This window comes from Mycobacterium sp. IDUB_17, assembly GCF_055419465.1.
Window position 1 is genome coordinate 390318 of sequence record NZ_JBVAXS010000006.1, and the last position, 108259, is coordinate 498576.

Annotated in this window: 101 protein-coding genes, 1 tRNA gene and 1 pseudogene (1 of these 103 running past the window's edge); 55 read left to right on the plus strand and 48 right to left on the minus strand. The window is 66.8% G+C overall.

Annotation, left to right across the window (positions count from 1 at the left end; genetic code table 11):
• A protein-coding gene (locus ACZYZ7_RS25250; protein ID WP_463742083.1) for a glycerol-3-phosphate dehydrogenase/oxidase crosses the window boundary here: on the minus strand, positions 1-1101 show its 5' portion. 447 nt of this gene lie to the left of the window's left edge; 1101 of the gene's 1548 nt are visible here — the first part of the coding sequence; it begins with the start codon at positions 1099-1101; its stop codon lies off the left edge, out of view.
• On the minus strand, positions 1098-1685 hold the full coding sequence (locus ACZYZ7_RS25255; protein ID WP_135455924.1) for a TetR/AcrR family transcriptional regulator: 588 nt from the start codon (positions 1683-1685) through the stop codon (positions 1098-1100). Before ACZYZ7_RS25255 ends, ACZYZ7_RS25250 begins: the two co-directional genes overlap by 4 nt.
• Before the next feature lie 50 nt (positions 1686-1735).
• Here ACZYZ7_RS25255 and ACZYZ7_RS25260 point away from each other — a divergent pair, with 50 nt between their 5' ends.
• Positions 1736-3316 carry an FAD-binding oxidoreductase gene (locus ACZYZ7_RS25260; RefSeq protein ID WP_450070797.1) on the plus strand — a complete coding sequence of 527 codons (1581 nt, stop codon included), beginning with the start codon at positions 1736-1738 and terminating at the stop codon, positions 3314-3316.
• Complete coding sequence (locus ACZYZ7_RS25265) at positions 3313-4212, plus strand: diacylglycerol kinase (protein ID WP_450070717.1); 900 nt, start codon at positions 3313-3315, stop codon at positions 4210-4212. The genes ACZYZ7_RS25260 and ACZYZ7_RS25265 overlap by 4 nt, the downstream gene beginning before the upstream one ends.
• On the opposite strand, the gene ACZYZ7_RS25270 is transcribed toward ACZYZ7_RS25265, so the two are convergent.
• Together ACZYZ7_RS25270 and ACZYZ7_RS25275 are read right to left on the minus strand one after the other, a co-directional pair.
• Positions 4122-5171 (minus strand): alpha/beta hydrolase, encoded by a 1050-nt coding sequence (locus ACZYZ7_RS25270; protein WP_450070718.1) that lies wholly within the window; start codon positions 5169-5171, stop codon positions 4122-4124. The two genes, ACZYZ7_RS25265 and ACZYZ7_RS25270, sit on opposite strands and share 91 nt — an antisense overlap.
• A 15-nt stretch (positions 5172-5186) precedes the next feature.
• The gene (locus tag ACZYZ7_RS25275; RefSeq protein ID WP_450070719.1) at positions 5187-5822 is read right to left on the minus strand and encodes a TetR/AcrR family transcriptional regulator; all 636 of its coding nucleotides are present in this window, start codon (positions 5820-5822) and stop codon (positions 5187-5189) included.
• A gap of 105 nt (positions 5823-5927) precedes the next feature.
• Here ACZYZ7_RS25275 and ACZYZ7_RS25280 point away from each other — a divergent pair, with 105 nt between their 5' ends.
• The 5 genes from ACZYZ7_RS25280 to ACZYZ7_RS25300 all read left to right on the plus strand — a co-directional run bounded on the left by ACZYZ7_RS25280 (position 5928) and on the right by ACZYZ7_RS25300 (position 12106).
• On the plus strand, positions 5928-6812 hold the full coding sequence (locus ACZYZ7_RS25280) for an SDR family oxidoreductase (protein ID WP_450070720.1): 885 nt from the start codon (positions 5928-5930) through the stop codon (positions 6810-6812).
• Positions 6809-7738 (plus strand): patatin-like phospholipase family protein, encoded by a 930-nt coding sequence (locus ACZYZ7_RS25285; RefSeq protein WP_450070721.1) that lies wholly within the window; start codon positions 6809-6811, stop codon positions 7736-7738. The genes ACZYZ7_RS25280 and ACZYZ7_RS25285 overlap by 4 nt, the downstream gene beginning before the upstream one ends.
• Positions 7735-9189: a flavin-containing monooxygenase gene (locus tag ACZYZ7_RS25290; protein WP_450070722.1), complete on the plus strand. Its 1455-nt coding sequence runs from the start codon at positions 7735-7737 to the stop codon at positions 9187-9189. Before ACZYZ7_RS25285 ends, ACZYZ7_RS25290 begins: the two co-directional genes overlap by 4 nt.
• A 125-nt stretch (positions 9190-9314) precedes the next feature.
• Positions 9315-11579 (plus strand): DUF4185 domain-containing protein, encoded by a 2265-nt coding sequence (locus ACZYZ7_RS25295; RefSeq protein ID WP_450070723.1) that lies wholly within the window; start codon positions 9315-9317, stop codon positions 11577-11579.
• 14 nt (positions 11580-11593) lie between these two features.
• Positions 11594-12106, plus strand: a complete 513-nt coding sequence (locus ACZYZ7_RS25300) for a hypothetical protein (protein ID WP_450070724.1) — start codon at positions 11594-11596, stop codon at positions 12104-12106.
• Positions 12107-12112: 6 nt separating this feature from the next.
• Here the strand turns inward: ACZYZ7_RS25300 and ACZYZ7_RS25305 are convergent, their stop codons facing one another.
• From ACZYZ7_RS25305 to ACZYZ7_RS25315, 3 genes are all read right to left on the minus strand, one after another.
• Positions 12113-12625, minus strand: coding sequence for a DUF3145 domain-containing protein (locus ACZYZ7_RS25305; RefSeq protein WP_135455943.1), 513 nt, complete (start codon positions 12623-12625; stop codon positions 12113-12115).
• A 113-nt stretch (positions 12626-12738) separates the two neighbouring features.
• The gene (locus tag ACZYZ7_RS25310; RefSeq protein WP_450070725.1) at positions 12739-13569 is read right to left on the minus strand and encodes a serine hydrolase domain-containing protein; all 831 of its coding nucleotides are present in this window, start codon (positions 13567-13569) and stop codon (positions 12739-12741) included.
• A gap of 44 nt (positions 13570-13613) precedes the next feature.
• Positions 13614-14498: a chemotaxis protein CheY gene (locus ACZYZ7_RS25315; protein WP_450070726.1), complete on the minus strand. Its 885-nt coding sequence runs from the start codon at positions 14496-14498 to the stop codon at positions 13614-13616.
• Between the two features lie 101 nt (positions 14499-14599).
• Between ACZYZ7_RS25315 and ACZYZ7_RS25320 the strand changes: the two genes are divergently transcribed.
• The 4 genes from ACZYZ7_RS25320 (at position 14600) to ACZYZ7_RS25335 (ending at position 19054) form a co-directional block, all read left to right on the plus strand.
• The gene (locus ACZYZ7_RS25320; RefSeq protein WP_463742084.1) at positions 14600-15688 is read left to right on the plus strand and encodes an S-(hydroxymethyl)mycothiol dehydrogenase; all 1089 of its coding nucleotides are present in this window, start codon (positions 14600-14602) and stop codon (positions 15686-15688) included.
• The gene (locus tag ACZYZ7_RS25325; RefSeq protein WP_463742085.1) at positions 15685-16317 is read left to right on the plus strand and encodes an MBL fold metallo-hydrolase; all 633 of its coding nucleotides are present in this window, start codon (positions 15685-15687) and stop codon (positions 16315-16317) included. The genes ACZYZ7_RS25320 and ACZYZ7_RS25325 overlap by 4 nt, the downstream gene beginning before the upstream one ends.
• Before the next feature lie 154 nt (positions 16318-16471).
• A complete protein-coding gene (locus ACZYZ7_RS25330) occupies positions 16472-17614 on the plus strand; it encodes a beta-mannosidase (RefSeq protein WP_463742086.1) in 1143 nt (380 codons plus the stop codon).
• Between the two features lie 66 nt (positions 17615-17680).
• Positions 17681-19054 (plus strand): styrene monooxygenase/indole monooxygenase family protein, encoded by a 1374-nt coding sequence (locus tag ACZYZ7_RS25335; RefSeq protein ID WP_463742087.1) that lies wholly within the window; start codon positions 17681-17683, stop codon positions 19052-19054.
• 31 nt (positions 19055-19085) lie between these two features.
• Here ACZYZ7_RS25335 and ACZYZ7_RS25340 read toward each other — a convergent pair whose 3' ends face one another.
• The 4 genes from ACZYZ7_RS25340 to ACZYZ7_RS25355 are packed head-to-tail and all read right to left on the minus strand — an operon-like array spanning position 19086 to position 22506.
• Positions 19086-19985, minus strand: a complete 900-nt coding sequence (locus tag ACZYZ7_RS25340; RefSeq protein ID WP_463742088.1) for a phosphotriesterase family protein — start codon at positions 19983-19985, stop codon at positions 19086-19088.
• Between the two features lie 11 nt (positions 19986-19996).
• Entirely contained in the window at positions 19997-20761 is a 765-nt protein-coding gene (locus tag ACZYZ7_RS25345) for an amino acid ABC transporter ATP-binding protein (protein ID WP_463742089.1), read from the minus strand.
• Positions 20758-21573 (minus strand): amino acid ABC transporter permease, encoded by an 816-nt coding sequence (locus tag ACZYZ7_RS25350; RefSeq protein WP_135455957.1) that lies wholly within the window; start codon positions 21571-21573, stop codon positions 20758-20760. Before ACZYZ7_RS25350 ends, ACZYZ7_RS25345 begins: the two co-directional genes overlap by 4 nt.
• Positions 21574-21627: 54 nt before the next feature.
• On the minus strand, positions 21628-22506 hold the full coding sequence (locus tag ACZYZ7_RS25355) for an ABC transporter substrate-binding protein (RefSeq protein ID WP_463742090.1): 879 nt from the start codon (positions 22504-22506) through the stop codon (positions 21628-21630).
• A 225-nt stretch (positions 22507-22731) separates the two neighbouring features.
• Between ACZYZ7_RS25355 and ACZYZ7_RS25360 the strand changes: the two genes are divergently transcribed.
• Genes ACZYZ7_RS25360 through ACZYZ7_RS25375 form a run of 4 tightly spaced genes read left to right on the plus strand, consistent with a single transcriptional unit; the run spans position 22732 to position 25608 of the window.
• Positions 22732-23337: a TetR/AcrR family transcriptional regulator gene (locus ACZYZ7_RS25360; protein ID WP_135455961.1), complete on the plus strand. Its 606-nt coding sequence runs from the start codon at positions 22732-22734 to the stop codon at positions 23335-23337.
• Positions 23334-24368: an MDR/zinc-dependent alcohol dehydrogenase-like family protein gene (locus ACZYZ7_RS25365; protein WP_463742091.1), complete on the plus strand. Its 1035-nt coding sequence runs from the start codon at positions 23334-23336 to the stop codon at positions 24366-24368. Before ACZYZ7_RS25360 ends, ACZYZ7_RS25365 begins: the two co-directional genes overlap by 4 nt.
• 29 nt (positions 24369-24397) lie before the next feature.
• Positions 24398-24775 (plus strand): hotdog domain-containing protein, encoded by a 378-nt coding sequence (locus ACZYZ7_RS25370; protein WP_135455963.1) that lies wholly within the window; start codon positions 24398-24400, stop codon positions 24773-24775.
• Entirely contained in the window at positions 24772-25608 is an 837-nt protein-coding gene (locus ACZYZ7_RS25375; protein ID WP_463742092.1) for a beta-keto acid cleavage family enzyme, read from the plus strand. Before ACZYZ7_RS25370 ends, ACZYZ7_RS25375 begins: the two co-directional genes overlap by 4 nt.
• Positions 25609-25626: 18 nt before the next feature.
• On the opposite strand, the gene ACZYZ7_RS25380 is transcribed toward ACZYZ7_RS25375, so the two are convergent.
• Positions 25627-26397, minus strand: coding sequence for an SHOCT domain-containing protein (locus tag ACZYZ7_RS25380; RefSeq protein WP_463742093.1), 771 nt, complete (start codon positions 26395-26397; stop codon positions 25627-25629).
• Positions 26398-26443: 46 nt separating this feature from the next.
• Here ACZYZ7_RS25380 and ACZYZ7_RS25385 point away from each other — a divergent pair, with 46 nt between their 5' ends.
• Together ACZYZ7_RS25385 and ACZYZ7_RS25390 are read left to right on the plus strand one after the other, a co-directional pair.
• On the plus strand, positions 26444-26686 hold the full coding sequence (locus tag ACZYZ7_RS25385) for an LPXTG cell wall anchor domain-containing protein (RefSeq protein WP_135455969.1): 243 nt from the start codon (positions 26444-26446) through the stop codon (positions 26684-26686).
• Between the two features lie 2 nt (positions 26687-26688).
• Entirely contained in the window at positions 26689-27732 is a 1044-nt protein-coding gene (locus tag ACZYZ7_RS25390) for a class I SAM-dependent methyltransferase (protein ID WP_463742094.1), read from the plus strand.
• Between the two features lie 16 nt (positions 27733-27748).
• Here the strand turns inward: ACZYZ7_RS25390 and ACZYZ7_RS25395 are convergent, their stop codons facing one another.
• Positions 27749-29299, minus strand: coding sequence for an acetolactate synthase large subunit (locus tag ACZYZ7_RS25395; RefSeq protein WP_463742095.1), 1551 nt, complete (start codon positions 29297-29299; stop codon positions 27749-27751).
• A gap of 188 nt (positions 29300-29487) precedes the next feature.
• On the opposite strand from ACZYZ7_RS25395, the gene ACZYZ7_RS25400 reads away from it, so the two are divergent.
• From ACZYZ7_RS25400 to ACZYZ7_RS25420, 5 genes are all read left to right on the plus strand, one after another.
• Positions 29488-30318, plus strand: coding sequence for an SDR family NAD(P)-dependent oxidoreductase (locus tag ACZYZ7_RS25400; RefSeq protein WP_463742096.1), 831 nt, complete (start codon positions 29488-29490; stop codon positions 30316-30318).
• Positions 30315-30971 (plus strand): TetR/AcrR family transcriptional regulator, encoded by a 657-nt coding sequence (locus ACZYZ7_RS25405; protein ID WP_463742097.1) that lies wholly within the window; start codon positions 30315-30317, stop codon positions 30969-30971. Before ACZYZ7_RS25400 ends, ACZYZ7_RS25405 begins: the two co-directional genes overlap by 4 nt.
• A 25-nt stretch (positions 30972-30996) precedes the next feature.
• Positions 30997-31371 carry an ArsR/SmtB family transcription factor gene (locus tag ACZYZ7_RS25410; protein WP_135455979.1) on the plus strand — a complete coding sequence of 125 codons (375 nt, stop codon included), beginning with the start codon at positions 30997-30999 and terminating at the stop codon, positions 31369-31371.
• Positions 31368-33326 carry a heavy metal translocating P-type ATPase gene (locus ACZYZ7_RS25415; protein ID WP_463742098.1) on the plus strand — a complete coding sequence of 653 codons (1959 nt, stop codon included), beginning with the start codon at positions 31368-31370 and terminating at the stop codon, positions 33324-33326. The genes ACZYZ7_RS25410 and ACZYZ7_RS25415 overlap by 4 nt, the downstream gene beginning before the upstream one ends.
• 332 nt (positions 33327-33658) lie before the next feature.
• Positions 33659-34216, plus strand: a complete 558-nt coding sequence (locus ACZYZ7_RS25420) for a hypothetical protein (protein WP_463742099.1) — start codon at positions 33659-33661, stop codon at positions 34214-34216.
• A gap of 45 nt (positions 34217-34261) precedes the next feature.
• Here the strand turns inward: ACZYZ7_RS25420 and ACZYZ7_RS25425 are convergent, their stop codons facing one another.
• Both ACZYZ7_RS25425 and ACZYZ7_RS25430 read right to left on the minus strand, forming a co-directional pair.
• Entirely contained in the window at positions 34262-36082 is a 1821-nt protein-coding gene (locus ACZYZ7_RS25425; protein ID WP_463742100.1) for an Hsp70 family protein, read from the minus strand.
• A gap of 63 nt (positions 36083-36145) precedes the next feature.
• On the minus strand, positions 36146-37219 hold the full coding sequence (locus tag ACZYZ7_RS25430) for an NAD(P)H-dependent amine dehydrogenase family protein (RefSeq protein WP_135455988.1): 1074 nt from the start codon (positions 37217-37219) through the stop codon (positions 36146-36148).
• A 141-nt stretch (positions 37220-37360) separates the two neighbouring features.
• Here ACZYZ7_RS25430 and ACZYZ7_RS25435 point away from each other — a divergent pair, with 141 nt between their 5' ends.
• A complete protein-coding gene (locus ACZYZ7_RS25435) occupies positions 37361-38107 on the plus strand; it encodes a 3-oxoacyl-ACP reductase family protein (protein WP_463742101.1) in 747 nt (248 codons plus the stop codon).
• A gap of 3 nt (positions 38108-38110) precedes the next feature.
• On the opposite strand, the gene ACZYZ7_RS25440 is transcribed toward ACZYZ7_RS25435, so the two are convergent.
• Positions 38111-39181, minus strand: a complete 1071-nt coding sequence (locus ACZYZ7_RS25440; RefSeq protein WP_463742102.1) for a DUF4185 domain-containing protein — start codon at positions 39179-39181, stop codon at positions 38111-38113.
• 19 nt (positions 39182-39200) lie between these two features.
• Positions 39201-39740 carry a hypothetical protein gene (locus tag ACZYZ7_RS25445; RefSeq protein ID WP_463742103.1) on the minus strand — a complete coding sequence of 180 codons (540 nt, stop codon included), beginning with the start codon at positions 39738-39740 and terminating at the stop codon, positions 39201-39203.
• A gap of 146 nt (positions 39741-39886) precedes the next feature.
• Here ACZYZ7_RS25445 and ACZYZ7_RS25450 point away from each other — a divergent pair, with 146 nt between their 5' ends.
• Genes ACZYZ7_RS25450 through ACZYZ7_RS25465 form a run of 4 tightly spaced genes read left to right on the plus strand, consistent with a single transcriptional unit; the run spans position 39887 to position 44833 of the window.
• A complete protein-coding gene (locus ACZYZ7_RS25450; protein ID WP_463742144.1) occupies positions 39887-41410 on the plus strand; it encodes an ABC transporter substrate-binding protein in 1524 nt (507 codons plus the stop codon).
• The gene (locus ACZYZ7_RS25455; RefSeq protein ID WP_463742104.1) at positions 41407-42393 is read left to right on the plus strand and encodes an ABC transporter permease; all 987 of its coding nucleotides are present in this window, start codon (positions 41407-41409) and stop codon (positions 42391-42393) included. The genes ACZYZ7_RS25450 and ACZYZ7_RS25455 overlap by 4 nt, the downstream gene beginning before the upstream one ends.
• Entirely contained in the window at positions 42390-43271 is an 882-nt protein-coding gene (locus ACZYZ7_RS25460; protein ID WP_135455996.1) for an ABC transporter permease, read from the plus strand. The genes ACZYZ7_RS25455 and ACZYZ7_RS25460 overlap by 4 nt, the downstream gene beginning before the upstream one ends.
• Positions 43268-44833, plus strand: a complete 1566-nt coding sequence (locus tag ACZYZ7_RS25465) for a dipeptide ABC transporter ATP-binding protein (RefSeq protein WP_463742105.1) — start codon at positions 43268-43270, stop codon at positions 44831-44833. The genes ACZYZ7_RS25460 and ACZYZ7_RS25465 overlap by 4 nt, the downstream gene beginning before the upstream one ends.
• A gap of 15 nt (positions 44834-44848) precedes the next feature.
• Here ACZYZ7_RS25465 and ACZYZ7_RS25470 read toward each other — a convergent pair whose 3' ends face one another.
• Positions 44849-45652: a class I SAM-dependent methyltransferase gene (locus ACZYZ7_RS25470; RefSeq protein ID WP_135456000.1), complete on the minus strand. Its 804-nt coding sequence runs from the start codon at positions 45650-45652 to the stop codon at positions 44849-44851.
• Between the two features lie 90 nt (positions 45653-45742).
• On the opposite strand from ACZYZ7_RS25470, the gene ACZYZ7_RS25475 reads away from it, so the two are divergent.
• The 3 genes from ACZYZ7_RS25475 (at position 45743) to ACZYZ7_RS25485 (ending at position 47182) form a co-directional block, all read left to right on the plus strand.
• The gene (locus ACZYZ7_RS25475) at positions 45743-46483 is read left to right on the plus strand and encodes an SDR family NAD(P)-dependent oxidoreductase (RefSeq protein WP_135456002.1); all 741 of its coding nucleotides are present in this window, start codon (positions 45743-45745) and stop codon (positions 46481-46483) included.
• Positions 46480-46860, plus strand: a complete 381-nt coding sequence (locus ACZYZ7_RS25480; protein WP_463742106.1) for a hypothetical protein — start codon at positions 46480-46482, stop codon at positions 46858-46860. The genes ACZYZ7_RS25475 and ACZYZ7_RS25480 overlap by 4 nt, the downstream gene beginning before the upstream one ends.
• An 82-nt stretch (positions 46861-46942) precedes the next feature.
• Positions 46943-47182, plus strand: a complete 240-nt coding sequence (locus ACZYZ7_RS25485) for a DUF1918 domain-containing protein (RefSeq protein ID WP_135456006.1) — start codon at positions 46943-46945, stop codon at positions 47180-47182.
• On the opposite strand, the gene ACZYZ7_RS25490 is transcribed toward ACZYZ7_RS25485, so the two are convergent.
• Entirely contained in the window at positions 47179-48006 is an 828-nt protein-coding gene (locus ACZYZ7_RS25490; RefSeq protein WP_463742107.1) for a universal stress protein, read from the minus strand. The two genes, ACZYZ7_RS25485 and ACZYZ7_RS25490, sit on opposite strands and share 4 nt — an antisense overlap.
• 208 nt (positions 48007-48214) lie before the next feature.
• Between ACZYZ7_RS25490 and ACZYZ7_RS25495 the strand changes: the two genes are divergently transcribed.
• A complete protein-coding gene (locus ACZYZ7_RS25495) occupies positions 48215-49798 on the plus strand; it encodes an adenylate/guanylate cyclase domain-containing protein (RefSeq protein ID WP_463742108.1) in 1584 nt (527 codons plus the stop codon).
• A 38-nt stretch (positions 49799-49836) separates the two neighbouring features.
• Here ACZYZ7_RS25495 and ACZYZ7_RS25500 read toward each other — a convergent pair whose 3' ends face one another.
• The 11 genes from ACZYZ7_RS25500 to ACZYZ7_RS25550 form a co-directional block, all read right to left on the minus strand.
• The gene (locus ACZYZ7_RS25500; RefSeq protein WP_463742109.1) at positions 49837-51411 is read right to left on the minus strand and encodes a serine/threonine-protein kinase; all 1575 of its coding nucleotides are present in this window, start codon (positions 51409-51411) and stop codon (positions 49837-49839) included.
• Between the two features lie 114 nt (positions 51412-51525).
• Positions 51526-52782 (minus strand): formamidase, encoded by a 1257-nt coding sequence (gene fmdA, locus ACZYZ7_RS25505; protein ID WP_463742110.1) that lies wholly within the window; start codon positions 52780-52782, stop codon positions 51526-51528.
• 19 nt (positions 52783-52801) lie between these two features.
• Positions 52802-53026, minus strand: coding sequence for a zinc ribbon domain-containing protein (locus ACZYZ7_RS25510; protein WP_450070755.1), 225 nt, complete (start codon positions 53024-53026; stop codon positions 52802-52804).
• A 221-nt stretch (positions 53027-53247) separates the two neighbouring features.
• Positions 53248-54429 (minus strand): PucR family transcriptional regulator, encoded by a 1182-nt coding sequence (locus ACZYZ7_RS25515; RefSeq protein ID WP_286175069.1) that lies wholly within the window; start codon positions 54427-54429, stop codon positions 53248-53250.
• A gap of 93 nt (positions 54430-54522) precedes the next feature.
• The gene (locus ACZYZ7_RS25520) at positions 54523-55461 is read right to left on the minus strand and encodes a PDR/VanB family oxidoreductase (RefSeq protein WP_450070756.1); all 939 of its coding nucleotides are present in this window, start codon (positions 55459-55461) and stop codon (positions 54523-54525) included.
• 19 nt (positions 55462-55480) lie between these two features.
• Positions 55481-56539, minus strand: coding sequence for a Rieske 2Fe-2S domain-containing protein (locus ACZYZ7_RS25525; RefSeq protein ID WP_450070757.1), 1059 nt, complete (start codon positions 56537-56539; stop codon positions 55481-55483).
• A 12-nt stretch (positions 56540-56551) separates the two neighbouring features.
• Complete coding sequence (locus ACZYZ7_RS25530) at positions 56552-57439, minus strand: polysaccharide deacetylase family protein (RefSeq protein WP_211154950.1); 888 nt, start codon at positions 57437-57439, stop codon at positions 56552-56554.
• Positions 57436-58410 (minus strand): agmatinase, encoded by a 975-nt coding sequence (gene speB / locus ACZYZ7_RS25535; protein ID WP_463742111.1) that lies wholly within the window; start codon positions 58408-58410, stop codon positions 57436-57438. The genes ACZYZ7_RS25530 and speB (ACZYZ7_RS25535) overlap by 4 nt, the downstream gene beginning before the upstream one ends.
• Before the next feature lie 12 nt (positions 58411-58422).
• Entirely contained in the window at positions 58423-59121 is a 699-nt protein-coding gene (locus tag ACZYZ7_RS25540) for an SDR family NAD(P)-dependent oxidoreductase (RefSeq protein WP_463742112.1), read from the minus strand.
• A gap of 2 nt (positions 59122-59123) precedes the next feature.
• Positions 59124-59825, minus strand: a complete 702-nt coding sequence (locus tag ACZYZ7_RS25545; RefSeq protein WP_135456023.1) for an SDR family NAD(P)-dependent oxidoreductase — start codon at positions 59823-59825, stop codon at positions 59124-59126.
• Positions 59822-61282, minus strand: coding sequence for an APC family permease (locus tag ACZYZ7_RS25550; RefSeq protein WP_135456025.1), 1461 nt, complete (start codon positions 61280-61282; stop codon positions 59822-59824). Before ACZYZ7_RS25550 ends, ACZYZ7_RS25545 begins: the two co-directional genes overlap by 4 nt.
• A 352-nt stretch (positions 61283-61634) precedes the next feature.
• Between ACZYZ7_RS25550 and ACZYZ7_RS25555 the strand changes: the two genes are divergently transcribed.
• Together ACZYZ7_RS25555 and ACZYZ7_RS25560 are read left to right on the plus strand one after the other, a co-directional pair.
• On the plus strand, positions 61635-63569 hold the full coding sequence (locus ACZYZ7_RS25555; RefSeq protein ID WP_463742113.1) for an ABC transporter ATP-binding protein/permease: 1935 nt from the start codon (positions 61635-61637) through the stop codon (positions 63567-63569).
• 139 nt (positions 63570-63708) lie between these two features.
• Positions 63709-66555, plus strand: a complete 2847-nt coding sequence (locus ACZYZ7_RS25560) for an MMPL/RND family transporter (RefSeq protein WP_463742114.1) — start codon at positions 63709-63711, stop codon at positions 66553-66555.
• A gap of 48 nt (positions 66556-66603) precedes the next feature.
• Here ACZYZ7_RS25560 and ACZYZ7_RS25565 read toward each other — a convergent pair whose 3' ends face one another.
• Complete coding sequence (locus ACZYZ7_RS25565) at positions 66604-66849, minus strand: hypothetical protein (protein WP_450070765.1); 246 nt, start codon at positions 66847-66849, stop codon at positions 66604-66606.
• A 204-nt stretch (positions 66850-67053) separates the two neighbouring features.
• On the opposite strand from ACZYZ7_RS25565, the gene ACZYZ7_RS25570 reads away from it, so the two are divergent.
• A complete protein-coding gene (locus ACZYZ7_RS25570; RefSeq protein ID WP_450070799.1) occupies positions 67054-67743 on the plus strand; it encodes an MspA family porin in 690 nt (229 codons plus the stop codon).
• A 30-nt stretch (positions 67744-67773) separates the two neighbouring features.
• Here the strand turns inward: ACZYZ7_RS25570 and ACZYZ7_RS25575 are convergent, their stop codons facing one another.
• Positions 67774-68355 (minus strand): TetR family transcriptional regulator, encoded by a 582-nt coding sequence (locus tag ACZYZ7_RS25575; RefSeq protein ID WP_463742115.1) that lies wholly within the window; start codon positions 68353-68355, stop codon positions 67774-67776.
• Between the two features lie 79 nt (positions 68356-68434).
• On the opposite strand from ACZYZ7_RS25575, the gene ACZYZ7_RS25580 reads away from it, so the two are divergent.
• Together ACZYZ7_RS25580 and ACZYZ7_RS25585 are read left to right on the plus strand one after the other, a co-directional pair.
• Positions 68435-69610 (plus strand): FAD-dependent monooxygenase, encoded by a 1176-nt coding sequence (locus ACZYZ7_RS25580; protein ID WP_463742116.1) that lies wholly within the window; start codon positions 68435-68437, stop codon positions 69608-69610.
• A gap of 190 nt (positions 69611-69800) precedes the next feature.
• Complete coding sequence (locus ACZYZ7_RS25585; RefSeq protein WP_463742117.1) at positions 69801-71258, plus strand: NHL repeat-containing protein; 1458 nt, start codon at positions 69801-69803, stop codon at positions 71256-71258.
• Positions 71259-71319: 61 nt separating this feature from the next.
• Here the strand turns inward: ACZYZ7_RS25585 and ACZYZ7_RS25590 are convergent, their stop codons facing one another.
• The 3 genes from ACZYZ7_RS25590 to phoA all read right to left on the minus strand — a co-directional run bounded on the left by ACZYZ7_RS25590 (position 71320) and on the right by phoA (position 73544).
• The gene (locus tag ACZYZ7_RS25590; RefSeq protein ID WP_167857646.1) at positions 71320-71460 is read right to left on the minus strand and encodes a hypothetical protein; all 141 of its coding nucleotides are present in this window, start codon (positions 71458-71460) and stop codon (positions 71320-71322) included.
• 72 nt (positions 71461-71532) lie between these two features.
• Positions 71533-71874, minus strand: a complete 342-nt coding sequence (locus ACZYZ7_RS25595; RefSeq protein ID WP_135456038.1) for a hypothetical protein — start codon at positions 71872-71874, stop codon at positions 71533-71535.
• Positions 71875-72044: 170 nt separating this feature from the next.
• Entirely contained in the window at positions 72045-73544 is a 1500-nt protein-coding gene (gene phoA / locus ACZYZ7_RS25600; protein ID WP_463742118.1) for an alkaline phosphatase, read from the minus strand.
• 259 nt (positions 73545-73803) lie between these two features.
• On the opposite strand from phoA, the gene ACZYZ7_RS25605 reads away from it, so the two are divergent.
• Complete coding sequence (locus ACZYZ7_RS25605) at positions 73804-74292, plus strand: hypothetical protein (RefSeq protein WP_463742119.1); 489 nt, start codon at positions 73804-73806, stop codon at positions 74290-74292.
• A gap of 174 nt (positions 74293-74466) precedes the next feature.
• Positions 74467-76929 (plus strand): transglycosylase/D,D-transpeptidase PonA2, encoded by a 2463-nt coding sequence (ponA2, locus tag ACZYZ7_RS25610; protein ID WP_463742120.1) that lies wholly within the window; start codon positions 74467-74469, stop codon positions 76927-76929.
• Between the two features lie 15 nt (positions 76930-76944).
• Here the strand turns inward: ponA2 and ACZYZ7_RS25615 are convergent, their stop codons facing one another.
• Entirely contained in the window at positions 76945-77526 is a 582-nt protein-coding gene (locus ACZYZ7_RS25615; RefSeq protein WP_450070772.1) for a nucleoside deaminase, read from the minus strand.
• 152 nt (positions 77527-77678) lie between these two features.
• Here ACZYZ7_RS25615 and ACZYZ7_RS25620 point away from each other — a divergent pair, with 152 nt between their 5' ends.
• Positions 77679-77834 (plus strand): hypothetical protein, encoded by a 156-nt coding sequence (locus ACZYZ7_RS25620; protein ID WP_090431476.1) that lies wholly within the window; start codon positions 77679-77681, stop codon positions 77832-77834.
• Positions 77835-78014: 180 nt separating this feature from the next.
• Here ACZYZ7_RS25620 and ACZYZ7_RS25625 read toward each other — a convergent pair whose 3' ends face one another.
• Positions 78015-78683 carry a hypothetical protein gene (locus ACZYZ7_RS25625; protein WP_450070773.1) on the minus strand — a complete coding sequence of 223 codons (669 nt, stop codon included), beginning with the start codon at positions 78681-78683 and terminating at the stop codon, positions 78015-78017.
• Positions 78684-78724: 41 nt separating this feature from the next.
• On the opposite strand from ACZYZ7_RS25625, the gene ACZYZ7_RS25630 reads away from it, so the two are divergent.
• Positions 78725-79990: an NRAMP family divalent metal transporter gene (locus tag ACZYZ7_RS25630; RefSeq protein ID WP_463742121.1), complete on the plus strand. Its 1266-nt coding sequence runs from the start codon at positions 78725-78727 to the stop codon at positions 79988-79990.
• A gap of 62 nt (positions 79991-80052) precedes the next feature.
• On the opposite strand, the gene ACZYZ7_RS25635 is transcribed toward ACZYZ7_RS25630, so the two are convergent.
• The gene (locus ACZYZ7_RS25635) at positions 80053-80862 is read right to left on the minus strand and encodes a sensor domain-containing protein (RefSeq protein ID WP_463742122.1); all 810 of its coding nucleotides are present in this window, start codon (positions 80860-80862) and stop codon (positions 80053-80055) included.
• A gap of 75 nt (positions 80863-80937) precedes the next feature.
• A tRNA-Ile gene (locus ACZYZ7_RS25640) sits at positions 80938-81011 on the minus strand.
• A 94-nt stretch (positions 81012-81105) separates the two neighbouring features.
• On the opposite strand from ACZYZ7_RS25640, the gene ACZYZ7_RS25645 reads away from it, so the two are divergent.
• From ACZYZ7_RS25645 to ACZYZ7_RS25655, 3 genes are all read left to right on the plus strand, one after another.
• Complete coding sequence (locus ACZYZ7_RS25645; protein WP_167857893.1) at positions 81106-81486, plus strand: phage holin family protein; 381 nt, start codon at positions 81106-81108, stop codon at positions 81484-81486.
• A 17-nt stretch (positions 81487-81503) separates the two neighbouring features.
• Positions 81504-82544, plus strand: a complete 1041-nt coding sequence (locus ACZYZ7_RS25650; RefSeq protein WP_463742123.1) for a threonine aldolase family protein — start codon at positions 81504-81506, stop codon at positions 82542-82544.
• 69 nt (positions 82545-82613) lie between these two features.
• Positions 82614-83813, plus strand: a complete 1200-nt coding sequence (locus tag ACZYZ7_RS25655; RefSeq protein WP_463742124.1) for a serine hydrolase domain-containing protein — start codon at positions 82614-82616, stop codon at positions 83811-83813.
• Between the two features lie 122 nt (positions 83814-83935).
• Here ACZYZ7_RS25655 and ACZYZ7_RS25660 read toward each other — a convergent pair whose 3' ends face one another.
• Together ACZYZ7_RS25660 and ACZYZ7_RS25665 are read right to left on the minus strand one after the other, a co-directional pair.
• Positions 83936-84763 carry a carboxymuconolactone decarboxylase family protein gene (locus tag ACZYZ7_RS25660; protein ID WP_463742145.1) on the minus strand — a complete coding sequence of 276 codons (828 nt, stop codon included), beginning with the start codon at positions 84761-84763 and terminating at the stop codon, positions 83936-83938.
• A gap of 22 nt (positions 84764-84785) precedes the next feature.
• Positions 84786-85691, minus strand: coding sequence for an Lrp/AsnC family transcriptional regulator (locus ACZYZ7_RS25665; RefSeq protein WP_463742125.1), 906 nt, complete (start codon positions 85689-85691; stop codon positions 84786-84788).
• Between the two features lie 272 nt (positions 85692-85963).
• Here ACZYZ7_RS25665 and speB (ACZYZ7_RS25670) point away from each other — a divergent pair, with 272 nt between their 5' ends.
• Genes speB (ACZYZ7_RS25670) through ACZYZ7_RS25680 form a run of 3 tightly spaced genes read left to right on the plus strand, consistent with a single transcriptional unit; the run spans position 85964 to position 90004 of the window.
• Complete coding sequence (speB, locus tag ACZYZ7_RS25670) at positions 85964-86911, plus strand: agmatinase (RefSeq protein ID WP_135456052.1); 948 nt, start codon at positions 85964-85966, stop codon at positions 86909-86911.
• The gene (locus tag ACZYZ7_RS25675; protein ID WP_463742126.1) at positions 86904-88508 is read left to right on the plus strand and encodes a thiamine pyrophosphate-binding protein; all 1605 of its coding nucleotides are present in this window, start codon (positions 86904-86906) and stop codon (positions 88506-88508) included. Before speB (ACZYZ7_RS25670) ends, ACZYZ7_RS25675 begins: the two co-directional genes overlap by 8 nt.
• 14 nt (positions 88509-88522) lie before the next feature.
• Positions 88523-90004, plus strand: coding sequence for a sodium:solute symporter family protein (locus tag ACZYZ7_RS25680; RefSeq protein WP_463742127.1), 1482 nt, complete (start codon positions 88523-88525; stop codon positions 90002-90004).
• Here ACZYZ7_RS25680 and ACZYZ7_RS25685 read toward each other — a convergent pair.
• From ACZYZ7_RS25685 to ACZYZ7_RS25700, 4 genes are read right to left on the minus strand one after another with little or no spacing between them, the layout of a single operon-like run.
• Positions 89961-90656: a YwaF family protein gene (locus ACZYZ7_RS25685; protein WP_463742128.1), complete on the minus strand. Its 696-nt coding sequence runs from the start codon at positions 90654-90656 to the stop codon at positions 89961-89963. The genes ACZYZ7_RS25680 and ACZYZ7_RS25685 overlap by 44 nt on opposite strands.
• A gap of 13 nt (positions 90657-90669) precedes the next feature.
• Positions 90670-92031, minus strand: a complete 1362-nt coding sequence (locus tag ACZYZ7_RS25690) for a metallopeptidase TldD-related protein (protein WP_463742129.1) — start codon at positions 92029-92031, stop codon at positions 90670-90672.
• A complete protein-coding gene (locus ACZYZ7_RS25695; RefSeq protein ID WP_463742130.1) occupies positions 92028-93545 on the minus strand; it encodes a TldD/PmbA family protein in 1518 nt (505 codons plus the stop codon). The genes ACZYZ7_RS25690 and ACZYZ7_RS25695 overlap by 4 nt, the downstream gene beginning before the upstream one ends.
• A 35-nt stretch (positions 93546-93580) precedes the next feature.
• Positions 93581-94135 carry a P-loop NTPase family protein gene (locus ACZYZ7_RS25700; RefSeq protein WP_135456065.1) on the minus strand — a complete coding sequence of 185 codons (555 nt, stop codon included), beginning with the start codon at positions 94133-94135 and terminating at the stop codon, positions 93581-93583.
• A gap of 33 nt (positions 94136-94168) precedes the next feature.
• Between ACZYZ7_RS25700 and ACZYZ7_RS25705 the strand changes: the two genes are divergently transcribed.
• Entirely contained in the window at positions 94169-95836 is a 1668-nt protein-coding gene (locus ACZYZ7_RS25705; RefSeq protein WP_463742131.1) for a sulfatase-like hydrolase/transferase, read from the plus strand.
• 124 nt (positions 95837-95960) lie between these two features.
• Positions 95961-96947, plus strand: coding sequence for an NAD-dependent epimerase/dehydratase family protein (locus tag ACZYZ7_RS25710; RefSeq protein ID WP_135456069.1), 987 nt, complete (start codon positions 95961-95963; stop codon positions 96945-96947).
• A gap of 64 nt (positions 96948-97011) precedes the next feature.
• On the opposite strand, the gene ACZYZ7_RS25715 is transcribed toward ACZYZ7_RS25710, so the two are convergent.
• Positions 97012-97794, minus strand: a complete 783-nt coding sequence (locus tag ACZYZ7_RS25715; protein WP_463742132.1) for a cutinase family protein — start codon at positions 97792-97794, stop codon at positions 97012-97014.
• A gap of 198 nt (positions 97795-97992) precedes the next feature.
• On the opposite strand from ACZYZ7_RS25715, the gene ACZYZ7_RS25720 reads away from it, so the two are divergent.
• From ACZYZ7_RS25720 to ACZYZ7_RS25735, 4 genes are all read left to right on the plus strand, one after another.
• The gene (locus tag ACZYZ7_RS25720) at positions 97993-98865 is read left to right on the plus strand and encodes a carbohydrate ABC transporter permease (protein ID WP_463742133.1); all 873 of its coding nucleotides are present in this window, start codon (positions 97993-97995) and stop codon (positions 98863-98865) included.
• The gene (locus tag ACZYZ7_RS25725) at positions 98852-99664 is read left to right on the plus strand and encodes a carbohydrate ABC transporter permease (RefSeq protein ID WP_450072195.1); all 813 of its coding nucleotides are present in this window, start codon (positions 98852-98854) and stop codon (positions 99662-99664) included. Before ACZYZ7_RS25720 ends, ACZYZ7_RS25725 begins: the two co-directional genes overlap by 14 nt.
• Positions 99665-99740: 76 nt before the next feature.
• Positions 99741-101066, plus strand: a complete 1326-nt coding sequence (locus ACZYZ7_RS25730; RefSeq protein ID WP_450072194.1) for an ABC transporter substrate-binding protein — start codon at positions 99741-99743, stop codon at positions 101064-101066.
• Positions 101067-101818: 752 nt separating this feature from the next.
• On the plus strand, positions 101819-102751 hold the full coding sequence (locus tag ACZYZ7_RS25735) for a DUF4349 domain-containing protein (RefSeq protein WP_463742146.1): 933 nt from the start codon (positions 101819-101821) through the stop codon (positions 102749-102751).
• On the opposite strand, the gene ACZYZ7_RS25740 is transcribed toward ACZYZ7_RS25735, so the two are convergent.
• Positions 102641-103483 carry a CbiQ family ECF transporter T component gene (locus ACZYZ7_RS25740; RefSeq protein ID WP_463742134.1) on the minus strand — a complete coding sequence of 281 codons (843 nt, stop codon included), beginning with the start codon at positions 103481-103483 and terminating at the stop codon, positions 102641-102643. The two genes, ACZYZ7_RS25735 and ACZYZ7_RS25740, sit on opposite strands and share 111 nt — an antisense overlap.
• Positions 103480-105531 (minus strand): ABC transporter ATP-binding protein, encoded by a 2052-nt coding sequence (locus ACZYZ7_RS25745; RefSeq protein WP_463742135.1) that lies wholly within the window; start codon positions 105529-105531, stop codon positions 103480-103482. The genes ACZYZ7_RS25740 and ACZYZ7_RS25745 overlap by 4 nt, the downstream gene beginning before the upstream one ends.
• Positions 105532-105635: 104 nt before the next feature.
• On the opposite strand from ACZYZ7_RS25745, the gene ACZYZ7_RS25750 reads away from it, so the two are divergent.
• From ACZYZ7_RS25750 to ACZYZ7_RS25760, 3 genes and pseudogenes are all read left to right on the plus strand, one after another.
• Entirely contained in the window at positions 105636-106112 is a 477-nt protein-coding gene (locus tag ACZYZ7_RS25750) for a MarR family winged helix-turn-helix transcriptional regulator (RefSeq protein WP_135456106.1), read from the plus strand.
• An 18-nt stretch (positions 106113-106130) separates the two neighbouring features.
• Positions 106131-107343, plus strand: a pseudogene (locus ACZYZ7_RS25755) (MFS transporter).
• Between the two features lie 54 nt (positions 107344-107397).
• Complete coding sequence (locus ACZYZ7_RS25760) at positions 107398-108075, plus strand: YoaK family protein (RefSeq protein ID WP_286175073.1); 678 nt, start codon at positions 107398-107400, stop codon at positions 108073-108075.
• Positions 108076-108259: the final 184 nt, after the last annotated feature.

Genomic DNA, 108259 nt, shown 5'->3' on the forward strand with positions numbered 1-108259 from the left:
CTCAACGACCGCGTGCTCGCGGGATACATCGGCAGTGTTGCCTTCGCCGGTGTCGATCAGCGGCCGCAGACCGGCATAGGCGCCGCGCACGTCCGAGGTGGTCAGGTCGGTGGCCAGCGCCGTGTTGACAGTGTCGAGCAGGAAGGCGATCTCACCCGGAGTCGGTTGGGGTACATCGGGAATCGGCCCCGGAGCGTCCTCGTCGGTCAACCCGAGGTAGACCCGGCCGAGCTGTTCGGGCATCGCGAAGACGAACCGGTTCAGCTCCCCCGGTATCGGAATGGTCAGTGCCGCGGTGGGATTGCCGAACGCCGCGGCGTCGAACACCAGATGCGTGCCGCGGCTGGGACGCAGCTTGATCGCGGGATCGAGATCGCCGGCCCACACCCCGGCCGCGTTGATGACCACCCGGGCGTTCGCGTCGAAGGATTGCCCGGTGAGTTCGTCGGTCAGGCGCACCGAGGTGGCGTCGGCCGCGCTCGCGGAGACACGGGTCAGGATGCGGGCCCCGTGCTGTGCGGCGGTGCGGGCAACGGCGGCGACCAGTCGGGCGTCGTCGATGAGCTGGCCGTCGTACGCCAGGTAGGCCCCGTCGAGGCCCTCGGTGCGCACCGTCGGGGCCAACTCGACCGCACGACGTGCGTCCACCCGACTGGAGCGCGGCAGGATCGACGCACTGGTTCCCGCCAGCCTGCGCAGGCCGTCGCCGGCCACGAATCCGGTGCGCACCAACGCTCGCGACGTGCGCCCCATCGACGGCAGCAGCGGTACCAGCTGCGGCATGGCCTTGACGAGGTGAGGTGCGTTGCGGGTCATCAGGATTCCGCGTTCGATCGCGCTGCGGCGGGCGATCCCGACGTTGCCGGTGGCCAGATAGCGCAGACCGCCGTGCACCAGTTTCGAACTCCACCGGCTGGTGCCGAAGGCGAGATCGTGTTTCTCCACCAGTGCCACCTGCAGGCCACGGGTGACGGCATCCAGCGCGATGCCCACACCGGTGATACCGGCGCCGATGACGATCACATCGATCTGTTCCCCATCGGCCAGGGCGGCCAATTCGGTTGTGCGCCTGGCGCGATTGAGCGCGGTCGGTCCGGTCACGAGGCTAGGTATCCGTTCAATGCGTGGGACAGTTCGGCGGCCAGAGCGTCGGCGTCGAGAATCGGCTCGACCATCTGGGCGGATTGGATCGCGGACTGGGTGATCAGCAGGCACATGGTGGCCAGCTGGCGGGGGTCCCCGGACCGGACGCGGTCGTTCTTCTGACTTACCTCCTGCGCGAGCTTGAGCTCGCCGGCCAGTGCGTCGATCAGGATCTGCTGGCTGGTGCCCAGCCGCTCGGCGATGTAGACCATCGCCACCTCCGGCGCGGAGTGCAGGACCGCCATGATCACCTCGTCGTGGCGCAGCCGTGCGGCCACCGTCACCATGCGGGTCACCAGCGCTGCACGCCCGGGCCCCTGGCTGCCGGTTTCGTCCAGCACACCCACGATCCGCGCCGTGAGCAGCGCGGCCAGGATCGACTGCGTGTCCGGGAATCGGCGGTACACGGTCGGGCGGCTGACCCCGGCCCGCCGGGCGATCTCGGCCAGTGTCACCCGGTCGACACCGAAGGCCAGCACGCAGCTGGCGGCGGCCTCCAAGATCTGGTCGCTCAGCGATCTCTCGTTACTGATTGACATCATATGTAATACTGTAACGCATGACTCAGCCGGCTGAACAGTTTCTGCCTCCGATGAAGTGGAATGCCTGGGGCGACCCGCAGGCAGCCAAGCCACTTTCCGACGGAATCCGGTCCCTGCTCCAGCAGGCCCTGGGCGTCGAGGCCGCACCCGCGGCGGAACCGACACCCGACCAGGTGCAGTTGCGGCCGTCCGCCCTGTCCGACGCCGACCGCGACGCCCTCGCCGCGATCGTCGGTGCACAAAACTGCAGTACCGACACGATGTCGCGACTGCTGCACGCCGGCGGGAAGTCGACGCTGGACCTGTTGCGCCGCAACGATTCCGGAATCCAGGATGCGCCCGACGCGGTCTTGCTCCCGGGCTCGGACGACGAGGTCGCCGCGATCCTGGCCCACTGTGCCGAGCATCGCATCGCCGTCGTCCCGTTCGGCGGCGGAACCAGCGTCGTGGGCGGCCTGGATCCGCTTCGCGGCGATTTCTCCGCGATCGTCACTCTGGACCTGCGCCGGTTCGATGCCCTGCACAGCATCGACCCCGTGACCGGCGAGGCCGAGCTCGGCGCGGGCGTCACCGGACCGCAGGCCGAGGCGTTGCTCGGGGCGCACGGCTTCTCGCTGGGCCACTTTCCGCAGAGCTTCCAGTTCGCCACGATCGGCGGGTTCGCCGCCACCCGGTCCTCCGGGCAGGATTCGGCCGGATACGGCCGCTTCGACGACATGGTGCGCGGCCTGCGCGCCGTCACCCCGGCGGGCACGCTGGACCTCGGTCGCGCTCCGGCCTCGGCCGCCGGACCCGATCTGCGGCAACTGCTCCTGGGCTCGGAAGGCGTGTTCGGCGTCATCACCCGGGTCCGGGTTCGAGTGCATCCGGTACCTGAGACCACGCGCTACGAGGCCTGGTCCTTCCCGGATTTCGCCACCGGAGCCGAGGCACTGCGGGCCGTCACCCAGACCGGCACGGGCCCGACGGTGATCCGGCTGTCCGACGAGGCCGAGACCGGGGTGAACCTGGCCACCACGGAAAGCATTGGCGAGCAGAGCATCACCGGCGGCTGCCTGGCCATCACGCTGTTCGAGGGCACCGCCGCGCACACCGAGAGCCGCCATGAGGAGACCCGCGCCGTCCTGCAGGCCCACGGTGCCACCTCGCTGGGTGACGCCCCGGCCCGGGCGTGGGAGCACGGCCGATTCAACGCGCCGTATCTGCGCGATTCCCTGCTGGCCGCCGGCGCGCTGTGCGAAACGCTGGAAACCGCCACCACGTGGTCCAACCTGACCGCGCTGAAGGCCGCGGTCACCGGGGCGCTGACCACCGCGCTCGCCGAATCCGGCACGCCCGCCCTGGTGATGTGTCACATTTCGCATGGGTACCCCACCGGCGCCTCGTTGTACTTCACGGTCGTCGCCGCCCAGCGCGGCAATCCGATCGAGCAGTGGCAAGCCGCCAAGACCGCGGCCTCCGACGCGATGGTGCAGGGCGGCGGCACCATCACCCACCACCATGCGGTCGGCGCGGATCACCGTCCCTGGATGCGGGACGAGATCGGCGACCTCGGTGTCGAGGTGCTGCGCGCCGTCAAAGCCACGCTGGATCCGGCCGGAATCCTCAACCCGGGCAAGCTGATTCCGTGAATCAGGTCACGGTCCTGACCAATCCCATGTCGGGGCATGGCAACGCGCCGCATGCGGCCGAGCGGGCGGTCGCACATCTCCAGCGGCGCGGTATCGACGTGTGCGCGATCGTCGGAACCGACGCCGCGCACGCCCGCCGTCTGGTCGACGACGCGCTCGACCGCGGCACCGACGCCCTCATCGTGGTCGGCGGCGACGGGGTGATCTCACTGGCCCTGCAGGCGCTGGCCACCGGTGATGTTCCGCTGGGCATCGTCCCCGCCGGGACCGGCAATGACCATGCCCGCGAATACCATTTGCCGACAGGCGATCCCGAGGCCGCCGCCGACATCGTCGCCGACGGCCATACCGAGACCGTCGACCTCGGCCGCATCGAAGACACCTCCGGCGCGGTCAAGTGGTTCGGCACCGTGATGGCCGCCGGGTTCGATTCTCTGGTCAGCGACCGGACCAACCGGATGCGCTGGCCGCACGGCCGCATGCGCTACAACGTCGCGATGCTCGCGGAGATCTCGAAGCTACGGCTGCTGCCGTTCCGGCTGACGTTCGACGATGGCCCGGAGATTCGCACCGACCTCACCCTGGCGGCATTCGGCAACACCCGCAGCTATGGCGGCGGCATGCTGATCTGCCCCGGCGCCGACCATTCGGACGGCCTGCTCGACGTCACGATGATCACGTCGGCATCCCGCACCAGGTTGATCCGCCTGTTCCCCACGGTTTTCAAGGGCACCCATGTCGACCTCGCCGAGGTGACCACCAGGCGCGCCAAGTCGGTCCATGTCGAATGCCCGGGCATCAACGCCTACGCCGATGGAGACTTCGCACTCCCGTTGCCGGTCACGGTGTCCGCGGTGCCGGGTGCGCTACGGCTACTGGTGCCCAAACAGTCCTGAACGAACTCCACGATGCAGTCGCGGGCCTCACGGCTCTCCGGCAGAAACGGAAGAAACGCCGGGAACGCGTGTAACTGACCGGGCCAGACCTTGAGAGTGCACTCCCGGCCGGCATCGGTCAGCACCTCGTGCATGCGTTCGGCATCGCATCGCAGCGCTTCCGATTCCGCCGCGATGATCAGGCTCGGCGGAAAATCGGCGAGTTCCCCGTTGACCGGTGACAAGGCGTGACCGTTCGAACTCTTGGGGCCGACGCATTCGACGATCATCGGCAGGGCAAGCCCGATCCCCATCCGGTCCGCGGCGAAGTTGGGATGGCCCGAGCGGCGTTCACCGTCGAGTTCGAGCAGCGGGCTGACACCGACGACGCCGGCCGGCGCACCGACCCCCTGCGCCTGGGCGGCGAGAACGGTTGCGAATGCCAGGAATCCGCCCGCGGAGTCACCTGCCACCACGGTGTTGGCGGGGTCGGCCCCCTGGTCCAACAGCCAACGGTAGGCGCGCAGGCAGTCTGCGACGGACTCGTCGAGGGTCACCTCGGGGTGCTGTCGGTACTCGACGTGCACCACGGGAAGCTGTGTCCGGCGGGCAAGCGCGACCACGACGTGCGAGTGTGTGTCGAAACCGCCGAGAAAGAACCCCCCGCCGTGCAGGTAGAGGATGGCGCCGTCAGAAAGCGGGCGGTGAGCCGACTCGGCTGTCCGGATGGTCTCGATCGTGACATGACCGAGCGTGATCCGGCTGACCCGCAACCCCCGCCGCGGGCGAAGGCGCTGGAGCCGCGCGAGCGCGTTGATGCGACGACCGATCGTGGCGAGGCGATCCTCGACGGATCGATCTCCTTGGTAGGCAACCGATCTACGTACCTGTGTGAGAAGGGTTCGGCGTGCGATGCCATAACACGCGCGGGATCTGCGACTCGGGCGTCGGGTCGACAGTGCGGTGGCCGGTAATACCATCCAAACTCCTTCGGGTTACTTCGGCGATCCCAGGGCGCCAAGCAGTTTCACCAGGTGGCCGAACGCGTCGGTGAATGGCCGTGCCGGAACCGACGGGTCGATGGCCCGCTGGATGCCGAGGCCGATCCCGGCACTGAGCAGCAGATTGCCGAGATCCTCCAGGCTCGCCGCGACGTCATTGTTCGCCAATTGCGCTTCGCTGAGCCCGAGTTCGGCCGACATCGACTGCAGAACGTCGATCACCATCTGCGCGGCCTCATTGCGCAATGCCGTGATCATCTCGCCCAGCTCGGGGTTGTTCCGCGACAGCACCGCGAATTCGAGTTCGAGCATGGTCCAGCCGACATCGCCCGCGGTCCGCTCCAGCCAGGCGCTCAAAGCGCTCACGCGACTGTCCAGCTCGGCGTCGGACATCGCGAGTTCGGCCATCTCGGCGAACTTCTCACGATGGATCAGCTCGAGAACATCGCGGCACAGGTTGGGCTTGCTGCCGAAGTTGGAGTACACGGCCCCCTTCGAGAAGCCCGCGTCGTCGGCGATGTCTTCGAGGCTGGTGGCGGCATAGCCGTGGGCCAGGAAGCGCTGTTTGGCGGCCTCCAAGAGTTCGGCTCGCGTCTGTTCCTGGCGTTGAGCCCTGGTCAGCCGCGGCATTCGCTGATGATAGATCGAAGCGGACTTTGGGTATTGAATTAACTCAAAGTATTCAGATACCGTGAGTATGCGAACGGTCGTGAGACGACTCAGGGGAGGCATGACGTGCGGTTTTCACAGAAGAAGGCGTCGGTGGACGGGGCGATGGTCATCGTCACCGGCGGGGCGCGGGGCATCGGAGCCAAGACGGCGGAGCTGTTCTCCGCCGGTGGCGCCACCGTATGGATCGGCGATGTCGATGCCGATGTGGCCGCGACGACCGCAGCCGGTATCCCCCGCTGCCGGGCGGCCTACCTCGATGTCACGCAGCGGTCGTCGTGGGATCGATTCGTCTCGGATGCGGTCCGCGAATCAGGCGGCATCGACATCCTGGTCAACAACGCCGGGGTCATGCCGCTCGGCGCGTTCGACGCCGAATCCGAGGCGACCACTGACCTGATCCTCGACGTCAACGTGCGCGGTGTCCTGAACGGCATGCGCGCGGTCGTCCCGTCGATGGTGGCCCGCGGTCACGGTCACGTCGTCAACGTGGCGTCGATGGCGGGCATGATCCCGATCCCGGGCATGGTGACGTACAACGCCAGCAAGTTCGCCGCGCTGGGCGCCTCGCTGGCGGCACGGCGCGAGTACGCCGGCACCGGGGTCTCCGTGTCGGCAGTGCTGCCGTCGGCGGTCCGCACCGAGCTCGCCTCCGGTGTGCAGCTCGGAAACGGCCTTCCCACCGTGGATCCCGACGACGTCGCAGAGGCGATCCTCAAAACCCTGCGCACCCGGGCCGCCCGCACCTCGGTCCCGGGTTGGGTCGCCCCCGGGTGGGCCCTTGTCGACGCCCTGGTGCCGGAGGCGATCCAGCGCGCGGTGCGAAACAGGATCGATGACCGCCGTGCCCTGACCGCCCTTGACGAACAGGGCCGGTCCACGTACCTGCAACGTATCGACCGCCAATCGAAAGCTCATGCCGGGCAGCCCGATTCCGAGGCCACGTCATGACAACGGCACTGGTGATCGGCTGCGGCGGCACGATCGGCGGCGCCTGGATCGTCGCCGCACTGCACGCCCTGGCCGAAGAAACCGGGTGGGATCCGCGCGACGCCGCGGTGCTGCAGGGCACTTCGGCGGGCGCCGAGCTCGTCACGATGCTCGGCGGCGGCGCCAGGGTGAGCGATCTCGTCGCGATGCAGCGCGGCGCCTCAACCGATGAGCGCCTGCGCCGCCACATCGCCGACACCCCGGCCGGCATCCCGCCGATTCCGATCCCCCGGCCGCTCAACCCGAAATTGCTCGGCAGCCAAAGGGGTCTCGCTGCCGCCACCGGCATCGCGCCCGTCGGCCGGGGCAATGCCGGCTGGTTACAGCGTCTCGCCGACGGATTCTCCGTCTCCTCGGGGTGGGTGGCACATCCCGGTGTCCGGATGGTCGCCTTCGACTACCAGCGCGGCGAGCGTGTCGTGTTCGGGGCGCCCGGCGCGCCGGCGGCCACACTAGGCGAAGCACTTCGCGCATCCTGGGCGGTGCCGGGCTGGATGCCACCGGTCACGATCGGCGGCAGGCAATTCGTCGACGGCGGCGCCGCATCGACCGCGTCGGTCGATCTCATCACCTCCGACGATGCCGACACCATCTACGTGATCACCCCCATGACCTCCGAACCAGGCACGCGCGCACCAGGATTCGGCGGAATACTGGAGCACCGGCTGCTGCGCCGGCCGATGTCGATCGGGCTGGACCGCGAGGTGGCAGCAGTGCGGGCGCGCGGCACGCAGGTCGTCGTCATCCGGCCCGACGCTGCCGATCTCGAGGGCCTCGGTTCACACTTCATGCGGCGGGGCCGACGGGAGTCGGCATTCGAGGCATCGATACGCACCGCACCGGCCACGGTCCGGCGTGCGCTCGCAGTCAGTGAGGAGGCCCGATGAGCCGCGGGGTCCGCATCGTCGTCATCGGCGCGGGGATGGCAGGCATCGCCACCGCGTACACGCTCAAACAGGCAGGATTCACGAATTTCACGATCCTGGAGAAGGGTTCGGACGTCGGCGGGGTCTGGCACTGGAACCGCTACCCGGGACTCACCTGCGATGTGCCGTCGCAGATCTACCAGTTCTCGTTCGCGCCCAAACCGGACTGGAGCCACATCTGGGCCAGCGGTGAGGACATCCAGCGCTACCATCGCGACGTCATGGAACGATTCGGACTCGACGCCCATCTGCGGTGCGAGACCGAAGTCACCGAAGCCCGTTACGACAGCACCACCACGTCGTGGACGCTCACAACAGGCGACGGTGACACCCTGACAGCCGATTTCGTCATCTGCGCCACCGGCGTGCTGCATCACCCGTCGATCCCCGAGATCCCGGGCATGGACACTTTCGCAGGACAGATCGTGCACACCGCACGGTGGGATCCGGAGCTGATGACCGACGGCAGGCGCATCGCCGTGATCGGAACGGGATCGACCGGTGTCCAAGTGGTTTCGGCCCTCCAGCCGAAAGCCCGCACTCTGTTGCACTTTGCGAGATCACCGCAGTGGATCCTGTGGGCACCGATGTCGCTGCGGCAGTCATCGATCCTCGCCAAGGTGTTGCGCCGGCGGCCAGGGTGGCATGACTTCCTCTACCGACGACTGCAGTGGGGGTCCGGAATCCTCGCCGACGTCGTCACCACGCCGTCGTGGCGACGCAAGTTGGTGCAGTCCTATGCGCGGTGGAGTCTGGCCGCCCAGGTCCGCGATCGCGCGCTCCGCGCGAAGCTCACGCCGGACTATGAGCCGCTGTGCAAGCGGCAGGTGGTCTCGGGCTCGTACTACCGTGCGATCAAGCGACCCAACGCCACCCTGATCGACGATCCCATCCAGGAGTTCACCGCCACCGGCATCCGCACCGCCGACGGCACGCACCACGATGTGGATGTCGTGGTGCTGGCCACCGGATTTCAGGCGCACAACTACATGCGCCCCATGAACATCGTCGGCCGTGACGGCATCACGCTCGACGATGCCTGGGTCAAAGGTCCACGGGCATACCGCATGACGGCGATCCCCGGCTTTCCGAACCTGTTCACCGTGCTGGGGCCGAACTCGCCGACCGGGTCGATCCCGCTGCAGTACTCGGCCGAGCTCACCGCCGGCTACATCGTGAGCTGGCTCAGGCGGTTTGAAAACGCGGAACTCTCCGAGGTCGAGGTCACCGAGCACGCCACCGGCGAATTCAACGCCGCGGTCGCCGACGGACTCGGCCCGACGGTGTGGAACACCGGGTGCAATTCGTGGTACTTCACCGACGCGGGGACCATCGATCTGTGGCCGTTCGACCGGGCCACCCTCACCCGCATGCTGTCCGAACCGGACCCCGCGCACTACCGGATCAGCTGACGGCAAGCCTTCGCAGTTCAGACCCACTTTTCCACGATTCGGCGTGTTTGCCCGACGCCGTCAGCGGCACGCGGTACGTTTCGTCTGGGCCGGGGTTGTGAGTGAGTGGACTGGTACGGAGCGTCATGGAATCGACCAAATACATCGGCCGCGTCGGCGCACTGGCCGTCGCTCTCGGCATCGGCACGGCATTGACCTCAGGAACCGGAATCGCCTGGGCGGAAGGCGGGTCCGGCGATCCTGGCAAATCCACCGCGGGAAGCTCCGACGGCGCCGCCTCGAGCTCTGGAGAGAAAAAGACTCCGAGCAAACCCTCGAACGTCAAGAAGCCGGCCACCACTCCGTCCGGCACTCTGTCGAAGATCGGCGAGCGGATCCGCAAGGACGTCGAGTCCGGTCTGAATGACGTCGGTGACGCGATCAAGCAGACGCAGAACCGCCTCGACGCCGCGCGCACCCCGCCGCGAACCCGGACGACCAAGGCCCGGAGCAAGATTCAGGGCTCTCTCACCAATGCCCCCGAGGCGGGCAACAAAGCCGACGTCGGCGAGAAGACCGATACCGCCCGCACGGTCCCGGAAGCCGCGACGTCTGCGCCCGATTCGCAGCGCGCGCAACGCCCCAACACCGTGGTGGTGCGCCTCAAGGAGGTGGCAGAAGACGTCCCCCAGCGCGGCCGCGACGTCATCTCGGCATCGCGCACCGAGGTCACGACATTCGACGTCCCGGCCGCGTTGCCGGAGATCTCGATCGTGCCGGCAGCGCCGGTCTCCAATCCCGAGTCCGCCGCGCCCAAGATCGCCGCACCGCCGGTCGTGTCAGCACTACTGAGCGTCGCCGGCCTGACCCCGTTCGGTGCCGGTACCAGCCCGGTGGCACCGGCCCAGTCCCCCGCGCTGTGGGCCATGATGGCTTGGACGCGTAGGGAATTCGAGCGGTCGATCAATCCGATCGCGTCTCGGGTGGTATCGGCCAAGGACGCCGCGTCGGTGGTGGCCGAGGGTGAGATCCAGCCGATGGCGGCCGCCGCCCCCAATACCGCTGTGCAGACCGATAACCTGACGGCCAAGCCGCAGGTTCCGTCCTCCCTGGCGGGCGCCACCACACCGCTCGGGTGGGTGACCGGAGTCGGCGTCACCGACCACTGGTACATCGCCGGCACGGACCTGGGCATCATGTGGAACAGCGGCTACACCGACCCTGTGACCGGAAAACCCGTCATCTATACGTTGTTCGGCGATTCCTACAGCGAGCCGGGCATGGCGGGCGACTGGCGTAACAACGTGCTGTTCCGGACCATCGACACCGATCTGTCCGACGGCCTGCAATTCAACGGTGCGGTGATCAACGCCGGAGCGCAGTATCCCGGCGACCCCAACGGGGTTCACCAGTGGTACGGCACCGGAGTCGCGCCGGCCGGCGCCACCCAGATCATCTACGACCCCGGCCAAGACGGATTGTTCGGCCGGACCTACACGATGATCCCGACCTCGGCGATCGCGATCGAAAACCCCGACGCCGAAGGCGGTTACCGGCAGTACGCGACGGTGATGTCGATCCGGACCTGGGACAACCCGGGCAGCTGGACCACGAACTACTCCGGAATCGCCTACTCCGACGACGGCGGTAAGACCTGGACCGTCGACCCCGCCACCATCCGTTCATCGGGCTGGTTCCGCGCGGGCCCGGCATACGTCCCCGGCGACGAGCACTTCCAGCAGAACGCCCTGGTGATGTCGGACGACCCGACTGACCCCTACGTCTACGTGTACGGGACACCTTCGGGCAGACAGGGTTCGGCGTATGTGGCCCGCGTGGAGAAAGATCAGATCACCAACCTGGATGCCTACGAGTACTGGGCCGGTGAGAATTCCGGTGGCGCGGGGCAATGGGTGACCGGTGATCCGTCGGCCGCAGTTCCGGTGTTCGGCTCCAGCAGCACCGATTTCCTGCCGACGCTGTACCGGGTCGCGGACTTCTTCACGTTCGGGCTCTTCACCAAGATCGCGAACGGCATCTGGGTCGGCGGTCTGCCCACCAACGGCAATGTCAGCGAAATGTCGGTCCAGTACAACGAGTATCTGGGCAAGTACGTCGTGCTCTACACCGATGGCGGCAACAACGTGGTGATGCGGGTGTCGGATTCACCGCAGGGTGAATGGTCGGATACGACGACGCTGGTGAACAACAACCTGACGACCAACACCGGCATGTATGCGCCGATGGTCCATCCGATGTCGGGCACCGACTACTTCAACAAGGTCGACGCCAACGGCAATGTGGTCGAGGACAACTCGCACTACCTGTACTACAACCTGTCCTACTGGGGTGAATACAACGTGCGGTTGATGCAGACCGACCTGGCCACGATGAAGACGGTCTCGGTATAACGATGTGTCGAGCGTTGGCATTGAGTGCGGCGGCCCTCTCGCTGGCTGCCGCACTCACCACGAGCGCCTGCGCGCACGCCGATCCCGAACCGGTACCGCAAGGGCCGCCCGAAACCGCGGCACCGCAGCCTGATGCGTCATGCGCCGAAGGTCTCGCCGGTGCGCTGACCCCCGCCGATCCCGGACAAGTCGGCAACAACCGGCTGCTACTGCAATGCACGGACGGCACCTGGCAGCGGTTCACCAATCCCTATCCGTCGTCGGACCGCTGGCTGACCACCGGGCCCGAGCTGATCCTGCACGGGCAGGGCCGACGGAATCCGGAAGCCTCGGCGGGCACGTGGACGGCGACACCGCAGACAGCCGACGCCCATTGCAGCGCCGAGGTTGTCGACGTCCTGGGCGCCGGCAAGACGTCGGCGCCCGAGGCGTTCAGTGCCGAACCGGGCCGGTCGCTGACCTTTGAGATCAGCGACCACATGTTCACGTCGAAGCTCAGCGGCTACTGCCTCTGGGCCCGTAGCTGACGAGAGCTACCCCACGCCCCTGTTCAGCCAGGTCACCTCGGCGCCGTCACCACCGTTGCGGTACGGCTCGAGGGACTCGTCCCACGCGGTGCCCAGCACGGTGTCGAGTTCGGCTGCCAGCATGTCGGCACCGCCGGCCATCAGGGAGCGCAGCCGCATCTCGCCGACCATCACATCGCCATTGGCACTCATGGCACCGCTCCACAGGCCCAGCTGCGGGGTGTGGCACCAGCGGTGTCCGTCTACTCCGGCACTGGGGTCCTCGGTCACCTCGAAGCGCAGCACCGACCAGGAGCGCAGGGCATTGGCCAACTGCGCCCCGGTGCCGACGGGCCCGACCCAATTGGTCACCGCGCGCAACTGGCCAGGCATGGCCGGTTGCGGTGTCCACTTCAGGTTCGCCCGCGCCGACAGGGTCGACGACAACGCCCACTCAACGTGCGGGCATACCGCCGCGGGTGAGGCATGGACATACACCACGCCTGTCGCCGCGTCGGCGAACTGGTTCGACGCACGCATCTGCTACTCCTTCGGATACGAGGGACGTCTTCCCCAACGGCCTGGTATTCCGATCGAGCATGCAGTTGTGTGTGTCGCGCGTGTCTATTGTGCCTTGTGTGGCCAGTGTTGCGCTAGTCTGTCCCGTTTTCTCTCAGCACTCCATCAGATATCGCGGGCCACAGCGGGTAGGTCCAGTCCCCGAAGTCGCGGTCGGTCAACACCACCAACGCCAGGTCAGCGACCGGATCGACCCACAGAAACGTCCCCGACTGGCCGAAATGACCGAACGTGCGGGGCGAGTTCGCCGACCCCGTCCAATGCGGGGATTTACCGTCCCGGAGCTCGAACCCCATCCCCCAGTCGTTGGGCCGCTGCACACCGAAACCCGGCAACACCCCGTCAAGGCCGGGAAACTGCACTGTCACGGCCTCGTCGTGCAGGTCCTGCGAAACCAACGCCGGCCGCAACAACTCCCGGGCGAACACCGCCAGGTCGGCAACGGTCGACACACCGCCGAACCCGGCCGCCTCCGCCCCGCCCAACAGCACGGACGCGGACATCTCCAGCGGCTGGAACACCGCCTCGGTGAGATAGGCGCCGAACTCAATATCGGCTGCCTCCTCGACGGCGCGGGCCAGCAGTTCGAATCCGTAGTTGGAGTAGATGCGACGCTGGCCCGGCTGCGCGAGCACCTCGGCCGAACGCATGGCCACACCCGATGCGTGGGCCAACAGGTGACGGATCGTCGAACCGGGCGGGCCGGCCGGGGTGTCGAGGTCGACCGCGCCTTCTTCGATCGCGATCTGCGCGGCCCGCGCCACGAGCGGTTTGGTCACCGAGGCCAACGTAAAGGCCTTGGTCGTGTCGCCGCGGCTGGCCAGCACCCCAGATGGGCCGACCACTGCAGCGGCGACCGAGTCGACCGGCCAGGTATCGACAACGGCGAGAACATCGGCATTCATCAGGACCGTCTGTTCTTCGCGCCAGCGCTCATCACCCGGCAAATCTAGCGGGCTCGCCCCACAGTCCGGGAAAGCAATTCCTCGACCATTCCCGCGGCCACCGCATCCACGTCGGCGACCAGGCGGCGCAGCCCGACCACCTGGCGAACGAGATCTCGAGGATCGGTGTCCCTGACCGCGGAGAGCCGGTGTACGTCGCAGACGGCCCGGTACGCCGACTGGGTCGAGTCCGGTTCGGTGGCATCACACCACCGCTGCATGGACTGCGCCCAGGACCTCACCCGGTCGTCCGCGTTCTGCCGGTGCGCCAGGCTCAACGCCCGCCGGTACACATCGGCCGCCCACTCCACCGGCACGGGTTCGTCGAGCACCGGCAGCAGTACCTGGTCGAGAGTTTGGTACCCGGCAGGGTCGCCGGCAGCGACGGCAGCTGTGCCGGCGAGTGCCCGCGCCAGCGCGACCAGGGCGGCATCGTCCAAGTTCTCCGCGATGACGGCCAGTTGTCGTGTCGCAGATCCGAATTGCTCGCGATCTCCGGCGTCGGCCGCCGTCACCGCGAGCAGGTACACCAGGTAGCCGTGCGCGGTGGTCTCGGGGACGCCGTCGAGCAGCACCTGCGCGCGCTGTGCCCAGCTGCGGGCCAGCGCGAGATGACCACGGGCCAGCCAGGCCAATCCGAGTTCGGCAGCCTTCATCGCCGCCTGCACCGGGTCGGTCCGCAGCAGGCGGGTGTGCACCTGTTCGTTGATCCGGACGGATTCGCGACCGTGCCCCTGACGCCAAGCCGCCGACGCATATACGGCAAGATCGTCGGTGTCGAGGGTCTGCACCCCGTCGACGAGGCTGAAGGATTCGTAGCTGGTGCGCCAGTCATTTCGGCGATACGCCGTACGGGCCACCACCAGCAATTGGGTTCGATCGTCGACCACAACTCACCGTAGCTCGGCGAGAGGTGACCAGACCGGGATTCAGCGGCGACGATATCCGACCACTAATTGGACACCTGTCCGGTTTGCATTAAGTTATAGGCATGCCTCAGACAGTGCGTGGTGTGATTTCGCGGAGCAAGAAGCAGCCCGTCGAGTTGGTCGACATTGTCATTCCCGATCCGGGTCCCGGCGAGGTGGTGGTCGACATCATCGCCTGCGGCGTGTGTCATACCGACCTGACCTACCGCGAGGGCGGCATCAACGACGAGTATCCGTTCCTGTTGGGCCATGAGGCCGCCGGCACCGTCGAATCGGTCGGCGAGGGCGTCACCCACGTCGAACCCGGTGACTTCGTGATCCTGAACTGGCGTGCGGTGTGTGGGGAGTGCCGGGCCTGCAAGCGAGGCCGCCCGCAGCTGTGCTTCGACACCCACAACGCGGCACAGAAGATGACGCTGACCGACGGCACCGAGCTGACCCCGGCGCTGGGCATCGGCGCCTTCGCCGACAAGACCCTGGTGCATGAAGGCCAGTGCACCAAGGTCGATTCCGAGGCGGATCCGGCGGTGGCCGGCCTGCTGGGCTGCGGTGTCATGGCCGGCATCGGCGCGGCGATCAACACCGGCACGGTGACCCGCGACGACACCGTCGCGGTGATCGGCTGCGGCGGCGTGGGTGATGCCGCGATCGCCGGTGCCGCCCTGGTCGGGGCCAAGAAGATCATCGCTGTCGACACCGACAACAAGAAGCTGGACTGGGCCCGCGGGTTCGGCGCCACCCACACCATCAACGCCCGCGAACTCGACGCGGTCGAGACCATTCAGGATCTGACCGACGGGTTCGGCGCCGACGTGGTGATCGACGCGGTCGGCCGTCCCGAGACCTGGAAGCAGGCGTTCTACGCCCGCGATCTGGCCGGCACCGTGGTGCTGGTCGGTGTCCCGACCCCGGACATGACACTGGAAATGCCGTTGGTGGACTTCTTTTCCCGCGGCGGCTCATTGAAGTCCTCCTGGTACGGCGACTGCCTGCCCGAGCGTGACTTCCCCACCCTGATCTCGCTGTACCGTCAGGGCCGGCTGCCGCTGGACAAGTTCGTCTCCGAGCGCATCGAGCTGGACGCGATCGAGGACGCGTTCCACAAGATGCACGCCGGTGAGGTCCTGCGCTCGGTGGTCGTCCTGAAATGACCGGGGCATCCAACATCCAGCGGGTCGTCACCAGCGGCACGTTCGAGCTCGACGGTGGCAGCTGGGATGTCGACAACAACATCTGGATCGTCGGCGACGACTCCGATGTCGTCGTCTTCGACGCCGCCCACACCGCGGACCCGATCATCGAGGCCGTCGGCGGACGCAACGTCGTCGCGGTGGTCTGCACCCACGGCCACAACGACCACATCACCGTCGCCCCCGAACTGGGCAAGGCACTCGACGCGCCGGTGCTGCTGCACCCCGCCGACGAGATGCTGTGGCGAGTCGTCCACCCCGACAGTGATTTCCGAACCGTCGAGGACAGTCAGGTATTGCGCGCCGGCGGCATCGAGTTGCACGCTCTACACACCCCCGGGCACTCGCCGGGATCGGTCTGCTGGTCGATCCCGGAACTGAACGCGGTGGTCTCCGGCGACACCCTATTTGCGGGTGGTCCCGGTGCCACCGGACGGTCCTACTCCGACTTCCCGACCATCCTGGAATCGATCTCCAAGCGGCTGGGCCTGCTGCCCGGTGAGACGGTGGTCTACACCGGCCACGGCGACACCACCACCATCGGCGACGAGATCGTGCACTACGACGACTGGGTGGCCCGCGGGCACTGACGACGAGCCGCGAGGAACGAGCGGCGAGAAGGAAGAGCCCCAAACCAACACGGGCACTGACGATGCGCCGCGAGGGACGAGCGGCGAGGAGGAAGTGGCCACGCACGTCCGGCATTAGCGCTTGAGGCCGCAACTGAGTGGCTAACCTGGGTCAATGGTCGACAGGCCATCTCGCACCGTGGTGTTGCTTTTCGTGGCACTACTGGTCGCGACGGCCTGCTCACCGTCGGCGCCCGAGCCGATGCCGCCACTCACCACTGCGGCTACCGCACCCACCGTCGGTCAAGTAGCGATGCCCAGGTTCGGCGTCTCGGGCACTTCGTTGACCTTGGATGGCAATCCGTGGTGGCCGATCGGTATCAACGCCTACCAACTGGCCACCAACTGGTCCGTGAACGCGGGGTGCGGCGCCCAGGTCGATCTCGACTCGTACTTCAGCAGCCTGCCGCCGCACTCGCTGACCCGTTTCAACGCCTACTCCAGTTTCGCGGTGAACAAGTACACCGGGCAGCTCGATTTCACCTCGCTCGATGCGGTGTTCCGGGCCGCCGAACGATATGGGCAGCTACTGATCGCGGTGCTCACCAGTGACGACGGCGGTTGTGAGAACGGCTATTTCAAAGATTACGACTGGTACGCGGGCGGCTGGCGCACCGACATCTCACACGGTTTGCCGATGACGTTCGCCGCGTGGGTGGACACCGCGGTCAAGCGCTGGGGCGGCTCCCCATCACTTGCCGGCTGGACCGCGGTGGGCGAACCCGAGCCGTCCTACTGCCTGGACCACACCTGCCACTGGACCAAGCGCAGTTGTCACGCCACCGTGCCGGAGACACTGCGGGCGTTCCTGGATGTCGCTGGAGCCCGGATCCGCGAATTGGACCCTGGCACCGTCATCTTCAGCGGTCACGCAGGCGGTGGGCAGTGCGGGTCAGCGGGACACGAGTTCGAGATGGTGGCCGCGTCCCCCGGCGTGGATGTGCTCGAGTACCACTTCTACGAGGAGACCGACTATCTGCCCGGAGACGTGTACGACGGCCTACAGCGCCGTGTCGCGCAGACACATGCGGTAGACAAGCCGTTGGTCGTCGCCGAGATCGGCATGGAGGCCGGTTCCTGCGATTCGCTGGATGAGCGGAGGAAATTCCTCGGTGATGCCATCGCCCAGATGCGCACGATGGGCGCCGCGGGCGCGATGTTCTGGGCCTTCGTGCCGGATCCTCGGACCCACGAATGCACCCTCGACATCGGTCCCACCGACCCGTTGTTCTCGATGATCGGGTCTGCGCGACCCTAGGGGCCATTGCGATCACGCTGAGCCAGTTCCTTAACGCGGCACCGTGGTGCGCCCATAGTGGCAGCCATGACGAGTTCGGATGGGCGTACCGCAGCAGTGATCGGCGCCGGGCAGACCGGAGTGACGGCCGCGCTCGGGCTGTTGGACAACGGGTTTGACGTCACCCTCTACAGCGACCGGGACCAGCGCAGTCTGCGCGACGATGTTCCGGCCACCGGCACCGCCCTGATCTTCGGAGAGGCGCAGCGGGCCGAGGAGTCCCTTGGGCTCAGCACCTATCTGGCCAGCTCCCCGACCTCGACCGGACAGAGCGTGCGGGTACTCGACGGCTCCGGTCCGGACCGCGCCGAGGCGATCGCGTTCGACGCCGACTTCGACGGGTTCGTCGGGGTTGCGGTGGACACCCGCCTCAAGGCCGACGACCGGCTGACGTTGTTCCGGCAGCGAGGTGGGCGGTTCGTGGTCGAGGCGGTCGACCCGGCGCGACTGGATGCCATCGCCGCCGGTGCCGATCTGACGCTGGTGGCCACCGGCCGCGGCGGCTTGTCGTCCCTCTTTTCGGTCGACGCCGAGCGCTCCGCCTACGACAGCCCCCAGCGCAGCCTGCTGACCGTGACTCTGACCGGATTACCTTACGGTCCAGACGTTTTCGCCCATCGTGGCGGTGCGGGTGGGCGCCACAACGCCTTCACCGTGGTCACCGATCAGGGCGAATCGTGGCTGGGCGGATATCTGCACAAGGATGCGGGCCCGACGTGGACATTTCTGGGCTGGGCCAGACCGGGCAGCGATTGGGAACGCCGCTTCGCCGGTGCCCACAGCGCGCAGTCCGCACTCGACATCGTGACCACGCTGCACCGCGACTACATCGACTGGGATCTGCCCGAGGTAAGTGCGCTCAGGATTGTCGAGGATGATCCGCACTCGTGGTTGAAAGGCGCTGTCAACCAGGTGGTTCGGTCCGGGGCGGGCCGCACCGCGAGCGGTCATCCGGTCGCCGCCCTGGGCGATACCGCGGTGTCCTTCGACCCGATCGCCGGCCAGGGCGCCCAGGGTGGGCTGGTCCACGCCGCCACCCTGGTCCGCCGGGCCGCCGCACATGAGGGCCGGTTCGACGAGGCCTGGCTGCGCGGCACATTCGAGGAGTTCTATGCCCACCGGGCACGGTCCGCGCAGTTGGTCACCCGGTTGTTCCTGTCCGATCCGGAGCTGGCCGAGTACGGCAACCTGTTCTTCGCGGCGGCACAGGGCAGCCCCCGGTTCGCCTCGAAACTGTTTGGCCTGCTGGATGATCCACGGCCGGTCGAATCACTCACCTCGGTGGCCGCCGCCAAACAGCTGATCAGCGAATTCGCCGGTGAACCCGCCGACGCGCTGTTGGAGCGATTCGTGCCGGCCGGATCCTTCCGGCGGTCCGGCTGGGCAACGCAGGCGGCCTAGCCATCCCGATCCAGGCGGGACATCGTGTCGCTCAGTCGATCCCGGCCAGCGCCCGTTGCGGGTTGGTGGTGAGCATTGCCGTCACCACGGCGTCGCCGACGCCATGGGCCTTCAGCACCCGTGGCACCTGATCCAGCAGATAGGTGAATCCCACGCCACCGTAGGCGTGAAAGTGGCTGAGCCGGAACAGGTCGTGGGACAGCAGCACCCGGCTCCCATGGCCTTCGTCCACCAGCCGCGCTACGAAACCCGCAATCCGCTCGGTGTCGTAGGCGACCGCCGTGGTGAAGCCGTCGAACTCAACCCAGCAGCCGCGCCGTGCCACCTCGAGGTGGAACTCTGGATCGTTGACCGTATCCAGGTGTCCGACGATCACGCGGTCCATCGGCACCTCCCCCTCGGCCAGGATGTCCAGAAGATCGCGACCCACCGGCCAGCGAGCCGCATGCAGCGTCACCGTCAAACCGGTGCGCCGTTGCGCCCACGCCGCGGCCCGCAACGCACGCTCCTCCAATGCCGAGACCCATCGTGCGTCGGCACCCACCTCACCGATGATGCCCGGGCGGACACCGTCCACGCCGTGACCGATCTCGCCGGTCAGGCGCTCGCCGATCTGCGCGACCGTCAGCCGATCCAGATCGGTGCCGGCCAGGTAGGGATCGCGGTAATACCCGCAGCCCATCACGATGTGCACGCCGCTGGCCTCGGATACCTGTCGCAGCAGGTCCGGACGGCGTCCGATGTTGGGGCAGGTCAGCTCGACCACGGTGCCACCGCCGGCCGCCTTGAACCGCGAGAGTTCGGCGACAATGAGGCCGACGTCGTCGATCAGGCCATCAGAACGGTACTCGGCCAACGTGTTACAGAACAGATGTTCGTGCGGGAGAACCACACCGAGTCGGTCGGCCGGAACCGGACCCAGCACAGTCATGACATCGGTCGTCACCGCACCCGGGCCAGGAATTGGCGGGTACGCTCCGACGACGGCCCTGCGAAGAACTCGTCCGGTGGCCCTGATTCCACGATGCGGCCCTGGTCCATCATGATGACCCGGTCAGCCACGTCTCGCGCGAAACCCATTTCATGCGTGGCCATCACCATGGTCATACCCGACGTGGCCAACTTCTTCATGACATCGAGTACGTCGCCGACGGTCTCGGGATCGAGGGCACTGGTCGGCTCGTCGAACAGGATAGCTTTGGGCTTCATGCCGAGCGCCCGGGCAATCGCGATCCGCTGCTGCTGGCCGCCTGAGAGCTGGCGTGGATAGGAATCCGCCTTGTCCGGCAGGCCCACCTGGTCCAGCAGTTCGCGCGCAGTCTTTTCGGCATCGGCTTTGGGCACACCGGCGACATGGACCATGCCCTCGGTGATGTTCTGCAGCGCGGTGCGGTGGCTGAACAGGTTGAAGCGCTGGAACACCATGCCGACCTGGGCACGCTGCCGGGCCAGTTCCACATTGCCCAGCGGATTGGCCTTCTTCCCCACCAACCTGGTGCCAATCCGTACCCCGTCCATGAGCACCTGTCCGCTCTCGGGTTCTTCGAGATGGTTGATACAGCGCAACAGCGTGGTCTTGCCCGATCCGGACGGGCCGATGATGACCACGACCTCACCGCGCTTCACCGAGAGGTCCACATCGTGCAGGATCTGACGGTCGCCGAACCACTTGCTGACTCCGCATACCTCGATGAGGTGATCGCTCATGCGACGCTCCCGGCGGGTTGACGGGCCCACGCGGACCCACGTTTGGACTTCGCTTGCACATTGGGGTGGTTCATCCTGCGCTCGATCTGGCCCTGGATGACGGTCCAGATCGCAGTGAGTGCAAGGTAATAGATGGCAACAGCGCCGAACACCTCGAACGGCTGGAAGGTCTGCCCCTGGATGATGGCGGCGGCCGTGTAGAGCTCGGTCACGCTGATGACCGACAACAGCGACGTGCTCTTGAGCATCAGATTGAACTGATTGCCCAATGGCGGGACAATCGTCCGGGCCGCCTGGGGAAGCACGATGCGCCGCATGGTCTGCCGATGGGTCATCCCGATTGCATGGGCTGCTTCCACCTGTCCCGTCTCCACTGAACTGATCCCGGCCCGGATGATCTCGGCCATGTAGGCACCCTCGTTCAGAGACAGTGCGAAGATGCCGGCCAGAATCCGCCCGAAGATCACGAAGCCCAGTATTCGCAGGTCATCCCAGCGGTAGCCGCCGAAGATGGACAGCCCGAAGAAGGGGAAGCCGGCGAAGAAGATGATCGAAACCTGTACCAGGAACGGGGTGCCGCGAAACAGCCCGATGTAGCCCGCCGCGAACCAGCGGACCGCACGGAATCTGCTTCCCCGGGCCAGCGCGGCAGCCAGCCCGATCAAGACACCGAGCGCCTGCGAGATGATCGCGATGATCACCGTCAGCACCAGGCCCTTGACGATCATGCTGCTGGGGTTCGTCAGGTAATCCCAGAACGCGGGCCAGTCGAACGGATAGCTGTTGGCTGCTGCCACAAGCTTGATGTCCATGAAATCCTTTCCACGGCAGGGTGGCCCGTTGCCACCCTGCCCTGCCGGGGTGTGTCAGACGGATTTCGGGCCTACGGCAATGTCGGCGAGACCCCACTTCTCCCAGATCTTGTGCCAGGTGCCGTCGTCGATCATCGACTGGACGGCCTTCATCACCGGATCCTTGATCGCCGGATCGTCCGGACGGAACGAGAAGGCGGTGAGACCGGCCAGTGCACCGTCGCCCAGGGCGAAAGTGTCGGTGAACTCGACTTTGGCCTTCCCCTCCTTCTTCAGGAGCAGGGCGGCAACCTCTTCGGTCATCCAGGCGTCCACCTGTCCCGAGGCCAGCGCCTGGTAAGCGTCTGGGCTGCGCGGGAATTGGAGGACATTGATCGCCGGCTCACCCTTGCCGGTACAGGCGGCGCTGAGTTTCTCCAGTGCTGCGACGTCGGCGCCGCCCTTCTGACCGGCGACCTTGAATCCACACAGTTGGTCCTTGTTGCCGATGTGCTTGGGATTGCCCTCCGGCACCACAACCACCTCGGCAGCCTTCCAGTAGGCCATCATGTCCAGCTGCTGCACCCGCTCGGGTGTGACGTATTGATCGGCCCAGATGAGATCGCACTTACCGCCCTTGACCGCGGCAACGATGGTGTCGAACACCGCATTCTGGAAGTTCGGCTTGAGACCCAGCCGGGCAGCGACCTCGGTCATCAGATCGATGTCGACGCCGATCGGTTCGCCCGCCTCGTCGAAGTACTGGAATGGCTGGTAGGGCATGTCCATGCAGGCGGTGAGATTGCCGCCGCGCACCAGTTTGTCGGGTGCGATCTCGGCGACCTTCTCGACACTCGTGGACGAGTCGGTGCCGGCCGGTTCTGCGACGCTGCAGGCCGGGACGACGGCAAGCGCACCGACCGCCACTGCGGCCGCCAATATCTTCACTCTCACAGCGGGGTCTCCTGATTCACGTCCTGAGTCGATCGATCGATCGGGCGATCTGAGAATACTGTCGAACCCATCCGCCAGCAATAGGAATGCCGAATCTCGTCAGAACTCGCGTATAACCAGTGTTAACAAGATATTTCGACTGATCGTTCGATGATTGACGTATCCCCGAGGCGTAGTTGTATGCTCCTGGACTAGATCGTTCGATCGACACTTTGAGGGGGTGCAATGTCCACCGGCCAATCCGACTCGGCTCGGCAGGAGATCCGTACAGCCGCGCTCGAACTCTTCAGCACCGTGGGCTTCGCCGGCACCGGGATCCGGCGGATCGCTGAGGAGGCGGGAGTCTCACTCGCCACGCTGTACCACTACATGAGCACCAAGGAGGATCTGCTCGTCGAGATCCTCACCGAGAACATGCTGACCCTGCTGCGTGACGCCGAGATCGCGTTGCAGGGCAAGATCAATCCGGCAGATCGGCTGGCCGCCCTGGTCGCCGTCCATGTCCGCTCCCACGCCGAACGACGCCTCCAGTGCATCGTCAGCGACACCGAGGTGCGTGCGCTGTCCGGGGCCAACCGCGAGACCATCGTGAAGTACCGCGACGACTATGAGGCCATCTGGAACCGAACGATCGACGCGGGCAAGAAGGCCGGGCAGTTCACGGTCAGCGACGTCGATGTTGCGACCAAGTCACTACTGGAGATGTGCACCGGCGTGGCGCACTGGTACCGCCCTGGGGGCCGGCTCGATCTGGATGCAGTGATCTCGAACTTCGTCGAGCTCAGCCTGAACGCTGTGGCCGCCCGTAAGCCGCGGAGGAAGAGCTCGTGAGTTCGATCGGAACACACCTGGTGATGTCCCCGGCCGGCGCACTGCCGCAGGCAGCCTACCGTCTCTCCACCGCAGAACCGTTGACCGGCAGTGACATCGAGATCGAGGTCGGATTTCTCAACCTGGACTCCGCGAGCTATCGCGACCTCGCCGAACACCACGACGGCAACCCTGCGGCCATCCGCGCCGAGGTGCTCGACATCGTCGCCACCCGCGGCAAGATGTCCAATCCGCGCACGGGCTCGGGCGGCATGTTGGTCGGAACGGTCAGCGCAGTCGCGGACCCGGCCGAATGCGCTCCGTACCGGCCGGGTGACCGGGTGGCCACCTTGATCTCCCTGACCGCCACTCCCCTTCAGATCCGAGACTCCTTGCAACGCTGGGATACCCGGACCGAAGTGGTTCCGCTGGAGGCGCGGGCGGTGGTCCCGGCTCCCCGCATGATCAGCGCTCTGCCCGATGACCTTCCCGAGGAACTCGTGCTGGCAGTGCTCGACGTGTGCGGCGCGCCCGCCCAGGCCGAGCGGATCCTGTCCCGCACGCTCTTGTCCGGCCGAGCCCAGCGGCTGTTACTGCTCGGCGGCGGAAAGAGCGCCGTACTCAGCGCCTCGGCAGCACGACGGCACGGCGTGCAGACGGTGTCCGTCGTACCGGGTGCCGCAGAAGCCGAGCATCTGCGCGAACTCGATCTTTTCGATCAGGTGCTCGTGGCCGACGCCACCGACCCCGTGCGGGTGCGGCAGGTGCTCGACGACCACGGCGGACCCGCGGATGTCACGTTCGTCTGCGTGAATGCGCCGGGCTGTGAGCACGCGGCGATGCTGGCAACCCGGCCCGGCGGCGCCATCCTCTACTTCTCGATGGCCACCAGCTTCCCGGTGGTGGCGCTGGGTGCCGAAGCGCTGTGTCTGGACTTCGACCTGTACATCGGTTCGGGCTACGTGCCCGGACACGCCGAGCTCGCGCTGGACATCGTCCGCTCCGACCCACGAGTGCGCGGGTTCTTCGAACAGCACATGCACGCCCACTGACTCCCGAGAACAACGACCAAAGGAATTCGATGACCGAGATCGTCCACCGTCGGTATGTGTCCTATGCCGACGCTCACTACGCCGGCGGACTCATCGACGGCGCCTACGTGATGCGGATCTTCGGCGAAGTGGCCACGGAGCTGAGCATCGTCACCGAAGGTGACGAGGGTCTGCTCGCAGGCTATGAGGCGGTCGACTTCCATGAGCCGGTGCTCGCCGGGGATCTGCTGGAGGTGACCGGACGCATCACCTCGGTCGGGCGGCGCAGCCGGCGCCTCGAGTTGCAGGCGCACGTCACGTCGCGGTCGGACCACACCGAGCGGGAGTCTGGCGCCGTCCAGCTCGCGGAGAAGCTGCTGGTAACGAGCGCGGTGGCGGTGCTGGTAGTGCCCGGAGCGGAGAAGTGAGCGCAGTGTTCATCACCGTTGCCCCTACCGGCGCCGAATCGACGAAGTCCGACAATCCGAACATTCCGCTCCAGCCCGACGAGATCGTTGCCGAGGCGATCGCGTGCGAACAGGCCGGTGCGGCACTGATCCACATTCACGGCCGCGACGCTGCGGGCAACTCGACGCTTGAGCATTCCGTGCTCAGCGAGATCGTCGCAGGAGTTCGGGAGCACACCGACCTCATCGTGCAGCTCTCGACCGGCGGCAGTGTCCACGATCCGTTCGAAAATCGGTTGAAGGTACTGGATCTGGAACCCGAGTCATGTTCATTGACCTGCGGCACGGTCAACTTCGGTCGCGACGTGTTCTCGAATCCGCTCGGATTCATCGAAGAGCTCTACCAGGCCGCCCTCGATCGCGAGGTGCTGCCGGAATTCGAGTGCTTCGACTTCGGACACATCGCCACGTTGCACCGCCTGCTCGATCGCTTCGGGCCGCCCAAGCAAGGTGTGGTCCACTGCAATCTGGTGATGGGCGTGCCCGGCGGAATGCCCGGCAATACCAGCACACTGGTGGCCGCGCACGCCGCGTTGCCGCAGGGGTGTTCGTGGTCGGCGACGGGTATCGGCCGGGCGTCGGTACCGGTGCTGCTGACGGCGATGGCGCTCGGCGGCAATGTCCGGGTCGGGATGGAGGACGTGTTGCGATACTCGGCATCCGAGCCGGTGACCGGAAATGTTCAGCTGGTCGAACGCGCCGCGCAAGTGGCCCGAATTGCCCAGCACGAGCTGCGCGATGCGGCTCAGACCCGTCGCGCGCTGGGACTGAGCCGGCTGGCGTCCGCCACCTGACCGGACCGCCTCCCAGCCTCAGCTTCCCAGGATCCGGCGCTTTTCCGCTTCGAACTCCGCCTCGGTCAGCGCACCGGTATCACGCAGGGCAGCAATCGTTTTGAGCTGTTCGAGCCTGACCGCCTGATCAGTGGGAACCTCAGGCTGGGCATAGGTCGGCGCATAGGTGGGCGTCCCCTGTGCCGGCTGATCCAGCGGGGGCCAGCCGGCCGGAGCACCGAATCCCTCCGGCGCGACCGGATATGTTCGCTTCCCCGAGCGCATCGACCACACGATCGAGGCGGCCAGTGCGGCGCCGCCCAGGAGCGCCACACCGATGAAGGGCCACATCACCCAGTAATAGGGGCTGCTGTGACCGAAGGCCAGCCGGGGGTTCTGAGACTCGAACACCGAAGCCTTGGCGTCGATCCGGTAGGTACCGGCCTGCTCGATGTGCGCGGTGAAGACCCGCACCGTGACTTCCCGGTTGGTCTTCGAAGAGCTGCTCATCGAGTCGGTGATGCGCGGGTAGGCGACGCCCGCCGGCGGAGTGATGCCCAGTTGGATCGGAGGGACATGCACTCCTTTGCCGCCTACCGTGAGGGTGGTGGCGCGATAGCTGATGTCCACATCACCGGCCGGCAGCTCCAGGCTGGCCGTGCCGGGAATCGGCACCTCCCCGTAGGCGTCGTCATCAGCTATCACGAACGCGTTCACCATCACCGAGACGATCACGCCGAGAACACCGACGACCAAGGCGACGACCGACACGATGATGGCAGTGCGCGGGGCGCTCCGTCCGTTACTCACGGCCGAAGTCTGTCATAGCCGGTGAGTAGCGAGCTACCGTCGGGGTATGCCTCGCGACGAGACCGAATCCCCCGCAACGACCGGCCCGGTCCGGCGGTTTGCGCTGCGCTACTGGGTGGCCCTGATCCTGGTCGCCCTCGCCGCGATCTTCGTCGCGCAGAACCGTGATCGGGTCGGCGTGCACGTGCTGTGGGTGACCGTCGAGTCGCCGATGTGGTTCATCTTGGTCATCATTTTCGTCATGGGTCTTCTCATCGGACTGCTGCTGCGCCGGCGGCGGCGAGGCTAACCATGCCCGCGCGCCGCCGAACGACGCCCCACCCGCATACCGCCGGAATGAGTTCGGCGATCAAGCTTCTCGAGCTGGCTGCGCGCACCGTGCCGATCCCGGCGCCGCCACAGCCCATCGTCATCGCCGATTACGGAGCGGGCACCGCCCAGAATTCGATGCAGCCCGTCAATGCCGCGATCACGGCCCTGCGCGGCCGCACCCGCCCCGAGCACTCGGTCCTGGTGACGCACACCGATGTCGCCGACAACGACTTCTCCATGATGTTCCGGATCCTCGAAGAAGATCCGGAGTCCTATCTGCACAAGGATTCGGCCACGTTCAGTTCGGCCATCGGCCGGTCGTTCTACGGCCAGATCCTGCCGTCGAACAGCGTGCACCTGGGCTGGTCGGCCTGGGCGATCGTGCGGTTGGACCGGGTGCCGATGCCGGTCACCGATCACGTCGTCGCCGCCTACAGCTCCGATGACCGGGTGCGCGCCGCCTATGCCAGGCAGGCGGCTCACGATTGGCACGAGTTCATCGCTTTTCGTGGCCGCGAGCTGTGCCCGGGCGGTCGCCTGGTGGTGTTGACGACCGCGCTGGACGACGACGGCGACTTCGGTTATCGACCGTTGTTCGGGTCCGTGTTCAGCACGCTCGCCGAGTTGGTCACCGACGGTGTGGTCAGTGCCGACGAGGTCGCCGCGATGTCGCTGCCGATCGCCGGCCGCCGCGCCGCGGATTTCGCCGCGCCGTTCGCCCCGTCGGGTCGGTTCGAGCGGTTGGAGATCCAGCACGTGGAGCTGTTCGACGCCGAGGACCGCATATTCAACGCGTACCGCAGTGACCGCAACGCCCGCGCTTTCGGCACTCGCTGGGCCGATTTCTGCCGGTTCACCGCGTTCGCCGATCTGGGCGCGGCGATCGGCGGCGCCCCAGACCGATTGCCGGCGTTCTACGACCGGCTGCATGCGGGCATCGCGGCCCGGCTGTCTGCTGAGCCCGAGGAGATGCGCATACCGATCGCGGTAGTGGTGTTGGAGAAGCGCCGACCGAGCCAGTGATCGACGCGCCCCTCGGTTATCCCGGCGACCACGTCGGCAGTGCGGCGTCGATCAGGTGTGGACCCGGCTCTGCCAGTGCCGCGCGGAACTGGTCGGCGAGTTCCTCGGCGGTCCCGGCCCGGGTGGCCGGTACACCGAACCCCTCTGCGATGGAAGCGAAGTCGATGTCGGGCCGGCGCAGATCGAGTAGCGAGCGCGACCGCTCCCCATCGGCGTGCGTGCCCACTCGCAGCAGCTCAAGCTGCAGGATGGCATAAGCGTGGTTGTTGAGGATCACCACCGTGACATCGAGTTGCTCGCGGGCCATCGTCCACAGTGCCGAAATGGTGTATGCCGCACTGCCGTCGGATTGCAGAGCGATCACCGGGCGGTCCGGCGCGGCGATCGCGGCTCCCACCGCCACCGGCAGGCCCTGCCCGATGGCGCCACCGGTCAGGGTGAGGACATCGTGACGCGGAGACGACGCGGTGGCGGCCGGCAGGAACACCCCACTCGTGTTGGCCTCATCGGAGATGATGGCGTTCTCGGGTAGCAGTGCTGCCATCACCTGCGCCAGGTTCTGCGGGTTGAGCGGCCCCGTCGGCAGGTCAGCCGGAGCGAGTTGCGGTGTGGCCGGCACCGTCCCACCCAATTCGTCTGCGAGGCCGGACAAATCGTCGATAGCCAGGGTACGGACTTCAGCCCCGTCGGGCACCAGCACGCTCGGCTTACCCGGATAGGCAAAAAACGACACCGGCGACTTCGCGCCGACGAGCACCAGATGCGTTGCCCCGGAGAGCTGTTGAGTGGCCTGCTCGGCCAGGTAGCCGAGACGCTCGATAGCGGGTACCCCCTGCCCGCGGGTCAGCCGGGCCGGGAAGGTCTCGACCAGGACGCGGGCCCCGGTGGCCGAGTGGATACGTGCTGCCGCCCGCAGACCGTCGACGCCGGTGGCCGCACCACCGAGCAGCAACACCACGCGCTCCCCCTGCGCGCGCAGCAGTTCGGCGGCTCCGGCGACATCCATGTCGCCGCCCGACGCCGGCTCTTGGGGAGACACCTTGTCCGACAACGGGTTCTGCGGTGCGCTGCCCCAGGAATAGTCGGCGGGCAGGATCACGGTGGCGACCCGTCCGGGCGCACCGGTCGCGCTCTGCACGGCGCCGTGGACGGCCGCGTCGAGATCGGCCGCCGATTCCGGCCGGTGTACCGAACCGTGCGCCCAGTGCCCGAGCGCGTCGATATCGGATTCCAGCGGTGCGTCGAGAGGTTGGTGGTAGGTCGCATGATCGCCGACGACATTGACCACGGGGCTGAACGCCCGGCGGGCGTTGTGCAGGTTTGCCAGGCCGTTGGCCATGCCGGGGCCGAGGTGTAGCAGCGTCGCCGCGGGCCTGCCGGAGATGCGGGCGTACCCGTCGGCGGCTCCGGTGGCGACGCCTTCGAACAGGCACAACACCGGGCGCATGTCCGGGGCAGCATCCAACGCCGCAACGAAGTGCATTTCCGAGGTGCCCGGGTTGGCGAAGCACACGTCGACGCCTTCGGCGAGCAGACGGTTCACCACCACTTCGGCGCCGGTGCTCATGACCGCCCACAGATGACGGGACAGGTGATTTCGAAGCTGTGGTCACGTTTCTGCCGGCCGTTGTGCACCCGTCCATATTGATCGGCTGCGGCCCGCGATGCCAGCACCGGCCGCACACCACCCTTGACTGATTATCAGTCAGTCTGTCACGGTAGTCCTGCCGAACAAACGGCTGAGCGGAGCCAGACATGCGACACCGGGCGATTGACGACCTATCCGGCAAGAAGGCGGTGCTCACCGGCGCATCGAGCGGGATCGGCCGCGAGCTGGCCCTCGCTCTTGCTCGCCGGGGCGCAGTGCTCGCCCTGGCCGCCCGCCGCGCGGACCTGCTAGGTGCCCTCGCCGACGAGATATCGGCCACCGGGTCACCCCGGCCCACCGTCTTCCCCGTTGACCTGGCCGTGCCGGGTGCGGCGGCCGAGCTGGGCCGCCAGGTCCTGGACTCCCTCGGTGGAGTCGACATCGCGATCAACAACGCCGGCACCAACTTGACCGGAGCTCAATCGGTCATGGCCGACTCGGCAGCCGCCCGGCAGGTGTTCGAAGTCAATCTCTGGTCCCCGATGGCCCTCACCGCGGCGGTTCTGCCCGCGATGCGGGCCGCGCACAGCGGCGTCATCGTCAACGTCACCTCCACCGTGCAGGCGGTGCCGCTCCCCTTACTCGGTTATTACGCCGCCTCCAAAGCAGCACTGGCCCAGGCCACGAGATCGCTGCGACTCGAGCTGGCGGGCACCGGCATCCGGGTGCTGGAAGTGGTGCCCGGCGCCACCGATACCGCGCTGCGTGACATCGACGAGCTGCGGTGGAAAACGGCGCCGCCGCCGACCTTTCCCCCGGTGGCACCGGCATCTGTCGCGGCCGCCGTGGTCCGCGCACTGGAGCGGGGCGCGGGACGCGTCGTGCACCCGCGCTACTCCCTACTCCCGCTGGAAATTCCGGCGCTGGGACGACTGGTCGCCGCGGTGGGTGGCCGTCGGGTCGATACCCACGGCGCGCTGGCCGGACCGCATCGATGAGCACCCGGACCAAGCCGGTCGATCGGCGTCAGCTGATTGTCGATACGGCCCGGAAACTGTTCGCGACACGTCCGTACGACCAGGTCACCACCGCGCAGGTCGCCAAGGACGCCGGTGTGGCCTACGGATTGATCGCTCACCACTTCGTCAACAAGCGCGGCCTGTACCTCGCGGTGATGAACGAGATCGCGGCGGAGATCGCGGCTGCGCAGACGGCGCCCGCCCTCCCCGATGCGCCGCTGGCCGATCAATTGCGCCATGCTCTGCGCGGCCATATCACCCACATCGATTCCTACTCGGACAGTTTCGTCGCATTACTGCGCGGCGCGCTGGGCGCCGACGCCGAACACCAGTCGGCCGTCGAACACCTCCGCTGGCTGGGAGCCCAGCGAATCCTGTTGGCACTAGGCGTCGTCGATCCCATCGCGCCCATCCTGCGCACCACCATGCACGGCTGGATCGGATTCCTCGACGAGATGATGATCGACCGCATCGCCCATCGCGACCAGGACGTCGACGTCCTGGTCGAACTCGCCGCCACCGCGCTCGCCACCGCCCTGCGCACCGCGGCCACACTCGACTCCTCGATCATTTACACGCCCGAGGCCGTCGAAGCCCTGGAGTCCATCGCGACCGGGGCACGGGAGCGATGACCGGAGGGTTGGCTATCATCGTCGCATGGCGATGAAACCTTCTTCTGCCGATGTTTCGGCCGCGGTGAATCTCGATGCGGCGACGGCGTTGTTCCACAGCCTCTCCGATGGCACCCGGTTGGCGATCCTGCGCCGACTGGCCGTCGGTGAGGCCCGGGTGGTGGATCTGACGGCAGAGTTGGGGTTGGCTCAGTCGACAGTGTCGGCGCATCTGGCCTGCCTGCGTGACTGCGGGCTGGTCGATTTCCGCGCAGAGGGTCGTGCCTCGGTGTATCGGCTGGCCCGCCCCGAGTTGTTGGAGATGTTTCGGGCCGCCGAGGCTGTGCTGACAGCCACCGGCAGTGCGGTGGCCCTGTGCCCCAACTACGGCCACCCCGCGGAGCGGAAGTCCGTGCAATGAGCGACGCGTGCGGTTGCGGCAACGACCGCCCCGCTGGCGCGGACGGGCAGGAACCGGAACGGCTCTGGGAGGTCAGCGAACTGCGCGCGGCCGCGGCCGCCGGTGTGGCGCTGGTGGCCGGCTATGCAGTCGGCTGGGCCGGCGGACCGCGCCCGGTCGAGCTCGGCCTGTACGCGGTCGCGCTGTTGATCGGGGCGTGGACATTTGTGCCGTCCACACTGCGCCGCTTGGCCAAGGGCCAGATCGGGGTCGGGACGCTGATGACGATCGCCGCCGTGGGTGCGGTGATCCTCGGCGAAGTCGGCGAGGCCGCGATGCTGGCGTTCCTGTTCTCCATCAGCGAGGGGCTCGAGGAGTACTCCCTGGCGCGGACCCGCCGCGGGTTGCGGGCGTTGTTGTCGTTGGTGCCCGATGAAGCCACCGTCGTGCGTGGCGGCATCGAAATTACGCTCGCTCCCAGTGAGTTGCGGCTGGGTGACCGGATGCTGGTACGGCCCGGGGAACGGGTGGCGACCGACGGGGTGATCGTGGCGGGCCGCACGGCGCTGGACACTTCGGCGATCACCGGTGAATCGGTGCCGGTCGAGGCCGGTCCCGGCGATGAGGTGTTCGCCGGGTCGATCAACGGCACCGGCGCGCTGGATGTCGAGGTGACCAGTACTGCCGCGGACAACTCGCTGGCTCGCATCGTGGCGATCGTGGAGGCCGAACAGTCCCGCAAGGGCGTGAGCCAACGGCTGGCCGACCGCATCGCCAAACCGTTGGTGCCCGCGATCATGGCCGCCGCGGCACTGATAGCCGTGATCGGCAGCGTGGTCGGTGATCCCGTGGTGTGGATCGAACGAGCCCTGGTGGTGTTGGTGGCGGCGTCGCCGTGCGCGCTGGCGATTTCTGTGCCGGTCACCGTGGTCGCCGCGATCGGAGCGGCCAGCAAGCTTGGCGTCCTGGTCAAAGGCGGGGCCGCGCTGGAAGCCCTGGGGGCAGTGCGGACCATCGGGCTGGACAAGACCGGCACCCTGACCTCCAACAAGCCCACCGTCATCGAAGTCGCCACCGCCAACGGCGCCACCCGCGAGCAGGTGCTGGAGACCGCGGCGGCGTTGGAGGCTCGCAGCGAACACCCCCTGGCCGCGGCGATCCTGGCCGCCGCCGGCCCCGTTCAGCCCGCCGAGGGCGTGGAAGCGGTCACCAGTGCCGGACTGGTCGGTCAGCGTGACGGCCGCAGGCTGCGCCTGGGCCGGCCCGGCTGGCTGCACCCCGGCGCGTTGGCCGATCGAGTCGCGGCCATGCAGGCCGCCGGTGCCACAGCGGTACTGGTTGAAGACGATGACCAACTCATCGGCGCGATTGCGGTGCGCGACGAACTGCGCCCCGAAGCCGGCCAGGTCGTCGAGGCGTTGCGCCGAGACGGTTATCAGGTGGTGATGCTCACCGGGGACAACACCGCCACCGCCACCGCGCTGGCCCGACAGGTGGGCATCGAGGTCGTCCATGCCGACCTGCGTCCGGAAGACAAAGCGACGCTGATTCGTCAACTGCGCCAAAAGCAATCGACGGCAATGGTCGGCGATGGGGTCAACGACGCTCCCGCGTTGGCGACCGCGGACCTGGGTATCGCCATGGGCGCCATGGGTACCGACGTGGCCATCGAAACCGCCGACGTCGCCCTCATGGGTGGGGACCTGCGCCATCTCACCCAAGCTTTCGGTCACGCCCGGCGCGCCCGCCGCATCATGATTCAAAACATCGGCCTGTCACTGGGATTGATCGCGATACTGATCCCGCTCGCTCTCACCGGAGTGCTGGGATTGGCCGCCGTCGTTGCCGTGCACGAACTCGCCGAAATCGTTGTCATCGCCAACGGCGTGCGCGCCGGGCGCACCGAGGGACTTGCCGTCACCGATCGAAACTCAGTCGCCGCGTTGTCAGATGCTACATCGACAGCCGCCAGGTAACGGATGCAGGCCCGGCCATACCGACTCGAGTGTGAGTCCCAATATCCCACCGCAAGAACGCTATTCAGCGAATGCGTTCAAAGATCCCATTGGCCCCGGAGGTACTGCCGGCACACAATTGTTCCTCAGCGCTGTGAGATCACCGCGGGGCGCCGAGGTCGACTTCGACGACGATTGGCGGTGCCTGCGCTACAGCTGGTGACCCCACCACCATATTCGTCTACTATTCAGGTACGTAGATAGCGCACGATCCACCCCCAGGTTGACGGAACGCGTGGCCGCCCACAAGACCGGGAGCGGATCGCCGTCGGGCACCACCGATCGGAGCAGCCATGACCGAATTCACCCGCCGCACCGTCCTTACCCTGGCAGTAGGCGCCGGCGGTCTGATGGCGCTGGGATACCTGCTGCGCAGCAACACCTTTGGCGTGCCCACCGGTCGTTCCGAGCCCAACATGATGGGCGTATCCGGGGTCGACATGAGCCGCTACATGACCATGTTCGCCCGACACACCGAGCTGCGACGCACCGTCGAGGAGATCCCCGGAGGCGTACGCACCACCACCGAGTCCGACTCACCGGACCTGGTCGCCCAACTACACGCCCACGTGTCCTCGATGTATGACCACCTCGGCCAGGGCGCCGAGGTGTCCTGCATGAGCTCGACCCTGCCCACCCTGTTCCGCCGGGCCGGTGACTACCAACGGCAGATCACCTTGACCCCAGCCGGGGTCATCGCGACCGAAACCTCCACCGATCCCGACCTGACCGCCACCATCCGCGCCCACGCCCGCGAAGTCACCGGGTTCGTCGTCGACGGGATGCCCGCCATGATGGGCCCGATGATGGGTGGCGGCATGATGGGTGGCGGCATGATGGGCCCACACTAGCCACCGCGAATCCGACTTCCCTGCAACGGATCACGCACGGGCGCATCAGCCCCCGGTGTGGCCGCCGCCCGGAGCCGGAACCCACGGCAGGCCGGGGATCGTCGGATACGGCGCGGTGGGGCTCCACGGCGCCTGGGTGGTGGTCGGCGGCTGGGTAGTGGTCGGGGCCTGCGTGGTGGTCGGCGGCGCTTCCGTCGTCGTCGGGGGGGCCTCGGTTGTCGGGGTCGGCGTCTCGGCCGGCGGCGGATTCTCCGTCGCCGGCGGGGCCGCCGGCGCAGGCTGCTCCACGGTCTGCGTCACGGTGCGCGGGGCAGGCGCCTCGTGCGTGACGGTCTGCGGTGCGTCGACAGTCGCGGGTTCGTCGACCGGAGCGGCAGGTGCGGTCTCGTCCGCAGCGGCAGTCGTCGACGGGACCGCCTTGGTGTTGGACACCGGACGGGTGGGCTCATCATTGCCGGTAATGCTGATCAACACCGCCACGACGGCGACGAGCACCGCTGCGGCACCGGCACCCAGGATCACCGGAGGCCGCCGGTACCAGGGCCGCGCCGCGATCTCGTCGCGTTCGGTCAGCTCACGCTCCCCGAACTCGAGTTGGGGGCGCGCCGCGGTGCGTCCCCCCGCGGGTTCGAATCCGGTGTCGAAATCGGCCCCGTAATCGTCTCCGTAACGTTCGGCACTGTAGTCATCGACCGGTGCGACGTCGGGCACGTTCTGGGCATCGGACCAGGCCAACGCCTGGGGTGCGGCCGGGGGCTCGGGCGCGACCAGTGCGGCGGCGGTGGTCGGCGGGGCCCCAGCGGAGGCCGGGGCCATCGCGGTCATGCCCTCCTCGGCGGTGCCGCGCACCCCGATCAGGCCGCCCCCGATGGCCGGGGTCAGCTCCGGCCGGGCCGCGGTGATCACCGGCAGTCGCAGGTGCTCGGACAGCGTCGTGGTGATCGCCGGGATCCTGGCGCCGCCGCCGGTGGTGGCAACCGCCACGAGCTCACCGGGGCGCAGCCCGGCACGATCTACCGCACCGTGCAGCACCGACATGAACTCACGCAGCGGTCCGGCGATCACATCATCGAGTTCGTTGCGGTTCAATCGCACGTCGCTGCGATGCCCGGGCAGTTCGGCGACCAGCGCCGTGACGGACTCGGTGGACAGACGCTCCTTGGCGCGCCGGCACTCGGCGCGCAGGCGGCCCAGCGACCCGATGGCCGAGGTGCTGGCCAGGTCGATCGTTCCGGCCGCGGACAGGTCGTTCACCACATGGGTGAGCAGCCCCTGATCGATCAGGTCGCCCGACAGATCGGGGTGCCGAATCGTCGGCGCGATCGGCTGATACCCGTTGTCCGCGTCGGCAAGCGTGATGCTGGTGCCGCTGCCCCCGAAATCGCACACGGCGATCACACCGCGCGTCGGCACCCCGGGGTTGTCCTGCAATGCGATCAGTGCCGCCCTCGCGTCGGGCACCAGCACCGGATCGCCGAAGCCTCCGACCGCGGCCAGTTCGGTGCGCAGCGCCTCGACCTGGTTGGGCCGCCAATGCGCGGGATGGGTGACGGCGATCGGATCGGCCGGCGGGCGTCCCCCGGTCAGCGTGCGCAGCAGCGCCGCCAGGGCGTCGGCCAGCACGGCCTCGCCCCGGTGCGACGAGCCGTCGGGGGCCAGCATCCCGACCGGGTCCCCCACCCGCTCGACGAAGTCGGTGAGGATCAGACCTCGTTCGTTCAGGTTCGGGTTCTCGCTGGGTACGCCCACTTCAGCGGCCCGATGCGGGAACAGCGTCAGCACCGGCGACCGCGTCACCGCGGCGCGGTTCACCACTACCGCTGTGAGGTTGGTCGATCCAATCGACAACCCGATCCCGTCAGCCATGTCACCCCGTTTCGAGAAGAACCCTATCCGGTAGTCCATCTCGTTTGACGGGGCTGGCGTTACCTAGCGAATGGTGCCCAGGCCTGGAATCAGTGGTAGATCCAGGGGTGTCACCCATCCCGGCGAATGTTCATTGACCGCGGGCACGGCGTTGAGCGCCCGCAGTCCGGTGGCCAGGCAGCCCGCGGCGGCCGCATCGCGCCCGGAGCCGTCGGTGAACCGGAACGCGGTCTCCTGGGAGATGCTCGGGGTGCCCTCGATGTCGACGCGGTAGACGTCGTTGTCGTTTCCGGACGGCCAGTCCGGTGCGGCGTCCAGGCCGATCCGGTTGACGTGCTCGAGCTGAATCCGGGTCTCGCCGCGGTAGACGCCGTTGATCGTGAAGCGCACGGCGGCGACGTTGCCGGCCGGGATGATGCCCTTGGCCGATTTCCGTTCATCCGGGGTGATCCATTTGTCCCACGTGGTGGTGATCTCGTCGAGCTCGATACCCGCCGCGTGCGCGATCATCGGAACCGTTGCGCCCCAGGCGAAGATGAGGATGTCCGGCGTTTCGAGCAGCGCCCGCTTCTCGGGCGGCCTCCCGATGCCCATCTCGAATTCGTAGTCACCGGTGTAGTTGGTGTAGTCCAGCAGTTCCGACGCCCGCACGCTGCGTATCTCTGAGCACAGGCCCATCAAGGTCATCGGGAACAGGTCATTGGCGAAGCCGGGGTCGATCCCGGTGGTGAAGCACGACGCCCCTCCCGCCTCGCAGGCCTCGGTGATCGGCTCGATCCAGGCCGGCGGGTTGAGGTGCATCTTGGGCCAGACCCAGGGGGTCATCGCGGTCGAGCAGACATCGATACCGGCCCGCAGGAATCGGCCGATCACATCGATGTTGACGTCCGCATGGGCGGCTGTCGGCCCGTAATGCACCAACGCGTCGGGCTTCAGCGCGATGAGCGCGTCGATGTCGTCGGTGGCCCGGACCCCGATGGGGGCACCGAGGCCGCAGATCTCGCCGGCGTCGCGCCCGACCTTCTCCGGGTTGCTGACACCGACACCGACGAGTTCGAACAACGGGTGCTTGACGATCTCGGCGATCACCATCTGCCCCACGAAACCGGTGCCCCAAACCACTACACGCTTGACCATCCGAACACCCTGGCACAAAGTGGGGCCAATCACACCGAGAATCTCCAGTGACCGGGAATCTCCGCTCGGACACCGACCTTTACCAAGCATGGCCCACGGCCGGTCCGGCCGGAAAGCCTTTAACGCGTGGAAGGAAACGACATGACATCTGCATCCCTGGCCGGGCGGCGCGCACTGGTGACCGGAGGCTCCCGCGGGATCGGCGCAGAGATCGTCCGGCGCCTGGCCGCCGACGGCGCCGCCGTGGCGTTCACCTACGGATCGTCGGCGGCCGAGGCCGACAAGCTGGTCGCCGAGCTCACGGCCGACGGTGCCAAGGCCGTGGCGATCCAGGCCGACAGCGCCGATCCGGCCCAGGTCGCCGGCGCGGTCGAGCGCGCCGTGGCAGATCTCGGTGGTCTGGATGTCCTGGTCAACAACGCTGGGGTGGCGGTGATTTCGCCGATCGACGACTTCCCGCAAGAGCAATTCGACCGGTTGGTGGCGGTCAATATCGGTGGCGTGTTCGCCGCCATCCGCGCCGCAGTGGCCCATCTCGGCGAGGGGGCCCGGATCATCAACATCGGCAGCATCAACGCCGACCGGGTACCCGAGCCGGGGTTGTCGGCCTACGCGATGACCAAAGGCGCGGTCGCCTCGCTGACCCGAGGCCTGGCCCGCGAGCTGGGCCCGCGCGGGATCACGGTCAACAACGTGCAGCCGGGTCCGATCGATACCGACATGAACCCCGATCAAGGCGAGTTCGCCGAGGCGGCAAAGGGAGTCGTCGCACTGGGCCGCTATGGGCACACCAGCGACATCGCGGCCGTGGTGAGCTTCCTGGCCGGCCCGGAATCCGGGTTCGTCACCGGGGCGAACTGGAACGTCGACGGCGGGTTCACCGCCTGACGGTCACAGGTTGACGGGATCGGGCTGACGCGGCGTCTTGGAGGTGTCCTTCAGCCCGGCCTTGAACTGCATTGCCCGGTAAGGCCATCCCGTGTCGGTGCGCCATTGTGAGACCACCAGCCCGACGCCGCCGGTGATGCCGAAGCGGGAGCCCGGCAGCAGGTAGCCGCCGTAGAGCTGGGCGACCTTGTTGTGGGCCTGGTCCTCGGCCTCCCACGACGATCCGACGATCGGTGTCTGCACCGGGGTGGTGTACATGTTGGCCACCGGGGAGGACACCACCCGGTAGCCCAATGCGTATGAGGAGGCCAGGAATCCGCCCAGGACCCATCTGCCGGGAGCGGTGCGGCGGAAGGTCAGCTCACCCCAGGTCTCGTCCGGCGGGGTGATCGGCGTGGCCTGCCGCCCCCACTGCCAGCGTCCGTTGGTGAACCCCCAACTGACGTACTGCGACCGCCGGCCGATCTGATCGGGCCGGACCCGCATCAGGATGATGCCCTTGTCGCGCTGAAATCCCGTGGCCACCACGTACACCCAACCGTCGTGGGGATCGAAGTCCCACGACCAGCATTGGGCGTAACCATCGTGCAGGTCGGCCGGGAACTTCGCCTCCTCACCCAGATGGGTCCACGACACCCCGCTGTCGTCGGAGCGCCAGATCTCGGTCCAGATCACCGTGCCGAAGCCATGATTGACGATCGCATGTAGGTACAGCGAGTCGCCCACCCGCAGCAGATCCGACGGGATCACGGTGCTGATTCCACCATGCCGCCAACCGGATGCCTCGTCGTCGTGGATGTAGTGCCACAGTTGGCGCGCGTAGGTGGGGTCGGCTCCCCCGGCGAATTCGTAGACGATCTCGTGGTTGGCGTCGCCGGAGCCGATCAGCACCACCGGTGAACGCCAGTCGCCCTGCCCGACGCGGCTGCCGGAGAACGTGTCGCCGAATACCGACACCAGCTTGCCGTTGGGCGCGACGATCGACGCTCCGAGATCGGTGGCGGTGACGCCGAACCGGTCGGTGCGGCCGGGCCCGGTGATGTCGACGACTTTGCCGTCGATCAGCGGTAGCACTCCCCCTCGGTCCTTACGCCTAGGTGCACCACCGCAAGCCACCCGGCTCGCAGTCGAGCGGGTAGACGTCGACGGGCTTCGGCAACGGCTCCTTGAACGCCAGCTTGAACGGGAAGTTGAGGATCGCCGGCTCGATGGTGCCGCCACATGCCTGGTTGTGGGCCACGCTGCGGGTGCCGGTCATCGCAATATCGTCGAACTTGTAGGTCTCGGTGGTCGGCTCCCAGCTGCCGTCCGGGCACTGCATGCCTTCGATCGCCGCCGTCGAATACGTCCACACCCCGCCGGCGAGCCGTGCGTCGCCGCCCTTGAGGTCTTTGGTCGTCGCGACGTGCAGTCGGCATGCCACCGCCAGTTCGAGCGGCTCACGCAGATCGCCGACCACCGGGACGCAGGACGGGTACACCGTCCAGGTCTGCGGGTCCATGCCGTCCTGGGTGTAGGTGTAGACGCCCTGCATGACGGGATCGGCCTGTGCCGGGGCGGCAACCCCCAGGCTGAGTCCGATTCCCAGAGCCGACATCAGGGCGGTCGCGGCCGCCGCGCGCTTGAAGGTCACAATGGGTGAGTATCGCAGTCTTCATCAGCGTCGTCACCGGTATGGGTCCGGATATCTCACGCCGGCCCCCGTGGCGGCCCCAGCGGGTGAGCGTACGGCGGATCGCCCGCGGTGATCCTGGAGTAATCGTGACGACACGACCAGCGATGAAAACGTTGGCGGCAGTCCTGGTATTCGTGCTGGCTGCCTGCTCGGCGGCGTGTTCGACGGGCAGCCGAATCGACCTGGGCGACGAGTCGTCGGGCAATCTCATCGCGGCCATCGCAGGGGAACCCGATCAGCTCGACCCACACCGAACCAGCGCCTATTTCTCGTTCGAAGTGTTGGAGAACGTGTTCGACACGCTGGTCGAGCCCGACGAGGACCTACAGATGCGACCGGCGCTGGCGCAGTCCTGGGAGGTCAGCGACGACCAACTCACCTGGACGTTTCACCTTCGCGACGGCGTGCGCTGGCATGATGGCAGCCCGCTGACCGCCGACGACGTGGTCTATTCGTACCGGCGCATCATCGACGAACAACTGACCAACGTCGACAAGTTCAGTGCCCTCAGCAGTGTCACCGCGCCGGACCCGGCGACCGTGCGGATCACGGTCCGCCGGCCCACCCCGAACCTGCTGACCAACCTCGGCGGGTTCAAGGGCATGGCGATCGTGCAGCGCGCCAACGTCGAGAGCGGGCAGATCGCCACCCATCCGATCGGCACCGGCCCGTTCTCGTTCGCCGGACGGCGCAGCGGTGACTCCATCACGCTCAAGGCCAACCCGCACTATTGGGGAGGTGCTCCCCCGGTTTCCGGGGTGACGTTCCGGTTCATCTCCGAGCCGACGACGGCGTTGTCGGCGCTGCAGGCCGGCGAGATCGATTGGACAGATTCGGTGCCGCCGCAGCGGGTGGCACAGTTGCGCGACGACGACTCGCTGACGCTGGCGCTCACTCCGGGAAACGACTACTGGTATCTGGCGCTCAACGAAGCCCGGCCGCCATGGAATGACCCGCGGGTGCGCGAGGCCATCGCTTACGCCATCGACCGGGATGCGATCGCCGCGGCCACCAGCTACCGCACCGCGGAGGTCAACCAGCTGGCGATCCCGCGCGGCAGCCCGTGGTTCACCGACTATCGCCGCTACCGGTATGACCCCGATGAGGCCAAGGCCCTGTTGGGTCAGGCCGGTGCGGCCCCGAAGCAGCTCGACATGCTGGTGACCAGTGAGTATCCCGAGACCGTGACGGCCGCCCAGATCATCGCCGACAACCTTGCGGCCCTTGGCATCACGGTGAACATCCGCACGGTGGACTTCGCCACCTGGCTGGATGAGCAGAACACCGGGCATTTCGACATGCTGATGATGGGGTGGCTGGGAAACATCGACCCGGACGATTTCTACTACGCCCAGCACCACACGCACGGCACGAGCAATGCGCAGAAGTTCTCCGACCCCGAGGTGGACCGACTGCTGGATGCCGGCCGTACCGAAACCGATGTCGCCAAGCGAAAAGACATCTACGCCAAGGCCGCAACCCGGATCGCGGACCAGGCCAGCTACATCTACCTGTACAACCCGTCGGTGATCCAGGCCTGGGCCAACAACCTGTCGGGGTATCAGGTGCGCCGCGACGGTGCCGTCCGGTTCCGCACCGCCGACCTTGACGGAGATGAAACCCGGTGACCCAAAAGGCTTTGAGCACGATTCGTGCGAACCATCCGATCGTGGAGTTCCTGGCCCGCCGGCTGCTGTACTCGGCGGTGGTGCTCATCGGCGTGCTCGTGGTGGTATTCGCCCTGGTACACCTGGTGCCGGGCGATCCGGTCCGCATCGCGCTCGGCACCCGCTACACCCCGCAGGCCTACGACGCGCTGCGAGCGGCCAGCGGCATGGACCGCCCCATCGTCGAGCAGTTCTTCTCGTATCTCGGCTCAGCACTGACCGGCGACCTCGGCGTCAGCTTCCGCAACGGCGACCCGGTCACGGTGACCCTGCTCGACCGGCTGCCCGCCACCTTGTCTCTCGGGGTGGTCGGCATCCTCATCGCCCTGGTGATCGCGCTGCCCGCCGGGATCTTCGCCGCGCTACGGGAGGGCCGGGCCAGCGACGCGATCGTGCGGGTCGCCAGTCAGTTCGGGGTATCGGTGCCGGATTTCTGGTTGGGCATCCTGCTGATCGGCGTGTTCGCCTCGACGCTGGGCTGGTTACCCACCTCCGGATACCGTCCGCTGCTGGGTGATCCGGGCGGCTGGCTGCGCCACATCGTCCTGCCCGGTCTGACGGTCGGTCTGGTGGCCGGCGCCATCATGACGCGCTACGTGCGCTCGGCGGTGCTGGAGGTCGCCGCCATGGGCTACGTCCGCACCGCCCGGTCCAAGGGCCTGGCACCGCCGGTGGTCACTTTCCGCCACATCGTGCGCAACGCGCTGCTGCCGGTGTTGACCATCACCGGGATCCAGCTGGCCACGATCCTCGGTGGGGTCATCGTGGTGGAAGTGGTCTTCGCCTGGCCGGGTTTGGGCCGATTGGTGTTCAATTCCGTTGCCGCGCGGGACTATCCCGTGATCCAGGGTGCGGTGTTGTTGATCGCGGTGCTGTTCCTGCTGATCAACCTGCTGGTGGACGTGCTGTATGCGGTCGTCGACCCGAGAATCCGGCTGTCGTGACCACCACCCAAGATTCCCGCGTCGCATCCTGGCGGCTGCTGTTGTCGAATCCGGTCACCGCGGTCAGCGCCGCGGTACTGCTGGCGGTGCTGATCGTCGCGGTATCCGCATCCTGGATCGCCCCGTACGGCATCAACGACATCGACGTACCCAATGCGCTGCAGAGCCCCGGCACCGCGCACTGGTTCGGCACCGATGAGCTTGGCCGCGACGTGTTCTCACGTGTGCTGGTGGCGATCGCGGCCTCGCTTCGGGTCGCGGTGGTCTCCGTCGCGCTGGCCGCGGTGATCGGCGTGCTGGTCGGTGTGCTCGCCGGCTACCGGGGCGGGTGGATCGACACCGTGGTGATGCGCGTCGTCGACGTCATGTTCGCCTTCCCGGTGTTGCTGCTCGCGCTGGCGATCGTGGCGGTCCTCGGGCCCGGCATCACCACCACGATGCTAGCCATCGGGATCGTCTACATCCCGATCTTCGCGCGGGTCGCCCGGGCGTCGGCGCTCGGCGTGCGGGTGGAGCCGTTCGTCGCGGTGTCGCGGAGCATGGGCACCGGTGACGGCTACATCCTGATCCGGCACATCCTGCCGAACATCGCCGGGCCGTTGATCGTTCAGCTGTCCCTGTCGTTGGCATTCGCGATCCTGGCCGAGGCCGCACTGTCGTTCCTCGGGCTGGGCATCCAACCGCCGCAGCCGTCACTGGGCCGGATGATCTTCGACGCTCAGGGATTTGTCACGCTGGCCTGGTGGATGGCGGTGTTCCCGGGCGCGGCGATCTTCGTGATGGTGTTGGCTTTCAACCTGTTCGGCGACGGGATGCGCGATGTGCTCGATCCGAAACAGCGCACTTCGATCGAGGCGAGAAGGGCAGGGCGCAAATGAGCCAGCCGGTGCTGGAGGTCAACGATCTGCGAGTAGCGATCGGTCGCCGCGAGATCGTACGGGGTGTGGCCTTCGAGGTGCACCGTGAGCAGACCGTCGGCATCGTCGGTGAGTCCGGATCGGGTAAGTCGATGACGGTGCTGGCCGCCACCGGCTTGTTGGACGCACCGGGTGCCGTGGTCATGGGCACCAGCACCTTGGCCGGCGGTTCCCAGTTGATCGGGGCGTCGGCGCGGGCGCTGCGCGCGGTGCACGGCGGCCGCGTCGGGTTCGTCTTCCAGGATCCCGGGACGTCGCTGAACCCTCTGCTGTCCCTGGAACGGCAGATCACCGAAACCCTTGAGACACACCGCAAGATGACCCGGCGCCAGTCGCGGGTGCGGGCCGGTGAGCTGCTCGAGGCGGTCGGACTGTCCCCCGATCGGCTCGATGCGTACCCGCACCAACTGTCCGGCGGGCAGCGTCAGCGGGTGATGATCGCGATCGCCCTGGCCTGCGATCCGGAACTGCTCATCGCCGATGAACCGACGACCGCGCTCGACGTCACCACCCAGGCCCAGATCATCGAGCTGGTGGCCGATCTGCAGCGGGATTTCGGAACTGCGGTGGTGTGGATCAGTCACGACCTCGGGGTCATCGGCCAGGTAGCCGATGAGGTGACCGTGCTGCGCGACGGCGAGGCCGTCGAACAGGCACCGATCCTCGAGGTCTTCGATCATCCCCAGCACGCCTACACCCGCGAGTTGCTGGCAGCCCGGCCGCTGCTCGACGGCGCCGGACCCGCACCCGCCCCGGCCGATACACCGGTTCTGTTGCACATCAACGAACTTGACGTGCGGTACGGATCGGTGCATGCCGTCAAGGACGTCTCGTTTCAGCTGCGACGCGCGACAACGCTGGGGATCGTCGGCGAATCAGGGTCGGGCAAGTCGACGGTGGCCGCCGCGCTCACCGGGCTGGCGGAGCCGTCGGCGGGTACCGCGACGCTGGACGGCGAGGACGTCTTCGCCGGCGGGCGCGCCCTGCGCCGGCGGATCAGCCTGGTGTTCCAGGATCCGTTCGCTTCACTCGATCCGCGGGCCCGGGTCAGCGCTGCGATCGGCGAACCGCTGCGCGTGCACCGGTTGGCCACGGGGCGTCGGGCCCGCGCCGAGCGGGTGGCTGAGTTGCTCGAACTTGTGGGACTGCCAACAGATTTCGCGTCACGGTATCCGCACGAGCTGTCCGGCGGCCAGCGGCAGCGGGTCAGTATCGCCCGGGCGCTGGCCACCAAACCCGACGTGGTCATCCTCGACGAGTCGACGGCGTCCCTGGATGTGTCGGTGCAGTCACGGGTGCTGGACCTCTTGTCCGAGCTGCAGCGCGAGCTGGGATTGACCTACCTGTTCATCGCGCACGACCTGGCGGTGGTGCGGCGGATGTGTCACGACGTGCTGGTGATGCGGGCCGGCGAAGTCATCGAGTACGGCCCGGCCACCGAACTGTTCACCGCACCTGAGCACTCCTACACGCGCACACTACTGGCCGCGGTTCCGCCCGCCAGACCGCGGCAGCGGGCCTGACATCCTCAACCGGATCTACTTGCGGATGCGGGCGATACCCATCAGATGGTTGGTCATGTCCCTGATGCCGGGGAGATGGCCACTGAGCCGAACCAAGCTCATCGCCGCCTGGTGGATCTCCTCATCGACGACCGGAAGCTCCTCCAGGGCAAATCCATTGGCACCTTCGATGGCGTGAGCCTCTGCGTCGGGCAAGCCTGCCGCTGCCATCTCCTGCAGGAGTTCTTCACCGGTGTGGAAATGGCCGCCCGGGAATCGGACGGTAGCAGGCGCGTCCCCGCGCTCCAGCAGTGCGATCAGCTCGGCGGGATATGTCGCACCCGTGAGATCGTCCCGCCCCAGGGTGTTGACGGTGTGGCAGGCGAACCGGGTGATTGCCGCCGCAAACAGCCAGCCACCGGACCGTGCGACCCGTTTTGCCTCCCTCAGGCAATTGATCCGGATGTGTTGGGAAACAATGTGATACAGCGGACCGAACATCAGGACGACGTCGAACGCATCATCCGGGAAGTTGAGGTCGCGAGCATCGCCGATCTCGGCGGTGAAGGTGCCGCAGCGGCGAGCAGTCGCCACATGGTCGGGTACCGGGTCGATCAGAACCACGTCATGCCCCTGCTCGGCGAGGGCGGCCGCATGGACACCCGTCGCACCCCCGATATCCAGAATCCTCGACCGCGGCGCGATCCGTGCGCCGACTAGTTCCTGGACACGCTCGAATTCCAACCGCCCCTGTGCCGATCGGGTTCGCAGCCGCTCGGATTCGGTGAACTGGTTGGTGTAGTAGGCCTGAATTCGCACGTCCAGATCCGGCTGATTCATCCTCGTCACGATAACGATGTCGAATACCGGCCACCATTGATTTAAGCCACCCAGTCAGCCCCCGCCAGACCGCGTGAGAAGGTGTGAGCCATGACAGCTCTGGATGGAAAGGTCGCGTTGGTCACCGGTGCCTCATCGGGTCTCGGCGCGGCAGTGGCCCAATTGTTCGCTGCACGCGGCGCCTCGGTGTTCGGTGTCGCCCGCGACGCCGAGCGGATGGCGACAGTCTTCGAGGACGTGCCCGGCGGCGCTTATGCCTCGGTGGACATCTCCTCCTCGGAAGCCTGCCGGGACGCGGTGGCCCAGTGTGTCGAGAAGTTCGGCCGCCTCGACGCCCTGATCAACGTCGCGGGATTCCACCAGATGCGCCACACCGTCTCGGTCACCGATGAGGACTGGGACAAGGATCTCGCGGTCAACCTGAACGGTCCGTTCTTCCTGTGCCGGGCGGCCCTGCCCCATCTGCTGGAGGCCGGCGGCAACATCGTCAACGTCGCCTCCATCGCCGGAATCGAGGGTGAGGTCTACTCGGCCGGATACTGCGCGGCCAAGCACGGGCTCGTCGGCCTCACCCGTGCCCTGGCCATCGAGTTCACCTCGGAGCGGCTTCGCGTCAACGCGGTGTGCCCGGGCGGCATGCTCACCCCGCAGACCACCGAGTTCGCCGCACCGGAGAACGCCGACTGGAACCTGATCATGAGGATCGCCGCGCCCCGCGGAATGATGGACGTGGCCGACGTCGCCAAAACCATCGCATTCCTGGCCAGTGACGACGCCGCCGCAGTGCACGGCGCGGTGTACATCGTCGACGCGGGCAAGACAGCGGGATGAGGACCACCACGCTCTCCCCCGCGACGCATCGCAGTATGGCGGTCGCCGGCTCGGCCGCCACTGCGGCCAGCGCGGCGGTGGCCGGCTCGGCCGCGACCGTCACCAGCGCGGGAGTCGCAGGATCGGCGGCCACCGCGTCCAGCGCCGGGGTGGCCGGCTCGGCGGCGACGGCCGGCAGCGCCGCCGTATTCGGAAGCGCGCTCACCCTGCTGTCATTCGCGATGATGGGCTGTCTGGCCTGTATCGGCTGCTTCGCGTGCCTGCGGTGTGTGGGTTGCCTCGGCTGCGCCCGCTGCCGCGACTGCGTCGGCTGCGTGGGCTGCTACAACTGCTCAGGCCTGCGCAACGCGCGCGGCCTCCGCGATGTTCACGTGTGAATCTTCTCGGCGCACGGTTCCTTCCGCGGCCCGACGCGCGCACGATAGGAGTGTCCGCCTGGTACGGCGAAGGGAGCGGACGATGAAAGCCCACGTCGGCGATTTTCTGGTAGTCAAAGGCACCACCACCGACCAGCACGATCAGCACGCCGAGATCCTCGAGGTGCGCACCGAGGACGGATCTCCACCGTTTGTGGTGCGGTGGCTGGTCACCGGCCATGAAGCGACGGTCTATCCCGGCCCTGACGCGGTCGTGGTCTCGGCCGCCGAACACTCCCGTGCGGCCGAACGCGCAGCAGAGCGTCAAGGCCGCCGAGGCTAGCCGCCCGGAACCACCAGGACCGGACGGTAGGTGCGCTGCAGCGTCGCGGCAGCCACACTGCCCAGCAGCACCTTCTTCAGCGCCGACCGCCCGCGCGAGCCCACGACGACGACAGCGGCCCGTTGATCTTCGGCAAAGGCGACCAATGCGTCAGCGGTCGCTCCGGCGCCGGACCCGCGGAATCTGGGTACGAGATGCGCCGCCTGGGCTGCGGCAACGTCAACCGCGCCGCCGTCGTCCACCCCGACTGTGACCACCTCACGGGCCGGGAACAGGGCCCGGGCGGCACTCAGCGCTCGCTCCGAACCGGCTGAGCCGTCCACGCCGACCACGACCGGACCCTCGGCCACCGCGTCGTATTCCGCCGAGAGCATGGTCTGGGACACCACCAGCACCGCACGGGGCGCGTGGTGCACCACGAGGTCCGAGACACTGCCGAGCTTCGAGTCGCTCGCACCGATCCCTCGGGCACCGACGATCAACACGTCGGGTTCGAGTTGTTCGGCCACCTGCGCCAACCCCAGGCCCTCGCCCGCCCAGGTGCGCTTGACCAGCGGCTCGGGATTCCAGCCGGCCGCTCGCGCCAGGATGACGCCGGCGTCGACCAACCGTGCGGCCTCACCCTCGCTTTCGTGATCGACCAGATCGATCAACTCGTCGACATTGCGCGCCGAATGCCGCAGCCGGGCCCGTAACCCCTTGCTGCCGAACGGCGGCGTGCACAGATAGACGACCACTGCGTCGGCGGCCGGGAACAGTGCGGCGCCGCTGCGGATCGCCGCGTTGGCCGCCAGCGACCCGTCATAACCGAGCACTACCAACATGTGTGTCCCCTTGTTCCGTTCGTGCATCCGATTCCAGACTAAAGGGCCGGTGGGGATATCCGACGCCACCGGCAAGTAGCGGAGCGGATTGACGCGAAGGCACCGGCAAGTAGCGGAGCGGATTGACGCGACGGCCCAGTGCGCCGAGCAGGAAACAGGTAGCCGACTACCCTATCGAGCGCCCGCGCCACGCGCGCACGCTTTGTTCATGGACGCCACCGTCAACGGCTTGGCACACCTCGACACTCCCATCGCTGTCGCCCCCGCCGACATCGGGGCCGAACTTCGGGACCAGACGTTCAAGCGGTGGGTGTGGGGTGCGGCCGTGGTCAGCGCCGGGGGCGGCGGGATCGTCGGCGCCTTCCTGGCCTTCGCGGCGCCCATCGTGTTGAGCCCCGCGGACACCCATCGCCTGCTGATCCGCGGCGGCAGCGTGCTCATCGTGTTCCTGGCGGTCGCGGTTCCGGTGATGCTGCGGGTACGGCGCCACCGGTTCGCCGCCAGCACGGCCTGGCTGAGCGAGGGGCGTGCGCCCACCGCGGGGGAACAGCGGATGACGCTGGGCGCCCCGGGTGAGGCGGTCCGGTTGTCCGCTGCGGTGTGGGGCGTCGGGGCGGTGATCTTCGGGTCGCTGGCGCTCACTCAGCAGGTGTCCACCGCGGTGTACATCTTCAGCGTGGTGGCGCTGGGCGGCATTTCGACGAGCGCGGTGTGGTACCTGATCGTCGAACGGGTCATGCGGCCGGTGTCGGCACGGGCGCTCGACGGTGCCACCCCGGACCGACGATTCGGACCGACGATCGGGCGCCGGCTGGTGATGGCATGGCTCCTGGCGACGGGAGTTCCGTTGTTCGGTATCGCGGTGCTGGCGGCCAGCTATCTGGCCGACATCGGCTTCCTGGCCGAGCGCACCTTCGCTGCCATCCTGATCCTGGTGGCGGTGGCGATCGTGGTGGGCCTGTTCGCGATCCTGATCGCCATCCGGTCGGTGACCGACCGGGTCACCGCGCTGCGCCGCGCCCTGGCCCAGGTGCAAGCGGGTGACTTCAGCGCCCGGGTCGAGGTCGACGACGTCAGTGAAATCGGGCGGCTACAAGCCGGTTTCAACACCATGACGGCCGGCCTGGCCGAGCGAGAACGGATCCGCGACACGTTCGGCACTTACGTGGATCGCGATGTGGCCGAACACATCCTGTGCGCCGCCGGATCGTTGGAAGCCCAGGAGATGGATGTCACCCTGATGTTCGTCGACGTGCGCGGATTCACCACACTCGCCGAGCGGCTGCGGCCCACCGAGGTGGTGACGACACTGAACCGGCTGTTCGAGCGGATCGTCCCGATCGTGCACGACCACGGCGGCCACGTCGACAAATACGCGGGTGACGGGCTGATGGCGGTCTTCGGGGCACCCCGGCGCCAGGACCGTCACGCTGATGACGCCTTCGGTGCCGCGCTGCAGATCGCCGACGCGGTGCACGAGGAGTTCAGCGGCAGCCTGACGGTCGGCGTGGGCCTGAACTCCGGACCGGTGGTGGCCGGAAATGTCGGTGGCGCAGGGCGTTTGGAATTCTCGGTGATCGGCGACGCGGTGAACGTCGCATCCCGGGTCGAGACCGCCACCCGCCAGACCGGCGACACCGTGCTGCTGACCGCCGCCACGTTGAGTCAACTCACCGGGGACCGAGGCGATTTCGAGCCCCGGCCGGGGTTGGCGCTCAAGGGCAAGACCAATCCGGTCGCCGTGTACGCCCCCGTTTCAGCAAAGGCGCGCGTAGTGCAAACGGCCTCCTGACAGGGCTTTTCGTCGGCCGTATGTCACGCGGTCGCGTATCAGCGCTCGCCGTATTCCAGTGGCGGTTCCGACGAATCGACCTTGCCGTAGCTGCTGATCGTGAGACCGTCGGGCCCCACCTCATAGCGCGCACCGTCGGCGGGGTTGACGGCCACGAAGCCGTTGCCGGACCGTTCGGCGGTGGGGATCTGGAGGTTGGCGCCGTCGCTGAGCCGCTCACCGCGGTAAGAGAAGCTGTCGGAGCCGGTCTGGCAGATCACCGCCAGTGAGGACGCGGTCCGGATCACGGCGGCCGGGGTGCTACCCGCGGGGCACCGTGCGGTGTGGTCGACGAAGCCCTGGTCGTCGGTGCCGCTCACGTTGGCCGTCGCCGACCCTGCCGTGGTCGTGGTCGTCGTCGGCGCCTCGGATGTCGCGCTCGGCGGGGTCGGCGCGGTCAACGTCTCATTGGTGGAGGCGCCGTCGCCGCCGCTCGCCAGGACCGCGGCCAACACGGCGGCGATCCCGAACAGGCCCACCGACACCAGGATCAAGGTGAGCTGGGCCCGGCTGAACCGCGGCTTGCGCGCCGGAGCCTGCTGTGCCTGTGGCGGGGGCGGCGGCGGTGGGTACGGCGTGTAGCCGGTGTGGTTCGGGTTGGGGTAGATCGACGAGAACTCGCGGGTGCCCGGTGACGGCGGCTGCGGCTGCGGTTGCGGTTGCGGAGTGAGCCGCGGAGGGGCGGGTGCGGGCGCCGGAGTGGGCGGCAGCAGCGGCGGCGGTGCGGGAGCCGCACTGGAACCGGCCGCGTCGCGGGCTGCCTTGGCCAGTTCACCGGCGCTGGGATAGCGGTCGACGGCGTCCTTGGCCATGCCCTTGGCCACGACGTCGTCGAATGCGCGCGGGATGCCGCGGCGCATGATGCTCGGCCGCGGCGCCGGGGAGAACATGTGGGCGCTCATCAACTGGCGCAGATCGCCCGTCTCGAACGGTGGCCGGCCGATCAGCATCTCGTAGAGCAGGCACGTCAGCGCATAGACGTCGGCAGCCGGCCCGACCGGGCCACCGGAGAACCGCTCCGGCGCCATGTAGGCACTCGATCCGATCAGCACACCAGTCATCGTGACGCTGGCCTCGCCCCCGACGTGAGCGATGCCGAAGTCCACCAGGTAGGCGAAGTCATCGGCGGTGAGCAGGACGTTCTCCGGCTTGATGTCACGGTGCACCAGGCCGTCGGCATGCGCGGCGTCCAATGCCGCGGCCACCTGCGTGACGATCGCGGTGGCCCGCTCCGGGGACAGTGGGCCGTTGGTCCGCAGCAGCTCCTTGACGCTGGCGCCCTCGACCAGCCGCATGTCGATGTACAGCACACCGTCGATCTCGCCGAAATCGTGCACCGGGATCACGTGCGGTTCCTGCAGCCGCGCCGCCACCCGGGACTCACGCCGGAACCGCTCCTGGAAGCTCGCGTCTGCCGCGATCTCGGTGCGCAGCAGCTTGACCGCCACCATGCGTTCCTTGACCGTGTCGTAGGCCCGGTACACCTCACCCATGCCACCGACACCGATCAGCGATTTCAGCTCGTAGGGTCCGAACCGGGTGCCGAGGCGCGAGGCACCAGGGGGCGGGGTCATTGCGCGATCCTTTCCGGTTGCACCAAGCCCCGGGTCGGGGCGGGCACGCGGTCGTCTCGGTGACGAGGATAGTTCGACCGCGGCCCGGCCCGCCGCGACTGGTGTCCGGAGGTGTCAGTTGAACGACGAGTGCGGGGCCCCCATACCAGGGTCGATCTGCACCGGCCCGGTGACCGACGGCGCGACCGGGAAATCGAAGATCGCGGTCGGGATATACACCGTCGCACAGGCATTCGGAATGTCGACGACGCCGGACAGACGGCCTTCGATGGGGGCAGCACCCAGCAGCAGGTAGGCCTGCTCAGGGCTGTAGCCGAACTTGGTCAGATAGTCGATCGCGTGCAGGCAGGCCCGCTGGTAGGACAGGTGCGAGTCCAGGTAGCGCTGTTCACCGTCGAGGGTGACCGAGGTGCCGGAGAATGCCAGCCATTCGGAGTACTGCGGATCGGTGTTGCCGGGCATGAATATTGCGTTCTCGCTCACACCGTAGGTCTCCATGCCGCCGGGGATGACGTCGACGCGCAGGTCGATGAAGCCGCCCATCTCGATGGCACCGCAGAACGTGATCTCGCCATCGCCCTGGGAGAAGTGCAGGTCGCCTACGGAGAGGTTGGCCCCGTCGACGTACACCGGATAGAACACCCGGCTGCCCTTGGTGAGGTTCTTGATGTCCTGGTTGCCGCCGTTCTCGCGGGGTGGGGCGGTGCGGGCCGCCTCGGCGGCGGCTTTGGTGAAGGCGTCCCCGGTCAGTCCGCCGAGGATCGCGTCGCGCGGTTCGGGCGGCAGGGCCAGCGGCGGCACCCGGTCGGGGTCGGTCGCGATCAGTGCGGCCTCGCGGGTGTTCCACTTCGCCAACAGCCCGGTCGAGGGCGCGGTCCCCATCAGCCCGGGGTGAACGATGCCGGTGAACTCCACGTGCGGGACGTGCCGTGAGGTGGCCTTTTGACCGGAGAAGTCCCAGATCGCCTTGTAGGCGTCAGGGAACTGATCGGTGAGGAAGCCGCCGCCGTTGAGCTTGGGAAAGATGCCGGTGTAGCCCCAACCCTGGCCGGCCAGCGGCCCGGAATCCTCCTGCGGGATGGGGCCGACGTCGAGGATGTCGACGATCAGCAGATCGCCCGGTTTGGCGCCTTCGACGGCGATCGGGCCGGAGAGCACGTGCACCGTCGTCAGCGGTGCGTTGAGGATGTCGTCGGCCGAATCGTCGTTGACGATGGCACCGTCGAACCATTCGCGACAATGCACCCGGAACGAGTCGCCCTGCTTGACCGTCACCGCGGCCGGGATGTCGGGGTGCCACCGGTTGTGGCCCAGCTTCTCCTGATCGGTGAACTTCTTGGTCGAGTCGAGCGGGAATACCAGTTCGGGCATCGATCCTCCTTCGCGGACTTCAGGGACGGGGCAACTTCTGATGGAGCGGGTTGGCGGTGACTTTCTGCCGCCGGCCGCCTGCTGGCGGTCCGGCCACCACTGCGGGACGGTCGGCCGACGCGCGTGTCGCGTCCTGCAGTGACATGGCGGTCGAGCCGCCTCGGCCCAGGTTCGGGGCCGCGACGGTCCTGCGGGCCGGCCCCCGGCAGTCAGGGCAGTCGATCACGTCCGGACGCGCGCTCATCGAGAACATCTTCTTCGTGACGCCACAACCGGACGCACAACGAAATTCGTAGAGAACCAACAGGTTTCCTTAGCGTTGCCGGGAGCTGCTCTGTCGACAAACGTCACACTACCGACGAACACCCGGCTCAGCAGGGCAGTTGGACAACAACACACCACAGCTGAGTCAGGCTGTAGACATCTACAGTTCGGCCGACGTCCCGGTCTGGCGCCGGGGCGAGTTCACGGCCGAGTATGCGGCGCTCGCCCGAGCTGGATCACCTTGTCGTGCACCGGCTTAGCCGCGTCAGCGACGCCCATGCCCATGTTCCGCGCCGCCCACAACGCAATCCGGAAATTGGTCCGGTCGGTTTCATCGAGCGGGTTGGCACCGGTGAGCTCGGCGATCTTGGCCAATCGGTTGCGCAACGTGTTCACATGCACGTACAGCTGGCTTGCGGCTGTCGAGATGTCGTTGCCCGGTGCCAGAAAAGCTTCCAGGGACGGAACCAGGTAGCCGTTGTTCAGCTTGTCGTGGTCGACCAACGGCACCAAGAGCCGGTGGACGAACGGCACGAGACGAACTTTCGGTACCGCAGCCAGCAGTCCGTCCAGCGTGGCGATCTCCTCGATGTGCACCGAGCGCCGCCAGCGGATACCTTCACGCAGCGCTTCGAGCGCCTCGGGAATCGCGTACACCATGGACTGGGCGTCCGGGGCGATGGCGACTCCGCACACCAGATCGGAGGCCGCCAGTTCGGCAGCGAACTGTTCGGAATGGGGGCACAGCGCCACGATGCGGTCATCGAGTATCGCGATTGCACCCGCATGCCGGTCGACGAGCTCGTGCACCCGGGTGTGGACATCCGTGGTGAACGCGCACACCGCTACCGGGGTTCCGGCCAGACCACATTCGGCGAGGGCAGTCTCGACCGGACCGACTCCCAGGGTGCCTGCCATGAACCAGCGCAGTATCGAACCCAGGTCCCGCTCGCGCGTTCCGACCTCCCGATCGGCGATTCTCATGGAATCGGCCCAGTCCACGATCCGCCGGAAGGGCACCGCGGCATGCTGGGCCAGCAATGGCAGGTCCAAGTCGACGCAGGCCTTCACCAGGGCTGCGGGCGGTTCGTCGAACAGATCCCCCAACCCGACCAGCAGCGCAGTGACACGCCGCCGGCTCAGGGTCTCGACGTAGCGCCGGATCGAATCGTCCGGCTGATCGGCTACGGGTACCCCGATGCTGAGGATCAACTCCTCCCCCGACAGGTACTGCGACGGGTCGACGAGTTCGGTGGGATACACATAGCGGATCGGCCGGTCGAGATCGCGAATCGGCGTCAAAGTGTCGACATGCAGGCTCGGCTGGGCCAGCAATTCCCTGAGCAGCACGGTGCCATCGTGGGGTGTCGCCTCTAAGGTCATGCTGTCCTCGTCCGCTAGCTGGTCATCGACGGACATCGGAACACTCCTGCGGGCACGCTCATGGCAGCGGAGTTTAGAGCCATGAACGCGTCCTCACAGGTCGAGCGTGATCTTTCCGCCGAGAGAGCGGGATACGCAGATCATCATCGAGGTGTTGGCCGCCCGCTCGGCCTCGGTGAGCAGGTCATCGCGATGGTCGACCTCGCCGGCGAGCACCTTGGTCTCACACGTTCCGCAGAATCCACTCGTGCACGAGAACGCGGTGTCGGGGGCCGCATCGAGAACCGCCTCCAGCACGCTCTTGTTCGGCGGGACCACCACCGTGGCACCGGTGCGGGCCAGCTCCACCTCGAAGGCGCCGTTACCGAACCCTCCGGTGGGCGCCGCGGTTGCGGCGAACCGCTCGACGTGCAGTTCGACATCCGGGTAGCCGGCGCTGAGGTCGGCGACGGCAGCCAGCATGGGCGCCGGGCCGCAGCAGTAGACATGGGTCCCGGCCGGACTGTCGGCGAACACGCCGGCGATGTCGGGCAGCCCCATCTCGTCCTGCGGGATCAGCGACACGCCGTCGATGCCGGCCAGGCGGTCGGCAAAGGCCATGGCGGCCCGACTACGGCCCCCGTAGATCAGCGTGAACTCGGGACTGACCGGGGCGCTGCGTAACTCATCGATCATCGCCGCGATCGGGGTTATCCCGATACCGCCGGCGATGAAGAGGTACCGCGGCGCCGGGCTCAGCGCGAAGGCGTTCTGGGGCACCCCGACCTCGACCACGTCGCCGATACGCAGCATCTCGTGCACCTCGCGGGAGCCGCCGCGGCCGTCGGCGACCCGCAGCACCGCGATGGTGTACCGGTACGGATCGTCGCGCGGACCGCACAGGGAGTACTGCCGGACGCGTCCGGACGGCAATGTGATGGGGATGTGCGCACCGGCTGCCCATGCGGGCAGCCGGTCGCCGGTGGGGCTGGCGAGCACCACCGAAATGACGTCGGTGGCTTCCAGCCGCAGTTGAATGACATTCAGCTTCATAGAGGTAGCGGTTGCCGGTTCAGACCCGAGCGTGGCCGTTTTCGGCGGGCACCTCGACTTGCGCCGCGATCAGGTTCCGCTCCTGCTGAATCGTCTGCACCGCATGCTGGGTCGCGCGCCGGTAGTTCAGCGTGTAGATGTCGGCCGGCGCCGACACCTCGAACGCCTGCCCGGCAAGCGGAACCTCCTTGGGTTCAAGACCTTCGAGCACCGGGGTGTCCTCGTTGAAGACCTTCGTCTCGATCTCCAGGATCTCGTCGACCGTTCCGCCGCGGAAATCCTTGTCGGTGGCCACACCCCAGAAGATGATGCACTTGTCGTAGCTGACCGGCGACGGGAAATCCACCAGATACCGCTTGCCGAGCGACTCGCCGAAGTCGTACAGGATGGTCGCGATTCCCGGCGCGTAGGAGTGGTAGTGCATCCAGGCATCGCCGACATCGGAGAAGTCCGAATCGGGCACCCCCGGGTAGAAGTAGGACGCCCACACCTCACGACCGTCACGCTTGACGGCCAGCTCGTCCACCACCGGGTTGACCTCGCCCATCGACGGCGCATGCACGAACGGGAAATGCGCCATGTCCCGGAAGTTCTCGGTGGCCGCCATGAATCCGCACTCGGCGTGAATGGGCTCCGCCGCACGCCATTCCAGCTCCAGGCCGCCGATCTCAGGCGGATGTGGCAAGTCGAACACCGGGTCGCCCAGGCACGTCCAGACGTGTTCGAATCGCTCGATCACCGGATAGGACTTGATCTCTGCCTTCGGCGGAATCCGTTGTCCCTCGGCCAGAGACGGGATGTGACTGCACTGCCCACTCTGCCCGTCGAACCGCCACCCGTGGTACGGGCAGGCGATGCTGTCGCCGACGACCTTGCCGTCGGCCAGGTTGCCGCCCCGGTGGATGCAGCGCCGGTCGGTCACCCGGGCCGCACCGGTGGAATCACGGAACACCACCAGCTTGTGGTCGAGCAGGGTGGCAGACTGCGGGGTGTCGATGTCCTGGGACCGGGCCACCACGAACCACACATGCTGGTAGGCCTCGCGCAGCTTGTCCGGGGTGAGGGCTTCGCGTTTCATCGGGAATTCTCCTTAAGGTTCGGCGGGGATGTTCAGCTCGGGGCGGGTCAGAGTGCGCGGCGTCAACGCCTGTTCGCGGACATATCCGGCGATCTCGGCCATGCCCGCGACCCAGACGTCGTCCATGGCACACACTTCGGCGATGAACTCGCGCAACGCCGCCGCACGGCCCGGACGTCCGCTGAGGAACGGGTGGTTGGTCAGGATCCAGGCACCGCCGACATCACGCATCGCGTCGAGTTCGGCGCGCCACAGCTCGATGGCCTTGGCCGGAGTCTCGATCAGGCCGGTCCCGGAGAAATCGGGCACGAAGCAGTACTGCTGCCAATCGTCCAGCGCCCAGCTCACCGGGAGTTCCACCAGCGCGGACTGGTCATCGACGGCCAGCTCGTACGGGTGATCGGAATCCATCAGGGTGGAGTCGTAGAGGAAGCCGAACTCGGCGAGCAGTTTCGGTGTGTGCCAGTTCATCTCCCACATCGGGGCGCGATAGCCGACCGGTGTCACCCCGACCACGTCCTGCAGCGCCCGCAGCCCGCGGTCCAGAATCTCGCGCTCGGTCTGTTCGTCGACGCCGACCAGCGACTCGTGCAGGTAGCCGTGGTGGGCGATCTCGTGCCCGGCCGCCGCGATCGACCGGATCGGCTCGGGGTGCCGGTGCGCGGTGTAGCCGGGCACGAAGAACGTTGCCGGAACCTGCAATTCGTCGAGTATCGACAGCAGGCGGGGAACCCCGACCAGCGGACCGTAGGCCTGGTGCGACATCGCGCCCATGCGGTCGGCGAACGCCGGATCGGTTGTCAACAGCGGCGATTCGGCATCCACGTCGAAGGTGAACGCGACGGCGCAACGCTTTCCCTCCGGCCAGGACACCGGTCCGGCAGGCGTCAAGGGGATCATGATCGAGCCTTTCTTCCGAATACGGACAGGAATTCCCAGGTGACGTTGGCGGCGGCGATCGCGGTGATCTCGGCATGGTCGTAGGCCGGTGACACTTCCACCACGTCGACGCCGACCAGGTTCACGCTGTCCAGCCCGCGCACGATCTCGAGCAGTTCACGGCTGGTCATGCCGCCGGCCTCGGGCGTGCCGGTGCCCGGCGCATGCGCCGGGTCGAGCACGTCGATGTCGACCGAGACATACACCGGCGCGTCTCCCACCCGCTCGCGGATGCGCTGGATGATGCCGTCGGTTCCGAGCGCGCCGATCTGCTTGCAGGTGATCACGGAGAAGCCGAAGTTCGCGTCCTCGACCAGATCCTGCTTGTCATAGATGGATCCGCGCACCCCGACGTGCAGGCTGCGATCGAGCAACAGGCCTTCCTCGAAGGCTCGCCGGAACGGTGAGCCGTGGGTGATGTCGGCCCCGTAATAGCTGTCCCAGGTGTCCAGGTGCGCGTCGAAATGCACCAACGCCACCGGGCCGTGCACCGCGTGGACCGCGCGCAACGACGGCAGCGCCACCGAGTGATCGCCGCCGAGGATCACCGCACGCGTTCCCTCGGCCTGAAGTTCGGTCAGCTGCGCTGCGATCTGGCCAACCGCCTCGCCGATGTCGAACGGGTTGCACGCGATGTCGCCGGCGTCGGCGAACTGGCAGACCTCGAACGGTTTGATGTCGAGTTCGGGGTTGTAGCCACGGATGAGGCGGGATCCTTGACGAATCGCGTTGGGGCCGAACCGGGCTCCGGGCCGGTAGGTCACAGCGCTGTCGAACGGCACGCCCACCACCACGACGTCGGCCCGTGCCACATCTGACAGGCGGGGCAGCCGGGCGAAGGTCGTCCACCCCGCGTAGCGCGGCTGCACTTGGGGGTCCGCCGGGCCCACGATCGCGTCGCGGGCGTTGTCCCCGGGTATTGCTTGGTTCATTGATTGCCTTTCTTAAACACGATTTCGGGACAACCCGCCATCGACATTGACGATCTGTCCCACGGCCGCGCCGAGTTGACGCTGGCTCAACAGTCCGATGACCGCGGCTGCCTGCTCGACGGTGCCGGTCCGCCCGCCCGGCGGCTGCCCGCCGGCGCCGTCACAGACCGACCATTCCGAATCCAGGGCACCGAGGGCGACGGCGTTCACTCCGACCCCGAAGCCACCGAAGTCACGGGTCAGTGATTTGGTGAGCGCGACGATCCCTCCGGCCGCCGTGGCGACCGCGGCCAGGCCGTCTCCGCCGACATGCCAGCGCGAGTTGGTCAGCACGATGCGTCCGCCGGTCCCGCTGTGCCGCATGTGATCCGCGGCGGCCTGCGCGTACAGGAAGCTGCCGGTCAGGGTGGCGTCGACATGCGCCCAGAATTCGACCATCGACTGGTCGGCGAGCGGCGCCACCACGGGCAGGCCGTGCGCCACAACCAGCACATCGATTCCACCCATGTGTGCGGCGGCCTTGGCCACCGCGTCACTCACCTCGGATCGGTCCACCGGATCGGCCTTGACCGTGATTTCCCCAGGCGCGGCAACACCGTCTGCGCTGACCGTTCCCACCGTCAGTGCACCTCGTCCGGCGAAATGATCCCGCACCGCGGCGCCGAGCCTGGTGTCGGCGCCTGTGATCAGTACCCGATCGATCTCGGTCATCGTCATATCACCGTTCCGCTGTTGACCGACAACACTTCTCCGCACAGGAACAGGTCCTCCTCCAGCAGGCCGCGGACCAGTTCGGCGACCTCGGTGGGCAGCGCGATGCGCCGGGCCGGCAGGGTCGAGACGAATTCCTCGGCGCGTTCCCATGATTCGGCTTCCAGCAGCGGGGTGTCGCACGGCCCGGGTGCCACGGCGTTGACCCGGACCCCGTCGGCGGCGACCTCCACGGCGATGCTGCGCAGCAGGCTCAGCGCCGCGCCTTTGGCCGCGGCGTAGTGGGCGTCATTGCTGCCCCCGCCGATGGCGCGTTCCGAGGCGATGCCGACGATGCGCCCGCTGCCCCGTCGCCGCATGTCCGGCAGGACGGCCCGGCACACGTGGGCCAGACCACCTACGTGCACCCGCAGCATCCGCTCCCAGGCGGGCTGCTCGATGTCCAGGGCCGGGGTCTCCGCGTAGTGCCCTGCACATATGACCGCGGCATCGATCCGGCCGAATGCGTTGTGCACCTGGGCGACCGCCTCGGTGACGGCGTCCTCGTCGGCGACGTCGGCGACGAGCCACAGGTCGGTGTCGTGCGCGGGTTCCCGCGAGATGGACGCAACGGTCCAGCCCCGATCGCGCAGCAGCGCCGCGATCGCCGCCCCGATGCCGCTGCCGGCACCGGTCACCACGGCCACGGGTTTGTCGGCGTTCACACCGGCTCCTTGGTCAGTTCGGTTGCGACTGCCGCGGGCTCACCGGTCTTGGGCTGCCCCACCTTTCGGGTCTTCACGATGACGCTGCCCAGTGCCAGGATCACGCCCATCGCCACGAAGAACGCCCAGTTGATGTACCAGGAGTCGGACACGGTGCGCGGCCAAACAATGTTGAGGAAGGCGAATCCCGCCCACAGCGTCGCCAGCAGTGCCACCGGCGTGCTGAGCTTGCCCAGGTGCCACGGCCCCGGTACCCATTTGCCCCGCAACCGCGCCACCAACCCCGTCACCAGCGGGAACAGAAATGCCAAGTAGTAACCACCGGCGGTGAAGGTCACCAGCACGGAGTAGACATCGGTGGCAGAGATGAGGTAGACGACGGCGCCGATCACCGTGGTGACCAGGATCGCACTGACCGGTTGGGCCTCTGCCTTGGACAACTTGGACAGCACTCGTGAGCCCGGCAGCACCCGGTCCCGCGCGAAGGCCCAGATGACCCGGGAAGCCGAGGCCTGCAGGGCCAGAAAGCTCGCCAGAAATCCGATCACGAAAGCCAGCAGAATCGGCTTGACCCAGGATTCGCCCAGCGCAGCACCAAGTACATACGTCACCGGATCGGAGACCTCACCGGAGCTGATCTTGCTGAAATCCGGCACCGCCAGCGTGACGGCCAATGACGCATAGGCGATGACGATGGCGATGAAGGACACCGAGAACAGCATCGCCTTGGGCACGTTGCGCTGCGGTTCCTTGACCTCTTCGGCGATCGCACCGGCGCTTTCGAAGCCCAGGATGGACCAGCTGGTGAACCCCAGCGCAGCCAGGAAGGGCCCCGAGATATAGGCCCATGACCAACCACTGCCGAGGTCGATCCCCTGCAGGATCACGTCGAGACCGTGGTGGCGATGAAACAGAAGCAGGTAGGTGCCCAGCCCTATCGAGGCCACGATCTCGGCGACGATGCTGCCCAACATGAGTGTCTTCAAGAAGATGCGGCCCGCGATGTTGGCGCCGGTGCCGGCGAGCAGGATCAGCAGCGCGATGAAGCTCTGCTGTACCGCACTCGGGCTTCCGATCCCGATCAGCTCCGCCAGAAATCCGGCGCCGCCGTAGGCCACGGTGGCCATGATGATGACCAGTGCCCACATGTAGACCCAGCCGGCGAACCACCCGGCGATCTCGCCCGCCAGGCGCTTGGTCCACTGGTAGATCGAACCTTCGAACGGCCACCGTGACACCAGTTCGGCGAAGGCCAGCGCCACGATGAACTGGCCCGCGCCGACGATGACGAACGTCCACCAGAAACCGGGGCCGGCGGTCGACAGCGACAGACCGTAGATCCCGTACATGGCAACGATGGGAGAGATGAACGCGAACGCAAACGCGAACGCCGACCACAGCGAGAACTCGCGCTTCAATTCTACTGGCGCAGAATCTATTTGGCTGCCAGACGCCATATGTACCACCTTTCGCCGCCACCAAGACACCGAAGTATGGACATGGGCTCCGGCGTGCGGCATCCCAATACGGCAATCCCGGGTTGGCCCTACAGTCGCGCGGTCGCGGACTGTAGAGACGTACAGCGGCCGCACGGGCGCCGAAACATCCCGGTCTTGCGGCCGTCACGTGGGTGCGCCGCCCTCGAGGTGAACCTGCCGAACTACGCAAGCTCGATCGTGACCACAGGCGAAGTGGTGAGCGCGCTCTCGGTGTTGCACTGAGGCCGGACGGACCGGCTGCGGTAGCTTCCACGCAGGCGCGTCTGGAAATCCAGCCGGCAGGTCCGTCGGCACCTCAGGAGGGATCCCGGTGAATGACGTCAAACCGTTCTCGCCCTCGATCGATTGGAGTTCCGAGCTACTGCACTCCCTGTGGTGGCTGGCGCAGGCCTGGACCATCACGGCGGTGTGCACCCTGGCGGTGCTGATCCTGCTCGCCCGCTACAGCACGTGGGGCCGACAGTTCTGGACCGTCACCAGCGCCTATTTCACCGGGCGCCACAGCCTCAAGCCGTGGCTGACATTGGCCGCGATGCTGCTGTCGGTGATCATCGGTGTGCGACTGGCGGTGTTGTTCAGCTACCAGAGCAATGATCTGTACTCCGCGGCTCAGGTGGCGGTGCAGGGCTGGGCCACCGGCAACGACGAGGTGAGAGTCTCTGGCATCAGGGGCTTTTGGATCGCACTGCTCACCTTTTCGGTGCTGGCCGCAATTCTGGTCACCCGGGTGCTGGTCGACCTGTTCATGACGCAGCGTTTCATGCTGGCCTGGCGGACCTGGCTGACCGACCGGCTCACCGGCGACTGGCTCGACGGCCGTGCCTACTACCGGTCCCGGTTCATCGACCAGACCATCGACAACCCCGATCAGCGCATCCAGTCCGACATCGACGTATTCACCGCCCTGTCCGGCCCGCAGCCCAACACCCCGCACCAGACCAGCAACGGCACGCTGCCCTTCGGTGCCATCTCCTCGATCGTCTCGGTCGTGTCGTTCACCTCGATCCTGTGGAACCTCTCGGGTGACCTCAGCATCTTCGGACTCCAGATACCGCGCGCGATGTTCTGGTCGGTGTTCGTCTACGTCGCATTCGCCACCGTGATCGCCTTCGCGCTCGGCCGGCCGCTGATCCGGCTGTCGTTCAACAACGAAAAGTTCAACGCCGCATTCCGTTACGCGTTGGTGCGCCTGCGCGACGCGGCCGAGTCGGTCGCGCTGTACCGCGGCGAGAAGGTCGAGCGGTCACAGCTGCGGGAACGGTTCTCCGCTGTCGTCACCAACTACAAACACTTCGTCAACCGCACCATGGTGTTCACCGGGTGGAACCTGTCGATGAGCCACATCATCATCCCGCTGCCGTGGGCCCTGCAGGCCCCGCGGTTGTTCACCGGCCAGATCCAGCTCGGAACGGTCAATCAGTCGGTGGCCGCCTTCGGTGCGATCCAGGATGCGTTGTCGTTCTTCCGCAATTCCTATGACACGTTCGCCGGCTACCGCGCCTCGATCATCCGCCTGCACGGACTGGTCACCGCCGATGAGCAGAGCCGCGCACTGCCCAAGTTGGATGTCGCAGAACTCGCCGCGGATACCGACAGCCTGGTCGAACTCGGCGACGTCGAGGTACGCAACCCGGCGGGCGAGCAGTTGATCGACGATCTCAGCCTGTCCCTGGCCGCCGGCGAGGCGATGATCATCACGGGCAAGTCGGGCACCGGCAAGACCACGCTTTTGCGCAGCATCGCCCAGCTGTGGCCGTACGCCTCGGGCACGGTGCGGTGCCCGCAGGGGGCCAACGAGACGCTGTATCTGTCGCAGGTGCCCTACGTTCCGTTGGGCGATCTGCGGACCGTGGTGTCCTACCCCCACCAGCCCGGCGACCTGCCCGACAAGGCACTGCAGGATGCCCTGCTCGCGGTCGCCCTACCGCGCTATGTCGGTCGGCTCGACGAGGACGGTGACTGGGCCAAGGTGCTCTCCCCCGGCGAACAGCAGCGCGTGGCATTCGCCCGGGTGCTGCTGACCAAACCCAAGGTGGTGTTCCTCGACGAGGCCACCTCGGCGCTCGACGAGCCGCTGGAATTCATGATCTACAGCCTGATCCGCCGCGAATTGCCCGACACGGTGTTGGTCAGCGTCACCCACCGCTCCACCGTTCATCGCCACCACAACACGCACCTGGAACTGCTCGGCGAGGGACAGTGGCGACTGGGCCGCGTCGACGACATCGAACCGGTCGGCGTGTAACGCCTGCTGGAGATATCTGGCCGCCCGTCGCCGTCCCCGGTCTGGTAAGACGGGGGGAACGACACCACGTAGTAAGGTAAGCCTTCGCACTAGGCCGACCTCTGCATTGTGCTCACCCACCGACCACCAAGGGTTCCTGATGGCCGATTCCAGAGCTCCCCACACGGGGATTGCTCGATGGATCCGTCGATTCGCCGTTCCGGTGATTGTCGGCTGGATCGCACTCCTCGCGTTTCTGAGCGTCAGCGTCCCCCCGCTCGAGGTGGTGGGTCAGATGCGCTCGGTGTCGATGAGCCCAGACGAGGCACCGTCGGTGATCGCGATGAAGCGCGTCGGCAAGGTGTTCGACGAGTTCCACTCCGATAGCTCCGCGATGATCGTGCTGGAGGCCGAGGACAAGCTCGGCGACGACGCGCACCGGTTCTACAACGACATGGTCGACCGGCTGGAAGCCGACAAGAAGCACGTCGAACACGTCCAGGATTTCTGGGGCGACCCGCTCACCGAGGCCGGCGCCCAGAGCAATGACGGCAAGGCCGCCTATGTGCAGGTCTACATGGCCGGCAACATGGGCGAGGCGCTGGCCAACGAATCGGTGGAGGCGGTCCAGCAGCTGATCGCCAACCTGTCTCCGCCGCCCGGGCTCAAGGTGTACGTCACCGGACCCACCGCCCTGGCCGCCGATCAGCAGATCTCCGGCGACCGCAGCGTCAAGATCATCGAAGGCGTCACCTTCGTGGTCATCATCACGATGCTGCTGCTGGTGTACCGGTCGATCATCACGGTGATCCTGGTGCTGGCGATGGTGGTGATCGAACTCTCCGCCGCCCGCGGCTTCGTCGCGTTCCTGGGCTACCACAACCTGATCGGCCTCTCAACCTTCGCGACGCAGCTTCTGATCACGCTCGCGATCGCCGCGGCCACCGACTACGCGATCTTCCTGATCGGCCGATATCAGGAAGCCCGCAGTGTCGGTGAGGACCGAGAACAGGCGTATTACACGATGTTTCACGGCACCGCCCACGTGGTGCTCGGTTCCGGCATGACGATCGCCGGCGCAACGCTGTGTCTGCATTTCACCCGGCTGCCGTACTTCCAGACCCTCGGCATTCCGATGGCCGTCGGCATGACGGTGACGGTTGTGGCGGCACTCACGCTGGGCCCGGCGATCATCACGGTGGCCAGCCGGTTCGGCAAGGTGCTCGAGCCCAAACGCGCCATGCGCATCCGCTTCTGGCGGCGACTGGGCGCATTCGTGGTCCGCTGGCCGGGCCCGGTACTGCTGGGCACCATCCTGCTGTCGCTGGTCGGCCTGCTCACGCTGCCGGGCTACCGGACCAACTACAACGACCGCAACTATCTGCCCACCGATCTACCCGCCCAGGAGGGCTACGCCGCGGCCGACCGGCACTTCTCGGCGGCAAAGATGAATCCCGAGTTGGTGCTCATCGAAACCGACCACGACATACGCAATTCGGCGGATTTCCTGGTGATCGACAGGATCGCCAAACGCATCTTCGAGGTCTCCGGCGTAGGCAGCGTGCAGGCCATCACCCGCCCGCAGGGTGAGCCGCTGGAATTCAGCACCATTCCGGCCCAGATGAGCATGGGCGGGGTCATGCAGACCATGAACCGCAAGTACCTCACCGACCGTGCCGACGACATGCTGCTGCAGGCCGACGAGATGCAGAAGACCATCAACACGATGGATCAGATGATCGTGCTGATGCAGGAGATGAGCGGCATCACCCACAGCATGGTGGGCAAGATGGACACGATGGTGGTCGATGTCGCCGAATTGCGGGACCACATCTCCGATTTCGACGATTTCCTGCGGCCGCTGCGCAATTACCTGTACTGGGAACCGCACTGCTACAACATCCCGGTCTGCTCGTCGATGCGCTCGGTGTTCGACGGCCTGGACGGTGTCGACACCATGACCGAGAGCATCCAGCAACTGATGCCCGACATGCACCGGCTCGACGAACTCATGCCGCAGATGGCGACGATGATGCAGCCGCAGATCGAGATCATGCGGAACATGAAGACCATGATGCTGACCATGTATCAGACCCAGAAGGGTCTGCAGGATCAGATGGCGGAGATGCAGGAGAACCAGACCGCCATGGGTACGGCATTCAACGACTCCAAGAACGACGACACCTTCTATCTGCCGCCGGAGATCTTCAACAACGCCGACTTCAAGCGGGGCATGAAGAGCTTCATCTCCCCCGACGGAAAAGCGGTGCGCTTCATCATCTCCCACGCGGGTGATCCGCTGACGCCCGAAGGCATCGGGCTCATCGACGGGATCAAGCTGGCCGCCAAGGAAGCCATGAAGAACACCCCGTGGGAGGGGTCCAAGATCTACATGGGCGGCACTGCCTCGGCCTTCAAGGACATGCAGGAAGGCAACAACTACGACCTGATCATCGCCGGGATCTCGGCGATGTGCCTGATCTTCATCATCATGCTGATCATCACGCGCAGCCTGGTGGCGGCAGCGGTGATCGTGGGCACGGTGCTGGTCTCCCTGGGAACATCGTTCGGCTTGTCAATCCTGGTGTGGCAACACCTGATCGGGATCGAACTGCACTTCATGGTGATGGCGATGGCGGTGATCGTGCTGTTGGCCGTCGGCGCGGACTACAACCTGCTGTTGGTGGCGCGCCTCAAAGAGGAACTGCCCGCCGGTATCAACACCGGCATCATCCGGGCCATGGGAGGCAGCGGGTCGGTGGTGACCGCGGCCGGCCTGGTGTTCGCCTTCACCATGATGTCGATGGTGGTCAGCGAGATGATCGTGGTGGCCCAGGTCGGTTCGACGATCGGACTGGGCCTGCTGTTCGACACTCTGGTGATCCGGTCGTTCATGACGCCGTCGATCGCGGCGTTGATGGGCCGCTGGTTCTGGTGGCCGCAGCTGGTGCGCCAGCGCCCGGCCCGCGGTGTGGTGGCGCGGGCGATGGAACGCTCGAACGGCTAGGTTCCCGATCAGCGTCCTCGGCGTCCGCTGACCTCGGCGGCAATCCGGTCAGCGGCAGCGGACGGTCAGGTTTTGGCAGACCATTCCGACGTCGCCCGACACGCTGACCTGCCCGCGGTTGCCATTCGGATTCACCGACAGAGCCGGTGTCGAGGTGATCAATTGATCGATGATCGCGGGCACCACGGGTTGCGACGGATCAGGTTGCGCGTGGGCCACGCCGGCGCCTGCGATCGCAGCGAGGACGCCCAGCCCACACGCCAGCCCTGTGAGAGCCTTCGTATACCGTGCCATCACCGCTCCGTTGTCGCCTACATCCGATTGACCGATTGCCTCCATGGTAAGCCGCGACGGACAACGTGTGAACGAGCCGCATGCTCTTGCTCGTCCGTATCGCGTATCGGTTACAGAGACACAACAGTCTGATTCCGCTGGTGAGCGGCGTGTCTCACCTCGCTGTACGGCGGGTTTACCGTATGGCCTGTGAAGCCGTCGGCCGTGCTCCTCCATCGCGTTGCGGCTGTCGCAGTTTGCCTCGTCATCGCTTCAGCCAACGCACCTTCGGCAAGTGCCGATCCCGGCCCTGAATCCGCACCGCCCAATCCCGCTCCACCTACCGACGGGCGGGTGGCATCAGGCGATACCGCCGTGGTCAACACACCGGACGGCTGGACGCTGACGTTGGGCGCCAAGGACGAGTCTCAGGTCCCCGTACCGGCGTTGACCACGGCTGTCTCGTCGCGGGAATACCTCGCCAGCGGCACCTTCAGCGCTTCCCTGATCGGGCCGGAAGACCCACGGGGCGTGCTCGAGGTCGGTTACGAGATCGGCTGCGGAATCGACATGAGTACTTCCAACGGCGTCACGTTGGCAGGCAGCGCGGGTGTCACTCCGTCGGTCGGCGTATCGGGACCACTCGGCGCAATCCCGACGGCTATCCTGCCGTTGGTTTCCACACCGGTCAACGGGGTGATCACCGTGGGCCTCAAACCCGGCTTCGTCATTGTCGTTCCGGTCGACAAGAAGGAGTTCAAGAGCGCCAACCCGTGGGTCATGATCAGCAACTTCCACGTCAAGATCGACGGATGCGTCGGCCAGTCATTCATCCGCTCCTATGCGACATTGACGCGTCAGACCGATCAGTCCGACGTCGTGCTGTCGTACGTGGGCGTGAGAACCACCGTCTGACCGGCCGGTCTCCCTCCAACGATCGAACACCTAGCCTCGCCGACCGGATGACCCGGCGACGGAGGCGGCTATCAAGAGTTCGGCGGCGGCGTCGACACGTGACCGGTCCCCGGTGACCAGACCGTCCTGGCACAGTCCGCGTAGGCCAGAGACCACCAATGTGGCACGCGCACAGGCGTTGTCGGTCGGATACCCGATCACGGACAGCGCTTGCGCGATCGGGGCGATCATCACCTCCACCGCATTTCGGGCGGCCTCGCCATAAGTCTTGGGGTCCGTGACCGCCAGGCTGAGGACCTGTAGCAGCAGGCGCACGTTGCGACGTTCACCGCCCCGGGTCAGTTCCCGCCACAAGGTCCGTGCCGCCTCCACGAATTCGTCTGCAGTGGTGACACGGGAGAACATCTCCCCCAGCTGTGGACGGCTCGCGTCCAGGGCCTGGGCCAGCAGTTCGGCCCGGTCACCGAAGTAGTACAGCAGCATGCGCTTGCTCGTACCCAGGGCCTCGGCCATCGGCGCCAGCGACATCTCGCCGATGCCGTGCTGTTCGAGATAGCCCACGACACCGTTCAGCAACTCTTCACGCTTGACGGGATCGGGAGTCCTGGCCACCCCTTGACTGTACCGATCGGTACATTTATAGTCAATAGCGTACCGATTGGTACATTTATTGCGGATTGAGGAGGAACTCATGACCGGGCTTCGAGTTGCCGTCGTGGGTGCCGGCATCGGCGGGTTGACCGCCGCGATTGCCCTGCGTGCCAACGGAATCGACGCGACCGTGTACGAACAGGCACACGAGCTCAAGGCACTCGGCGCGGGGGTCTCGATCGCGACGAACGGATCGCGCATCCTGAGCAAGCTTGGCGTAGGAGATGCGGTGGCCGCGATCGCCGGGCCGGTGACGCACTACCAGTTCCGTACCTGGCGGGCCGAGCCGATCGCCGGTGAACCGTCGACCCTCGGCTTCGGGGACCCGGCCCGGACCTGGTGTCTGCACCGCGGCGAGTTCCAGAAGGTGCTGGCCGACGCGCTACCCGCCGACGCCCTGCAACTGGGCCGCTCGTGCGTCGGGGCCACCGAACACGGCGACGGGATCCGTGTCGAATTCTCCGACGGCACAACGGTCGACGCGGACCTGCTGGTCGGCGCCGACGGAATCCACTCTCGCCTCCAGGGCAACGTGACGCGCGCAGCCGCCCCCGTGAGCGAGGGAATCATGGCCTACCGCGGGCTGATTCCCGCCGACCGGCTGCACGGCGTCGTCGACATGAATGCCAGCTCGATGTGGCTGGGGCCCCGCCAGAGCTTCCTGGCCTACCCGGTGTCGGCCGGCGACCTCCTCAACATCGTGGCGTTCGTCCCCACCAATCTCACCGTCACCGAATCCTGGACCGCACCTGGCGATGTCGCCGAACTCGCCGCCGCGTACCGGGGGTGGGACCCGAAGGTGTCGGCGATCATCGAGGCGATGGATTCCACGTTCCGCTGGGGCATCTACGACCGCGAACCGTTGGACCGGTGGTCCTCCGACCGGATCACCCTCCTGGGCGACAGCGCCCACGCAGTCACGCCGCACCTCGGGCAGGGCGCCAACCAGGCCATCGAAGATGCGATGACGTTGGCCGTCGTCTTGCGTGACGCGCAGCCCGACGAACTCGGCGCGCGACTGCGGCACTACGAAGACCTACGCATGGACCGCACCCGCCACGTCCGCCGGCAGGCGCGCGCCGCCGGGCGCATCTACCGCTCGACCGAACTCACCCCGCACGCGCAGGCAGAGCAACTACACGCGATCCTCGACAGCGTCGCCATCAACACCTACGACGCCGAGCGAGTTGCCCAGGACGCAGTCCCCGCCGCCTGACTACCTGCTTTTCGGCATCTCGTCGTCAAGCGGCCTGACCCTGTGGTCCAATCAGCCCGGATTCACTGCCCAGCAACCCGCAGAGGTCACTGATATGACCACACTGCCAAGCCCACACCGGCCATCGCGCTGTGCCCGACGTCGACCGAAGTTGGGATCGGTCACCGCCGCACCACCTTTTGCTTCACGCATGAGCAGGACCGGACGCCGCGACGGGCTACAGGCGGTCGCGTTGATCTCGTCGGCGTTCGCGGCAGCCGCCCTCGCCGCGTGTACCACCAGCACCACAGGGACGGGGCCGACGACACCCACCCTGGGCACCGCCGTCGTCACCGCACCGGCGCCCACGGCACAGGCCCGCGCCTGCGAGGTCAACCCGGAATCTGCGCCGATCCCCAGCGCCGAGACCCTTGAACCGGTTCCGCCGATCGGCCGGATCTCGGTGGCGCTGAAGGGCTTGCCCACCGCCACGATCGTCCCTGGCGCGGCACCCACCGAGGTCGAGGTCGATTTGTGCAACAACTCTGCCGTCGACTACCCCGAGGTGGGTGTGGTGGTGGTCCTGGAACGGTGCAGTTGCGCCACCTCACCCAGCGGGATACCCGCAGGCACCATCGAGCGCTTCGACCCGGCCACCGACACATGGATCGCGTTAGAGCATCCGGGGATCACGACGGGCATGGACTATCTCGCGCTGTTCACCAACGTGCGCGCGCTGCCCAAGGGTGCGGACCTGACCCTGAAATATCGGGTCGCCCTGGACAAATCGATGACCGCAGGCAAGGGCGGCGTTCAGGCTGTGGCGGTAACCCCGAAGCCGCTCGTCCAACTCGGCCGGGCCGACCTGCCGTTCACGGTCGTCACGGGCTCCCCTTCTGCGGCGCCCGCACCGACTCCGCCGTCGAGGCAATCGGTGCTGCCGTTCACCGGCCTGACCTATCCCGGCAGCCTGGCCGCCGACAGCGCGGGCGATGTGTACGTGTCCGATACGCGCGGGCACCGGGTGGTGAAGCTGGCCGTCGGATCGCAGGATCAAACCGTCCTGGGGTTCAACGGCATTCAGAGCCCAGGGGGTATCGCGGTCGACAGCGACGGCAACGTCTACGTCGCCGATTTCCAGAACCACCGGGTGGTGCGTCTCGACGCCACGACCGACGAGCAGACCGTGGTGCCGTTCAAGGGCCTCGACAATCCCCGGTATTTGGCGGTCGACAAGGCAGGCACCGTCTACGTCACCGATTCTGGCCGGGGTGTCCTCAAATTGACTGCAGCGAACGAACAGTCGAAGCTGCCGTTCACCGACCTCACCTGGCCCGGCGCCGTCGCGGTCGACGGTGCGGGCGACGTCTTCGTCGCCGATCCCAGTGCGGACCGGGTAGTGAAATTGGCGGCCGGGACCGACGAGCAGAGCACGCTGTCGGTCGGCGGCCTCGACGATGCCCTCGCGGTCGATGCAACCGGTGACGTGTACCTCACCGACGCAGTCAACAAGCGGATCCTGAAAGTCGCGGCCGGTACCACCGAGCCGACCGAGGTACCTGCGGCCGGACTCAACTCCCCCACTGACGTCGCCGTGGACGGTGCCGGCAATGTGTACGTCATCGACAACAGCGGATTCGGCCAGATCGTGAAACTGGCAGCCGGCTGATGTACCGCCGCCGGCGGCGGCTTGACCATGGACCGGGACGGTCTGGCGGCGCCGTCCTGAGTCACCGGGTGAGCAGCGCCGCTTCCTGCGGGGTGACCAAGCGCTCCTGCCTGGCGGGATAACGCCGGCTCTTGATGGGGCACCGGATCAGCGAGAGGGCGATCCGCGCGGTGCGGGTGTCAACTGTTCGACTGATGTCCACGGCGGTTCGCTCCGTTCCGCTGATTGATCGTTCTTGGCTGTGTCGGATACACGGTTCGTGGGGGCATTGGGTTCACGGCTCCCCGGGAAGCATTGGTACCCCGGGGATCATCGGATAGGCACCGGTCGGTTGTTCGACGAGGCCGGTCGGTGGTTGGACGGCGGCCGGCCCGCCGAGACCGGGCTGAGCACTCTTGCCTCCGGTCAGGATCGACAGCAGCGATGCGTAGTCGTCGATGGCATTGACCAACGCACCGGGATCGAACGGCACCGCGGGTGCCTGGTCGTCGGTGGGCAGCGGCGTCCGAGGCGTGGCCGCCGCCAATCCGTTGCTCACCGTCAGGACCGCCAGCGCACCGACAGCGCTCAACGCCGCATACCCGAGTAGCCGGCCCAATGTGGTTGACGCAGACATGATGGCCTCCCCGATCTGACGTGAGTGCATTTGTTGCACTTGAGTCACTTGGGAAACACTGGTCTGCAACGGTCACATTTGGGCCACGACACCGTCACAAATCGCACCCTATGGCGTGGCTTGGTCTTTGCCAGGCAGCAGCTGTGAGAGTCTGCCGCGCTCGCGGCAGGTCAGTTCTCCTTCAGCCCCAGCGCCCGGGTCATCGTGAAGAACAGGTCCGTCTGATCGCTCAAGCCGACGATGTTCGCCGCGCCGGGGCCGTAGGCAGCAATGCGCAGCTGGGATCCGGTGTGGCCCTGGTCCATCGCGTCGAGGTTGTCCGACGTGCCGTAGGAGACGGTCAGGTCCTGACCGTCCTTGCTGCGCAGCACCCGTGTCAGGCCCGGGTAGATGGCGTCGCGGGTGACCTCGAAGGGCAGCTTGGCCTCGGCGGCCGCGTCACGGACGTCCTCCACGCTCATGGACTCCACGATCTGGCTGCTGTGGGCATGGTCGGCGGTGACGATGACCAGGGTGTCCTTGTTCTCCCTGGCGAAGTCGAGGGCCACCTTGGCGGCCTCGTCGAGGTCGACGGTCTCGCCGATCTGCCCGCACGGGTTGGCGGCATGGTCCTGCTTGTCGATCGAGGCACCCTCGACCTGCAGGAAGAATCCGTCCCCGTCGCCCTTGAGCAGATCGATGGACTTCTTGGTCATGGCCGCCAGCGTGGGCACCGATGCACCGCGGTCCGCGTTGTCCTTGCACTCGACGGCCGGCTCCAGATAGCCGCCCTTCCCGGCAACCGGTCCGCTCCAGCGGGTCGGCATGTTGCCCTCGGCGAACAGGCCGAGCAGCGGGGCATCCTGGTCCGCCTTGTCCGCCTTGTCGAGTTCGTCGGCGGTGCGCACGATGGCGAAGCCGCGCTCCTTGGCCTGAACTTCCAACGTCTTGCCTTGGTAATCACCGGCTTTGGCGACCTGGGCGAAGGTTTCGGCGCCGCCGCCCATCACCACGTCGGCACGCGTTGCCAGCAGCTGCTCGGTGATCGAGCCGTTGCCACCCTTCTCCAGCGCGTTGGTCGGACACTTCTCGGTGGTCTCGTCGGGCCCGTAGCACTTCCGCCCGGTGACGTGGGCGAGCTGGACCGCGGGGGTGGCGTCCTGGATCTCGGAGGTGGTGATGTCGCCGGTGGCCTTGCCGGACTCCTTCGCCAGCTGGAGCAGGGTCTTCTGCTCCTTGCCGTGGATGTCCACCGCGATCGCGCCGTTATAGGTCTTGGTGCCGGTGGCCCAGGCCGATCCGCTGGCGGCCGAGTCGGTCACGTAGGTCGGCTTGCCGTTCTTGTCCAGGGAGTAGTGGGTGTACTGCCCGGTCAACGGGAACGCGTCCAGCCCTGGGAAGGCACCGCCGGCGCCGTGGGCGTAGTTGCGGGCCACGGTGATCTCCGAGTCGCCCATACCGTCACCGATCAGCAGGATGACGTTCTTGGCGCCGGTGCTCTTGATGGAGTCGGCGATGAGTGCGGCGCGATCGTCGCCGGCCCGGGTGGCGCCGCCGTGCTCGGAGAGGGTGCCTTTCGCGGCGGGGTCCAGCACCGGAAGGGATGCGTCGTCGTTCTTGCTTCCGCTGCAGGCCGCAGCCAGAGCTGCCGTACACACCAACGCCGTCACCACGTACCGCCTGCGAGTCATCCATGTCTCCGTATCGTCATCGCCATCGTCTCCGTCGAGCCCACACATGGTTGAAGCCCCATATGAACCAGCGTTTGCCCGACAGCCGACACCCGGGTAACGGCAATCAAACAGATAGTCGGGCTATCGGGGCCGACGGTTGCGGCAACAGGCACGACACGTATTTGCGATCGGAACTACGTGGGCATTTGTCGCACCAATATCGTCCAACCGCCTTTGCCCGCGTTGGTACCGTGCGGCAAGACGAACGGGGATGCCGATGACGAAGCACACCACAACCTGCCTGATCGGGGCAATGGCGATCGGCCTGGCCGCCACCGCGTGCAGCCCGGTGACCGAGAAGGCCGAGGCCACGACCACGACAGCGCCCCCGGCCGCCACTGTCACCACCACCGCGGCTGCAAGCGGGGAATCACTGACGTCGCTGTTGCCGACCCCGGCCGACGTCCAGCAGACCAAAGGGCCCGACAACATCGCCGACGGCGGAATTCACCTGCATTACCAGGTCAACGGCACGCCCGATGCCGTGATGACCGGGTACAAGAACGCGCTGCAGGGCAAGGGCTGGGCCCTCACCACGATCATCTCCTCCAGCGGCGGCGGGGGCGGTGGGGCGACCTACACCGGCACGCACGGCGACGCCTACGGCGTGTTCGACGGCGGTGGATATGCCAACACCACCTACATCGACGTGTGCACCTGGCCCGCCAAGCCGGCGAATCCCAACTGCAGTCGCGGCGATCGTTAGCGACGCCCTTCGGCGCCAGTTGCGCACCGAGGCGCCGAAGAACCGACCGCCGCGGATGTCATGTGTCGGCAGCCCATTAGGGTCGACATTCCGGCGTTTCGAAATCACAACGTAGCCAACGTGTTGCGTGCGATCTACCCATAGCTGGCTGTTGATCGCCTTACGCTAGAGGGCATGTCCGGCCCGCCCGCGGGTTCGCGGTCCACGGTTGCCAAGCTGGCCATGCACTGTGTGCTGGCCGGATTGCTTGCGGCGGTGTTGATGTTCCCCGTCGTCGGCGGTATCGGGATCATGACGGCGCGGCTGTCCGACACGGTGGCACAGGATTCCGCGGAAGTTCTCAAAGGGGACGCGCCGATCGTCACCACGATGGTCGACGCCTCGGGCCAGCCGATCGCGTGGCTCTACGAACAGCGTCGGTGGGCGGTGCCCATCGATCGGATCGCCGACACCATGAAGCTGGCGATCGTGTCGGTGGAAGACAAGCGCTTCGCCGAGCACAGCGGGGTGGACGTCCAGGGAACACTGAACGGGCTCTTCGGGTACATGCGGGGAATCGACGATGTGCGCGGCGGGTCGACGATCGAGCAGCAGTACGTCAAGAACTACAACCTGCTGGTCAAGGCGAGAACCGATGCCGAGCGGCGGGCGGCAGTCGAGGTCAGCCCCGCCCGCAAGCTCCGGGAGATCCGGATAGCGCTGGCGATGGACAAGACCCTCCCGAAGGGGGAGATCTTGGCCCGGTATCTGAACCTCGTGTCGTTCGGCAACGGCGCCTTCGGGGTTCAGGACGCGGCGCGCACCTACTTCGGTGTCGATGCCGCGGACCTCACGTGGCCGCAGGCCGCCCTGTTGGCCGGTGTGGTGCGGTCCACCAGCGCGCTGAACCCCTACACCAACCCGGACGGCGCCCTCGCCCGGCGCAACCTCGTGCTCGACACCCTGATCGACTATCTGCCGGACCGGGCCGAGGAGCTGCGCGCCGCGAAGGCGACGCCGCTGGGTGTGCTCCCCCAGGCCGACCCGCTTCCGCAGGGCTGCATCGCCGCGGGCGACCGCGCCTTCTTCTGCGAGTACGTCCTGAATTACCTGGCGCGCGCCGGCCTGACCATGCAGGACGTCGCGCGCAACGGGTATCTGATCCGCACCACGCTGAATCCCAAGGTTCAGGACAGTGTCAATGCGGCCATCCTGAAATATGCAGACCCCAACGCCCCCGGGGTCGCGAGCGTGATGAGCGTGATCACGCCGGGCAAGGACACCCACCGGGTGATCGCGATGGGCGACAGCCGCACGTACGGACTCAACCTCGATGCCAACCAGACCGTGCAGCCGCAACCCTTTTCGCTGGCCGGTGACGGCGCCGGGTCGATATTCAAGATCTTCACCACGGCCGCGGCTCTCGATATGGGAATGGGCATCAACGCTCAACTCGATGTCCCCGGAACATTCATGGGCAAGGGCCTGGGAAGCAGCGACACCCCCGGTTGCCCCAAGGAAACCTGGTGTGTGCGCAACGCGCACGGTTTCAAGAGCCCACTGAGTGTCACCGACGCCCTCGCGCAATCGCCCAATACCGCGTTCGCCAAACTCATCTCACAGATCGGGGTGCCGCGTGCGGTGGACATGGCGGTCCGATTGGGATTGCGGTCCTATGCCGAACCGGGCAGTGCCCGCGATTACAACCCCGACTCCAACGAGAGCATCGCCGATTTCGTCAAGCGGCAGAACATCGGATCCTTCACCCTCGGTCCACTCGAGCTGAACGCACTCGAGCTGGCGAATGTCGGGGCGACACTTGCCTCCGGCGGCACCTGGTGCCCACCGAACCCGATCGACAAGATCTTCGATCGGAACGGCCGCGAAGTGGGTGTGCAGACCGTCCCCTGTGACCAGGCGGTACCCGAAGGCCTTGCCAACACGTTGGCCAACGCGCTGGCCAAGGATCATTCGAGCGGAACCGCCGCCGGCGCAGCGAGTTCGGTCGGCTGGAAGCTGCCGATGTCCGGGAAGACCGGCACCACCGAGGCCCACCGGTCATCGGGCTTCGTCGGTTTCACCAATCGGTACGCGGCCGCGAACTACGTCTTCGATGACTCCTCGAACCCGTCGGGGCTGTGCTCCTACCCCTTGCGCAAATGCGGTGACGGCACTCTGTTCGGCGGTACGGAGCCGGCTTTGACCTGGTATGCCGCAATGAGTCCCATCGCCGACGACTTCGGCCCCGTGGCCCTGCCTCCCACCGATCCGCGCTATGTGGACGGCGGCCCCGGCGGCGAAGTGCCGAGTGTGACCGGAATGAAGTTCGACGACGCGCGTAAGCGCTTGCTGGACGCTGGTTTCCGCGTCGCCGACAAGCCCACGCCCGTCAACAACGACGCGACCAAGGGTTCGGTGGTCGGGACAACGCCGAGCGGCAGGACCATTCCCGGCTCGATCATCACGATCAACACCAGCACGGGCTATGTGCCTCCGCCGCCGCCGGTCTATGTTCCCGGCCCCGACATTCCGCCGCCACCAATGCTCAATGAGCTGGGGCCTCCCCCGCCGCCCAACGTCATCGAGATTCCCGGGCTGCCGCCGATAACCCTGCCGGCCCCACCTCCGCCGCCACCGCCAGCGCCGCCGCCGGCATGACAACGAGGCCTGGCTCTAACGCCAATAACCCTCATGAGGTTGTGCTGCTTCATCTTCGAGCAGCGGTCCGATCACCGTGATCCCACGCTGGCCATGCAGAAGAATGTCCCGGCACGGCAGCGCGAACGAGCCCTGCTTCGGGTTGTCGCCCGTGAACTCGAACAAGCGACCCACCGACAGGCCATAGACGACCCTGCCGATCCCCGTCCAGTAGGCGGCCCCGGAGCACATGACACACGGCTCGGTGCTGGCATACAGCGTCGCATGATTCATCCCGTCGGCGCCCAGCACACGCCATGCCTCCGCGGAGGCCGTCAGCTCAGCGTGCTGGGTCGGGTCACCATCAGTCAGTGCCGATGTGTTGGCGCGCTCGACAACCGCCATGCCGTCGGCATCGGCGACCAGCGCACCGTAGGGCGCGCTGCCGCTCCGCCGGGCGTCCTGCGCCAAGGCGAAAGTGCGCCGCAACAGCGCAAGGTCGACGTCACTGGGCGCAGGCTCGGCGTGAGCCTGCCCGGTACCGACGGCCGTTGCCCCGGCCAGTCCGACCAACGCCCCCGCTCCGAGCAACACCGTCCGCCGGTGCAGATTCGCCATGGTCGAGGATGCTATCGCCCAAAGATAGGCGTTGACCTCGGAATTCGGCGCACGGCTCTGGGCTGGCGGGGCTGCACGTTTGAAAATCGACGAACATGGCAATTACTTCGGGCGACAGACCCGAGAGGTTTCCTACGTCGAACGGATTGACCATGATCGTGCTCGGCATCATTCTTCTGTTGATCGGCTACTTCGCCGGCATCTCGATCCTGTACACGATCGGCGGCATCCTCCTGGTGATCGGGATCATCCTGTGGATCCTCGGAGCCGTCGGACGTCCGGTCGGCGGGCGAAAGGTCTGGTTCTAGCGCGAACCCGTCGACGCGGTGGGCCCTTGGGGCCACCGCGTCGACGTTCGTCATACGGCCCAACGGTCTACCCGGCATGCTGATGGCGTGCTGTTACTCACCGAAACCGTCGGGCGCGACGTCATCGACGACGACGGGCACGTGCTGGGCAGTCTTGCCGATCTGACCGTACGTCTCGGTTCAGACGATGTCGTCGTCGACCGCATCCTCGTTCACGCTGGGCACGGTCGCGGCCTGTTGCTGCCCTGGACGAGCGTCGCGTCGATTCAACAACACACGATCCGGCTCGCCTCGAACGCCTCCGCGATGGCTCACGCCTCCGGTGATTCCACGCTGGAAGCCGACGAAATTCGGCTTGTACGAGATGTTCTCGACACACAGGTCGTCGACATCACCGGCCAGCGGCTTGCACGAGTCGCCGACGTGGTACTCGCGCGCCGAAACGACGGCCGCGTCCAACCTGTCGGTGTCGAAGTGGGATTCGGCGCAGTCCTGAGACGGCTCGGCCTCAGGCAGCTCGTCTCTCGATTGACGCCCGACACCCTTGCTTGGGCTGATGTCCACTTCACCTCCGACCGAGGACATGCCGTGCAGTTGGCTACGCCCCGCGCAGCCATCCATCTGTTGGATGCGCGCGGCCTGGCCAACCTTGTCGCCCGCCTCGACACGGAATCTGCCACCGAGATCCTCACGGCCAAAGGGCCTCTGGTAGCAGCTGACGTGATCCGCGTCAGTCACCCCGTCACCGGCGAGCGGATGCTTCGCGCTATGACCGAATCGGCAGCGGCTGACGTCATCGAGGCCATGCCAGAGCATCATCGGGCACATTGGCGCGGCCGGCTGGCTCACCGATACATGCGGCACAATCGGCCGCTATTGCGGTCCCACGTATGGCCCCGGCGCCGCCACGAGGCAACGGGCTCGCCGCAGTGAAGCGTCGGCTCACACTTTCCGCACTTCTGCTGGTTGTAGGACCGGGGCTACTTGCCGGCCTGTCCGACGATGATCCCGCAGGCATCACCACCTACTCGGTATTGGGTGCCAGCTATGGGTATCAACTGCTGTGGGTGTTGCTGCTGTCCACGGTCGCTCTGGTGATGTTCCACGGACTAGCGGCGCGGATGGGAGTTGTTACCGGCCAAGGGTTGATCGGCTTGGTACGCCAGCGCTATGGCGTACGTATCGGGGCGGTCGTCCTGCTGGCGCTGGTGGTCGCGAATGTCGGCACCATCAGCGCTGAGTTCGCCGGTGTGGCGGCGGGCTTTGAACTCTTCGGCATCGCCCGCTACATCAGCGTCCCAGTCGCGGCACTAGCGGTCTCAGTCCTGGTGCTGCGGGGCAGTTTTCATCGGGTCGAGCGTGTGCTGTTGGCGCTGTCGACCGTGCTGCTGGCCTATGTGCTCTCCGGTATTCTCGCCAAGCCGGACTGGACCGATGCGGCCCAGGGGCTGCTGGTGCCCACGATGCCGTTCGACAGCGGTGCGATAGCCATCGTCACTGCAACTGTCGGGACGACGCTCGCACCGTGGGGTCTGTCATTCATCCAGTCCTATGCCGTGGACAAGAAGTTGCGCGCCGAGGACCTCAAACTCGAAAGCGTCGACGTCATCATCGGCGCCCTACTCACCGGGGTCATCGGGTTCTTCGTCGTCGTCGCGTGCGCCGCCACCCTGCATCGCAGCGGACGCACCATCAGCGATGCCGCCGATGCGTCGATCGCCCTGCAGCCGTTGGCGGGCAACGCCGCGGCCACGTTGTTCGCCGGCGGCCTCATCGGAGCGGCCCTGTTGGCCGCCTCGGTCTTGCCGCTGTCAACGGCATATTCAGTGTGCGAATACAGCGGCTTCGAGGCCGCCTTGGACGACGGGTACCGGCAGGCCAGAACGTTCTATCTCACATTTGCCCTGGTGACTGCGGTGGGAGCGCTCGTCGTGGTGATCCCTGGGATTCCATTGGTGACCATCTTGGTCGCCACTCAGGTCCTCAACGCGGTACTGCTCATCCCGCTGCTGTGCGTCATGATCGCCATTGGACGCGACGAAAACCTCATGGAAGAAATGACATTGCGCCGAGGGAGCGTAATCGCATATTCGGTGGTTACTGCAGTCGTCATCTCGTGTGTAGTAGCACTTGGCGTGGTCACCGTCCTGGGCTGATAGCGAGACCAGCCGTTGTACAACACCTTTCGCTGCGCATTGCTCTCCCTCTAGGCTCCGGCCTAGGAAACAATCGGCGGTGCATCGATCCGCGCGGAGATCTGTTTGACGATCTTGACAGCCGAATCGGCCGGGTTGGCGCTGCAGGTGTTGACGTCGACCACGATGTTGTTGTTCGCGGTCAACGCCCGACCGCAAGCCCACCCGCCTGCCTTGGCGTTGGACTGGGTTGTCACCGTGCTCAACACGCCACCTTCGGTGGACATGGGACCCACGTCCCACAGAGTGCCGGTCTGGGTGTGGGTGTAGCGCTTGCACGCCGGCCACTGTTGTACCGAGGAGTCATAGAACGCCTTGGCCTGATCAGCGTCCGCGAATCGAACCACCGCCTGCTTGGCGTAGTGAGTGAGGACGTCCGGCTCCCCCAACGTCACCTCTTGCTCGTCGGTGAAGCCACTGTCGGCATACACGGGCGCCTGTGCGGCACCGTCGACCGCGAGGCACTCGCGGGGTGCCATCGTCCGGCTGTCGTCAGACATTTGCGAGTCGGTACCCGTGACGGCCATTCCTCCTGCGGCCAATGCCGCGTTGATCTGTTCTGCCGAAAGCAACAATCGAGGCAGCGTTTTCTGCCTCAGTGGTGTCGGAGGAAACGACGTGATCATCGGCGTGGTCGGCGTATTCTCCGCCGCTTGTTCCGTTGATTGACCGCAGCCCGCGGCAAGGGCGCAAGCAGCGACGATGGTGACCGTGGTGATCGCAATGCGCATTCGTCGTTCCCCCATTTCTGCGCCGGCACATCTGGTCACGGTGTGTTGACCCGTAATGGATAAATCCAGGGAAACAGCGAAGGCACACTTCACGCAGAACATTTGTCATAACGGTCGAAGACTTTCCGAAACCGTTACCGAAACACCATCAATCTCGATGTCGGAGAGGCTGTTGAGTGGGGCGGGCGGGGCTCGAACCCGCGACCAAGGGATTATGAGTCCCCGGCTCTGACCAACTGAGCTACCGCCCCCGGGCGCATCTGCGCCGCAATATGGTCGCACACGCTGCAGGCACAGACGCCAATCAGGGGCCACAGGCAGGCCTGGCGCGGATACGCTCACCCCATGATCCGCTTTCTGCTGCGCATAGCGATCTTCCTGGGCTCATCGGCGATCGGGTTGCTCGTCGCCGCCTGGCTGGTTCCCGGGGTCTCGGTGTCGGCGTGGGGCTTCATCACCGCGGTGGTGATCTTCGCCGTCGCACAGGCGATCCTGTCGCCGTTCTTCCTCAAGATGGCCAGCCGCTACGCGTCGGCATTCCTGGGTGGCATCGGGTTGGTCTCCACCCTGATCGCGCTGGTCCTGGCCTCGGCGCTCACCCACGGCCTCAGCATCCGCGGCATCGGCTCCTGGATCGCCGCCACGGTGGTGGTCTGGCTGGTCACCGCCGTGGCCACGGTGGTGTTGCCGGCGCTGTTCATCAAGAAGAAGGTCGCCTCGAAGTAACGCTTGCCGGTGGGATCATGGCGAACGTGCCTTCTCATGCGTTCGCCTCGGACAACGCCGCAACCGCACACCCGACGGTGATCGACGCGATCGTCGCGGCCAACGACGGTGCCGTCGCCTCCTACGGGAACGATCCCGTCACCCAGCGCGCGGCCGGGGCCATCAAGACAGCGTTCGACTCCCCCGACGCCGAGGTGCTGTTCGCGCTCACCGGCACGGCGGCCAACGTCATCGCGCTGGCCTCCGCCGTGCGGCCGTGGCAGGAGATCCTGTGCAGCGATATCGCGCACTCACTGGTCGACGAGGCCGGCGGCCCCGTCCGCCTCTCCGGTGCCCCGGTGACAAAGCTGCCCAGCGACAACGGTCTGATCGTCCCGGCCGCGCTCGACACCGCGGTGGCACGCCGCGGGCCGGTGCACCACTCACAGCCGCGCATCGTCACCATCACCCAGTCCACCGAGAACGGCCGCGTCTGGACGCCACAAGCCATCAAGGACTTCATCGACCACGCCCACGATCTCGATCTGCTCGTCCACATCGACGGCTCCCGCCTCGGCAATGCGATTGCCGCGCTGGATGTCTCTCCCCCGGCCGCCATCGCCGACGCGGACATCGTCACCGTCGGCGGCACCAAGAACGGCATGTTGATGGGCGACGCGATCCTGGTGCGCCGCCCCGAGTTGTTCGACGGAATTCACTTCGTGCAGAAGCAGATCGGTCAGCTTGCCAGCAAGCAACGTTTCATCGCGGCCCAGTTCGAGGCGATCATGCGCGACGAGTTGTGGCTGCGGACGGCCGGCCACGCCAACCTGATGGCCACCCGGCTCAGCGCGGGCTTCCAGACACTCGGCCTGACGTTGACCGCCCCCACGGAAGCCAACGAGATATTCGTCGACCTCGATTCCACTGCCTACGACGCGGTTTCGGCCGGCTATGCCGTCCACCGCCCCGACCCGTTGCTGCCCACGGTGCGGTTCGTCTGTTCGTGGGCGACCACCGAAGCCGAAGTCGACGGCGTTCTGGAATTGCTCGCGCCGTTTGCGACGGGAGTGCTGTGATTTCGGCGAGCGCACAACCGTGAGGTCGAAAACGGCGTAACCCAGCGCACCAAGCGAGACGATGAAGCGATGAAGGCGTCGCGCCTGATCGTGGCAACGGCATTGGCCATCGTGGGCTGTTCAGCGCCCGCCCCACCTGCCCTCAAATCCATCGACGGCGACCGCTTTCAGACGATCGTGGAGAACGCCGCCACCACGCTGCGCGTGCCGGGGGCATTGGTGTTGCTGCAGACCCCGCAGGGCACCTTCATCGCCAAGGCCGGAACCACCGAACTGGGGACAAGCTCACCGCCGCAATCCGATACCCGCTTCCGAGTCGCGTCCAACACCAAGACCATGACGGCCGCTCTGATCCTGCTGCTGGCCCAGGGCGGCAAGGTCACGCTGAACGATCCGATCTCGGAGTATGTGCCCCACGTCCCCAACGGCAGCGCCATCACCCTGGCCGATCTGCTGACGATGCGCAGCGGGCTGTACTGCTACACGTTCGACCCCGAACTCTCCGCCCAGCTCGACGCCGACCCGGCCAAGGCCTGGACCCCGGCACAGGTGCTGGCCATCGCGTTCTCCCATCCACCGAATGCGCCACCCGGCACCACGTATGAATACTGCAACACCAACTACGCGCTGCTGGGCCTGGTCGCGGAGAAGGCCGGTGGCTCGCCACTGGCCGAGCAGTTCACCCGTCGCTTGTTCAGTCCGCTCGGCATGCACGACACCACGTTGCCCGCGGCAAACGACACGTCCTTGCCGCAGCCCTACTCGCACGGGTACATGTACGGAAAGACGTTGTACGCGTTGGTCGATGAGCCCTATCCAGCGGATCTGGTGGCAGCCGCACGAGCCGGCACGCTGCAGCCGATCGATTACACCCATCAGAACCCGTCGTATGCCACCGCGGCCGGCGGTGCCATCTCCACCGCCGACGACCTGGCGATCTGGATCCGGGCGCTCGTCACCGGCGCCGTGTTCGACGACCAGTTCACCCAGCGATGGCGCGAGAGCCTGCGCCCCGAGGATCCGGACCACCCCGACGGCCAGCAGTACGGCTACGGCATCAGCTTTCAGCGATTCGGCCCGCACGCGGCGATGTACTACCACGGCGGAGAGATGCCGGGGTTCAACTCGTTCATCGGGGTGGATCCGGATAACGATGTGACGCTGGTGATCTGGACGAACCTGACACTGTCGCCGGAAGGCAAGACGACGGCCAACGCGCTACTGCCCACGGTGCTCGACCAGATCTACACCGGTTTGAACCTGGGCTAGCGCCCCGCCCGAGTGCCGGAGGCCAACGCGGTTCACGCTCGTAGCGTGGTGGCGGAAATTCTCGAGAATTTCCGCCACCACGTTACGTACGCGGAACTGTGGGACGGCTCGCCGAGCCTGGGCTAGCTGTAGATCGGCTGCCCGTCGGCGCCCAGCCGGTATTCCTCGGTGCCCGCGTCGACGCGCGCGGCATCCGCGCCCAATGCGACAGCGACCTTGTTGCACGCGTTGCGCATCACGTCGAGGGTCAACTCGATCGCCTCGTCCGGTGAAAAGTGTTGACGTAGTTCGTCACCGGACACCTGGGACGGGGTCCAGATGAGTGCGTCGACATAGCGCAGCGCGGCTTTGTGTCGATCGGACAGGTCCGAGTTCTCGAAGTCGTCGATACCGTCGTAGTCGGACTCGGTGGCCCCGGCCTCCAGCGCCGCGGACTCCCGCAGCGACTTGCACAGCCTGCAGTTGTGCTGGCGGGCCCCGCGCAGCCGCACGATCTCGGAGGTCACCGGGTCTAGTTCGCGCATCCGACCGACAGCGGGAACGAAGGTGTCCAGCAGGTAGTCCGACGGATTGGTGTCGTGGTCCCAGTCGACGGGGCCGGCAGGCCAGTCCACTCCCAGGGCGGTCAGCCCGGCGCGCATCCGCGGCACGAAGTCGGCCACATAGATCAGCGTCGTCACCGTGAACACGTCACGCCCGAGAAGATCGGAGAACGCAGCCCGATGCGCGTTGTTGATGCCGGTGACGTCGGTACTGAACTGCTCGGCGAATTCGGTCACCATCGGGTCGACGGCGCCGCCGCGGGTCTCGGCCGGCAGCGGCGGCAACCCCAGCGTCGAGGCACAAACCTCACGCACCGCGGCATTGATAGCGCCCAGCCTCGGCGGCGATACCGCGACCAGACCCGTCAACTCAGTGAGCACATCGGCAGACACACCGGCAGTATCCATCAACACCGGCGCCGTTGTGCGATTACCCGGGCTCCCGTTCCAACACCTCCAGACCGGAGGCATAACTCTCCTTGACCACGTCCAGATGGACCCAGCTGTCGACGACACCGACGCCGGGCAGCGCACGCACGGCATCGAGGATCTCGACCAACTGCGCGGCCGAGAACGCCCGCACCGTGACCAACAGGTCAAACCGGCCCAGCGTGCGGGCCACGAAGATCACCGATCGCATCCCCAGCAGCGCCGACACCACTTCGCCCCCCGCTCCGGTCAGCCGGATACCGAGCCCGAGCGCGCTCTGGCGGTCCTGCCCGGAATGCCGGACCACCGCACCGATTCGCACCACCTGCGATTCGACCAACCGGACCACCCGCCGTCGCGCTCCCGCGGGTGAAAGTCCCACCGTCTCGGCAAGATCCACGTAGGAGGCCCGTCCGTCATCCTGAAGCGCACGCAGCAGGGCCAGATCCAGATCATCGACCTCGACGCTGACGTCACCGACCGGCCCGACGACGTCGCGCAGCACCTCGACGTAGGTGAGCGTGTCGACACCCACGACACCTGCCATCGCGCGCAACTCGGCGATCACGCCGTCGATGTCTCGGATCGACCCGACCCGCACCTCGGCGATCAACCCGTACGCACCGCTCGTCAGCGACAGGAACGCGACGTCGACGCGCTGCGCCAGCACCGCCGCGATCCGCGCCACCGGTCCGTCGACCATCACGCTGACGTGGGCCAGGGCTCCACGGCCGAGCACCGCCGGATGCACGACACCGCGGATCACCACCTGCCCGCCGTCGATGAGGCGCTGTGTCCGGGCCGCCGCCGCCGATCGTGACAATCCCACGCGCTGGGCGATATCGCGGTGAGTCAGCCGCCCGTCACCCTCAAGGAGGCTGATGATCGCCTCGTCCACCTCGTCCAACGGGGCACCGCCTGAAATCGGTCGGAAAAATTTTCCTCGCAATTCTACCGGCAGAAAGATCGCCCGATCCATCAGATGCCGAGTCTTGTGCTCTAAACAACACCCGCTCCCGGCATATCAATACTTTTAACCCCAGCGTCACGATCGAATCGATTGCATGTCCTGAACTGCGGGTTTACCGTAACGCACATCACATTGACCTCGGGCAAGGATCGTCACGGCCGCGAGTGACGACAGACCTGAACGCACCACAACGCAGAGGAAGTGACAGCATGACCGCCCCGATCGGCCCAGTCGACGCATCGAAGGTCCCGCGCTTCGCCGGCCCGGCCACCTTCGCCCGCCTGCCCCGTCTCGACCAGGTGACCAAAGCCGACGTGGTCGTGGCCGGGGTGCCCTTCGATTCCGGCGTCTCGTTCCGACCCGGCGCCCGGTTCGGCCCTACCCACGTCCGCGAGTCCTCGCGCCTGCTGCGCCCGTACAACCCCGCCATGGACGTGTCTCCGTTCGAGCTCATCCAGGTCGCCGATGCCGGCGACATCGCCGTGAATCCCTTCAACATCCACGAGGCGATCGAGACCATCGAGGGTGCGGCCCGCGACCTCACCTCCGACGGCACCAAGCTGGTGACCATCGGCGGTGACCACACCATCGCGCTGCCGTTGCTGCGCGCCGCCGCGGCCAAGCACGGCCCCGTCGCGCTGGTGCACTTCGATGCCCACCTGGACACCTGGGACACCTACTTCGGCGCCGAGTACACCCACGGCACGCCATTCCGCCGCGCCGTGGAAGAGGGCATCCTCGACACCGAGGCGCTGTCACACGTCGGTACCCGCGGACCGCTGTACGGCAAGAAGGACCTCGAGGACGACCGTCGTTTCGGGTTCGGCATCGTCACCTCGTCCGACGTGTACTACCAAGGCGTGCGCGAGGTTGTCGACAAACTCCGCCAGCGCCTCGGCAACCGGCCCGTCTACGTGTCGATCGACATCGACGTACTCGACCCGGCACACGCTCCCGGCACGGGCACCCCCGAGGCCGGCGGCATGACCAGCCGCGAACTGCTTGAGATCCTGCGCGGGTTCCGCGGACTGAACCTGGTGGGCGCCGACGTGGTCGAGGTCGCCCCGGCCTACGACCACGCCGAGATCACCGGTGTCGCCGCGTCACACGTCGCCTATGACCTGGTGTCCCTGCTGGCCTTGGGGCCCGATGCGTAACGGCGGCGACCTCGTCGTCGAAACCCTTACCGCGCTCGGTGTCTCGCACGTGTTCGGCATCCCCGGCCAGAACGCACTTGGCCTGTTCGACGCCATCCGGCGCAGTGACCTGACGTTCGTCAGCTCGCGAGTGGAAAACAACTCGGCGTTCGGCGCCGACGGCTACAGCAGGGTCACCGGCGAGGTCGGCGTGCTGTTCCTGTCCACCGGGCCCGGCGCGTTGACCGCGCTCGGCGCGCTGCAGGAGGCCTACGCCACCGGGGTTCCGGTGCTGGTGATCGCCAGTCAGGTACCGCGTTCCGGCATGGGCCTGCGCCGCGGCATGCTGCACCAACTCGACGATCAGAAGGCCAGCGCGGTCAACGTCACCAAAAGCGTTGCCACCGTGCGACAGGCGGCCGAGATCCCCAGCCTGATCGCCGACGCCTACACGTTGGCACGCTCGGCTCCGGCCGGGCCGACCTGGGTGGAGATCCCCCAGGACGTTCTCCTGGAGCCGACGACGATACCGCCGGTCGCCGCGCTCGAGGTGACCCCGACGCACCGTGTCCCGCGCCGCGAACTGATCCAGGAGGCCGCGGCGCTGCTGAATACCGCGCAGCGGCCGGTCATCCTGGCCGGCGGCGGCGTCCGGCGCTCCCCCGACGGACCAGAGGCGTTGGTGGCACTGGCCGAAAAGCTCGGCGCCCCCGTGGTTTCCACGGTCGGCGGCAAAGGCGCCATCAACTTCGACCACCCACTGTCGGCCGCCTCGTGGATCGAGGACCGCTACACCACCGAGATGTTGGAGAACGCCGACGTGCTGGTGGCCGTCGGCACCGCGATGGGTGAGGTCACCAGTAACTACTTCACATTCGCCCCGCAGGGCCGGCTCATCCACATCGACGCCGAGGCGCGCGTGCTGGAGGCCAACCACCCCGCGCTCGCCATCCACGCCGACGCCGCGCAGGCCATGCGCGCGCTGACCGAGCTGGTCGAATCGCGCGACAACGCCGCAGGTGCTGCCCAGGCCGCCGACTTGCGGAAAGCTGTGCAGGACAGGCTCGCCGGACAGGAACTGGCCACCGAACTGCAGCTGATGGCCGACCTGCGGGCCGCAGTGCCAGCGGGCACCGACACCTTCTGGGACATGACGATCGCCGGCTACTGGGCCTGGTCGGTGTGGGACCCGCAAGACGGTGGGTTCCATTCCGCCCAGGGCGCAGGCGGTTTGGGTTTCGCGTTCCCGGCCGCGCTGGCCGCGGCGATCGCCACGGGCGAGCGCACGTTCGCGGTATCCGGTGACGGCGGCGGCATGTACTCCATCGCCGAACTGGCCACCGCCCGCCAGCACGACGCGAACGTCACCTGGCTGATCGTCGACGACGGCGGATACGGCATCCTTCGCGAGTACATGACCGCCGAGTTCGGCACCGCAACCGCCACCGAACTGGCCCGACCCGACTTCGCCCGCCTCGCGGCGAGTTTCGGTATCCCCGCGCACACCGCCACGCCCGACAACGTCGGCGAGATCGTGGCCGCCACATTCGACACCGACGGCCCGGCCGTCGTTGTCCTGCCCGCAGTGCTGAAGATGTTCGCTCCCACTCACCTCTGACCGAAGGAATCATCGTGGGCAAACCAGTCGATATCGCGATCGTCGTGATCTATCTCCTCGCGATGCTCGCCTTCGGGTTCTGGGGTAAGACCCGGACGAAGGACTCCGCTGACTTCCTGGTCGCGGGCCGGCGCCTCGGGCCCACGTTGTACACCGGCACCATGGCGGCCGTCGTGCTCGGCGGCGCCTCGACCGTCGGCGGCGTGGGTCTGGGCTACAAGTGGGGAATTTCGGGCATGTGGCTGGTGGTGGCGATCGCCATCGGCCTGCTGGCGCTGAGCCTGTTCTTCGCCGGACCGATTCAGCGCCTTCGGGTCTACACCGTCGCGCAGATGCTGAGCCTGCGCTACGGCGTCGACGCGACCTCGGCCTCCGGGCTGGTGATGGCGGCCTACACCCTGATGCTGTCGGTCACCTCGACCATCGCCTACGCGACGGTGTTCAACGTGCTGTTCGGCACGGGCAGAACGCTTTCGGTGATCATCGGCGGCGTTGTGGTGATGCTCTACTCCTCGATCGGTGGCATGTGGTCGATCACCCTGACCGACATGGTCCAGTTCGTCCTCAAGACCATCGGCGTGTTCTTCCTGCTGCTGCCGTTCACCTGGCACCGGGCCGGCGGCTTCGACGGCATCCGCGACCGTGCCGGTGACGCCGTATTCAGCCTCACCTCGATCGGGACCGACACCATCATCACGTTCTTCGTGGTCTACAGCTTCGGAATGCTGATCGGACAGGACATCTGGCAGCGGGTGTTCACCGCGCGTTCGCCGCAGGTCGCCCGGTGGGGCGGGACGACGGCCGCGATCTACTGCGTGTTCTACGGAATCGCCGGGGCGTTGATCGGCTTGGCCGCATCGACCTTCATGCCCGACGTCAAGGCCAAGGACGACGTGTACGCCCAGATCGCGGAAGCGATTCTGCCCGTGGGCATCAGCGGCATCGTGCTCGCCGCTGCCGTCGCGGCGATGATGTCGACCGCATCGGGCGCACTGATCGCGACCGCCACGGTGGCCCGCACCGACATCAAACCGATGCTGCTGCGGCTGGCCGGCAAGAGCCCCGACACCCAGGACCACGCCGAGAACCCCGAGGTGGACGTGCATTCCGACCGGCGCTACGTCGCGGTCCTCGGCGTCATCGTCATCGTCATCGCCGCGTTGCTCAACGACGTGGTCGGCGCCCTGACCATCGCCTACGACATCCTGGTCGGTGGGCTCCTGGTGCCGATTCTCGGTGGCTTCCTGTGGAAGCGCGCCACCGGTGCCGGTGCGTTGGCGGCAATGGCGGTCGGCACACTCGTCACGCTGGGCACCATGGCCGTCGTCGGCGACGTGCTGGCCAACGAGCCCATCTACTTCGGCCTGGTGTCCAGCCTGATCACGTACATCGTTGTCAGCCTGGCGACTCCACGCACTTCCGCGGAGGTGCTCCAGGTGTGGGACGACCGGCTCAACGGCCGCGAGCACTCCGACGCTCCCATGGCCACGTCATGAGCGCCCACACCACAGCCACCAACGCACTGGCCACCAAGACGTAGACCGGCCAGGGCCCCATCAGATCGAGCAACGACGCGGTGGCGGGTTTGGCGTTGAGGAAGCCATAGTTCGTTCCCGCAATACCGTTGAACGCCATGGTGACCCCGGCCCACACCACCGTCACCACCACCACGAGTCGATAGTCACGCCAATGGGGACGCATGCCGCGGCCCCAGGTCAAATAGATGGCCGCCCAGACCACCATCAGGTGAATCGACCAGAACGCCAGGAACTCGTAGTGCGGGAAATCCGGGCTCTTGAGCACCGGTGAGATCAGCGCCTGCGTGCTCAGCACCAGACCCCAGTAATAGGTGAGCACGAATGCCCAGTGCCGCTGCGACCACAGCGCGTAAGCGCCGACGACGGTCGCCAGGTCGGTCAGTCGCAATGGCACGGACCGTTCGATCGACGGCGGGATGAGCGTGTAGGCGAGCATCGCGACGTATATCGCGGCTGTCAGCGCGCCCAGGATGCGGCCGAACACCCGTGACTGCTGTTCGTTCTGGCGCCGTCCGAGCCAGACCATCAGCACCGCCCCGACGACGAACACGGCGATCGCGGCCCAGTGTGACGGGCCGTAAGCCGTGAATTGCCGTTGGGCCAACAACATCGGCCTCCCTAGCTCATTGCGCCTGGCTCACCGAGGACATGTGGAAGTCCGGGATCCGCAGCGTCGGCATGGACGCGCGGGTGGCCCAGTCACCCCACTCACGCGGCAGGGTGACCTCGCTGATGCCGGCCTCCGTGGCGCGCCGCAACAGGTCCAGCGGGCTCTCGTTGAACCGGAAGTTGTTTACCGCGGCGCTCACCTCGCCGTCCTCGACCAGGTACACGCCGTCACGGGTCAGCCCGGTCAGCAGCAGCACGGTCGGGTCCACTTCGCGGATGTACCACAGCGTGGTCAACAGCAGGCCCCGTTCGGTGCCGGCGATCATATCGGCCAATTCGGTTGTGCCACCGGTCATCAGCAGATTGTCAGCGGGCACCGCGACGGGTGTGCCGTATTCGGCGGCCACGGCCCTTGGATAGGCCAGTGCGTTGACCACCCCGTCGCGGATCCAATCCACCCGGTCGATGTCCATGCCGTTGTCGAAGATCGACACCCGCTCCGAGGAACTCGGTACCGCGACGAACGGTTGGCAGGCCAGCGCCTGCGCGAACGGGTCGGAGTACAGCGTCAATCCCAGATCGGTGAGCTTCTCCCCCACCCGGGTCCCGCGGGGTGCCGACAGCGCCGTACGTCCCTCCTGCGCGCCGCGGCCGTCCATCGCCCAGGTCAGATAGATCATCATGTCGGCCACGGTCGAGGGCGGCATCAGCGTCTCGTAGCGGCCGGCCGGCAGCTCGACCGTACGCTGCGCCCACCCCAGCTTCAGCGACAACTCGTCGAGCAGTGAATCCACTTGCACGTCAACGAAATCAGGTGTGCTCACCCCGGCCCAGGCGCTCGCCCCGTCCCGCTTGGCGTTGATCTCCACCGACCCGGTCGGCTGGGTGTAGCGCCGGCGCAGGCCGGTTGAGGTGGCCAGGAACGTCGTCTCCATGACGTGGCGGGCATATCCGTAGAGCTGGTCGGAACCGGCGAACCCCTTGGCCAGATCATCGGCGATGCCGGTGAACACCTGCGCACCGGTGCCCGCGACCGGTGCATCCCAGTCGGCCGGCACCCCGGTGCCCGGCAACGGCGGTGCGGCATCGCGCGCCGCGGGCGACGCCACCGCGGCCCGTTGGGCGGCAGCCACCAGTTCCGGGATCACCGCCGGGTCCACTTCGGTGGAGCGCACCGACCCGACATGTGCCTTGTCACCGCGGCGCACGATCGAGATCACCGCGATGGTGCGGCTGACCGTCTCACCATTGGTGGTCATCGAGTTGCCCGCCCACCGCAGCGATGCGTCGGCCCGGTCGGTGACCAGCACGATGGTTTCCGTGCCAGGATCTGCTGCGCCCAAGGCGATGTCGACGACCTGCTGTGCGCCGATCATCGGCCGCCCTCCGTCCGGGTGTTCAGTACGTTGATGCCGCGGAACAGGGCGCTCGGGCAGCCGTGGCTGACCGGGGCCACCTGCCCGGGCTGGGCCTTGCCGCAGTTGAACGCGCCGCCGAGGCGCCAGGTGGACGGCCCGCCGACCGCCTCCATCGCACCCCAGAAATCGGTGGTGGTGGCCTGGTAAGCCACGTCTCGGAGCTGACCGTCCAGCCGGCCGTCGCGGATCCGATAGAACCGCTGACCGGTGAACTGGAAGTTGTACCGCTGCATGTCAATCGACCATGACTTGTCGCCGACGACGTAGATGCCGTCGGACACCCGCGAGATCAGGTCTTGCGTGCTCAGGTCCTCCGGACCGGGCTGCAGTGACACATTGGCCATCCGCTGGATCGGGACATGGTGTGGCGAGTCGGCATACGAGCAGCCGTTGGAACGAGCCTGCCCGAGACGCGGGGCGAACACCCGGTCCAGCTGGTAGCCGACGAAGACGCCGTCCCGCACCAGGTCCCAGCTCTGCGACCGCACTCCCTCGTCATCGAAACCGACGGTGGCCAAGCCGAATTCCACCGTGCGGTCGGCGGTCACGTTCATCACCGGCGAGCCGTAGCGCATGCTGCCGAGCTTGTCCGGAGTGGCGAACGACGTCCCGGCGTAGGCCGCCTCGTAGCCGATCGCCCGGTCGTATTCGGTGGCGTGCCCGATTGATTCGTGAATCGTCAGCCACAGGTTGGACGGGTCGATCACCAGGTCGGTGGGGCCCGCGACAACCGAAGGCGCCTTGGTCTTCTCGGCGAGCAGGGTCGGCAACTCTGCCAGCTCGGACGTCCAGTCCCACACGTCGTCACCGGCCAGCGCTTCCCAGCCCCGCGCCGTCGGCGGGGCCAACGTGCGCATGGTCTCGAACGACCCGGCGGCCGAGTCGACTGCCACCGCCTCCATCGTCGGCATCACCCGCACCCGCTGTTGGGTGATCGAGGATCCGAACGTATCGGCGTAGAAAGTCTGCTCCTTGACCGCATGCACTCCCGCCGACACATGGTTCACGCCGTCGGCGGCCAGTAACCGGCCGGAATATTCGCCGAGCAGACCGATCTTGTCGGCGGCGGGGACGACGAAGGGGTCGACGCCATAGTTCGACACCCAGGTCACGTCGGTGTAGACCGGTTCGCCGGCCAATTCGATGCGCTCGGCGTTCAACGACGCCAGCGTCGTGGCCACCTGCACTGCGCGACGCGCCGTCTCGGCGGCCACCTCGGGCGCCAGCTCGGCGTGGGAGGCGAATCCCCACGCGCCGTCCACGATCACCCGCACCGCCAGGCCGACTTCGCGGTTGACCACGGACATCTCCAACTCACCGTCGCGCAATTGGATGATCTCGGTGGTGATGCGGTGAATCCGCAGGTCGGCGTAGCTGGCGCCGGCGGCGGCTGCCGCGGACAGTGCCGCGTCAGCCAACTCGAACCGGGGCAGCTCCAGAAAATCGGCGTCCACGCGTCGTTGAGCTGTCACGCCCCCACGGTAGCGGCGCCGCGGGGCGACTTGGTTCAGGTGGGAGCAGCGCGGCTCATCCAGGCCTCGACATCACGGTGGCGCGTGAAGCGGACGACGTGCAGATGGGGCACCTGCGATCCCAGCGCAGGGACGGTGTCGCGGAGGTTGTTTCGGGTGCGAAAGCCCCAGCGCAAGATGTGGTCCGGGTCAGTGAAAATTGTGCGCAGCGGCGGTTCGATATTGCCGTTCCACAACTCGACGCGGCCGACGCGTCTGCGAAGGGTGCGACGCGTCAACTGGCGCAGGGCCACCGCGGTCGGTAGGTCAAGCCACAGCAGCGTGTCCGCGCGCGCCACGATCTGGCTGCGCACGGCGCGGTACTGCCATTCGATCACCCAGGAATCCCCCGCGATGAACTGCTCGACGTCGCAGATGAACGTGGGTCGGGGTTCCCACCCGGGTCCGTGATAGAGGCTGTCGATCTCGACGTACGGAAGGTCGAATTCGTGCGACAGTCGCGTCGCAAGGGTTGTCTTGCCCGACCCCGTTACCCCGGCGACGGCGATGCGCCGCGGCTCCCAGGTCACTGGATCTTGAGCCGTCAACACCCGACCGATCGTAGCGAGGCCTACCGTGAGGTCATGGCAGAGCTCAGCAGGCGGACAGTCCTGGGTGGTGCGGCAGTGGCCGCCGGCGCGGCCGCGGTCGGATTCGGCGGCTATGAACTACTGGGCAGACGCGGCCCAGGCACGGCCGGCCAGCCCAACATCCTCGTCGTCATCGTTGACCAAATGCGGGCGCCGCAGTGGTTCCCCGATACACAGCAGCTCGGCGCACTGCTGCCCAACCTCGACCGGCTGCGGTCCCGCAGCACCACGTTCGGTTCGCACTACAGCGCGTCGAACATGTGCACGCCGTCGCGCGGGGTGCTGACCACCGGGCTGTACTCCCATCAGACCGGGTGCCTGTACACCGGTGAAGGCCCCACCGAGTCGACGCTGGCGGCCCGGTTCCCGACCTGGGGGACGATGCTGCGCGACGCCGGCTACCGCACCTGGTGGTGGGGCAAGTGGCACCTGGGCAGCGTGGCCGACAACACCCCCGACGGCCTGGACGTCCACGGCTTCTCCGGCGGCACCTACCCGTCCCCCAACGGCGCACCGAACCAGGGCCTGCAGCAGGACCCGTCGATCGTCGATCAGTTCACCGGATGGTTCGACGCCCATGCCGGCGAGGGCCCGTGGTGCACCACCGTGTCGCTGGTCAACCCGCACGATATCTGCTGGTGGCCGAAAAACCCTCTGCCGGAAGATGTTCCGCACTGGTTCAACGCCAAGCCGGTGAACTTCGAGACCGCCGAGGACCTGCGGCGCCGCGGCAAGCCTCAGCTGCAGATCGACTACATGAACTTCATGTCACCGCTGATGACCGGCGCGATGGACTACACCGGACCCGAGGCAGCCGCGCAGTGGGCGCGGTGCCTCGACATGTACCTGTGGCTGCATCAGCAGGTGGACGCTCAGATCGGCCGGGTGCTCGACACCCTCGCGGCCCGGCCGGAGATCGACGACAACACCGTTGTCGTGTTCACCTCCGACCACGGGGAGTACGCCGGGTCGCACGGCTTGCGCGGCAAAGGCGCAGCGGTCTACGAGGAGAGTATCCGGGTGCCGCTCTACATCCGTGACCCGTCAGGCCGCCTGACACCTGCACCCGGTGACACCCGCACCCAGCTGACTTCCAGCGCCGACCTGGCCCCACTCCTGCTGAGCATCGCGCACGGCGGCTCGGGCTGGCGTACGGACTCTCGCTACTCCTACCTGGGGAGCCGCGCCGACATCGCCGACATCGCTGCCAACGCCACGGCCCCGGGCCGACCGTGGATCGCGCATGCCACCGACGACATGTCCGTGGAGGAAATGGCCGCGCTGCTGAAATCCCCTATCGCGCAGAAGATATTCGGCGCTGCCGGCCCACCGACGAACATCCCGACATCGGCGCCCAGCCACATCGTGGCCGTGCGTACCCCGGAGGCCAAGCTCGGCATGTACACGTACTGGAAGCCCGGCAGCATGGATATCGACACCTCGCGGCCCATCCATCACGAGTTGTACGACTATGCAACCGATTCCGGCGTCCAGGAGCTCGACAACCAGGCCGGCCGCAGCGCCAAGCAGGCCGACCTGCAGGCATTGCTCGACCACGAGGTGCTGCCCGAACTGCGAGCCCGGCTGCCGCACTTCCTCGATGAGGCGCAGGAGCAGGGGTTGGCGAACATGAGGGAACTCGCGACGCTTCGCGGAGGCTGAGTCGACCAAATCAGCACGAGGCTGAGTCGACCCGACAGGCACGGACGCTGAAATCACCTCCCGGCGGCGCCCGACGTACTAGCGTCCTTGCGACAAGTCGTTGGTTCGCTAGGAGGTTGGCGTCATGCGCGTGTTGGTCACCGGCGGTACCGGATTTGTGGGCGGGTGGAGCGCGAAAGCGATTGCCGACGCCGGTCATTCCGTCCGCTTTCTGGTGCGCAATCCGGACCGGCTGCAGACCAGCGTCGCCAAGCTCGGGGTCGATGTCTCCGACTACGCCGTCGGAGACATCACCGACCGCGACTCGGTCATGAGCGCACTCGAGGGCTGCGATGCCGTCCTTCACAGTGCGGCGCTCGTCGCCACCGATCCGAGCCAGACCGCCCAGATGATGAGCACCAACATGGATGGTGCTCGGAACGTGCTCGGCGGCGCCGCAGAACTCGGCCTCGATCCGATCATTCACGTTTCGAGCATCACCGCGCTGTTCAATCCCGACGTGGAGACACTGGATGCGGACCTGCCGGTGTTCGGCGGGACCGACGGCTATGGACGGTCCAAGGCCCAGGTCGAGATCTACGCCCGCGGAATGCAGGACGCGGGCGCGCCGGTGAACATCACCTATCCCGGCATGGTCATGGGTCCGCCGGTCGGCAATCAGTTCGGCGAAGCCGGCGAGGGCGTCGCCGCCGCACTACAACTCGGAGCGATCCCCGGCCGCAGCGCGGCCTGGACCATCGTCGACGGTCGCGACCTGGCCGCCCTGCATGTCGCGCTACTGGAGCCCGGACGCGGACCCCGCCGCTATATGGCGGGCGGACATCGCATTCCGGTGGACCAGCTGGCCAAACTACTCACCGAAGTCGGCGACAAGACGATGTTCGCCGTCCCGGTTCCCGACACGGTGCTCCGCGTCGCCGGACAAGTGCTCGACCGCATGGGTCCGTTCTTGCCATTCCAGACACCGTTCACCGAAGCCGGGATGCAGTACTACACGCAGATGCCGGCATCCGACGACTCACCGAGTGAGCGCGATCTCGGCATCACCTACCGGGATCCACGAATCACGCTGGCCGACACCGTCGCCGGATTTCGAGAGCTCGACGGCTGACAAAGCAACGGCCGGAAGCGGTCCGATGGGACCCACTTCCGGCCGTCGGCCTGTTCGGTTGGTGTCAGTTACCGGTGACCTCGCCCGCGGTCTGCACCAGGGGCGCCGAGGGTGCCGCACCGCCGAGCTGGCGAGCCGCGAAATCAGCTGCCTGGATTGCCATCCCGTTGTCCTTGTAGGAGCTGTGGGCGGCGCGGTTCAGACCTCCGGGGAAGCAGATGGGATCGCCTGGTGCACACATCTGGATGGTCTTGGCCACGTAGGGCTGACCGATGGCGATGGGCGGTGCGCTGCGGTCCGCCAAGCCCAGAACCCACTCGTCAGGCGTCCCGAACAAGGCCACAGCCGCGACATGCGAGGCGACCGATGCAGGCATCGGGCCGCTGATCCCGGCGGGCAGCACGAATCCGGCGGGCACGCTGCCGGCGGTGGTGTAACCGGCCACCGCGGCGCCCTGTGAGTAACCACCGAGCACGATCTTGGTCGCCGGGCAGTTCGCCGCGACCGACTGGATCCGGTTGCTGGCATCGGCGACGCCGTCGGCAGCCTGGCCGAAGTTCAGCGATGCGGGATAGTTCACCCCGTAGACGTCGACCGTCTTGCCGGGCAAGTCGGCGCTGAGTGCGTCGACGAACGCCTGCCCGGTTGCACCCACACCGGGCGCTTCGTTGGTCCCCCGGGCGAACACGACCTCGACGTCGGCACACCCGTCGTCGGCATTGGCCGAGGCGATCGGGCCTGCCAGCGAGCCAAGGACCAGGGCGGCCGCAGCAAGCACGGTGAAGAGCATGGACTGTGCCACCCTCGTGATCGAAACGCCCGTTCGGGCACGCTGCGGTGTGCTCATGAGTTGGCCCCCAGTCCGTCTGTCGTTGTTACTTGCTACAAGCGCGAAGCCGGGATTCCGATTCCGGAGCGGTCAAGTGATGTACGTCATCTGAGCAAATTTCCCGCACCGGGATGACCCAGCGGCATTCCGGCGTTGTGGTTGGGCGTTCGGTGCCCGGCGTGGCGTCCGGAGGTCATGACCGGCTTTAATGGCCCCATGGCCACCTCGCGTGTCCGCACCACCGCACTGGGGTACGCGCTTGTCGCCCCCAGCCTGTTCGGCGTAGCCACCTTCCTGTTGCTGCCCATGCTGGTGGTGGTCTGGCTGAGCCTGCAGCGGTGGGACCTGCTCGGTCCGATCGAGTATGTGGGACTGGATAATTGGGCATCGGTACTCACCGATTCGTCGTTCGCCACCTCGCTTGCCGTGACGCTGCTGTTCGTGCTCCTCGTGGTGCCGACCCAAACCGTGCTGGGACTGATCGCAGCATCGCTGCTGGCCCGCGGACTCCCCGGCACCGGCTTCTTCCGCACCGTGTACGTATTGCCGTGGATCTGCGCGCCCCTGGCCATCGCCGTGTTGTGGAAGTGGATCCTGGCTCCCACCGATGGGGCGCTGAGCACTGTGCTGGGCCGGCAGGTGGACTGGCTCACGGATCCGGGCCTCGCGCTTCCGGTGGTGTCGGCCGTGGTGGTGTGGACGAATGTCGGCTACGTGACGCTGTTCTTTCTGGCCGGCATCCTCAACATCCCGGCCGATGTCCACAACGCCGCCCGCACCGACGGCGCCACCGACTGGCAGCGGTTCCGCCACATCACCCTGCCGATGCTGCGCCCGACCATGTTCTTCGTCCTGGTCACCGGAATCGTCAGCGCCGCGCAGGTATTCGACACCGTGTATGCGCTCACCGCGGGTGGGCCGCAGGGCCATACGGACCTGATCGCCCACCGCATCTATGCCGAGGCGTTCGGCGCGGCCGCGGTGGGCCGCGCCTCGGTGATGGCCATCGTGCTGTTCGCCATCCTCGTCGGGATCACGCTCCTCCAGCACATCTACTTCCGCCGCAGGATCAGCTATGACCTCACGTAACGCGCTGATCTACGTGGGGCTGCTCCTCGGCGCGGTGATCACCCTGTTGCCCTTCGGACTCGGGCTGCTCACCTCGTTCACCTCGGCCGAGCAGTTCGCCACCGATCCCCCGCCGTCGCTGCCCACGCCGCCGACGCTGGAGAACTACACCGGGCTGGCCGACGCCGGGTTCGGTCGCGCCATCGTGGTCACCGCGTTGATGACCGCCGTCATCCTGCTGGGCCAACTCGTGTTCTCGGTACTGGCCGCCTATGCCTTTGCCCAGCTCCAGTTTCCCGGCCGTGACGCACTGTTCTGGGTCTACATCGCAACGTTGATGGTGCCTGCGACGGTGACCGTGGTGCCGCTGTATCTGATGATGGCCGAGGCCGGATTGCGAAACACCTTCTGGGCGCTGGTGCTGCCGTTCATGTTCGGCTCGCCGTACGCGATCTTCCTGCTGCGCGAGTACTTTCGGTCCATTCCGCGCGACCTGATCAACGCAGCCCGCCTCGATGGCGCTCACACCCTGGACGTGATCACCCATGTGGTGGTGCCGGCCAGCCGGCCGATCCTGGTGACCCTGGCCTTGATCACCGTGGTGAGCCAGTGGAACAACTTCCTGTGGCCACTGGTGATAACCAGTGGCAGCAAGTGGCAGGTGCTCACGGTCGCGACGGCCGGGCTGCAGACGCAGTACAACGCGCAGTGGACGCTGGTGATGGCGGCGACCACGGTGGCGATCGTCCCGCTGATCGTGTTGTTCATCGCGTTCTCGCGCAACATCGTCCGCTCGATCGTCGTGACGGGGATCAAATGAGCGTCGAGATCGACACCAGGGCTGTGAACACGCCGCCGCAACGACCCTCACGTCGATCTCGCGGTAGGCAGCGGCCATGAGGCGCTCGACGATGGCCGCGATCGGCCTCGCGCTGACCATGGTCGTCCTCCTCGTCGCCGCGGTGCTGCTCGGCCACACCACCGAACCCGAAGGCCGCACCGTCGTCACCGTGCGGTTGTGGGATCCGCAGGTCGCGGCGGCCTACCGGGAGTCCTTCGCCGAGTTCGGCAAGGAACACCCGGACATCGAGGTGCGGGTCAACACCGTCGCGTATTCGGCCTACTTCGACAGTCTGCGCACCGATGTGGCCGGCGGCAGCGCCGACGACATCTTCTGGCTGTCCAACGCCTACCTGGCCGGTTATGCCGACAACGGCCGACTGCTCGACATCGGACAGGCATTGGGCGCCAACGCCGCCCGTGCCTGGGAGCCCTCGGTGGTCAACCAGTTCACCCGCAACGACGCCCTGTGGGCGGTTCCGCAACTGACCGATGCCGGTATCGCGGTGTACTTCAACGCGGACCTGCTCGACGCCGCCGGAGTGGATCTCGCCGAACTGACCACGCTGCGATGGTCGAACGGACCCGACGACACACTGCGATCGCTGGCGGCCCGGCTCACCATCGACGAGCAGGGCCGCTCGGCCGGCACGGATGGTTTCGACATCGGCCGCATCCGGCAGTGGGGCTACAACGCCGCCAACGACCTTCAGGGCATCTACCTCAACTACATCGGCTCGGCGGGCGGCATCTTCAACATCGGTGACCGCTTCGCCTTCGACAATCCGCAGGCCGTCGAGGCGTTCACCTATCTGGTTCGGCTGATCAACGACGATCACGTCGCCCCACCGGCCTCGGCCACCAACAACAACGGAGACTTCTCCCGCAACACCTTCCTGCAGGGTCGGATGGCCCTGTTCCAGTCCGGCACCTACAACCTGGCCGCCATTGCGAATCAGGCCCGGTTCCGGTGGGGTGTGGCGATGCTGCCGGCGGGCCCAAAAGGCCGGGTCAGTGTCACCAATGGCATTGCTGCAGCGGCGAACTCGGCCACCCGGCACCCGGATGCGGTGCGCGAGGTGTTGTCCTGGATGGGCAGCAAGCGCGGCAACGAGTACCTGGGTGTCGAGGGCGCAGCCATCCCGGCCGTGCTGGCCGCCCAGCCCGTTTACCACGACTACTGGAAAGCACGCGGAGTCGACGTCAGCCCCTTCTTCCGGGTGCTGCGGGGGCCGCGCATCCCAGCGCCCGGCGCGGCCGGCTTCCCGGCCGGATATCAGGCTCTCAAGCCGTATTTCGATGAGATGTTCCTGGGCCGCCGTGACATCGAGAAGTCTCTGGCCGACGCCCAGTGGGCGGCGAACACTGCCGCCGCACGTTAGGGAACTGCCGCCGGGTCTGCCAGGCAGGTGTGCGGACCCCTCCAGCGAGCGCGGGATCATGCCGACAACGGACTCGGCACAGGCTCCGGTGCTTCGCTCTGGTTGGGCCACCATGCGCGCGGCGCCACCGCCAACTGGGCACGTCGCCGACCGCCGCGATAATTCACGTAGTACTGATCGAGTTCCTCTTGGCTGAGGGGTTCGGCGAAGATGTTCCCGCAATGGAGGGGATGGCGATTCCTACGGCACTCGGCCAGCTTCAGGACCTGCTTGCGGAAACACATTACGGCTCCGATAAGGGAGCCTCCCAGGGCCACACCGGCGACTGCAGCCCAACCACTTCGGTAGGCCAAGGCCACTTCGAACTGCCCCTGCAGGGCGAACGTGCAAAGCAGAAACACATATCCCATGAATGCGTATGAAATGTGACGAACAATCTTCAACATCCTCACCTCATAAGACTCTCGTAGCGGCCAACAAGGCGCCGGCTTTGCGTCCCTTGTTGATTGGGCATTTCATGCTTTTGATGGTTCGCCGCCCAGGCGGCATTCAAAAGAGGTCTTGACCTTGTGTGGTCACAAAGCTCCCTTGTGCCCAGCACTGCCGGATGCTCTGGTGACCGAACGCTCCACGTCCGGGGCATCAGGAATTCAACACGTGCCTCACAGCACTTCGCCTACATTGGGCTGATGCCCCAGCACACCAGCGCATCCCGCCACCGCCGACTGACGGTGGGACTGTTTGCCGCGGCCATGTTGGCTGCCGCGCCGGCCTGCGCGGCCGGGCACTCCCCCAATTCCTCGGCACCGGCGGCCACTCAGAGCGATGCCGGTTTCGCCCCGGCGGCCCCGGCGCCGGAGGCCGGCCCGGGGATGAAGAACGCGCCGATACCCACCGAGGTCAAACGCGACATCGTCAAGACCGCGTCGATGTCGATCACCACCGGCAATCCGACTGCGGTTGCGGACAAGGCCGTATCGCTTGCCACCGATGCCGGCGGCCGGATCGACAGCCGGTCCGAGGACGCCGGCTCCAGTTCCGGCCGCGCACACATCTCACTGGCGCTGCGGGTCCCGGCCGCCAAACTCGAAGGCACCCTTGACGAGTTCAAGAAACTCGGCACGGTGCAGACCGTCGAGGTCCGCGCCGATGACGTGACCTCGCAGCGCGTCGACCTCGACGCGCGCATCAAGGCGCTGCAGACCTCGGTGGACCGGCTGCTGGGGATCATGCGGGACGCCAAGGATCCCGAGGCCCTCATCCAGGCCGAGAACGCGTTGTCACAGCGCCAGGCGGACCTCGACAGCCTGCGCGCGCAGCGCACCCAGCTCGGTGACCAGATCGACTACAGCACGGTCAATCTCGATATCACCGCGGAGCAGATCGGCGGCCCCGCGCCGCAGTATCAGGGGTTCTGGGGGCAAGTCGAGCGCGGGTGGCACGGCCTGGTCTCGGTGGCGTCGGGGGCGGTGATGGTGTTCGGCCTGCTCCTGCCGTGGCTGGCGGCCGTCGTCATCGCGGCAGTGATCATCGTGGCCGTCATCCGGCTTCTCCGGTCGCGTCCCGACCGGCCGTCAGCGCCGCGGCAGGCTGGTGGGCAGGATGGTCAGCTCCAAAGCCAGGGCACCGCCGCAGACCAGTACGAGGATGGCGAAGGCGATCCAATCCCGCGCCCGGGGCCCTGACGGTGCCGCCGAGATCTGGCCGGCGCCCCCGCGCGCGGTGATGGCATCACCCATCTCGTCGCCACGGCGCAACGCCACGGTGACCGCGGCCGCCAGCAGATCGATCAGATTGGCGATCCGCTGCCTGCGCCGTGCCCGGAACGTCTCGGCCGGTTCGACGGGGCGCAGCCGGTGCGCCGCATACAGCGTGCGGAACTCGTCGATCAGCATCGGGAAAGCCCGCAGTGCCAACGCAATCGTCACCGCCCAGTCGTGCACGGGGATGCGCAGCGGCCGCAGCGGACGGCCCAGCGTGGCCACCGCCGGGGCGACGTCGGCGACGTTGGTCGTCCACGACACCAGCGCACCGAGCCCCAGCAGCACGATCGCCAGCGCGGTCACCCGCAGGTAGTTGAGCAGCCCGCCCAGACCGAGTTGCACCGACCCGATGTCGATAAACGGGGAGCCGCCGGCCAGCGCAGCCAGTGCCCCGCCCACGACCAGCAGGATCCACAGGAAGAACGGGATCGACGGCAGGACGCCACGCGGAATGTGCGCCAGTCTCGCGGTCACCAGCACCAGCACCGCGACGGCGCCGATCGGCACCCATCCGGGGTAGAAGGTCAGCAGCACACCGATACCCGCCACGGAGAGCAGCTTGGTGCCGGCCCACAACCGGTGGATGACGGTGTCGCCGGGCACCGGACGCAACAGCACGACAGGCTTGCGTTGTCCTCGTGTCGGAGCGGTCATCGGGCACCTCCGGCAGCTGTCGGGGCGAGGGCGAGTTCACCGTGATGCAGGTGCAGCGTGCGCGGGCACAGGCCCTCCAGTCCGGTGAAATCGTGCGAGATGACGACGACGGTCAGCCCGTTGTTGCGCCGCAGGTCCTCCAGCAACCGCAGCAGCCCCCGTTGGCTGGCGGCATCCAGTCCGGCCAGCGGCTCGTCGAGGATCAGCGCGCGCGGCGAGCGGGCCAACAATCCGGCCAGTACGACGCGACGCATCTGACCGCCCGAGAGCTGGTCGATACGGCGCTGGGCCAGTGCGGCATCCAGTCCGACCATCTCCAGCGCCCCCGCGACGCGGTCGTGCTCGCGCGCCGAGAAGCCTGCAGCGGAGGCGATTTCACGCCCCACCGTGGGGCGCATCAATTGCAGCCGGGCGGCCTGGAACGAGATCGCCACCGAACCCACCTGCTGCGCCACCGGAACCCCGTCGAGCAGGCAGGCGCCGTAGGTGGGAACCGTCAGCCCGGCCATGATCCAGGCCAGGGTCGATTTTCCGGAACCGTTCAGGCCGTGCACCAGGACTCCGTCGCCCTCGTTGACGGTGAACGTGATGTCACGCAAAGCCGTTTTCGCCCAGGGGGTTCCGCTGGCGTACTCGTGTCCGACACCGGTCAGTTCCAGCACCGGCGCGGCGTTGTGCACGACGGGCGTTGCGGCGACGGGCACCGCGGAGGTCTGCACCATGTCGGTGTTGTCTGCGGTGCCGCCGTTGCCGTTGAGCATCACGGTGCGGTCGGCGGAATCGGCCTCGTCGTTGTAGTGCGTGATGTGCACCAACGACATCTGGTGATGATCCGTCAGCCCCGACAAGACGTTCATCAAGGTGTCGCGGCCCTGTTGGTCGACCATGCTGGTGACCTCGTCGGCGATCAGCAGCGAGGGTTCGCGGGCCAGCGCCCCGGCGACGGCCAGTCGTTGCAGTTCGCCACCGGACAATCCCCCGGTGTCACGTTCGGCCAGGCCGGAGAGTCCCACTTCGGCCAGGAGCCGCTCCACATCTACGGTCGTGCCGACGGGCAGACCCCACACCACGTCGTCAGCCACCCGGCTCCCGAGTACCTGGCTTTCCGGATGTTGCATCACCACTGCGGTGCCGCCGATGCGGCCCAGCCCCACGGCGCCGGCCCGCTCAATGCTGCCCGCGGTGGGTTGGCGCCCGGCAAGCATGAGCATGAGAGTGGTCTTGCCCGAGCCGTTCGGCCCGGTCACCGCGACATGCTCGCCGGGCTGCAATTCCATCGACACCGGGCCCAGCGCGTCGCGCTCGACGCCGGGGTACCGGAACCGCACGTCGATCAACCGGGCCGGCACAGGAGCGATCGGCGCTGCGTCGTCTTCGTCCTCGTCCTCGGCGTCGAGCTTGTGGACGTCCGGGACCCCGAGCAGCCGGGCCAGGATGCGCGAAAGGGCCCACCAGCCGATCATGCTGATCGAGGTGATGCTGGCGATGCCGAGGAACAGCATGAGCACCGGCCAGTAGTCGATCATCGTGGCAAAGATGTTCCTGAGCGGTGCGGCGGCCACGTCGATCACCGGAATGCGCTCAAGCACCTTGGCGATCCCTTCGATGCCTGCGCTCAGCGAATCGAAGATCAAGCTGCGCAACCTCGTCAACACGGTGAGCGCCACGATGATCGCCGATCCGAACAGCGCCCCGGCCACGATGGCGGCCACGAACGCCGTGCCGGTGCCGCGGCCACGGCGCTTGACCACGCCGCTCAGTCCGCCGATGTAGGCACAGTCGAAGACTGTCATCGCTCCGCCCATGCCGGCGATCAGGAAGGCGATCGTGCCCGCGGCGACGGTGGCCGCGAGCAGCACCCGCAGCCGGTAGCGGTAGGCCAGCAGGCCCATGGGCACCGTTCCGAGCACCGAAAGCCCTCCGGCGAACGGCACCACCACGGCGATGATCGCGGTGGCCGCACAGAGTGCAGCCATCACCGCGGCCTGCGCAAGCTCGCCGGGAGTGAGGCCGCGCCGAGGCGTCGTCGCCGGGGGTATCGCGGTCATCGTTCGATTCTGCCAGCCGCGATCGCGGGTGTCGGGTGCCCGTCATGTGAGCGCGGGCACGCCCGCCGACTAGACTACATAGTAAATCTATGTAACATGGGGGGATGTCGACCCCGACCGAGGATGCCACGGTATCCGACGACACCGAACTCGGCGCTGACCTGTTGGCAGTCGTCGCCCGGTTGAACCGGCTGGCCACCCAGCGCACCCGGCTACCACTGCCCTGGGCTCAGGCCCGGCTGCTGTCCACCATCGAAGATCAAGGCGAGGCACGAATCTCCGACCTCGCCTATCTCGATCACTGCTCCCAGCCGACCATGACCACCCAGGTTCGCCGTCTGGAAGACGCCGGCCTGGTGTCACGCACCACCGATCCCGGCGATGCCCGCGCGGTTTTGATCCGCATCACCGAGCAGGGCCGGCAGACCCTGGAGCAGGCCAGGGCCGATCGCGCCGCCGTGATCAACCCTCGGCTCGAACGCCTGACCGCCGAGGAGCGCAAGACGTTGGCAGCTTCCGTCGACATCGTTCGACGGTTGCTCACCGACGTCGACGAGCATCCACTGCCGCTCAAAAACTAGATAGGAGTTACCGCCCTGATGTGGCGCCAACCCAAGGCCGTATGGGCCGTCGCTTTTGCCTCCGTCGTCGCCTTCATGGGCATCGGACTGGTCGATCCCATCCTCAAACCGATCGCCGACAACCTCGACGCCTCGCCGTCGCAGGTGTCGTTGCTGTTCACCAGCTACATGGCAGTGATGGGCGTGGCGATGCTGATCACCGGCGTGGTGTCCAGCCGCATCGGCCCCCAAGCGCACCCTGCTCCTCGGCCTGGTGATCATCATCGCCGGGGCCGGCCTGGCCGGGATGAGCGACACCGTGATGGAGATCGTGGGCTGGCGCGCACTCTGGGGCCTGGGCAACGCCCTGTTCATCGCCACGGCGCTGGCCACCATCGTCAACTCCGCGAAAGGCTCTGTGGCACAAGCCATCATCCTCTATGAGGCAGCGCTGGGCCTGGGCATCGCGGTCGGCCCGCTGGTCGGCGGCGTACTCGGCTCGATCTCCTGGCGCGGCCCGTTCTTCGGCGTCTCGGCGCTGATGGCCTTCGCCCTGGTGATCACCGCCTTCCTGCTCCCGGCCACGCCGCGCGCCGAACGCGCCACCACACTGGCAGATCCGTTCCGGGCGTTGCGCCACCGCGGGCTGCTCGGCGTCTCGATCACCGCACTGTTCTACAACTTCGGGTTCTTCACCCTGCTGGCCTTCACCCCGTTCCCGCTGGACATGACCGCCCATCAGATCGGGCTGATCTTCTTCGGCTGGGGTCTGGCGTTGGCGTTCACCTCCGTGGTGGTTGCCCCACGGCTGCAGCACCGTTTCGGCACGGTGCGGGTACTCATCCTCAACCTGCTCGCCTTCACCGCCGTGCTGGCCGTAATGGCGGTGTGGACGGATTCCAAGGCAGTCCTGGCATCGGGAGTGGTGATCGCGGGCCTGTTCATCGGCATCAACAACACGCTGATCACCGAAACCGTGATGAAGGCGGCCCCGGTGGAGCGTGGTGTCGCCTCGGCCGCCTACAGCTTCCTGCGCTTCGGCGGTGCCGCCGTGGCGCCCTGGCTGGCCGGGGTGCTCGGCGAGCAGGTCAGCGTGCACCTGCCGTATTGGGTGGGCGCGGTCGCCGTGCTGGCCGGTGCCGGTGTGCTGACCCTGACCCGTCCGCACCTCGTCGGGATCGACGTCGAGGAGGACGAACTCGACGAGCTCACCGACGAGGCGACTGCGGTCACGGTCGGCTCCGACAGCTGACGCCGGCGGCGAATCCCACCCCGAGCGTCGGCAACGCTCCCCACAATGGGTGACATGTCGCAACAGTTCGACGGCGAGGCCCGGTTGTCATGGGTTCTGGCCGGCCTGGCCGGACTACTGGGGGCAGCGGCGTTCACCCATTCGGCGGGGTACTTCGTCACCTTCATGACGGGCAATACCGAGCGGGCCTTCCTCGGGCTGTTCCAGGACGAGACGTGGCTGGCGATCGGCGCCGCACTGCTGTTGGCATCCTTTGTCGGCGGTGTGGTGATCGCATCGCTGTGCCGCCGCCATCTCTGGGTCAATCACCCGCATGGCGCCACCGTGCTGACGACGCTGGCGCTGGTGGTGTCCACTGTGGTCGACATCCTCGAACGCGGCTGGACGGCCCGCGATGTTCCGTACGTACCAATCCTGTTCGTGGCCTTCGGCATCGGCGCATTGAACACGTCGTTCGTGAAGGACGGTGAGGTGTCGATCCCGCTCAGTTATGTGACCGGGACGCTGGTGAAAATGGGACAGGGCATCGAACGCCACATCAGCGGAGGCCGGCTGAGTGATTGGCTGGGATATTTCCTGCTCTGGGCCGGATTCGCCGGCGGCGCCGTCGTCGGTGGGCTCATCAGCGTCGTGGTCAGCGGATCCCAGATGCTGCTCGTGGCCACCCTCGTGTGTGGGATCACCGCGGGGTACACGTACTTTTACTTCGATCGCCACGCGTTGTTGAAATAGCGGCCGAGCGCCGAGATTGACGTGAGGGTCGTGATCCGGCGAAAATCACGACCCTCACGTCAATCTCGATGCGCCACACACGATCAGACTCCGCGTGTGTAACGCCATGGCGGAAAAACCGGCGGCAGATTCATACGGTCAATGCAATTTCCGTGACTAGGGAGGTTGCAGGTGCCGCCGGCTT

Bases quoted from the DNA above. Each gene is read 5' to 3' on its own strand.
- ACZYZ7_RS25580 (WP_463742116.1), top strand. From the start codon at position 68,435: ATGACCGGGCTTCGAGTTGCCGTCGTGGGTGCCGGCATCGGCGGGTTG.
- ACZYZ7_RS25330 (WP_463742086.1), top strand. From the start codon at position 16,472: ATGGTCGACAGGCCATCTCGCACCGTGGTGTTGCTTTTCGTGGCACTA.
- ACZYZ7_RS25565 (WP_450070765.1), bottom strand. From the start codon at position 66,849: ATGGCACGGTATACGAAGGCTCTCACAGGGCTGGCGTGTGGGCTGGGC.
- ACZYZ7_RS25560 (WP_463742114.1), top strand. From the start codon at position 63,709: ATGGCCGATTCCAGAGCTCCCCACACGGGGATTGCTCGATGGATCCGT.
- ACZYZ7_RS25340 (WP_463742088.1), bottom strand. From the start codon at position 19,985: ATGACTGTGCTGGGTCCGGTTCCGGCCGACCGACTCGGTGTGGTTCTC.
- ACZYZ7_RS25425 (WP_463742100.1), bottom strand. From the start codon at position 36,082: ATGGCTGACGGGATCGGGTTGTCGATTGGATCGACCAACCTCACAGCG.
- ACZYZ7_RS25705 (WP_463742131.1), top strand. From the start codon at position 94,169: ATGGCAGAGCTCAGCAGGCGGACAGTCCTGGGTGGTGCGGCAGTGGCC.
- ACZYZ7_RS25480 (WP_463742106.1), top strand. From the start codon at position 46,480: ATGAGGACCACCACGCTCTCCCCCGCGACGCATCGCAGTATGGCGGTC.
- ACZYZ7_RS25405 (WP_463742097.1), top strand. From the start codon at position 30,315: ATGAGCACCCGGACCAAGCCGGTCGATCGGCGTCAGCTGATTGTCGAT.
- ACZYZ7_RS25320 (WP_463742084.1), top strand. From the start codon at position 14,600: ATGCCTCAGACAGTGCGTGGTGTGATTTCGCGGAGCAAGAAGCAGCCC.
- ACZYZ7_RS25465 (WP_463742105.1), top strand. From the start codon at position 43,268: ATGAGCCAGCCGGTGCTGGAGGTCAACGATCTGCGAGTAGCGATCGGT.
- ACZYZ7_RS25525 (WP_450070757.1), bottom strand. From the start codon at position 56,539: ATGAAACGCGAAGCCCTCACCCCGGACAAGCTGCGCGAGGCCTACCAG.
- ACZYZ7_RS25490 (WP_463742107.1), bottom strand. From the start codon at position 48,006: ATGTTGGTAGTGCTCGGTTATGACGGGTCGCTGGCGGCCAACGCGGCG.
- ACZYZ7_RS25685 (WP_463742128.1), bottom strand. From the start codon at position 90,656: ATGTTGTTGGCCCAACGGCAATTCACGGCTTACGGCCCGTCACACTGG.
- ACZYZ7_RS25485 (WP_135456006.1), top strand. From the start codon at position 46,943: ATGAAAGCCCACGTCGGCGATTTTCTGGTAGTCAAAGGCACCACCACC.
- ACZYZ7_RS25515 (WP_286175069.1), bottom strand. From the start codon at position 54,429: ATGACCTTAGAGGCGACACCCCACGATGGCACCGTGCTGCTCAGGGAA.
- ACZYZ7_RS25335 (WP_463742087.1), top strand. From the start codon at position 17,681: ATGACGAGTTCGGATGGGCGTACCGCAGCAGTGATCGGCGCCGGGCAG.
- speB (WP_135456052.1), top strand. From the start codon at position 85,964: ATGACCGCCCCGATCGGCCCAGTCGACGCATCGAAGGTCCCGCGCTTC.
- ACZYZ7_RS25305 (WP_135455943.1), bottom strand. From the start codon at position 12,625: ATGCGTGCGTCGAACCAGTTCGCCGACGCGGCGACAGGCGTGGTGTAT.
- ACZYZ7_RS25360 (WP_135455961.1), top strand. From the start codon at position 22,732: ATGTCCACCGGCCAATCCGACTCGGCTCGGCAGGAGATCCGTACAGCC.
- ACZYZ7_RS25310 (WP_450070725.1), bottom strand. From the start codon at position 13,569: ATGAATGCCGATGTTCTCGCCGTTGTCGATACCTGGCCGGTCGACTCG.
- ACZYZ7_RS25325 (WP_463742085.1), top strand. From the start codon at position 15,685: ATGACCGGGGCATCCAACATCCAGCGGGTCGTCACCAGCGGCACGTTC.
- ACZYZ7_RS25430 (WP_135455988.1), bottom strand. From the start codon at position 37,219: ATGGTCAAGCGTGTAGTGGTTTGGGGCACCGGTTTCGTGGGGCAGATG.
- ACZYZ7_RS25385 (WP_135455969.1), top strand. From the start codon at position 26,444: ATGCCTCGCGACGAGACCGAATCCCCCGCAACGACCGGCCCGGTCCGG.
- ACZYZ7_RS25715 (WP_463742132.1), bottom strand. From the start codon at position 97,794: ATGAGCACACCGCAGCGTGCCCGAACGGGCGTTTCGATCACGAGGGTG.
- ponA2 (WP_463742120.1), top strand. From the start codon at position 74,467: ATGTCCGGCCCGCCCGCGGGTTCGCGGTCCACGGTTGCCAAGCTGGCC.
- ACZYZ7_RS25720 (WP_463742133.1), top strand. From the start codon at position 97,993: ATGGCCACCTCGCGTGTCCGCACCACCGCACTGGGGTACGCGCTTGTC.
- ACZYZ7_RS25420 (WP_463742099.1), top strand. From the start codon at position 33,659: ATGACCGAATTCACCCGCCGCACCGTCCTTACCCTGGCAGTAGGCGCC.
- ACZYZ7_RS25290 (WP_450070722.1), top strand. From the start codon at position 7,735: ATGAGCCGCGGGGTCCGCATCGTCGTCATCGGCGCGGGGATGGCAGGC.
- ACZYZ7_RS25725 (WP_450072195.1), top strand. From the start codon at position 98,852: ATGACCTCACGTAACGCGCTGATCTACGTGGGGCTGCTCCTCGGCGCG.
- ACZYZ7_RS25655 (WP_463742124.1), top strand. From the start codon at position 82,614: ATGAAGGCGTCGCGCCTGATCGTGGCAACGGCATTGGCCATCGTGGGC.
- ACZYZ7_RS25540 (WP_463742112.1), bottom strand. From the start codon at position 59,121: ATGACCGAGATCGATCGGGTACTGATCACAGGCGCCGACACCAGGCTC.
- ACZYZ7_RS25400 (WP_463742096.1), top strand. From the start codon at position 29,488: ATGCGACACCGGGCGATTGACGACCTATCCGGCAAGAAGGCGGTGCTC.
- ACZYZ7_RS25740 (WP_463742134.1), bottom strand. From the start codon at position 103,483: ATGACCGCTCCGACACGAGGACAACGCAAGCCTGTCGTGCTGTTGCGT.
- ACZYZ7_RS25260 (WP_450070797.1), top strand. From the start codon at position 1,736: ATGAAGTGGAATGCCTGGGGCGACCCGCAGGCAGCCAAGCCACTTTCC.
- ACZYZ7_RS25495 (WP_463742108.1), top strand. From the start codon at position 48,215: ATGGACGCCACCGTCAACGGCTTGGCACACCTCGACACTCCCATCGCT.
- ACZYZ7_RS25500 (WP_463742109.1), bottom strand. From the start codon at position 51,411: ATGACCCCGCCCCCTGGTGCCTCGCGCCTCGGCACCCGGTTCGGACCC.
- ACZYZ7_RS25275 (WP_450070719.1), bottom strand. From the start codon at position 5,822: ATGCCGCGGCTGACCAGGGCTCAACGCCAGGAACAGACGCGAGCCGAA.
- ACZYZ7_RS25690 (WP_463742129.1), bottom strand. From the start codon at position 92,031: ATGATCGGCGCACAGCAGGTCGTCGACATCGCCTTGGGCGCAGCAGAT.
- ACZYZ7_RS25595 (WP_135456038.1), bottom strand. From the start codon at position 71,874: ATGTCTGCGTCAACCACATTGGGCCGGCTACTCGGGTATGCGGCGTTG.
- ACZYZ7_RS25645 (WP_167857893.1), top strand. From the start codon at position 81,106: ATGATCCGCTTTCTGCTGCGCATAGCGATCTTCCTGGGCTCATCGGCG.
- ACZYZ7_RS25435 (WP_463742101.1), top strand. From the start codon at position 37,361: ATGACATCTGCATCCCTGGCCGGGCGGCGCGCACTGGTGACCGGAGGC.
- ACZYZ7_RS25750 (WP_135456106.1), top strand. From the start codon at position 105,636: ATGTCGACCCCGACCGAGGATGCCACGGTATCCGACGACACCGAACTC.
- ACZYZ7_RS25520 (WP_450070756.1), bottom strand. From the start codon at position 55,461: ATGAAGCTGAATGTCATTCAACTGCGGCTGGAAGCCACCGACGTCATT.
- ACZYZ7_RS25675 (WP_463742126.1), top strand. From the start codon at position 86,904: ATGCGTAACGGCGGCGACCTCGTCGTCGAAACCCTTACCGCGCTCGGT.
- ACZYZ7_RS25660 (WP_463742145.1), bottom strand. From the start codon at position 84,763: ATGGATACTGCCGGTGTGTCTGCCGATGTGCTCACTGAGTTGACGGGT.
- ACZYZ7_RS25475 (WP_135456002.1), top strand. From the start codon at position 45,743: ATGACAGCTCTGGATGGAAAGGTCGCGTTGGTCACCGGTGCCTCATCG.
- ACZYZ7_RS25730 (WP_450072194.1), top strand. From the start codon at position 99,741: ATGAGGCGCTCGACGATGGCCGCGATCGGCCTCGCGCTGACCATGGTC.
- ACZYZ7_RS25620 (WP_090431476.1), top strand. From the start codon at position 77,679: ATGATCGTGCTCGGCATCATTCTTCTGTTGATCGGCTACTTCGCCGGC.
- ACZYZ7_RS25410 (WP_135455979.1), top strand. From the start codon at position 30,997: ATGGCGATGAAACCTTCTTCTGCCGATGTTTCGGCCGCGGTGAATCTC.
- ACZYZ7_RS25530 (WP_211154950.1), bottom strand. From the start codon at position 57,439: ATGATCCCCTTGACGCCTGCCGGACCGGTGTCCTGGCCGGAGGGAAAG.
- ACZYZ7_RS25395 (WP_463742095.1), bottom strand. From the start codon at position 29,299: ATGAGCACCGGCGCCGAAGTGGTGGTGAACCGTCTGCTCGCCGAAGGC.
- ACZYZ7_RS25415 (WP_463742098.1), top strand. From the start codon at position 31,368: ATGAGCGACGCGTGCGGTTGCGGCAACGACCGCCCCGCTGGCGCGGAC.
- ACZYZ7_RS25605 (WP_463742119.1), top strand. From the start codon at position 73,804: ATGACGAAGCACACCACAACCTGCCTGATCGGGGCAATGGCGATCGGC.
- ACZYZ7_RS25745 (WP_463742135.1), bottom strand. From the start codon at position 105,531: ATGACCGCGATACCCCCGGCGACGACGCCTCGGCGCGGCCTCACTCCC.
- ACZYZ7_RS25650 (WP_463742123.1), top strand. From the start codon at position 81,504: ATGGCGAACGTGCCTTCTCATGCGTTCGCCTCGGACAACGCCGCAACC.
- ACZYZ7_RS25285 (WP_450070721.1), top strand. From the start codon at position 6,809: ATGACAACGGCACTGGTGATCGGCTGCGGCGGCACGATCGGCGGCGCC.
- ACZYZ7_RS25390 (WP_463742094.1), top strand. From the start codon at position 26,689: ATGCCCGCGCGCCGCCGAACGACGCCCCACCCGCATACCGCCGGAATG.
- ACZYZ7_RS25350 (WP_135455957.1), bottom strand. From the start codon at position 21,573: ATGGACATCAAGCTTGTGGCAGCAGCCAACAGCTATCCGTTCGACTGG.
- ACZYZ7_RS25255 (WP_135455924.1), bottom strand. From the start codon at position 1,685: ATGATGTCAATCAGTAACGAGAGATCGCTGAGCGACCAGATCTTGGAG.
- ACZYZ7_RS25760 (WP_286175073.1), top strand. From the start codon at position 107,398: ATGTCGCAACAGTTCGACGGCGAGGCCCGGTTGTCATGGGTTCTGGCC.
- ACZYZ7_RS25630 (WP_463742121.1), top strand. From the start codon at position 78,725: ATGGCCCCGGCGCCGCCACGAGGCAACGGGCTCGCCGCAGTGAAGCGT.
- ACZYZ7_RS25615 (WP_450070772.1), bottom strand. From the start codon at position 77,526: ATGGCGAATCTGCACCGGCGGACGGTGTTGCTCGGAGCGGGGGCGTTG.
- ACZYZ7_RS25735 (WP_463742146.1), top strand. From the start codon at position 101,819: ATGTTGGCTGCCGCGCCGGCCTGCGCGGCCGGGCACTCCCCCAATTCC.
- ACZYZ7_RS25510 (WP_450070755.1), bottom strand. From the start codon at position 53,026: ATGAGCGCGCGTCCGGACGTGATCGACTGCCCTGACTGCCGGGGGCCG.
- ACZYZ7_RS25295 (WP_450070723.1), top strand. From the start codon at position 9,315: ATGGAATCGACCAAATACATCGGCCGCGTCGGCGCACTGGCCGTCGCT.
- ACZYZ7_RS25550 (WP_135456025.1), bottom strand. From the start codon at position 61,282: ATGGCGTCTGGCAGCCAAATAGATTCTGCGCCAGTAGAATTGAAGCGC.
- ACZYZ7_RS25710 (WP_135456069.1), top strand. From the start codon at position 95,961: ATGCGCGTGTTGGTCACCGGCGGTACCGGATTTGTGGGCGGGTGGAGC.
- ACZYZ7_RS25270 (WP_450070718.1), bottom strand. From the start codon at position 5,171: ATGGTATTACCGGCCACCGCACTGTCGACCCGACGCCCGAGTCGCAGA.
- ACZYZ7_RS25450 (WP_463742144.1), top strand. From the start codon at position 39,887: ATGAAAACGTTGGCGGCAGTCCTGGTATTCGTGCTGGCTGCCTGCTCG.
- ACZYZ7_RS25370 (WP_135455963.1), top strand. From the start codon at position 24,398: ATGACCGAGATCGTCCACCGTCGGTATGTGTCCTATGCCGACGCTCAC.
- fmdA (WP_463742110.1), bottom strand. From the start codon at position 52,782: ATGCCCGAACTGGTATTCCCGCTCGACTCGACCAAGAAGTTCACCGAT.
- ACZYZ7_RS25470 (WP_135456000.1), bottom strand. From the start codon at position 45,652: ATGAATCAGCCGGATCTGGACGTGCGAATTCAGGCCTACTACACCAAC.
- ACZYZ7_RS25585 (WP_463742117.1), top strand. From the start codon at position 69,801: ATGAGCAGGACCGGACGCCGCGACGGGCTACAGGCGGTCGCGTTGATC.
- ACZYZ7_RS25635 (WP_463742122.1), bottom strand. From the start codon at position 80,862: ATGTTCTGCGTGAAGTGTGCCTTCGCTGTTTCCCTGGATTTATCCATT.
- ACZYZ7_RS25345 (WP_463742089.1), bottom strand. From the start codon at position 20,761: ATGAGCGATCACCTCATCGAGGTATGCGGAGTCAGCAAGTGGTTCGGC.
- phoA (WP_463742118.1), bottom strand. From the start codon at position 73,544: ATGACTCGCAGGCGGTACGTGGTGACGGCGTTGGTGTGTACGGCAGCT.
- speB (WP_463742111.1), bottom strand. From the start codon at position 58,410: ATGAACCAAGCAATACCCGGGGACAACGCCCGCGACGCGATCGTGGGC.